This window comes from Micromonospora sp. LZ37 (assembly GCF_059359015.1).
The window spans coordinates 57,672-172,156 of record NZ_JCADBL010000002.1 but is presented as its reverse complement, the minus strand read 5'-3'; the positions used below and the strand labels follow the sequence as shown (position 1 = coordinate 172,156).

The following is a 114,485-nucleotide window of genomic DNA, read 5'->3' as shown; positions in this document are numbered from 1 at the left end:
CCGCCACGGTGGAGTACGTGGAGAAGCAGCCAACCCTCGAGGACATCTTCCTCACGATCATCGGCGACGACGGCACAGCAGGCGCCCGCACCCCGACGGCACAAGCAGTCAAGGACCCTCGATGAAGAGACATTTCTTCGGCGACACCGCGGTCCTGCTGGGGCGGTCCCTGCGCCACATCAGCCGCAGCCCGGACACCATCATCACCACCGCGATCATGCCGATCGCCTTCATGCTGCTGTTCGTCTACGTGTTCGGCGGCGCGATCCAGACCGGGTCGGACAGCTACGTGAACTACCTGCTGCCCGGCATTCTGCTCATTACCGTCGCCTCGGGCATCTCCTACACCGCGTACCGGCTCTTCCTGGACATGAAAGGTGGCATTTTCGAGCGGTTCCAGTCCATGCCGACCGCACGCTCGTCCGTGCTGTGGGCGCACGTGCTGACCTCGCTGGTCGCCAACCTCATCTCCCTTGTGGTGGTGGTGCTGGTCGCCCTCGTTATGGGCTTCCGCTCCGGGGCCGGCGCGCTGGCCTGGCTCGCAGTCGCCGGCATCGTGATGCTGTTCACGCTGGCCCTGACCTGGCTCGCCGTGATCCCGGGCCTCACCGCGAAATCCGTGGACGGCGCGAGCGCGTTCTCCTACCCGCTCATTTTCCTGCCGTTCATCAGCTCGGCCTTCGTGCCCACGCAGAGCATGCCCGGCCCGGTGCGCGCCTTCGCCGAGAACCAGCCGGTGACCGCCATCGTCAACACGATCCGCAACCTGTTCGCCCAGCAGCACGTCAGTGGCGACATCTGGATCGCCCTCGCCTGGTGCGCCGGCCTCCTCATCGTCGCGTACGGCGCCGCTATGACCATCTACCGCCGCAGAATCAGTTGACGACCGGTCATCGTCGTGCAGGCATGAAGCCATGCTGACCATCGGACAGCTGGCCTCCTACGCCGGGGTGACCATCCGCGCGGTGCGGCACTACCACCACATCGGGCTGCTCCGGGAGCCGGAGCGTGACGCCTCCGGCTACCGCAGCTACAACGCGGCGGCGGTCGTGCGACTCATCCGGATCCGGACCCTCGCCGAGGCAGGGGTCCCGCTGGCCCGGGTCAGCGAGCTCCTCGACGCCGACCCCCAGACGTTCGCCGCCGCGACCACCGAAATCGACCGGCGGCTGCGTACGCAGATCCGCGAGCTGCAGGAGCACCGACGGCGCATCGCGCGGCTCGGCTGCGGCGACTCCCTGGCTGTCCCAGCGGAGGTGGTCGACTACCTCGACCGCCTGCGTGCCACCGGAGCGCCGGCGGTCCTCGTGGAGGCCGAGCGCGACGCGTGGATCCTCATGGCGGCACGGTGGCCGGAGGTGATCCCGGAACTCATGGCCGACAAGGTGGCCCAGCTGGCCAATCCGAAGGTCATCCGGCTCTACCAGCTCATCGGTCGGATCGCGGACGACGGGGGCGACGAGGAGCTGCTACGCGAGACCGCCGACCTGATGAGCGAGCTGTTTGAACAGGCCGCCGCCAATGGGGAGCTCGACCTGCAGGATGAGTTCACGCCCGACGCGGCGTTCGTGCACCTGATGGACTCGTTCGCCAACGCCTCCCACCCCGCCGTCGCGCGGCTACAGGAGCTGGTTGCCGAGCGCGGTTGGACCGGATGGACCCGGATCGAAAGGCGTGGGCCCTGAGGCGTCAGACCGTGCCCGCAGGCGGAAGCCCCGCGGTTGCCGTCTGAGTCCCGGGGGCGCGGGGCTTCCGGAGGTTCGTCAGTGGTCGCTACGCGGGTCCCGGTCGGCGCTCCGGCTGCCGGACTTGGCCAGGCCGCGGTTGACCAGGTAGCCGATGGTCAGCAGGGTGATGTACCACCAGGCATTGTCGGCGGCGAAGTAGGCGCCACTCTATTGGCTTCGTCACCGAGGACACGAATGCGAATCACACCCGTCAACATGTCCTGGCAGGCGCTGACGTGGCCGTCGATGGCGATGTCCGCGCTGGACACCGTTGTGACCGACCTCGGCCACGAGGTCACCCAGCTCTACGAGAACCTGAACTATGCCGAGCATTGCCTGGACGATCGGCGGGATGCTCAACCGCCTCACCCGCGGCCACCCCGCCACCCGGGCGCCCCGCCGCACCTTCAACAAGCCCGAATAATCACATTTCAAACGCGCTCTCAGGTCGAGGGATTTGAGCAGGGCGCGGGCGGTGGCCGGTTGGCGCCGTCGGTCGGTGCCTGGGCGATGACCACGGTGGCCGTGCCGGGCTGCGTGGCCCGGCCGGGGCGACAGCAGGTGCAACTGCTCGCCGTCGTGACCAGATGATCACAGCCCTGGTCCGAACGGCCGTCGCAGGCGGCGAGGAACAACTCCAGCAGACAGTGAGACGAGGCGTGGACGAGGCCTCGTCCGCCGTCGCAGACGATGCTGGATCAACTATCGCTCTTGAAACGGCCGTATGAAGCCGCGTGGGTGACCTCGAAGGCCGATAGATCCGTTGGCCGGAACTGTCACCCCCGCCGTCCCGTCGGTTACCCAGCGAAGGCGCGAGCGACCTCCATGACGTACACGCCGTATTCCGACTGGCTCATCGCGTGCCCGAGTTCATGACACTGGTCGGGGGTGATGAACCCCAGGCGCAGGGCGATCTCTTCGACGCAGGCCACCCGGACCCCTTGGCGGTTGGCCAGGATCTGCACGTACTGCGCCGCCTCCACCAGCGACCGGGGGGTGCCGGCGTCCAGCCAGGCGAAGCCCCTCCCCAGTTCCACGAGCTGCGCCCGCCCGGCTTTGACGTAGTACTGGTTCACATCGGTGATCTCCAGCTCGCCGCGGGGCGACGGCGTGAGGTCCCTGGCGATCTCGGTGACCTCGGAGTCATAGAGATACAGGCCTGTGATGGCGCAGGTGGAGTACGGCTGCTCCGGCTTCTCGGTGATGGACAAGATCTGCCCCGACCGATCCACGTCGGCGATGGCGTACCGTTCGGGATCGGTCACCTGATAGCCGAACAGGGTGCAGCCGTCGACCTGGCTCTGCGTGGACCGGAGAATCTCCTGGAATCCGGAACCGTGAAAGATGTTGTCTCCCAGAACAAGGACGCTGTTGTCGTTCTTAACGTGCTCGGCCCCGATGATGTACGCTTCCGCGATTCCTCGGGGTTCGTGTTGTAACGCATAGCGAATGTTGAGGCCCAGGTGCGACCCGTCACGAAGGAGGGAGGCAATTCCCTCCTGTGAGCCCGGGCTGCAGATGATCAGAATGTCCCGCACGCCTGCCAGCATCAGAACCGACAGCGGATAATAGATCAACGGCTTGTCGTAGACGGGGAGAAGTTGCTTCGACGTGGCAACGGTAATGGGGTGAAGACGCCCACCGGTGCCTCCCGCCAGCAGAATCCCTTTCACAGAATTACCTCGAAACCTTCAACGGATGGGGTCGGGCTGGGAGCGGACGCGCGACAAGGCCTCAAAGCGGAGGAACCGCTCAGGTCGCGGCGAGGTCCGGATAAGCGCGGAGGAGGAAGTCCGTGACGTCGTCCGACGTTCGCCAGGTGGCCGCGCCGATCTTCTCGAACAACGGCAGGTCGAACTCGTACTCCAGGTAGAGGACGAGGTGGACGATGGCGAAACGGTCGAGAGCCGTCAGGCCGACCGCCGCGGGTGGCGGGGGCTCTTGCCCGTCGAGCCCCACGGTCATGTCCTTGACCTCCAGAACGAGGTCCCGCACCCGGGTGCGAACGTGCGCCGGTTCACTCACAGTTGGTTCCGCCCTTCTCATCGGGTCGTGGTCGATGGACGGTGAGCGCGCTCAACGGCGAGCTCGGCGAGGCGCGGGACGAGGTCACTCGGGGTGGGTTGGCGCAGAACCTCCGCCTGCAGATTCGCTGCCCCTTCGGTGAAGTTCGAATGGTCGAGCAGGTTCACCAGCGCCGCATGGACATTCTCGGCGGTGGCGGACAGGACGGGAATCGCGATGCCGGCTCCGTGCTGGGCGATTCTGCGGGCCTTCGCGGGCGCGTCGAAGTGCTCGGGCAGGATCAGCTGCGGAATCCCGGACAGCAATGCGCTGCTGAGGGTCCCCGTTCCTCCGTGGTGAATGACCGCCGAGCAGCCGGGCAGGAGAGCGTGCAGCGGCACGAAGCCCGGCGCCCGGACATTGTCAGGCAGCGTTCCCAACTCCGCATGTTGTTCCTTATCGAAGGTGGCGACGACTTCGACGTCGAGGTCCGCGAGCGCGGCGAGGACCTCTTTGACGGGAAACGACGACGGCGCGATCGGATCGTTGGGGGCGGTACCCAGGGTGAGGCACACGCGCCGGCGCTCGGGCGGCTCCCACAGCCACCGCGGCACCACCGACCGACCGTTGTACGGGACGTGACGCAGCGACATGTAGTCGAGCCCAGTTCGAAGGCGGAGCGAGGGGGGGATCTGGTCGATGGTCACCATTCCGGTGGCCATGTCCTCAGAAAACTCCGCACCGAATTTCTCAGCCCGGGCGTTAAGCCATTCGGCGAGCGGGTCGCGCCCACTGGGTGGCTTCTTCTGAACGAAGAGGTCACGCGCCCAGCCGAAGAAGTCAAGACTGAAGATGAGCCGTGCGTGGGCTGCTCCCGACGCCTTGGCTGCGATCGCTCCGGCGAGCGTCGAAGGCTCCCAGATGACCAGGTCCGGGTGCCAGGACCGACAGAAAGCGACGAGATCGTTGATCATCGGATCATTGATGATTCTAAATATCCAGTTGACGTTGTTGTCGGCGCCGGAAAGCAGGTAATCCCAGCTGATCTCCTCATCGGGGTGATCAACTTTTCCGAATGGCGGTTGATGGTCCGCCTGGGAAACGTTGGCCGCAAGGTGGGGCCGACGAGCGAGAAACGCGCGGAGCACCTCGTTCCTCCCCACGGGCACCCCGGTCAGCCCCGCATCATTGATCGTGCTCATCAATTCAGGCGGACCTGCCACGCGCACCTCGTGACCGGCCGCGCAGAACGCCCACGCAAGCGGAATCATGCTCAGGAAATGCGTCTTCTCCGCGTAGCTGGTGAACAGAATTTGCATAGAGGTGGCCTCTCAGGAATGGATTCGCAAAGGGCATCGATAAAGCAAAGAGGTCAATTTGAATTGCGCGTGTCCGGCCGGCCGCCGGCAATGCGCGCGGCCGAAACGAACATCTCGGCCCGCCGGCCGGAAGTTGTCCCGCCAGCGGGACAGTGCCATTCCTGGGCCGCCGTGAGGCGCTGGGCACCCATCATGAGGACGGCCGCACCGCGGACTTGTTCCGCCGACGGCACTGCCTCGGGATGGTGCGGGCGCGGGTCAGGCGTTGACTTTCCTCAGGTCCCGAAAGCGCCACGCGTCGTGGTGGATCAGAGTGGAGTGCAGCAGGGCGTTCTCGGCTGTTCGCAGGGTTTCGGTGGGGTTGAGGCCCAGGTCGGATCGGAGGGTCCGGCGTAGCGATTGGTAGACGTTCAGGGCGTCGGCGGTGCGGCCGCACCTCTGGAGGACGGCCATCAGGCGCAGGACGATGCCCTCGTCGTACGGGTCGCGTTGGTTGGCCTCCAACAAGGCGGGCGCCAGATGTTGCGAGCGGCCGCAGCCGATCTCCAGGTCGACCCAGCGGCAGAACACCGAGCGGCGGCGCTCCTGGAGCAGTTGGGCCTGGGCCTGGACGAAGTCACCTTCGAGCCCGCTCAGGGCCGCGCCGCGCCAGCACTTGAGGGCCAGCCCGTACGCCTGGGTGGCGGCCTCGAAGCGGTTCTCGCTGACGGCCTCGGCGCCGATGGATTCCAGTGCGTTGAACATGGCCACGTCGCAGCCGTCGGGACGCAACTGGAGCTGGTAGCCGTTGGGCTGGGTCTTGAGGTGGGAGTCGGCGTCAACTCGGCGGAGGGCCTTGCGGATGTGCGAGATGTGCACCTGAATCTGGTTCCGGACCTGCCGAGGCGGTCGGCTACCCCACATCATGTCGATGATGTTGTCGGTGTGGACGGGGCGGTTCGCGGACAGCGCGAGGATCGCCAGCAAGGCCCGTTGCCGGGGCCGGGGGAGTTCCACGCTGTGCTTCCCCACCGTAATTTGCATCGGTCCTAAGATTAAGACCTTCACCTAAGCCTCCATTTGTGCGGTCCATCAAAGTCGGCCATAGTCGCCTTAGTTCTTCACGATTATAAATCGGCTCGGAATCGATTCATCCCGAGGTTTCTGCCAGCACACGACGCTGAGGGTCCACAGCGTCATCAGGTCAGGGCGGGCGGCGAGGTAGTGCGGGTGCGCCGGATCGTGCAGGTCAAGAAGGCGTTTCCAATCGGGCGGCGGCAAGCGTTCCGAACAGAATCCGGAGTGCGACAGAACGAAGTTCTGGCGTATTACCTCCTCGAAGACCGGGCTTATCGGCTGCAGGCGGGGAATGGGCCAGACCTGCCAGCGGTCGGCGGACGTGTCGCCGGCCGGCAGCATCCCCAGGGGGGTCGGCATCCGGGCGTCCGGGACGGCGCCGGGGCGGGCGCCCACGGCCGCCGCAATGCCCTCCTGCACGGCCAGGCCGACGCGGTACTCCAGGAGCGGATCAAAGGCGTACGTGCTGACTGCCGCCAGCCGGGCGAACAGTAGTCGTCCGCCTTCCACCAGTACCCGTGCAAGCTCGCGCTCGGCGCCCGGAACCCAGACATTGCCCAGCCAGACCACGTCGACGCTGCCGTCCGGCAAGGGCAGCCGGGTCCGCAGGTCCGCAGTGACGAAACGGCAGGTGCCGGACGGCTCGGGCAGGTTCCGCGCGTACCCGATCATGTCGTCGTCGGCGTCCAGGCCGACGACCTCGGCGCCCGTGCCGGCCAGCAGGATCGAGGAGACTCCAGGCCCGCAGCCAGCGTCGAGGACCCGCGTGCCCGGGCGGATGCCGTACGCCGCCCACGCCTCCCGCAGCTCGGTCTCGACCGCCGTAGTGATCAAGGCTTGAAGGGCCGGATACGCGGCACGCCAACGGTTCTGGCGTCTCTGGTCGGTCCGCGACAAGCCGGCGAAGTGGCGTGTCTCCGCGGCCGGCACGAGCACGTCCTGATCGACGAATGTCTGTGTCATGCGTGGGGACGATAGCAACCTCGGCACACAGTGGTTCACAGTTTGACGCTAGTAGGGCAGCCGTACTTCGTGACTTGATCTTCGTGTGGGTGCGAGCTGTCCGGGACATGCGGGTGTGTCGATACGGGCATGAGGACGGACATGGTAGAGGCCGGGCGAGTCGAGGAAAAGCGTGCGGAGCTGATGGGCCGTCTGGGGGTGCACTTCGCCCGGGTGGAGCCGTTCGCCCAGGCCGGCAAATACGTGCGTGCGCTGCTCAGTGACCTGCCGCGCAAGAATCGCTGGACCCTGGCCGAGTACGCCGGGGACGCCACCCCGGAGCGGATGCAGCGGCTGTTGGAGCGCGCGTCGTGGGACACCCTGGCGGCGATGGGCACGGTGCGACTTCGTCGCCGAGCACCTCGCCGACGACGGACTCGCGGTGCTGGTGCTGGACGAGAGCGGGGATGAGAAGAGCGGCACCGCGACCTGCGGGGTCAAGCGGCAGTACGTCGGCGGCGTCGGCAAGGTCGCCAACGCGGTGAACTCGTCAACGCCACCTACAGGACGCCGCGCGGGCACGTCCTGATTGGGTCGCGGGTGTACGTTCCGGCTGAGCAGTTGGCCGACGAGGCCACCCGCACTGCGATGGGTATCCCGGCCGAGCTGGTGTTTCAGAACGAACCGCAGCTCGGCGCGGAGCTGCTCACCGACGTGGTGGACGCCGGCGTGCGCCTCAACTGGTGCATCGCGGATGCGGTCTACGGCCGCGACCGCGGCCTGCGGGCAACCTGTGAGCAGCGCGGGATCGGCTACAGCCTCGGCGTTCCGTGCTCATTCACGATCCGCCTGCCGTTGGGCACGAGCCTGCGTGCCGACGCCGTGCTGAAGATTCTGTCCGCCCGGGCCGGGCAGGTCGCCTCGTGCGGGCCCGGCTCGAAGGGCGAGCGCCGCTACGCCAGGGCCTGGCTGGCCACGGCCGGCGACCGGCACTTCCTGCTCGTGCGTCGCAGCCTGCACAAACCGGCCGAGCTGGCCTACTTCTACTGCTATGTGCCCGAGCACATCCCGGCCACCCTGGGCGTGCTGGTCGCCGTGACCGGCCGGCGCTGGACCATCGAGGAGGATCACGAGTTCGGCGTGGACCAGTTCGGGTTCGACCAGTCCCAGGTCCGCCGCTACACGCCGATCATGCGGCACATCGTGCTGGTCATGGCCGCCCTCGCAGTCTGCGCCGTCGCCGCCGCCGACGCCCGGGCCCGCATCGGGCCCCCACCCGTCTCGGCCAGCCCGACCGACCCGCCACCGGGTGACCTCGCCGTCCTCCCCCTGACCGTCGTCGAGATCAAGGAACTGTCGAAGATGGCCACCAGAATCTGGCGATGCACCAGCCATTACCTGCACTGGTCGTGGTGGCGCCGCCGCCACCAAGCTCGCGCCCGCTGGTACCACCACCGAACCCGACTCACGATCAAGTCACGAAGTACGGCTGCCCTACGGGGCACCCCCTCTGGCGAACGCGTTAAGGGGTCGTACAGCGAGCGTCTTCACTCTTCAGACAGCCGGGCGGCGCTGGATCGCCCGACCTACAAGGAGGTTGTACATGTCTGTGGAGAATGCCGACGAGACTCTGGCCAAGCTGACCGGCATCGACTCGGAGGAGCTGCAGAAGTTCCTCGAGGAGAAGTCCGGCATCGCGCCGGACGAGGAGGCTCAGGGCTCGGTCATGGCGGCCGCGGCGTCCATCGCGTGTCACTGCTGATCGACACCGTTTCATGGGCGATCTGACTGAGACGACCGCCCAGCATGACACGGGCGTGGAGGCGTACGTGCGTCTGCGAATGATGGGCGTGCACGTCGCTCACCATGTCGGTGGCAAGCGGGTACGCGGTGGGGACCGGCCCAATCGGGCGGAGCTTCACCGCGTACTCGCGGGGCTGGGCCTCCTCCGAGGTGACGTCACCGACGTGTGCTGGTACACCGCGCGCCGGCCGGTGGCCCGTGTCGAGTTCTCCACGGGTGAGCCCGTGGTGCTCAAGTGGCGTGACCCGGCGGAGCCCGACAACGACAACGAGATGTGGGCGTTGTCCATGCTGCGCGGTGTGCCGTTGCCGTCCACGCTGGAGGCGGCGCTGCCCCGAGTGCTGGCCTCGGCCCCCGACGGCCGGGTGCACGCCTTCGAGTACGTGGCCGGCGCGGACCCCTGGGTCCGCGCCGAGATGACTCCGGAGCACCTGAGCACGCTGGCGCGGTGCCTGGCCGAGCTGCACACGCTGCCGGTCACCGGTCCGCCCGACCGCCGGCTGCGCTTCCCGTTCCCGTCGCTGGCCCGGCTCACCCCGGCCGAGTACGCCCGCGGCTACGGCGCCGACTTCGACGACTACACCGCCGCGATGCAGGCGATCGACAGCGAGCTGGGCGAGTTGCGCGACGCCTGGACGTCCGACGCGTACGTGCACTTCGATCTGCGCGACGACAACGTTCTGCTGGGCGCGGACTCGAGGTTGGCGCTGCTCGACTGGGAGACGGCCGGCTTCGGCGACCCCTGCCACGACGTCGGCTCGGTGATCGGCCAGTTGCTCGCGCACCATGCACCGGCGCTGCGGACCGGCGCCGACCCGAAAGCCCTGGACCGAGCTCTGGGCTCCGCCGGTCGCTTCCTCCACGCGTACGGCGAACGGGCCGGCGCGGACCCGGCGGCGATGCGCCGCAGCCTTCGCTTCGCCGGGGTGTTCCTGCTGCTCAACTGCCTCGGCAGGCTGGAGAAGGTGGGGTCGCTGGGCCGGATCGGCCACCTCTACCTGTTGATCGGCAGCAACCTCGTCCGCCGACCGGAACCGGCGCTGACCGCAGCGCTGGCGGGAGCAGGCGCATGACCGACTACCGAGACGCGTACCGGCGGATCTGCGCCGAGATCGACATCGTCAGCGAGGTCGAGTTCCGGCACGCCGTCCTGGGTGCCCTGGAGCCGACCCGGGAGATCGACCCGGAGCCGGGTCTGCCGGTGCTGTCGCATCTGTGGCGATTCCTGTACCTGTACTACTACGCCGCGGATGTCGCCGCGGCGACCGTTCTGATCAACGGTTCCCGCACCGTGATCGGCATCGCCGACCGCGAGGACAGCGAGTTCGCCGACCGGCTCAGCCACGCCAATCCCGGGCGTGGTTACGCCGAGCCGGGATGGCGAGTGATCCGCGTCGGCCCGGAGGAGTCGCTGGTCCGCCGGGACGGCCTCACCCTGACCGTGACGACCGGCGAGGTCGAGCCGGCCGGCGTCCCGCTGCGGGTGAACGACGAGGTCGCGGTTCGGTTCCCGGCCGAACGCCGGTACTCCAACCCGGGCTGGTACGTCGCCATCGGGGAGGCCGGTCTGCGCCGGATCAGCGAGCCCATGGTGCGCCTCTACTACTCGCTGGGCGACCCGGACTCGGCGCCCGAGCTGTTGCACGCGACGGCCGGCCTGCTCAACGAGCATGGCGTCCCGTTCCACATCAAGGTCGTCAACGACCCGGCCGCCTTCGACCGTAACGACCCGGTCGTGCTGTACCTGGCTGCGCAGGACTGGACGGCCATGCGGCCCCGCCTGGAACAGCTCCACCGGCGGTTCCGGCACACGCTGCGCGACCGCAGACCGTGCTTCGCCCGGCGCCTCGGCCTCGGCTGGTCGATGGCCGCGGAACCGGCCGAGGCCAGCGCGCGAGGACTCAGCTTCGGCCAGCAGCGCTGCATCCTGGTCGCCGAGGGCCTGGTGGAAGCCTGGTCGACCGGGCTGCACTCGGTCGACGCGCGCCAGGCCACGGTGCTCGACCGCCTGGTCCGGGCCGGAGTGGACCCGGATCGGCCGTACCTGGACGCCCAGCCGGCCGGGGTGGGTGCCGGATGACCGCCGAGGTTCGCCGATTGCCGGGACCGTTCGCCACCCGGGTCTGTGCACGCGCCGATGCCGGGTACGCCTGGCGCGAGGAACGCAGGCCCCGGCTCACCGAACTGCGGGACGCGCCGGAGCTGGCAGCGCTGGCACCGGTGCTGCCGGCCACCGGCGGCTGCGTCGCCGTGCTCCCGCGTTCCGACGGCGACGACCTGGCGTGGTCGCCCGTGCCCACGCCGATGCTGGCCGTCGACGTCGTGTTCGGGCCGGGCGAGGTCGACGCCGCCACGTTCCGCGCGCTCGGCGCCTTCCTGGCCGAGTTGCACGCGGCGCCGATCCCGCCGGGGCTGGCCGTACCCCGGACCGTCCGGCCCGCCGACCCCGCCCTGCGCACCGCACGGGCCGAAGCCCGGCGCCGGCTGGGCGGCACGGCCGACGATCCCGAGCCGCCGGTCGGTGCCGCCGTGCTCACCCACGGCCGGTTCTCCCTGGGCCAGATCGCGTGGGGCCCAGTCCCGGCGGTGATGGGCTGGCGCGAGGCCGGGCCGGCTCCGGCGCTCACCGACGTCGACCTGGTGCTTAGCGAGCTGGCCGAGGCGGACGCCGTACGCCCCGGTGGCCGGGCCGCCCTCGCCGCGGCCTTCCTCGCCGGGTACGGCCCCGCCGGTCTGCCGGATCGCGACGGCCTCGCCACCCGCCTGCGCGGCCGGGTCCTGGACCACCTCGCCCTGCGCGCCGCGGTCACCGGCGACCCGCGCGGGCCGTCCGCCCTGTTCGAGCTGGTGCAGGCCCGGCTCGACGGCTTCTGCGCCGAGGTCCTACGCGCCTCGGCGCTGTCGGAGGGAGTAACCGATGTCCGATGACCGGGTCGGCGAGCTGTTGCGCGATCTGTGCGTCACGATCGGTGTCTGCGGCTCCATCTCGGCGGTCGCGGTGCCGCACATCGCGTTGTGGCTGAAGGGGACGCTCGGCGTCGCGCGGATCGACCTCGTCGTCACGGAGTCCGCGGCGCGGCTCGTCGGTCTGCCGGTGCTGGAGGCGAGTGTGGATGGCCGGGTCTTCACCGAGTACGCCACCGCCAGCGACAATCGGGTCACCCACGTGACCGTGGCGGAGCGCGCCGATGTCCTGATCGTGCTTCCGGCGACCGCGAACTTCCTCGGCAAGGCTGCCCACGGCATCGCCGACGACCTGTTGACGACGACCCTCCTTGCCGTGCAGTGCCCCGTCGTGGTCGTGCCGGTGATGAACGAGGTCATGTGGGCCAAGCCCGCCGTGCGGCGCAACGTGGCGGCGCTCCGCGAGGACGGCTACGACGTGGTCGAACCTGCCGAGGGCCTGTCGCTCGCGACCGGCAGGCGTGAGGTCGGCTCGATGGGCGACTACCGCCCCGTGATCGTGAAGGCCCTGACCCGGGCGCTGGCCGTGGGCGCGTCCCGGACGGACGAAGGAGGATCATCGTGGCGGCATTGACCGCGGACACCACCCTGTACCGGGTGCCGGAACTGGTGCTGGAGGTCGACACCAGCAACCTGACCAAGATCTATCAGGCCGGCCGGGTCATCAAGGTCGGCCACGACGCACTCGCCCTGCTCGACATCCTGCACGTGCCGCGGACGGTCGCCGAGACCGTCGCTCTCGCTCAGGACCGGTGCCGGGGGGTACGCGCGTCGCGGCAGTTGCTGACCACCCTGTCGGAGCTGGTCACCAGCGGGGTCCTGCGGCGCCAGCCGGTGGTCGGCTTCAGTACGGCCACGTGGCCGGCCGGGGGCTACGACGCGGCGTACCCGCACCTGCGGATCCTGGACGACACGGCCCGCAAGGGCGCCTTCGTCGAGGCGGTACGCCGGACCGTACGCCCGGGCGACACCGTGCTGGACCTGGGAACCGGATCGGGCATCCTAGCGATCGCCGCCGCGCAGGCGGGCGCCGCCCAGGTCTACGCCGTCGAGCCGGCCGGCATGGTGCACCTGGCTGAGCGGGTCGCGCAGGCCAACGGTGTGGCCGACCGGATCAGCTTCATCAAGGGCTGGTCGACCCAGCTCGACGTGCCGCCCGCCGACGTGCTGACCACGGACATCGTTGGCAACGAGCCGCTCGACATGATGATCTGGGAGACGATCCAGGATGCCCGGCAGCGGTTGCTGAAGCCGGACGCGCGGCTCATGCCGCAGGGCTTCACCGCCCTGGCCCGCCTCGTCGACCTGCCGGATCGGGTCCGTTGGGACCACCGGCCGCACCCGGAGCAGGTGGCGGCGTGGCAGGCGGCGTACGGCATCGACTTCGCCCCCATCGCGGAGTTCGACACTCGCGGGTCGATCGGCTTCTACGACCGTCCGGAGAACGTGCAGAAGTGGCCGGTCCGCTCGGCGCCGGAGATGTTGTACCAGGTGGACCTGAGCAAGGACGTGCACGACCTGGCCACCGTGCGGACCTTGCGCGTGACCGAGTCCGGCGACTGCTCCGGCGTGGTCGTCTACTTCCAGGCCCAACTCGGCCCGGGCACCACATTCTCCAGTGCGCCCTGGCAGGGCGGGGAACGCAGCCACTGGTACACGGCGGTCTGGGCGCTGCCCGAGCCGCTGACGCTCGAACCGGGCGACGAGGTTGACATCAGCTATGCGTACCGCGGCGACGGCAGCTCCAAGCTGGAGCTTGCCGACGTCCGGCGCGGGGGCGAGGAGGCGAGATGAAGTTGCGCAGCAGCATCCCGAAGGTGCACGGGGTCGGACCGCACCGGGAGTTCACTACGGAGGAGACCTATCGGCGGATCGAGCCGCACATCGCGCGGGTCGGTATCAGCCGCGTCGCCGACATCACCGGCCTCGACCGGATCGGCATCCCGGTCTACAACGCGATCGCGCCGCACTCCAACGACGTCATCTCGGTCTACAACGGCAAGGGCGCGACGCCGCTGGACGCGAAGACCTCCGCCATCATGGAGGCCGTCGAGCGGTACGCCGCGGCGTTGCCGCTGCGGCCGGTGGTCGTCGCGTCGTACCCGGAACTGGCCGCGCAGGGCCGCAAGGCGCTCGACCCCCGCGACCACAACATTGAGCTGTACGAGCGCTACCACCTCGACCTGCCGATGTCGTGGGTGGAGTCCTGGGACCTGCTCAACGAGGAGACCGTGCTGGTCCCGCAGTACCTCGGCGGGTATCACACGTTCTTCCACGAGGTGCCCTGCTACCCGATCTCGACCACCAACGGCATCGCGTCGGGCAACTCGCTGGAGGAGGCGACCTGCCACGCGCTGTGCGAGCTGATCGAGCGCGACGACTGGACGATGGCGGAGATCGTCAGCAATCGGTTCAGCCGGGCCATCGAAACCGGCCGGCTCGGCCTGCCGCCGTCCCGCGAGCTGGCCATGCGGTTCCAGGAGATGCACGCCAGCATCGACCTCGACACGCTGCCCGACCGGGCGCAGCGGTACGCCCGGATGTTCCTCGACGCCGGCGTCGGGATCCACCTGAAGAACATCACCTCCGAGACCGGCATCCCCAGCGTGCTCGCGGTGGTCTCCGAGGAGCTGGGCGACACGTTCTCCCGCAGCCACCAGGGCATCGGCACCCACCCGGACGCCGAGGTGGCGGTGGTCCGTGCGATCACCGAGGCCGCGCAGAGCCGGGTCGTCGACATGCAGGCGATGCGCGAGGACATCTCGCTGCCGGACGAGGACGTGCCGCGCTGGGCGTTGCACACCAAGCGCAGCTCCCGGTTCAACCCGGAGGCGTGGGCACACCGCGCGTCCGGTGACCGGATGACCTTCGCCGACCTGCCCAGTCATCCCAGCGCCGACGTCATGACCGACCTCAACCTGATGCTCGACCGGCTGCGGGCACGCGGACTGAACCGGGTCCTCGTGGTGGACCTGTCGCCGCCGGAGATCCCGGCCGGCGTCGTCCGGGTTATCGTGCCCGGCCTGGAGTCTTGGGCCATCGACCGCTCGAAGATCGGCCCCCGGGCGACAGCGCAGTGGCGGTTCGCAGTGGGCGAGCTGCGCAACTTGATCAAGACCGAACCCGAACTCCTCGCGACCCCGGCAGGTGTGTGACATGAGCGCGTCCACCGTCGCCTTCCTCGGACCCAGCCTGAGCCAGGCCCGCGCGGCCGAACTGCTGCCGGACGCGGAGTACCTCCCGCCGATCCGGCGCGGCGACATCAATGCCTTGATGGAACGGGACACCCCGCCGGACCGGATCGCCATCATCGACGGCTGCTTCCTCCACGCCATGTCGATCTCCCCCAAGGAGGTGATCAAGGCGATGAACAAGGGTGTCCGCTGCTACGGCTCGTCCAGCATGGGCGCGCTGCGTGCCACCGAGCTGCACCGCTGGGGCATGGTCGGCGTCGGCGAGGTCTTCGAGATGTACCACAGCGGTGAGGTCGACGCCGACGACGAGGTGGCGATCACCTTCGACCCGGACAGCCTGCGCGCGCTGTGCACACCGATGGTCAACTTCCGGGTGGCGGTGCGGGTGCTGGTGGCCCGCGGGCTGATGGACCAGGCGTTCGGCGCTCGCTTCCTGAAGATCGCCAAGGCGCTCTACTTCCCGGATCGTACGCCCCGAGCGGTGTTCCACGCGCTGGCCGCCGAATTCGACGAGGACGTCGTGGAGCGGCACCGCCGGGCGTACGACGAGCACGCGCCGGATGCCAAGGGCGACGACGCCGTACAGCTCCTGACCCTGCTCCGGGCGGAGAGCGGCGCCGAGCCGGGCGGCGCCGCGGCGCCGGCGTTCGCCGGGAGCGCGGCATGACCGCCGCGCTCAGCGATGTCCGGGACGCCTTCGACCGGGACGGGTACCTGTTCCCGAACGACGCCCTCACGCCGGCGGCGACCGCCGAGGTCCTCGCCCGGTTCCGGGCGTACGACGAGGAGGAGCTCCGGGCCGGTGGCATGCGCGCCATGTTCCGCCTGTTCCCGAAGATCCACCTGGCGGCGTCCTGGGCCGACGAGCTGATCCGGCACCCGGCGATCCTCCGGAGGGTCACCGAGCTGCTCGGGCCCGACCTGCTGGTCTGGTCGACGAACGTCTTCGTGCGCGAGGCGCACAGCGGCGACCGGCTGGCCTGGCACCAGGACGCCCTGCACTACGAACTAGACGGGTTCCAGGAGCGGGCGGTGCGCGTGTGGCTGGCGCTGACCGACACCATTCTGGACAACGGCACCATGCACTTCGCCCCGGGCACCCACCGGGACGGCCTGGTGGCGCACCGTACCGAGGCGGACCCGGAGCTGATCAAGTCGGTCGGTCTCGAGGTGAGCATCGACATCGACGAGTCGCAGGCGAGGCCGGTGCTGCTGAAGGCGGGCCAGTTCTCCATGCACCACATGGCCGTGGCGCACGCTTCCGGGCCGAACGTGACGGACGCCGCCCGGGTCAACTTCGCCATCGACTACCTAGCCCCGTCGGTGGCGCCGGTGCGCGGCACGGACACCGCGATGCTCGTCGCCGGCGAGGACCGGTACGGCAACTTCGAGCTGGAACAATGTCTCCCGATAGGGTCCGCCGCCGCGGTCGCGCAGTGGGAGCGGTCGGTCGGGGTGCGGATGCGCCGGTTCGGCGCGCCGTAACGATCTCGCTGCGAGCCGGCCGGTCAGCATGGAGGTCCCGCCCGGACCTTCGCTGATCGGCCGGCACGTGGTGTTCGCCGTCGGATACGGCCGGCAGTCGTCAGCCCGTGAAGACCGTCGCGAGGTGGGCGTGCAGGGTCGCGACCGCCATGTCCGGCTCGTAGTGCCCGGTCAGCAGGTAGTTGTTCAGCCCGTCGACGAGCGCGAGCAGGCCGGTTGCGGCGAGATCGGGGTCGAGCCCGGGATCGGCCTGGCCGGCCTGCTGGGCGGCGCGGATCAGGTCCCCCACGGACGCCAGCATCGTCCGGATGTCGGCCCGCAGCGTGGACGCGACGTCGGGGCGCACCGCCATGTAGGACAGGAATGCGAGCGCCACGCGACCGTCGGCGCGGCGGGCGTCGTCGAGCGCCAGCATCTCGAGCAGGGTCGTCCGCAGCAGGTCGTGGGGTGTGGGATCCTCGCCGAGCGCCGTCACCGCCGCCGACACCCGGCCGGCGACACTCCGCTGCACCTCGGCCAGGGCGAACGTCATCATCTCGTCCTTGGTGCGGAAGTAGTGCTGGACCGTCCCGGCCGACAGGCCGGCCTCGTCCGCCACGTGACGCAGGCTGATCTGTTCCAGACCCATCTCGCTCGCCACCCGCTTGAGGGCGTCGGTGATGATCAACCGCCGCTCGTTGTGGTCGACCTTCTTCGGCATAGCGAGAAAGTAGCAGCGTAAGGGAGTTGTAAGGGCCGTAGGGCATGATTATAATTCAGTCGTATGACGAAGCAGTGGGTCCGCTGGCTTCCCTTCGTGGTCGTCGCCGTTCAAGCCACGCTGTACCTCACCGGGGTGCTGACGCTTGCCGAGGCCGCGATCCTGCTGGTGGTGCTGGAGGCGCTGCTGGCGGTGGTGGTCGCCGGCGAGTTCATGTTGCTGATCCGGGCCTACCGTCGGTCGCACCAGGCCGGCGCCAACCGGGCCCGGGCTTTCAGCGATGCCCTCGAAGCGGTCCTGCCCCGGCCGGTGGCGTTCCTGGTGCGGCAGGAGTTCCTGATGCTCGGCGCGCTCATCGCCGGCATCCGCCGCCGCCGGGACGCTGCGCCAGGTGACCGGCTCCTGACATACGGCGGGCGGCTGCGCGGCATCCTCGGAGTCATGATCGGAATCTCGATCGTCGAACTGGCCATCGTCGAGTTCCTGGTGCCCTGGGCGTGGCTGCGCTGGACCCTTCTCGTCCTGGGCGTCTACGGCCTCATCTGGGTGCTGGGATACGCCGCGTCGGCGTACACCCGGCCGCACCTGCTCAGCGCCGAATGCCTCCGGCTACGCCTGCAGGTCTTCGCTGACATCTCCGTGCCGCTCGGCACGCTGAGCCAGGTCGGCGGTGGCGGCATCGCCTCGCACGACGGCGGCGTCGAGGCTGGCGACGGCAAACTTGCGGTGCCGGTCCTCGGGATCACGAACATGTCGCTCACCTTCACCGAACCCGTCGAAGTGGACTGCGGCAAGGCGGGGCGGCACGCGGTGCGCAACGTCCGCTTCTACGCGGACGACCCGGCGTCGGCCACCGCGGCCATTCGCGAGTCGGCGCTGAAGGCCGCGACCTGACGCCCATCCCGACCACGTCTTGTGCAAGGAATCAATCGAAGGGGGCGGACATGGCTGGAAGACAGCGCTTCAAGTCGTTCCTGCGGTGGTTGCCGTTCATCGTCATCATCGCGGAACTGGTGCTGCTGTACGCCGGCCTGATCAGCCTGGCCCAGGCCGCGATCCTCATCGTCATCCTGGAGATATGCCTCGTCGGCATCGTCATCGCCGAGTTGGCGGCCATGCGGCTGGCCTTCCGGAAGGCACGCCGGAGCGGGGCGACACGGCCGCAGGCGGTCCTGATCGCGATCGACGCCTGCCTCCCTCCTCCCTTGGCCTTCGTCATCAAGCAGGAGTTGCAGGTCTTCATGGTGTTGCCGCAACTTCTGCGCAGACGCCGCCAGGAAGAGGGGTTCACCCCCATCTCCTGCACGGGAATCACCAAGACGGTCTCGCTCGCCATCCTCGCCGTCGCTGGACCGGGATGCGTGCTCTCCCTGTTCGTCGGTGGTCCGGGATGGCTCCGCTGGGTGCTCTTCGGGGGCTCGATCTACCTGGCGCTCTACGCGATCGGCATGTGGACGCTCTACTCCACGTACGGGCATCTCGTCGGTGCGGAGACGCTGCGTGTCCGGCACGGTGCCACGATCGACATCGCGCTTCCGATCCGGCGTATCGCGGACGTGTCCCACGCGGAAGGGGCCGTGGCGAAGAAGATCATCATCGCGGAGGGGGAGCCGCTGGTCGTCAGCACGTTCGGGAAGACGAACGTGGACGTGACGTTCGACGGCCCCGTGCGCGTGGAGGCCTTCGGCCACGATCCCGTCGAGGTGCGTCAGGTGCGGTTCTTCGCTGACGAGCCCGACGCGTGCGTCTCGCTGATCAGGCAGTAGGCGGAGCTGACGGGCCCGCGTGTCGCATGACGTCGGCCGCGAGGGAGCTGGGCAGGACCAGTCCCGGCTCCGGGTAGAGGCCGTCCCGGACGGAGCGCTCGGGGGCGGGGGAGTGTGAGCAGGCCGAGCACGAATCCGAGCCGGCTTCAGCGCGAATCCATCAGCCATGAGTCAGCGCCGAAGCGCGGTCTCGTTCTCAACGGTCAGGGACACGCTCGTCTTCGGTCTCCGTTCGTGCCTGGAGAAAGTTCGGCGACCGTACGCCGGGGACGATCCAGCTGTCCCGGACCAGCCTCGAGCGGACCATGGCGTACGGCAGGCGCCCGTAGCCACCGTCCCCCCAGCCGGTGCCCCAGCTGTTCTGGAACAGGAAGACCTCAGCGGTGTCGTCGTAGCCGCACAACAGGACCACGTGCCTGCCGATCAGGGGCTCATCGGGCTCCGGCAGCACGACGTCGCCGGTGTCGAACGAGTGGACGATGCTCGGATGGAGCGGGATCTCCATCGAGACGGGCAGGCCCGCCGCGAGCGCGGTCCGCAGGGCGGTGAAATAGAAGGAGCAGGCTGGCAGGCCGCAGTCGAGCCGGTGGAAGCCGGGTGCCCTCCAGGTCCGCGCCTCGTCCAAGCACGAGGCGGGCGGGTCCGTGTCGAGGAGGTCCGGCGCGAAGGGCCAGAGGTGATCGGGGACCAGGCCGTATATGCGCCACGCGTGCAGAGCGTGGCTCAACGTCGATCCGAACCGGTTCGGGCGCCCGCCGTACCGCCGTGATGTGCGGTAGTTGAACAGGATCGACGCGGTGCGCCGCCGCCCGTGCCGGCGGCGCTCCAGGTACCCCGCGAGCCCGGCGACGACCACGGCGGTGCACAGCGGCAGGGTCCTCGCGAGGTCGACGACCTCGGGCAGCCACGCCCGCAGCTCCGTTCGCGGCGGCAGACGATGAACCCACCCCGTATCAGCGGAATCAGGCCAGACCAGCGACTGTGCGTCGGCCAGGAGCGCCCGGCGGGTGCCGGCCGCCGCACAGTCGGGCTCGGCCCGGTGCTGACCGGGAGGGGGTGACGCGTCCACCAAGGCCCTAGGCCCGCGTACGCGAGCGGGAAAGGCCGGCCATGTCCAGGCGCAGCCGCTTGTCGTACATCGACGCCAGCCCTGCCCGAAGCTCCACGATGACCTCCATGTCGGGTGAGATGTCCATGCGTATGCGCCCCCAGCCGGACCGCCAGGCAGCCAGGACGGGCCGTCGGCCTTCCGCTGGAACAGTCGGCGCTCCAGACCAGCAGATCAGGACCGGTCACGCTGCAACGTCGGAGAATAGCGGTGCAGCGAGAGGAAACCGCCAGGGCGGTCCACGAGCCCGGTTCCCCGGCCCGACGACGTCAGCGCCGATCGGCCTGGGGCGGGCGACGGCGTGATGACGGCCGCCCGAGAACCCTCCGCACCTGCTCGGAGAGGTCCGGGGTAGCAGTCGCGGCGGGCACCACGGCCCCCACGTAACGGTCGGGGCGGACGATGAGCACCGCCGGTTCGCGCAGCTTCCAGGCTCTGGGCGGCTCGGTGACACGAACGACGGGCAGGCCGGTCCTGTCGGGTGCGGCGACGTCTCCGCACAGCACCAACGCCGCCCGGCCGCGGAGGGAATCGCTGAGCCGGCTCCCGTCCGCGACCCGGGGGTCGCTCAATCTGGTGCGGACCAGCGGATGGTCGCCGATGAAGAGACGGGACGCGGAGGACGGATACGACGAGTTCAGCATGGACATGCTGCGGGCCATGCCGGTTCTGATCGACGGGAACGCCATCGCCATGGCGAGAGCACGCACCGCAGTCTTCTTTGCCCAGCCCGGCGCCGACAGCTCGGCCCTGGTGCCCTTGTCGATGTGCCGAGCGATCTGGTCGGCCATCAGGCTGTGGCGCTCTTCGTGGTAGCTGTCCAGGAGCAGGTCCGCGTTCCCCCCACGGTCCAGCACCTCGGCGAGCTTCCACCCGAGGTTCTCCGCGTCGCCGAACCCCGCGTTGAGCCCCTGCCCGCCGATCGGACTGATGAGGTGCGCGGCGTCACCGGCGAGCAGCACCCTTCCAATTCGGTACTCCCGGGCGATGCGGCGATGCAGACGGAACCTGCTCTCCCAGGCCGACGTGGAGGAGACGTCCCCGAACAACTGCTTCAGCCAGCGCTGCCTGACGTCGAGACTCGGCTCCTCGACCCTCGACGGCAGGCTGCCCATCATCCGCCAGTCGTGTTCACCGAACCGAATGCCGACCAGGAATCCGGGCTCGTCCAGCGCGAACCGCACCCAGCCGTCGGGTGCGGGTGAGATCCGCTCGTCCGACAGCAGCATCTGGGCGTCGTGCGTATCGCCTTCCAGGAAGACCCCGAGGCTCTTGCGGACGGTGCTGTGGGCCCCGTCGGTGCCGACGACGTATTCGGCGCGCATTGTCCAGGTGCGCGAGTCGTGCTCCAGGGTCACCGTCACCTCGTCGGGATCCTGTTCGACGGCCACGCACGTCGCCGTGATCTGGCTGATCAGCGGCTCGGCCTCGGCATGCGCCCGCATGACCTGCTCCGCCCGGTTCTGCGGGCACATCAGCGTGCCGGCCACGGGGGAGACCTCGTCCAGTCCCTCGAAACCCAGCGAGAAGAAACGGCGGCCGGTGCGCGCATCAATGGGCTCCAACCGGTCCATGAAAGTCCCGGCCTGGACGAGGCCCTCGAGCAGACCTAAATCGCGGAAAGTTTCCAGTGGCCGGGCCCAGAAATTCAGGGAACGAGACTCGCGTTCCGCCTCCGGCGCCTGCTCGACGATCGAGCTTTTCACGCCGTGGTGTGCCAGCAGAAGAGCCAGCATCAACCCGACCGGCCCTCCGCCGACAATGATAACTGGAACGCGGTTTTCGTTCGCCATCTCAGGCTCCTTTGATGACTGCCGCACGACTGCTACAGTCGGGCATCGCGATCGTCGGCGAGCTTATTCACGGCCACTCTACCCCGAGGAAAGGAACAGCTTCATGGAAGACGAGATGCTCGAAAGCCAGTTCCAGATGGCTCCGCTGTTGTTCGGTTATGTGCCCTCGCGTATCGTAACCGCCGCCGTGCGATTGGGCGTGCCTGACACTCTCGCGAACGGGCCGAAGCCCGTGTCCGAGATCGCCGTGGAACTCGCGTGCCACCAGGATTCGATGCGGCGGCTGCTGCGCTCGCTGGTCGTTCTGGGAATTGTCGAACAGCCCCGTCCCGAGGTCTTCGGCCTCAGCGACTTCGGCAGGTATCTGGCTGCCGACGTAGCGGGGTCCATGGGGGCGCATGCCGTCATGGCGGGCTCGCCAGAGATGTGGAAGGCCTGGGGTGGGGTCGAGGAGGCGGTCCGAACTGGCCGTGAGGCATTCAAAACCGTCAACGGCAAGGGCCTCTTCGACCACCTGCGTGAGAACACCGAGGAGATGAAGGATTTCCAAGGTGTGATGGCCAGGAATACCGCGATGATTCTGCCCGCCATCGTCAGTGGCCTCGATTTCAGCCGGGAGCGCGTCGTCGTCGACGTCGGCGGCGGGAACGGAACTCATCTCTCCGGCATTCTCCAGGCGAACCCGAACCTGCGCGGCGTGCTTTTCGACCTTCCCGGTGCCATCGCTCAGGCCCGGGTGGTTCTTGCCGAGGCCGGTGTCGCCGACCGTTGTGAGGTCAAGGAGGGTGATTTCTTCTCCGCCATTCCGGAGAGCGAGGGCGTGTTCATCCTCAAGAACACCCTGAACGACTGGGACGACGAGGCGTCGACCACGATTATCCGGAACTGCAGGAAAGCGCTCGGCGACCGGCCGGGGAAACTCCTCATCATTGCCGCGCCCGTACCGGAGGGCGATCTCTCGGAAGAACACGCGAACTCCGTGATCGCGGACTTCGAAATGCTCATCACCACCGGCGGGAGGGAACGCAGCGTGAAGGAGTACGAGCAGCTCCTGACCGCCTGCGGGTTCCGCCTGGCCGAGGTGATCCCGCTCGATTTCCCCCAGTACGCCGTGATCGAGGCGACGCCCGTCTGATCGCCGCCGCGAGGCGCGCTCGCCCGGCCCTGCCCGTGTCGTGCGTGGCCACCTGGACCGCGAGGTGGGGAGTGTCCCGCCAGCGGGACACTCCCCACCTCGTCGCCCTCTGTTCCCTCGCCGGGTCTCGCGAGGAGCCGCCGGTTTCCCCAGTCCACGGACCGGCCGGACCTCGGGCCCGCCAAGGTTTCGCTCCGCAGTCAAGGAGACCCCTGTGATCCCCTCGCGATCCCGGCATCTTTCGCCGCTCGTCGTCGTCCTGGGAGCCTCGGGCCTGATCGGCTCCGCGGTGACGGCCGCCTTGGCCGGCGGGCCGGTTCGGCTGCGAGTGGTCGCCCGCCGGCCGAACACCTGGGCGAAGCCGTACCCAGGAGTGGAGGCCATCGCAGCGGACCTCACCCGAGTCGGCAGTGCGGCGGAGGTGGTCGCGGGTGCCGACGCGGTGATCAACTTGGTGAAGCACGACGGTGACTGGCGAGCCGCGGACGAGAACCCGGCCAGCGAGCGGGCCAACGTCGGGGTTCTGAGCGAGGTGGTCGAGGCGCTGAGTGCGGATTCCCGCCGTGCTTCCCCGCCCATCGTCGTCTACAGCGGCACCACGTCCCAAGCCGGCATCCCGCCCGAACGTCCCCTGGACGGCAGCGAGCCCGACAGTCCCGTGACGACGTACGACCGGCAGAAGGTGGCTGCCGAGCAGCTCTTGAAGCATGCTGCGGAGAACGGCGTGGTGCGGGGAATCAGCCTGCGCCTGCCCACCGTGTTCGGCCAGGGCCGTACGCCCGGATCCGCCGTGCGGGGCGTGGTGGCGGTGATGGCGCGACGGGCCCTGGACGGCCGGCCGTTGACCATGTGGCACGACGGGACCGTCCTGCGCGAACTCGTGCACACGACCGACGTGGCACAGGCTTTCGTGGCGTCGCTGGAACACGCGGACCGCCTGACCGGCCGTCACTGGCTGATCGGTTCCGACCGGAGTGTACCGCTGGGCGGGCTATTTTCCATGATCGCCGACGAGGCCGCGAAACTGGTCGGGGGAACGCCCGTGCCGGTGGTCACCGTGGAAGCTCCCGTCGACGCCCCCATCATCGACTTCAAAAGCGTGACGATCGACTCTTCGCCCTTCAGAACGGCAACCGGTTGGAAACCGATGCTGCCGTTGCGCAAGGCCGTTGCGCGAACCGTCGCCGAGGTCCACCATTTCACCCACCGGACACCGCTGGAAGAAGGCCCATGTACGGAGCGCAGTTCGCAGCCATCTACGATCACGTCTACCAATCGCGCGGAAAAGACTACGCCGAGGAGGCGAAGTACATAACCACGTCCATCCGCGAGCGCAGTCCGCAGGCGGCCTCGCTGCTGGACGTCGGCTGCGGCACCGGCGCGCATCTGGCCGGCTTCCGGACCGCTTTCGACCATGTCGAAGGGCTGGAACTGGCCGAAGACATGCTCCGGATCGCCGGTGACCGCCTCCCCGGAATCGCGTTGCACCAAGGGGACATGCGTTCCTTCGACCTAGGCCGGGAGTTCGATGCCCTGGTGTGCCTTTTCGGCTCTGTCGGGCATGTGGACACGTGCGAGGAACTGGAAGCGACAATGGCCTGCTTCGCGCGTCACCTGGTCGCCGGCGGTGTCCTCGCCCTCGAACCCTGGTGGTTCTCCGAGACCTACCTGGACGGCTACGTCTCCGGCGACGTCATCACCCTGGAACGGCGCACCATCGCCCGCGTCTCCCACACCCGTCGGGAGGGGACCGGGTCACGAATGGAGGTGCACTACGTGGTCGCTGACCAGGAGACGGGTATCCAGCACTTCACCGAAACCTACAGCCACCGCCTCTTCAGTCGGGCCGAATACACCGAGGCGCTGGAGAAGAGCGGTTTCACGATCGAGTACGTCCAGGGGGTCCTCGGAAACCGCGGGCTTTTCCTGGGGATCCGGCAGAACTAGAGAAGCGGCGGTCTCCGCGAGAACCAGGGCTGTTGCGAAGCCCTGACCGTGGTGGCGGTTGTTCGATGTATCTTCGGACGCAAGGAAGCTCCTGGTGACTGGTGGGTCACGACCAAATCACTCGCACCAACAGGAGCTTCGTTGTGCCGCAGGCAGCAGCTCGGCCGTGCATCTGCTGGCGGCGATGACGAATGATGGGCAGATCGTCGGCCAGCTGCGGGCTCCGGACAAGACGAACGAGATCACTTGCCTCGCTGATCTGCTCCGATGCATCGCACACGTAGCATGGTCACGCCTCGTCCCTCGTCGAGGAGCGGAACGCTGGACGCTGCAACAGCGTTGCCTTCCGCGTCAGTTCAGTTCGGGCGGCCCGTTTGTTCCGCACCGGGTTTGATGAACACATTGATGTTCCCCGGGTTTCGCGGAGCCGCAGCCCTTCCGCGGCCATCGTCGCGATGGCCGCGTACCGGCCTTTTGGGGGCACCGCCTCCTTCAGCAACTCCGCGGCCCGAGGGTGGATCGCCAGCTCGGTCTCCAACTCGACGATGCGCCGCCGTGCGGCCACCAGCTCGGCCTGGTCGCTGGAGGTGATGCCGGGCAGCTGGCCGGTGCCGATGAGCTCTTGCCGGCGCCACGTGTAGATGGTCTGGTCGCTGATGCCCAGATCGCGGACCAGTTCGGCGACGGTACGGCCGGCCTTGAGCAGATCGAGGACCTTGCGGCGGAACTCGGGCGGGCATCTCCTCGGCACGTCTCTCCTCAACGAGCGACGAGCCTGACGAGTCGACCAACCCGCCTCCACCGTATCCAGGGAACATCAAACGGATCCGTGACCGCCAACGCGCGAAGGAGTTCCTCGCCTTCCTCAAGACCCTGCGCCACCGCTGGCCCGGCGAAGCGCTGTACCTGATCCTGGACAACTTCTGACCGCACAAGCATCCGAGCGTGCGGGGTCTGGTGCCAGGCCAACGCCGTGGAACTGGTGTTCCTGCCGACCTGCAGATCCTGGCTGAACTGGATCGAGGCCGAGTTCGCAGCCCTGCGCTACTTCGCCCTCAACGGCACCGACCACCGCTCCCACGCCGAACAGGACGCCGCGATCGGCGACTACATCCGCTGGCACAACCAGCGCGCGAAACCGAAGACCGGGTTCGCGACCAACTCCAAGATCCGGCACCTGGACTACCTGTTCAAGGCCGCATGACGAGGCACTAATCACCCGAAACCTCATCGGGAGTCGCGCTCGTCCTGCAACTCGTCTCCTGTCCAGTTCTACACGCGGACGAAACTGCTCAAGTCGGAACAACGCCGGGGCCGTGCCCGCCGGCCCGTCGACCAGACTCTGCTCAATGATGGGTTCCGTCGTCATCCTGGCGTCTCTCTCGAAGGTGGAGAACGCCGTTGGTTCCCTTGTGGACGACGTCGCATTTCGATACGGTCAGTTGGCGAGGCAACAGAACAGACGGGGGTCATTCTGGTGAGTTGTAGGTGCTTGCTTCGTCAAAGGTGCTTCCTGCCGGCGATCCAGTGTGCCAGGCATCCTGGCCGAAATCCCGGCCGGAGTGGTTGCAAGCAACGCCGCTGACAAGAACCTGTCGCAACACTTCTGGCCGCGCCGACGTATGCCTCAGGCCCTGTTGTCGCGGCTACTTCATGCGTTGCGTTCAAAATAAGGTTCGGGCATGTTCTCATGCTGCCTGTAGGCCGTCCAGGGAAATCGGCCAATCATCGACCCTTCCTGCATGGCATTCTGGGTTTGTCGATTTCCTCCGACAGAAAGGTGTTGGCGAATGTCAGAAAAGAGGAATTGCGGTTGAGTCTGTTGGACAGGAGGGACTGGACTGATTCTGCGCCGGCCGATCCGGATGCCAACGGTAGGACAGCGAGGCTCGCTCGATCCTCGGATTCGCGGATCTCCCTGGACGATCGCACAATGACCAGGAGGACGAGCCTGTGCATTCCCGAGGGGACGTCGCTCGACGCCTGGCGGCGGCTCGGCCGGCAGATCTTCGTCATCTCCGACTCCTCGGTCTGGTGGCTGGGCGACTGGCTCGTCTACGGGCAGACGCAGTTCCCCGATCGGTACAAGCGCGCCATTGCGGAGACGTCACTGGATTACCAGACCCTGCGCAACTACGCCTGGGTGGCGCGGCAGGTCAGCCCTGCGCGACGCCGGGAGAAACTCAGCTTCCAGCACCACGCCGAGGTGGCGAGCCTGTCCGAGGCCGAGCAGGAGGAATGGCTCTGCCGGACCGAGAAGAACGGCTGGTCCCGCAACGAATTACGCCGGCGGATCCGGGCGGGTCGTCAACCCGCCGAGGTGAACGCGGTCGCCTCCATTCAGATGAACGTGGTGAACGACCGGAAGCGTCGGTGGCAGGAAGCCGCCGAGAACGCGGAGCAAGACCTGATCCCGTGGATGGTCAGCGTCCTTGACGCCGCCGCGGCCGCCACCCTCGAAGCCGCTCGCCGGCCGGGCGAGACGGAGGACGGCTCGGATCTGGTCCGGAGTCTCGAATACTGACCGTGGAAGGCTGGCATGCCGCAACTCGTCTGGGACTACTTGCCGGAGTACGAAAAGGAACGCCAGGACATCCTCGACGCGGTGGACACAGTGTTCCGCTCGGGGCGGCTGATCCTCGGGCGGAGCGTGCGCGAGTTCGAGCGCTCGTTCGCCGATTACCACGGCGTACGGCACGGCGTGGGGGTGGACAACGGCACCAACGCCCTCGTGCTGGGGCTCCGGGCACTCGGCGTCGGACCCGGTGACGAGGTCGTCACGGTGTCGAACACCGCCGCCCCCACCGTGGTGGCGATCGACGCCGTCGGCGCGACCCCCGTGTTCGTCGACGTCCACGAGGACACGTATCTGATGGACACGAGCCAGATTCAGATCACCTCACGAACCCGCTGCCTGCTCCCGGTGCACCTGTACGGACAGTGCGTCGACATGGCCCCGCTGGAGAAGCTGGCGGCCCAGCACGGGCTGGCCGTCCTGGAGGACTGCGCCCAGGCACACGGCGCACGCAGGCACGGTCGCATCGCCGGATCGTTCGGCGACGCCGCCGCCTTCTCCTTCTATCCCACGAAGGTGCTCGGGGCGTACGGCGACGCGGGGGCGATCATCACCGATCGGCCAGAGGTGGATGAGGCCCTTCGCCGCCTCCGCTACTACGGAATGGAGGAGCGCTACTTCGTCGTGGCCACACCCGGCCACAACAGCCGGTTGGACGAGGTCCAGGCCGAGATCCTGCGGCGCAAGCTGGACCGGCTCGACGGGTACATCGCAGGACGGCGCGCGGTGGCCGAGCGCTACGCCGAGGGGCTGGCGGACACGGGCCTCACCCTGCCCGCCATCGCTGAAGGCAACGACCACGCGTACTACCTCTACGTCGTCAGGCACCCGAAACGCGACACCATCCTGGCCAAGCTCAAGGAACGAGGTATCGCGCTCACCGTCAGCTACCCATGGCCGGTGCACACCATGACCGGGTTCGCCCACCTGGGCTACGCCAAGGGATCACTTCCGGTCACCGAGCGGCTGGCAGGGGAGATCTTCTCACTCCCGATGTACCCGTCTCTGTCCGTCGCCGCCCAGAACCACGTGATCGAGGTTCTCCGTGACGTCCTGGCCGGACTGTGAGCGGGTTCTGGGCTTGGTGGGCCGCGCGGCGCAGGGCCGGCTCCTTCCGGGTCGACCGGATCCCGTTCGCCGACCTGGACCGCTGGCGCTTCGAACCGGACACCGGCAACCTTACGCACGACAGCGGGCGGTTCTTCCGGGTGGTGGGGCTGCGGGTCGACGACGGGGAGGGACCCGCGTGGTGCCGCCCCGTAGTCGACCAGCCGGAGCACGGCATCCTCGGAATCCTGGTCCGCGACGTCGACGGGGTCAGGCAGGTACTGCTGCAGGCCAAGATGGAGCCGGGGAACGCCGGGCTGCTCCAGCTCTCGCCGACCGTGCAGGCGACGTGGAGCAACTATACGCGCGTCCACGGCGGGCGCGGTCCCCACTACCTGGAGTACTTCACCGAGCCCCAGGGCGAGGTCCTGGTGGACGAACTCCAGTCCGAGCAGGGCTCCTGGTGCTGGCACAAGCACAACCGGAACATGGTCGTGCGGGTGACCGGGGACGTGCCCGCGCACCCGGATTTCCGGTGGCTGCCGCTCTCCGCCGTACGCGACCTGCTGCATGTCGACGATCTGGTCAACATGGACACGCGGACCGTCCTCGCCGGGCTGACTCCCGCCGAGCCGCAGCCCGCCGACGACGTGCTGGCCTGGCTGGAGGACGAGCGAGCCCGGTGCAGGTGGAAAGCGGAGCTGGTCCCGCTGTCCGCCGCCGCCGAGCGGAGTGATGCCAAGATCGCCGTGCGGGGGCGCCCGGAGTTCACGATGATCGCCGTCCAGGTGGAGGCCGGCAATCGGGAGGTCACCCGCTGGACCCAGCCCCTGCTGTCTCCGCGTGGCATCGGCCTGTCCGTGCTCCTCGTGCGCGATTTGGAGGGACAGGCCCGCTTCCTGGTCCGGGCCCGGCCGGAGCCCGGCCTGGTCGACCGCGTGGAGATTGGCCCGACTGTGCAGGTCGCGCCGGGCGAGCGGGCCTCCGTCAGACGCGAGCCGTACCTGCGGGACGCGCTCACCCGCGACCCGGGCCGGGTCCGTCATGACGTGCTGCTGTCGGAGGAGGGCGGCCGCTTCTACCGCGCGCGGACCCGCTACCGGGTCGTCGAGGTCGACCACGGTTTCCCCGCCCACGCCCCGCGCGACTTCCGCTGGGTGACGGCCGGCCAGCTGGCCGAGCTGGTACGGCGCGGCCGACTCCTCAACATCGAGGCACGCACCCTTCTGGCCTGCGTGCTCACCTGATCGGAAGGGGTAGACAGATGAAGTTCCGTCCGCTCACCGTGGCTGGGGCGTTCGAGTTCACGCCAGAGCGGTTTACCGACCGGCGGGGCGTCTTCGTGTCCCCCTTTCAGGAGGCCGCGTTCACGGAGGCGGTCGGGCATCCGCTGTTTCCCGTGGCCCAGAGCAACCACAGCGAGTCGCGGCGGGGGGTGGTACGAGGGATCCACTTCACGCTGACCCCGCCGGGGACGGCGAAGTACGTGTACTGCGCGCGCGGCGCCTCGTTGGACATCCTGGTGGACATCCGGGTCGGGTCTCCGACCTTCGGGCGCTGGGACGCCGTGCTCCTCGACCCGGTGTCGTACCGCGCGGTTTACGTTCCCGTGGGCGTCGGGCATGCCTTCATCGCCCAGGAGGACCACACGGTAATGTCCTACCTGCTGTCGGGAGCCTATGAGCCTGCGCACGAACTCGCCATCTCCGTGCTGGACCCGGAGCTGGGTCTTCCCCTGCCCGACGACCCGATCATCTCCGACCGGGATCTGGTGGCTCCGACTCTCGCCCAGGCCGATGCCCTTCCCGACTACGCCGCCTGCCAGGCCATCGAGAGCTCCTTCTGACCCGTCGCGCTGAGCGGCGCCCTGCGCCGACCCCCTGTCTGACCCGAAAATCCAACCGTAAGTAGGCAGGCTGAAGGCACCCGGCGTAGCGCAGCGGAGCTGGGTGTGGGGTGGCGGTCAGATTATGGGTTCAGGCCGTCTCGGGTTCGACGATGACGGCTTTGCCGCCGTGGGTGACGATCTTTTGGCCGGTGATGGCCTGGAGGGCGGTGGCGAGGTTTGTCAAGCCCCGGGTTTGATGGAGAGTTGGTTAGCTGGTTCTCAGGGGTGCGGTGACAGCTGCTCGACCACGCTACGGGCTACCTCATCGCTGCTGGCGCGCTGGCCGCACTGGGTCGACGCGCCCGCACCGGCGACGCCACCCACGTCTTTGTGACCCTCGCCAGGACGGCACGATGGCTGCTCGACCAAGGCAGCAGGCCGGCCAGGCAGAGCGCGGGCGATGACCCGGAGCGCCAAGCCGACACCTACCGAACAGCACGCGGAAACGGGTGGAGCACCCACGCGCCCTCGTGGCTCAGGGGATAGAGCATCGGTTTCCTAAGACGGTGTGGGTAGGCGCTGGTGAGCAGCAGGGCGCCGGTGAGACCGTGAAGGGTCATCGCCACCCGGATGTCGCTGGCGATGCCGTCGCGTACCGCAGTCGAGGTCACTGCGGTGGCGAAGGGCAGCAGTCCGGTGCAGAAGAGGACCGCGAGGTTGAGCCAGCTCAGCGGCCAGTCGACGGAGTTGATACGTCCGAAGGGAACTCGCCACGGGAAGCGATCTTCTGCTGTGCGAGGCAGGCGAAGCCCGCGTACCACCGGACGGCCGCCCGCGGAGCCACCACACCCCGGAAGAGGCGGCAGACGTCGCCGGCCGGACCGGCGTGCGCGATCTGGTCCTCACCCACGTCGCTCCCGCGGTGTCCGCCGTCGAGGCCGTACGCCGCGCGTCGGCGGTGTTCTCCGGGCGGATCCGTGCGCCGGAGGAAGGGGTGACTGACCCGGTTGCCTGATCCGCCGCCTGCACGGCGCTTCTCAGTAGAGCGTGTCCCGGTACCGCTCGCCGTAGTACTCCTCGAGGTCGGCGAGAGACTCGTCCTGCCGCTCGAGCGTCTTGGCGATGACCGCCCGTGACGGCGCGGCATCCGGCGCCCAGGTCCGCTCGTCCCAGACGGAGGACCGCAGGAGGGCGCGCGAGCAATGATAGAAGACGTGCTCGATCTCGACCACGATGGCCAGGGCTGGCCGGTGTCCACGGAACGTCATCCGGTCGAAGAAGGGCGCGTCACGGACGATGCGCGCCCGGCCGTCGATCCTGAGCGCGTCACCGCGACCGGGTAGCAGGTACAGCGCTCCCAGATGAGGGTTGCTGAGGATGTTGAACAAGGTGTCGCCGCGCCGGTTGCCCGGTCGCTCGGGGATGGCGATGGTGGTGTCGTCGAGCACCAGTGTGAAACCGGGCGGGTCACCCTTGGGCGAGATGTCGCAGGTGCCGTCCGCGTTGGCGGACGCCAGCAGGCAGAGCGGCGACGCGGCGAGCCACTGCCGGTCCAGATCGTGCAGCCTGGGCCGGTCCTTCTCGCTGACTCGCCTCAGGGGAGCTCCCAGGATGGACCGCAGCTCGTCGGCGGACGTGACGTCGATGATGCTGGAGACGGACATGCCCCGGCCCTTCCCTTCGTCTTCCCTCGACGGTAGAGGGTCGGCCAGGTAGCTGCGGGGGCAGCAGGTCCCGATTTAGTCGATCACCTAATCGGATGGCGTCCACGTGAAGCGTCCATGGCTAGTCAAGGCGTGGAAGGTGTTGTCCTCACCCGGATCCGGAGGTGCGCGGCTCTCGCCAGCTGGCCGTCACCAGATAGGGTTGTGTTGATCCGGCAGTTCGAGTGATGTCGATCGGGCCGCCGGCGGCGGTTGCCGGCGTCGGCGTGGACGCAGCCTCACCTTTGCTTTATCAATCGGGGGATAGAACTTGAGTCACCGTGTCCAACTACGCCAGTCACAATCCACCACCGTGGATCGGGTGTACCTGTCCAGGGTGCATGCCGTAGCCCGCCGATCGGCACCGCGGAGCACCGCGGGCGCCATCGAGGAGACCATCGCGGATGCCTTCCGCCGCACCTGGCCGGAGGTGCGCAGAGCGTGCCTGACCGGCCGGTCTCTGAAGGAGACGACTCGTGCCGAGTTGCGGTCGGTCGCGCACCGGCTGGTTGATCTGGGGCTGTCCCGGTCGGCGATGATCGATCTCACTCGTGCCGTGGTGGTGGTGACCGAGCGGCAGGTCGCCGCGGTGGAGCAGAATCTGGATGCGACGCGTGCGCTGCGCTTCTCCAAGTACGCCCTGGTCGGGGTGCACGACGTGATCACCGCCCTGCTCGAGCCCGGCGCCGCCGCCGACGGCGGCTCGGACCCGGCCGGTCAGCCCGGTGGTGGCGACGACGTCTCACGGCTGGAGCGAGAGATCCTCCGCCGGCTCGCCTACGGCCAGTCGTCCTCGGAGATCGCCGGCGAGTTGCATTACAGCAAGCAGGCGGTCAGTTATCACCTGAGCCGTTTGCTCAACAAGTATCGGGTTCCTAATCGCACGGCACTGGTGGCAATGGCGTACGAGAATGGTCTGTTGCCGATCAGGGTAGGTTCCCGGCTGCGTGCCAGTTGATAAGCGATCGGCAATATTAGTAGGAAGTCCAAGGTGCCCGGCAGGGTGCTCCGTGAAAGGCTGTTCGCGGATATCATTCGATTCGAACCGCCATTCTCGGAAGTGAGGGATGCATGACCACGGTGCGGCCGCAAGCTGCGAAGGTGATCGCTGCCGGCAAATTTCCCGACAGTGATTCGATTCCCGATTTCGTGGTGGTGAAGATCGGCGGAAGCCTGGTTTCGCAAAAACACCGTGCCGGCCATCTGGACACCGAGGAGCTGGGCCGGTATGCCGATCTGCTGACGGACCTGTGGCAGGCGGCGTCGGGCCGGGTCGTCCTCGTCGCCGGTGGTGGGGCAATCGGTCACGGTGCCGTTCGCCGTCTTGAGCCCGACGACCCGTTCGCATCTCTCGATCTGACGTTCGCCACTTTCACAGTAAAATGGGCTTGGGTCGAGGCCCTCCGTGCTCGGGGTGTTCGTTGTTTCCCGGTTCAGGTGGGCGCCATCTGTGCGGTGCGGGACGACGTGGCGGTGCCGCAGACCGCGGTGATCGAGGAGCTTCTCCGTGCCGGCGCGCTCCCTGTCCTGTCGGGCGATTGCGTGATGACCCCGGAGGGCCGCCTGGAGATCTTCGGCAGTGACCGCGTGCCCGGCCTTTTCCTCGGTGGTCCCCGGGCAGGACGGCATGTCCGGATCGCCGTGCTCACCGATGTTCCCGGAGTGCTGACCGATGGCCCGGGTGGCAGCCGCAGCGTCCCCTACCTGCATCCCGATCGGCTCGACGTGGCGGCCGGCTACCTGTGGCCGGCGGCGCCACATGACACGAGCGGTGCCATGGCCGGCAAGGTGGAGGCACTCGGCGCGCTGGCCCGTGAGGGCGCCGAGTGCCTCATCCTGAGGGGCGATCCGGGTGCCGGAGACCTCCGGTTCCTACTGGACCCCGCAGCGCACTGGGCTCCATGGAAGCTGCACACCAGGATTTCCCTGGCTCGCTGAGGCCGGCCGCCCGGTGCCGGCGCCGGCCACACGCCGCACCTCCGTCAGCACCTCGGGCAGAGCCCGGTCCGCGTCGACGACGATCCATCCCTGACGTGCGGCCCACTCGTCGAGCATCGACTGGATCGCCTGCTGGTGCGCCAGGAACCGTTCCCGCGAGCACGACTCGTCCATTCCGCACTCGTACGGGACCAGGTCGCCGGCCTTGCGTTCCCAGGCGGCCTCCGGCTCGATGCGCAGATAGATCACCAGGTCCGGCACCGGCAGGGCCGACACGACCTTCTCCACCCAGTCGCGGTCGAGACCGTAGACGACCTCACTGGCCGCGTGCTTCATCCAGTAGCCGTCCAGCATCTCGGTGCGCCCACCGGCCTCGCCCGAAGCGGACTTGCGGCCGAGCAGCGCCATGCCGATCGACCAGACCAGGAAGAGGAACCGCGCGGGATTCGGCATCTCCGCGACGCACAGCCGCGTGTCCGGCACGTCCGGACGCATGAAGCGGGTGGCCGGGTACAACGGGTTGTCGACGATGTGCCATCGATCGATGTGGGCGACGGTCCGCCCGTCGCGTTCGAGCGCCTCCGACACCAGGCGCGTGACCGTGGACTTGCCGGCTCCGTCCGTGCCCACTACAGCGATCAGCATCTGTCCTCCACGTACGAGATGAATCGGGTGAGGCGCCGCTCGCAGGGGGCGGCGCCTCGTCTCGGATCACTTGAGGGACACCGCCGGAGCCCGGCGTTGTCCACCGACGAGGTCCTGCGCGGAGGTCCAGAAGTCGCCGAGCCAGGTCAGCACGTCCTGCATCACGTGATGATCCTGGTTGGGGCGCAGGGCTCCGAGCTGGAAGAACATGACACCCTCGCTGGGCGGCCCGAGGAACGTCAGGTGCGGATCCGCCTGCCCGTCCGCGCCGACCGGATGGAAGCGGGCATCCAGGTCCAGTCCGCCGGGCTCGAAGTAGGAGCCGTCGGCCGCCAGGTTGCGCCACTTGCGGACGACGCCGCGGGCCAGCAGGTTCGGGTAGAGCGGCAGGACGTCCCGTTCCGGGTCGAAAGCGTGCACCCGGGCGTCGACGAGGACATCCACGCCGAGGTCGGCGCCGGTGCACGGTCCCTGGACGCGGAATCGGCCGGTCGTCTCGTCGGTGACGACCCGGGCGCGGGGACCGGCTGCGGCGTCCACCAGGCCGTACTCGATCACGGCCCGGATCTTCTCCATCACCTCGAGGGCGGCGCCGTTGCAGAGCCGATTGTGGTGGCGCAGGTAGGTGTCGAGGAACCGGCGGTGCGACTCGGCCGTGAGCCCGCCGAAGTCGACCGCGTGGGCGAGGACCGGCCGCAGGTCCCGCCACACCCCGTCGGCGGCCGCCTTGGCCGGATTGGTGACATTGCCCTGCGCGGCGAAGAGGTGGTCACGGTCGATGAAATCCAGGAGCGCGGCTCGGTACTCCGCCACCGAGCCGATGCCGGCCCCGGCGAGCGGCTCGATGGTCGCCGCCCAGGAGAAGCGGTTGTCCCGCAGCCGTTCGGCGTGCCGCCACGGCGAGACCCGGCCCGACACCACGTCGAGGGGCCGATCCGCCACCCGCAGACGTCGTACCGCTTCCGCCGCGGCGTCCGGGCCGAAGACGACAGTGAGGTAACGGTGCACCGCGGGCTCCAGCTGCCAGCCATCGGCCGCCGCGGTGCCCTCGGCGGCCGCCCAGCTCAGCTTCGCTCCGCAGACGCCGTCCACGAGGTCCTGCACGCCGTCGATCACGGCGTCCACCTCGGTCAGCAGCCGCTCCGCCCCCTCCCGGTCGTACGACTCCTCCCGGCCCTGGACGAAACGCTCGAAGGCCGGCCGGACCCGCCGCTCCACATGTCCGGCGAAGTCGGCGCCGAGCAGCGTGCGGTAGTAGAGATGGCCCATCTCCAGGAGCACCACGGGCAGCAGGTGCGCCTCGAAGTCCAGCTGGTTGCGCAGCCCGACGCCGGGGACGGTGCACGGCGTCCCGACGGTGGCCCGGAGGGTGTCGACGGTTTCCTCGGTGAGGAAGACGCCGCGATGTTCCAGCCGTTCCGAGTCTCGTTCCTTCTCGTTGTAGGGCCGTGCGAAGGTCAGCAGTCCGGCCTCGCTGAAGGCCGCGATCGAGCGTGGTTCGCGGCCGGAGGGCTCGTACCGGAGCCGGCCGCCGCCCGCTTCCGTGAAGCGTCCGCCGCGCCCCTCCGTCAGGTGCAGGATGACGTCGATGGCCGTCAGGCCCATACCGATGCAGCCCACAGTGGTCGCGGTCGTGACGACCTCTTCGGTGAGGTACTTCTCCAGCGGGTACGCGGCGGACACGAACACCGCCGGGTGCCGGTCGGCGAACTCCGCGAGCGGGCGGGTGCGGGCGAACCGCCGCGGGTCATTGGCGGAGTGGCCGGTCAGGAACAGCACGTGGTCGGCGCCGGTGTGCTCGCCCGTCGACAGATGCAGCAGGTAGCCGCGGTCCCGGGGTTCGACGTCGGTCACCTCGGCGTGCCGCAGGTTCACGGTGACACCGGGTTCGGCGCGGAGCATTTCGACGTAACGGGTGAAGCTCTCCCGCAGCGCCAGCCCGTGGACGTACCGTTTCGGCCAGCTCTCCGGAGTGACGTCGAAGACCGGATCGCCGGTCTCCGCGAACTTGAGCCGGCACCACTCGTACAGGGTCGGCCGCAGCTGCGGGTCCAGCAGCGGCCCGGCGTCGGTGACCGTCGGGTCGGCCGCGAAGGAGACCTGCCCGACGATGCGGTTGAGGAAGCTCGTCTTCGGCTGCTCGGCGCTGTGCACCTGCCCGTCGCCGAAGCGACCGGACAGGTCGAAGACGTCGATCTCCAGGGGAAGACCGGCCGGTCGCCCCGGCGCGGTGGCGGCGAGCCGCTCCATGACGTACGTGGCGCTCGGGCCGCCACCGATGATGGCCAAGCGGATTGGTTGCATGCGATCTCCTTCTCGGCGGCGTGCGGGTCTCAGCTGGCCGGCTGGCCGTAGTACTGGCGCTCGGAGCGGTCCAGCTCGTCGTAGTCCAGGAGTCCGAAGACCTCGGGCAGGGTGGCCAGCCGATCGAGACCGTGCACCGACTCGCTGTGCAGGATCTGCCGGCAGGTGTCGCGGATCGCGTGGAAAGCCGCCCGCATGCTGTGGTTCGCCCAGATGACCGCGGAGATGCCGGCGCGCCGGAACTCCTCCGTCGTGGTGGCGGCGTAGGTGGTCGGCGCGATCACCAGCGGCGCCCGGCCGGCCCACTCCTGGGAGAACTCCTCGATCTCCGCGAACGTGCTCTTGCGGGAATGGATGAAGATGGCATCCGCGCCGGCCTTGCGATAGGCCTCCGCACGGTCGATGGCCTCCTGCTGGCCGAGCCCCGCGATCAGCGCCTCGGTGCGGGCGATCACGAGGAAGTCCGGGTCGTTCTGGGCGTCCTTGGCAGCCGCGATCTTGGCGCAGAAGTCCTCGGTGGGAATGAGATCGTGGTCGTTGCCGACAAACGAATTCATCTTGGGGAAGAGTTTGTCCTCGAAACACACGCCGGCCGCCCCGATGCGTTCGGCCTTACGACTGAAACGGCGCGCCGAGTTGAAGTTCCCGTGGCCTGAGTCGCCGTCGACGATGATCGGAGTGCCCGTGGCCTCGGTCATGTATTCGACCACCTCCAGCATCTGGGACCAGGACGCTTCGTTGCTGTCCCGAACGCCCAGGGCCGTCGAGATGGACAGTCCTGAGGCCCACAGGGCCTGGAACCCCTCGCCGGCGGCGATGCGCGCCGACAACCCGTCGTGCGCTTCCATGAGGAAGGTGAGTTCCGGCCTGGCCAGTGATTCACGGAGCCGGGTAGTGGCGCGGGCGGCAAGTGCGGCCGCCGATGATACGTCGCTGCTGCCGGGCACGTTTCCTCCAACGCGAAAAGAGGGGGGAATGGAGGTCCGCCGGTGCGGACGGTGGAAAGTTACCGAGTGCGCTTGCAATTCGGCAAGGTGAATGGCAGCCGCCGGGTGGCCATTAGAAGAGAACCTAGTTGGCTGTGTTGGACGACCGACTAATGTTGCCGCCGCCGACTGCTGCCGGGACGGTGCCGCCGGTAACTTCGTCGCGGTGAGCCGGCGCGGCCGCGAGCACCGGAAATGGTTGCCGCGCAGGGGAGGGGCGCGTCTTCACCCCGCGGGGCTCGCGACCGGGAGGCGGCCGATGTGGACGACGGGAGAATCTACAATATCTCCGCATAGCGGGTGCCGCGCCGATTGATCGACGCACGGAAGGGTAAGGCATGACCGTCCTGCCGCTACAGCTGGCCGCGCTGCGCCAGTCGACGGACCGGCTGCTGGCCGACGTCCACGGACTCACCGACGAGGAGATCCGCCAGCCGTCACGGCTGGCGGAGTGGACCCGGGGGCACGTCGTGGGCCACCTCGCCGCGCACGCGCGGGGCCTGATCCGGGTCACCGACGCCGCGGAGCGGGGTGAGCTGGTCGATCCCTACCCCGGTGGCGCGGATGGTCGCGCCCGCGAGATCGCGGCGGCCGCCCGCCGCTCCGCCGCCGAATTGATCGACGACCTGAGCGAGTCGGTGACGGCGCTCGATCGGCGCTGGAGCGCGCTGGACGACGACGTCTGGCTGCGGTCCACCCGCTCCTCGGGTGGGGAACGGCCGCTCGGGGCGGGCGTGCTGTCCCGGTGGACAGAGGTCGAGGTGCATCACGCCGACCTCGGGCTCGGCTACGGCCCGGCCGACTGGCCGCAGGACTACGTGGCCGCGGTGCTGCCGGGTGTCGTGTCGGGCCTGCCGCGGCGCGCCACCACCCCGCCGGCCGACACCTGGCTGCTGCGGTGCGCCGACACCGGGGAGAGCTGGCTGGTGGACGGCGGCGACGATCCGAAGGTGGTGCCGGGTGACGCCGAGGCGCGGCACGTCGTGGCCGCCGAGCGGCACGAGTTGCTCGCCTGGCTGCTGGGTCGTACGCCCGGCCACGCCGGCTGGGTCCGCGAGCCGGCGGAGGCGTCGGCTGCGCTGGCTCTGCCGCGCTGGTTCCCCTACCCGTGACGGGATCCGCCCCGCCGGGTGTCAAGAGCAGAGGATGAGGAATGAACGCACACGCCCCCACTCTGAGCGGTGACGCCAGCCTGGTGCTGCCCGAGTTCGACCGGCCGCCGGCCGACCCGGTGGCCCTACTGACCGCGTGGCTGGACTCCGCCGTCGAGCGCCAGGTCCGCGAGCCGCTGGTGGTCAGCCTGTCGTCGGCGGACGCCGCCGGACGCCCGTCGAGCCGGATGATCCTCATCAAGGACGTGAGCGACCGCGGGCTGCTGTTCGGCACCCACCTGGGCAGCCGCAAGGGGCGGGACTTCGCCGCGCGGCCGTGGGCCGCGATGACGTTCTACTGGCGCGAGACGTTGCAGCAGATCAACGTCGACGGCCCGGTGGAGCAGATCAGCGACGAGGAGTCCGACCAGCTCTTCGGCGCTCGCCCGCGGGCTGCGCAGGCGACCACCGCCGCCTCCGAGCAGAGCCGCCCGCTCGACGACGCGCAGGCTCTCCGTACCCGCGTCGAGGAGCTGGCCTCCGGTGACTCACCGGTGGCGCGCCCGGCGACCTGGGGCGGGTACCGCCTGGTACCGCACCGGATCGAGTTCTGGCACGGCAGCCCGGACCGGCTGCACCGCCGGCTGGCCTACGAGCTCTCGGACGCCGGCTGGAACGCGCGGCGCCTGCAGCCCTGAGCCGCTGTCGGCCGGTGGCGGCGACGTCACGCCGTCGGCACCGGCCGGGTCAGGCCGCGGCCGGTGCCGGCATTCCCTGGTCCAGCAGTTCCCCGCGAACCCGGAAGGCCGCCGCGGTCCGCAGGATCGACCGCCGCACGGTCTCCGAGTCCGCGCCCCGGAACCGGAACCTGCCGCCGACGTGCTCGTAGTACGCGTCCGCGGCCGGCAGTACCTGCCCCGGAGCCAGCACCACCTCCGCGTACGGGCCGCCCGGTGTTCCCACCATCGGCGTCGACTCGGTGATCCGGCAGGGCCGCTCGGTCGGCGCCGGCACCAGCAGCCAGCCGCCGACCTGGTCCGGCCGATCGGTGGCGGGGACGGCCGGCGGCTCGCCCAGCGCGATCGAGAACGCCGCGCCCATCAGGTCGTAGCCGTGCACGTCCCGCCAGAGGAACGGAATCTCCGCCCCGCCGACCCGCGCGCCAATCTCCAGGAAGTCGCAGGACACCTCGCCGGGCGTCGGCTCCGAGACGAAGACCTCCAGGTGGAAGACGACGGGATCCGGGGTGAGCGCCGCCAGTACCCGCTGGGTGAAGGGGCCGATGGCCGCGAGCCGAACCGGGTCGTCCTCCTCGACCGAGCCCAGCGTGGTGCCGCTGCGGAACTCCAGGCAGGTGTTGAGGTAGCGGGACGCCCGCCACGCCGTCAGCCCGCTTCCGTCGAACACACCGTCGACGTGGTAGATGTCCCCGGGGTGGAACTGCTGGACCAGCAGCGCGCGACCGGCCTGGAACGCGAGCCGGTCGGCGTCCGCCGGGCTGTTCACCAGCACCACGCCGTCGCTGGCGCTGCCCACCCGCGGTTTGACCACCACCGGCCAGCCGTGCCGGGCGGCGAACCCCCGTACCGTCGCGGCGTCGGCGGCCGGCGCGACGGGCGGCGCCGGCACGCCCGCACGTCGTACGGCCTGCGCCATCACCAGCTTGTCGGTGAACCGCCGCACCTGCTGCGGTGTCAGGCCGCCGCAGCCCCACTGCTGGCGCAGCCGAGCGGCGACCGGCAGATCGTCCTCTTTCAGTGCCACGACGGTGCGGGGTGACCCGTGCCGTGCGGCGAGCGCCTGCACCGCGGCGCGCACGGTCGCCAGATCGTCGGTGGCGGGGACGGTCACGACCTCGGCGGCCGCGCCGGGCACGCCGGCCCGGCCGACCTCCGTGGTGACGTAGGTGACCGCGTGGCGGTCGTGGTCCACGTAGTCCTCGTAGTTCGCGTACCGGTCCTGCCAGCGGTGCAGGACCACGACATGGGGCCGCGCCGTCATGCCGTCTCCGCCAGTCGGTAGAACCCGGGGCCGTCCAGGTGCCGCAGCGTGTTGGTGTCCCGGCGGACGACCTCCTCGAGGGGATGCACGAGGTGCACCACCACGGGCCAGCCGGTGTCGTCCACGGTGCGGCGGATCCGGCCGCCCTCAGCGGTGTTGATCTGCACCCGGTGTCTGCTCTCCAGCGCCTCGACGGCCGCCATCAGCGGGTAGCCGGCGAGCGTGCCCTCGACGGGGGAGATGAAGTACACCGACTGCAGATGGCGTTCCAGCCGGTAGTCCGCCTCGTAACGGCTCAGGAAGGCGGCCGGATCGGTGTACGCCAGGACGGTCCAGTCGATCTGCGACTCACCGATCGCGGCCGGCGTCAGGTACGGCAGGCTGAGGCCCGCCAGCCGCACCCCTACCTCCACCAGGCACGGGCCGTCCGGCGTCAGCTTGATCTCGAGGTGCGCCGGCCCGTGCCGGACACCGAGGGCGTCGAGGACCTCCTTCGCGTACGGCACCAGCAGGTCCTGCACCTCGCCCCGGCGGGGCAGCAACCGGCTGCCCGCGATCAGGTCCGGCACCCCGTTCGCCGACAGCTTGTCGTACGACCAGATGTCACAGATCCGGTGATGCCCGTCGCGGCTCACGGTGTCGACGATGTACTCGGTCCCCGACAGATACTCCTGCACGACCACGTCGTCGTTGCGCGCCGCGAACACGTTCCGCGCACCGAGCACTCTCCGGCACGCGTCGGCCGTCTCCTCGGGGGTGTCGCAGAAGTGCACTCCGTCGCCGGCCGCGGAGCGTACCGGCTTCACCACGACGCGACCGCCGGTACGCCGGTGCCAGTCCGCGACGGCCGCCGGATCGTCACTGGTGAACTGGCTGGCGGTACGCAGACCCGCGGCGCGTACCGTCTCGATCTGCCGCCACTTGTGGCGGCGGGCCGGGCTCAGCGCGGTGCCGTTGGTGATCAGCCCGAGCGTCTCGCTCAACGTGTCGGCGAGCTCGACCCCCATCTCGCCGCCGGCGATGACCAGGTCGGGGGAGTGCTTGGCGACCGCGACAGCGGTCTCCTCGAGGTCGCCGTGGTGCACGACGGTGTCCACGAAGAGCGGGTCGGTCTCCGAGTACCCGGGCCGGTAGAGCGACGGGACCTCCGGGGTGCTGCACACCCGTACGCAACTCCAGCCCAGCTCGGCGAAGCGTTCCGGGAGGCCCCGGGTCGGCGCGTAGGTGTCGACGATGGCCACCGTGCCCGTCATCGCGACGCCTCCTGCGTCCGCTGCGCCGCGACCACGCCCCAGAGCGAGCTGGGCGTCGCGAAGGTCGCGTATTCGAGCGCGTCGTCGGGGAAGACGAAGCCGTAGGCGTCCTCCAACTCGGTCACCAGCTTGATCGTCGCGAGCGAGTCGAGGCCCAGGCCGCGCAGGTCGGCGTCCGGCAGCAGCGGCTCTCCCGGCGGTAGCTGGTTCAGCCGCGCGCGAATCAGGTCGGTGAATCGGTGGTCCCACATGGGTGGCGATCTCCTTTCAGATGGTGGCCCTACCGGTGCGGCACCGTGGAGTCGGCGGCCTCACGTTCCGTGACGAAGAGCCGCTCCGGGAAGGGCACGGTCCAGGCCGTGGGCCTGCCGTCCCGTTCGCCCACGACGTCGAGGTAGGTCAGGTCGTCGGGGCGGAGGGCCGCCAGGACGTCGGCGGGCACGACGCCGGGATAGAGCCGCTCGGTGAAGTGCAGCGAGTAGAAGACCACCCGTCCGGCGCCGTAGCCGTCGGTACGGCGCAGGAAGTCCGCCCAGTCCTCCCTGTCGAGGAGCCGGCAGGTGAGGGCGAGATCGAGGAACTTGCTGATCTGCAGGTCGATGCCCCCGGCCACGAACATCAGGCCGGTCGCCTCCTTGTGCAGATGCGAGCAGAGGTCGAGAACCTGGTCGGTGAGGCTCAGCGCCCACGACGGCCGCCCGCAGAGCACCATGGGTTCGCGCCGGGCCAGGATCTCGCCGGTCGGCGCGTCGACGCCGACGTTGCGCTGGAACAGGTGGTGACAGACGTCCACGTTGAAGACCGGGACGTCCGGGCGGCCGCCGGCCTTGACGTACGGCAGCTGGTTGCTCAGGTTGATCCGCCAGAACAGTTGCGTCTCCCGGTCGAACGGTTCGATCCGTTCCGACGTCCGCGAGATCTTGCCCTGCGTGTAGCCGAGCTCGGTGAGCAGCTCGTGCACGACGGGCGCGTCCGCGCGCTCGACGAGGATGTCCAGGTCGTTGATCCGGCGTGCGCCAACGTCGTGGTAGCGCTCGGCGAGCACGAAGCCCTTGCGCACCGCGTACCGGATGCCGGCCTCTTCCAGGCCGGTGAAGACCTTGGCGAACTCGTCCGCGAGCGCCAGGTTGCGGTTGCGGTTGCCCAGATAGGTGTAGGGGTAGAGCCAGAAGTACGGGAGGCCCTGCGATCCGTCCCCGGTGTCCCCCCGGTCCAGCCGGTGGTCCTGGATGTGCCGGCTCACCAGCGGCAGCAGCTTGTGCCGTCCCGCCGCGTCCACGAAGCGGCCCCAGTCCACGGCACCCGCGGCGATGATCTTGCGGCATTGCTCGGCGGTCTCGCGACTGAGCGACGCGTCGGCCATCAGTAGCAGGAGGGTGGCGTGCGCCGGGAGTTCCGGTGGCTCAGCCCGCATGGTCGAGGTTCTCCTTCCGGTCGTGCGACCAGCGCGCGATGGCCTGGTAGTCGGTCTTGCCGTTGGGGGTCAGGGGCAGGCTCGCGAGCCAGCGCCAGCGGCGCGGAATCAGCGCGGGCGGCACGTGTTCCTGCAGGAACGCGGTGAGCTCGTCGGCGTCGACCGCCGGGCCGGCGGTGACGACGTACGCCAGCAGCTCGGTGCGGCCGTCCGCCTCGGCGGTGACGGCAGCGCACCGGGCCACCCCGGGGTGCCGTTCGATCACCGCCTCCACCTCGTCCAGTTCGATGCGGACGCCGGAGACCTTCACCTGCCGGTCGCGCCGCCCGAGGTAGTGCACGACGCCCTCGCGGATCGCGGCCAGGTCGCCGGTGCGGTAGAGCCGGCCGGTCGGCGAGGCCGGGTCGAGCTCGTCGGCGAAGAACGCCGCGGTGGTCGCCGCCGGTTCGTCGACATAGCCGGCCCCTACGCCGAGGCCGCCCACGAACAGCTCGCCCGCCTCGTCGTCGCCGGCCGCGCGCCACCCGTCACCGTCCTGCACGAGGACGTACAGGGCCGTGTTCGCGACCGGCCCACCGACCGGCAGCCGGCGGCCCTCGGTGTCCGCGAGGGTGACCACGTGGTGCGTCACGTCGTCCGAGCACTCGGTGGGCCCGTACGCGTTGAGCAGCCGCGCCGCCGGCAACGTCCGCAGCGCGCGGGCCGCCAGCGCCGGGTGCAGCTCCTCCCCGGTCGAGATCAGCCATCGCAGGGCCGGTAGCGGGGCGGTGGCAGCACCCGCCCGGGACAGCTGGTCGAGCAGGAAACCGATGACGGTGGGCACGAGCTCGGCCACCGTGACCCGGTGCTCCCGCAGAGCCCGCAGGAGCCGCTGCGGGAAGGTGGCCTGGCCCTCGTCCAGGACGACGACCGTGCCGCCGGTGAGCGGGGCGATCAGCATCTGCCAGATCGAGATGTCGAACGCCAGCGGCGCGGTGAAGGCGATCACGTCGCCCGGGCCCAGGTCGAGATCGTCGGCCTTCGCGTGCAGGTGGTTCATCATGCCGCGCTGCTCGACGACGGCGCCCTTGGGCACGCCGGTCGTACCCGAGGTGTAGATGATGTACCGGGGCTCGGCGCCGGCGGGCACGTGCGGCGGGCGGGAACTCCCGGCCGGCGCCGGCAGGTCGCCGGTGTCGACCACCTGGACCGGCACGCCGGCGTCGGCCGCCGCCTTCGCCACCGCCTCCGCCGGAGCGCCCGAGTGCGCCACCACCCGGCGGGCCCCGCTGCGGCGCAGGACGGTCACACACCGGTCCCGCGGCCAGGCCGGATCGATCGGCAGGTAGACCGCGCCCAGCACCTCCAGCGCCAGGAAGAGCAGGATCGTGCCGCCGCTGCGCGGGCCGGAGACCGCCACCACGTCGCCGGCGCCGCAGCCCTGCGCGGCGAGAGCCGCGGCGGCCCCGTCCACCAGCCGGCGGGCCTCGGCATACGTCAGCACGCCCCGCCCGTCGACGATCGCCGGTCGATCCGGGTCGGTCGTGGCGTGCTGCCGCAGCGCCTGGTGCACGCCGGCGCCCGGCGGGACCGGGGTGTGCCTGCGCAACCCGCGGTCGGCCGCCAGGCGGGCCTGCTGCGGCGTGATGGCAAGACGGCCCAGGGCCGTCATCGCGTCGCTCCCGGCCTGCCGTAACGCTCCAGCTCGTGGAAGAACCCGGGGACGGGCTCCAGGAGGCCGCGCGCCGACAGCTCCCGGTACACGTGCCAGCCGAGCGCGATGTCGAGCACGCCGAGGCCGAACGGCGAGAAGATCACCGTACGGTCGGCCGGAGGCAGGTACGCGCCGGTGAGCGCGTCGTAGAGGGTGCCGGCGAGGTGCTCGCGCGAGCCGGTCGCCTGCTCCACCAGATGCACCGAGGTGGCCGCCTTGAGGCAGTGCTCGACGTCGTCCACCACGTTGACGCTGTTGGTGATGACGTCGACGCCCAGGTCGCGCAGGGAGACGTGGAGGACGAGCGGATGGTGCTCGAACCAGCTGACCTCTTCCAGGTGAGGGTGGGCCGCCGTCGTCGCGAGGACGAGCAGGTCGCTTCCGCGTACCAGATCCTCGGGTTTCTCCCGCACCGTGACCGGCGTGCCCGCCGTGGCGTCCCGCAGATGCTCGGCGAAGCGTCCGGCGTGGCCGCGGTCGGTGTCGTACACCGAGATCTCGTCGAACGAGAACCCGGCTGCGGTCAGGTAATGGTGGATGTACCGGGCGATCAGGCCGGCGCCGAAGATGCCGAGCCGGCGCGGCACCGGCCGCCCGGCGGACAGGACGCGGGTGGCCAGCGCGGCCGACGCGGCGGTACGGGCCGCGCTGATGATCGAGCTCTCCAGGCAGGCGATCGGATAGCCGGTGGCGAGGTCGTTGAGGATCAGCACGGCCGACGCCCGCGGCAGGCCACCGGTGATGTTGCCCGGGAAGCTGGAGATCCACTTCAGCCCGGCCAGCCCGATGTCCCCGCCCACCGCGGCCGGCAGCGCGATGATGCGGTTCGCCGGCTGCTCCGGGAAGCGCAGGAAGTACGACGGCGGATTCACCGTGCGCCCTGCGCCGTGCAGCCGGTACGCCTTCTCGATGACGTCGATGACGGCCTGTTCCCCGCCGGTCACCACCTCTTCCACCAGGCGGCCCGGCACGACCGCGAAGGCCGGGGCGGAAAGCTGATCGGTCACAGGTCACTCCTTGCTGTCGTGATGACCGGGGCGTCCGGCTTGGTCAGCACACGGGGACCGAAGTTCGCGGTCACCCATTCGTCGTCGTAGATCGTCTCGACGTACCTGTCACCCAGGTCCGGGGCGATGGCAGCGGCACGCAGCCGCCGGTTCGGGTCGTGTTCGGTCAGCCAGCTCAGGGCCCCGGAGAGCACGGTGCCGCTGGAGCCGCCGAGCAACATCCCGGCGGACGCCAGAGCCCGGCAGGCCCGGATGGTGTCCGGCTCGGAGACGTGGACGACGTCATCGACCAGCTCCGGGTCGAGCAGGGGCGGCCGGACGCTGGAGCCGAGGCCGGGGATGAGCCGGGCCTGCGCCGGGTGGCCGAACGCCACCGAGCCCACGGCGTCCACGGCCACCACACGGGTCCGGCCGCCGTTGTCCCGGAAGTACCGGGCGCAGCCCATCACCGTGCCACCGGTCCCCGCGCCGACGAAGAGAACGTCCAGGTCCGGTATCGCCTTCGCGATCCCGGGCGCGGTCCAGTCGTAGTGTGCCTGCCAGCTCGCCGCGTTCTGGTACTGGTTGAGCCAGACATAGCGGGAGTCCTCGGCGCATTGCCGCCGTACGTAGTCGAGCCGGCTGCCGAGATAGCCGCCGTTCTCGTCGAGGTCCTCGACGCGGACGATGCGGGCGCCGAGCGAGCGCATCAGCCGTACCGTGGTGGGGTTGCAGCGCGGGTCCGTCACGCAGACGAAGGGCATCCCCCGCGCGGCCGCGAGCACGCTCATCGCCACACCGAGGTTGCCGGACGAGGACTCGATGAGGATCGAGTCCGGGCGGATCAGGCCGTCGCGCTCGGCGGCGGCGAAGAGCCCGGCCGCAGTCCGGATCTTGATAGATCCGGCGAAGTTGAAGCCCTCGCACTTCAGGTGCAGGTCTCGTCCGGTCATCGACCTCAGGTCCAGGTAGATGTCGGACTCCAGCAGTTCGTGTGGTCCCGAGATCACTGGCATCAGGTTCTCCGTTGTGCCGGTGCTCAGACGCGGGCGGGCGCCCGATCCGCCGGGTGGCTGAACCTGGTCAGAACCCGTTCCAGGGCGGCGAGGAAGGCGTCGATGTGCGCGCTGTTCAGCTGGCCCATGTTGGCGACCCGGAACACCTCCCCGAGCTGGGCCTGCACGCCGTACACGGTGAAGCCCTCCGCCTTGAGCCCGTCGTGCAGATCGGCGTACGCGACGCCGTGCGGCAGGTAGACGTTCGTCACGCTGTTGCTGAGGTGCTCCGGCTGCAGCAACAGCTCGAGGCCGCGTGCCCGCAGCCCCTCGCGCAGCTGCTCGGCCAGGGCGGCGTAGCGGGCGGCTCGGCCGGCGACCGTCTCGGCCAGGGCGCGGTCCACGGCCCGGTCGAACGCGTACAGCACCTGGACGGCGGGCGTGAACAGTGGCGCGTCGCGCTCCTCCTGGGAGATGTAGTGGCCGTACAGGTCCAGGTAGTAGCTGCGCGGGGGGACCGTGGACAGGGCGTGCAGCCGGGCCTTGGGCGCGGTCACGAAACTGATGCCGGGTAGTCCCTCGAGACATTTGTTCGCGGTGCCGATGCACCAGTCGACGTGATCGGCGTGCAGGTCGAACTCCTCGCACCCCAGGCTGCTGATCGCGTCGACCGCCAGCGACCTGCCGTGCCGTGCGACGACCGCGCCGACCTCCCGCACCGGATTCAGCATCCCGGTGCTCGTCTCGTGCTGGACCATGGCGACGTGAGTGATCGCCGGGTCGTCGGCGAGCGCCCGATCCACCCGGGCCACATCGATCGGTTCGTTCCATCCGAATTCGAGCCGGGTATGCGCGATACCGTGCACCGCGGTGATCCGATAAAGACGTTCGCCGTAGTTGCCGTTGTCGAGAACGAGAATCTTTCCGTCGGCCGGGACGATGGAGGAGACAGCCGCCTCCAACGCGGCGGTGCCGGAACCGGTCAGCAGAACGGTGTCGTCTTCTTCGCCGCCCCCGCAGAGCGTGGTGACGTTGCGCCGGACCCGTCGCATCAGCGCGGCGACCTCGCCCTCGCGGTGACAGATGTCGGGGTACGTCAGCGCCTCACGTACGTCTGCGTGCACATTGACCGGCCCGGGGTTGAGGAGCACGGACGCGGTCGGTGGCACGGTGCGTTCCTGCAGCATGGGGTTCCCTTCGGTTCTCGCGTGCGTGTCGCGTCGTCCGGGTGACAATCCATTCCCGGGTTGCGGAAATAGGCGGACGCCTTTCGTCGCCATGCCGGGCAGGACGAAGCATGGCACGGGTGCGGCACTTTTCCGGTGGCCGTGCCGGCGCTCTTAGAAGCGCTTCTAAGGCTGCAGCCGGTGCCGCTACTAGAAGGTTCTCTAAGGGGTGTCCGGTGAACTGGACTCGGCGGCCGGCGGTCTCAACAATGCGAGGGCCGGTCATGGCACCGGCAGAGCAGAGGAGAGGACGTTGCGCGCGATCCCCGAGACGGGTGCCACCCTCCGCGTGGTGTTGCTCGACCCGATCGACGACGAGGCTCTGGCGGCGCTCCGCGAACGGTACGACGTGGACGTGCGGATCGGCCTGCCCCGGGCCGACGTGCCGGCCGCGGTCCGGGACGCCGACGCGGTGATCCTGCGAAGTGGAGTCAACCTGACCGGCCCGGTGCTCGCCGGGGCCCGCCGCCTGAAGGTCATCGCCCGCGCCGGATCCGGCACCGACAACATCGACCTGGACGCGGCACAGGCGGCCGGCATCCAGGTGTTCAACGTGCCGGGCGGCTCGGCGAACGCGGTCGCGGAGCTCGTCTTCGGCCTGCTGCTGGCCCTCGCCCGGCACATCCCCCGGGCCGACCGCTACCTGCGGGACGGGCAGTGGCGCAAGTCGGAGCTGGGCGGTTGGGAGTTGCACGGCCGCACCCTGGGACTCGTCGGTCTCGGCGCCATCGGCTCCCGGGTGGCGAAGCTGGCCCGGGGCTTCTCGATGCGCACGATCGCCACCGTGGCGCGGATGGACGTCGAACGCCGGCAGCGGGAAGCGGAGCGGGGCATCACCCTGATGCCGCTGCCCGAGTTGCTGGCGGAAGCGGACGTGGTGTGCCTGGCCCTGCCACTGAACGACCGGAGCCGGGGTCTGATCGGCGCACCGGAACTGGCCCGGATGAGGCGTACCGCGGTGCTGGTCAACGTGTCCCGCGGTGGCGTGGTCGACGAGGACGCCCTGGTCGCCGCGCTGGCCGACGGCACCATCGCCGGCGCCGCGCTGGACGTGTTCAAGGCCGAGGGCGGCGCGACGAAACTCGCCACGCTGGAGAACGTGGTGGTCACCCCGCACCTGGGCGGGATGTCGCTGGACGCGCAGCGGGCGATCGGCCGTCTGGTGGTCGACAACCTGCGTATCGCGCTCGACGGTGGCGACGCCGCCAATCGGGTGTGCTGATGACCGCCGTACGCCCCGGCGAGCGGATGTCCGCGGCCGTGCTGACCGACGTTCGTCGCATCGAACACCTCGAGGTGCCGGTTCCCGACCCCGGCCCGGGCGAGCTGCTCGTACGAGTCGCCGCCTCCGGCATCTGCGGCTCCGACCTGGCCACCTACCGCGGCACCCACCCGTACAAGAAGGCGCCGATCATCCTCGGCCACGAGCTGGCCGGCACGGTCGTCCGCGTCGGCCCCGGCGTGACCGCGTTCCAGCCCGGTGACCTGGTCTGCGCCGCGGCCTTCTCGCCGTGCGAGGGGTGCGCGGCCTGCCGCCGCGACGAGCCGCACCTGTGCTCGGACCGCAGCAACCTGTCGCACGCGGGCTGGCAGGGCTCCTTCGCCGACTACGTGATCCTGCGCCAGAACTCGACGTTCCGGCTGCCTCCCGGGCTGGAGGCGGAGAAGGGCGCGCTGGTGGAGCCGCTGTCGATCGGGTTGCACGCGGTGCGGCTCGCCGGCACACCGGCACACCCTGGCGTCGCCGTGCTGGGCTCCGGATCGATCGGCATGTCCTGCCTGATCGCCGCCCGCGCGCTCGGCCTCGGGCCGGTGGTGTGCGTGGACCGGGGCGAGGCGAAGGGGCGGATCGCGAGCCGCCTCGGCGCCGCCGGATACGTCGACGCCGACCGGGAGAACCTCGTGCCGGCGCTGACCGAGCGGCTGGGCCACGAGCCGTACGTGACCGTCGTGGCGTCGGGCCATCCCGGCGTCCTGCGGGACGCCTGCGCCCTCACCCGGCCGGGCGGGACCGTGGTGGTGGTCAGCTATTTCGAGCGACCGCAGGAGATCGACCTCAACCCGTTCGTCTCCCGGGAGCTGACCGTCCGCTTCTCCGCCCTGTCCACACCCCGCGACTTCGGTGACGTGATCGGTTGGCTGGCGGACGGGACGGTCGACCCGGCGCCGCTGGTCACCCACCGCTTCACGCTGGCCGAGGCGGACGCGGCGATGCGGGCCCTCGACGGCAACGGCGGGCAGGTGGGCAAGGTGCTGCTTCGATCGACGACAGGAGAGCCGCGATGACCGGTTCGCGACTGACCGTGGCCGTTCTCGGCGCGAGCGGATACACCGGCGGCGAATTGTGCCGCCTGCTGCTCGGCCATCCCGATGTGGCGACGGTGATACCCGGTGCCCGCACCGCGGACGCGTTCGCGGAGATCCACCCGAACCTCGCCGCATCGGGCCTGGAGTTCCAGTCCCTCGAGGAGGTGCGGGAACGGGCCGCCGAGATCGACCTGGTGTTCTTCTGCACCCCGTCCGGCGAGGCGATGAACGGGGCCCGGCACTTCCTGGACCACGGGGCCCGGGTGATCGACGTGAGCGCCGATTTCCGCTTCGGTGACCTGGCGGCCTACGAGCGGACGTACGGCCGCCGGCACGCGGCTCCCGACCTCGCGGCGGAGGCGGTGTACGGGGTGACCGAGCTGAACCGTGAGAAGATCCGCGGCGCCCGCCTGGTGGCGAACCCCGGCTGCTACGCGATCACGGCGATCCTGGCCGCCGCCCCGCTGTTGCAGGCCGATCTCGTCGACCCGGGACGGCCGATCGCCGTACACGCCCTGAACGGCACGAGCGGGGCCGGCAGCAAGCCGCGGCGGGAGATCCTGCACGCCGAGATGGCCACCTCGCCGCTGGCGTACAGCCTGCAGGGGCACCGGCACGGGCCCGAGCTGGAGCAGTACTTCGGCCTGCTGGCCGGTACGCCGGTCGAGGTGGACATCAACACCACCCACGGCACCTTCGCCCGGGGCATTCACCTGCAGGCCAACCTGCGGACCCGGAGACCGTTCAGCCGGGACGAGCTGGTGGAGCGCTACGTCGAGTTCTACGGCGCCGGGCACGAGAAGGAACACTTCGTCCAGGTCGTCACGACGCCGCGCCGGGGCGAGCTCAACGACAAGGAGTACGGGCTGTATCCCAGCCTGGCCGCGGTGATCGGCTCGAACTACTGCCACCTCGGACTGGATCACGACCCGGTCCGCGACATCACCAAGGTGGTGGCGGTGACCGACAACCTGGTCAAGGGCGCGGCCGGATCAGCCATCCAGAACATGAACGTCATGGCGGGCCTGGCAGAGACCGCAGGGCTCACCGCCTATGCGCTCTGAATCCGCCCGGGCGCCCGGGGTGCCGTTGCTGGGTGACCGGCCGGTACGCCCGGGTGAACAGTGGATCTACTCCGCCGGCTTCAACGTCGACGAGACGCTGACCAGCACCGGACGCGTCGATGTCGAACTGGCCGACCTGGACCGGCTGCTGTCCGCCGGCGCGCGGGTCGCGATCCTGTCCCATCAGGGACGCCACCGGGACGGCACCGCGGGACACCTCGACCACGTCGCGTCCTATCTGGGCGATCGGCTCGGCCGGCCGGTCGCCTACCTGCCGGACAATGACTCGCCGCGCGCCGCGGCCGCGGCACGCGCGATGCCGGAGGGCACCGCCACGGTCTTCGGCAACACCAGGTGGCACGCGGGGGAGGAGAGCTGCGATCCCCGGCTGGCCCTGCGGTTCGCCGCGCTCGGCGACGCGGTCGCGGTGGGCGGGTTCTCCAAGGCCCACCGGTCGCACGCCTCCAACGTCGGCGTGTTGCGGCACCGGCCCGGGTGGTTGACCGACGGCGTGCTCGGTGAGATGTCACGCCTGACGCCCTGGGCGGACCCGGCCGGGTGCCGGTCCGTCGCCGTACTGGGTGGCACCAAACCGGAGAAGACCCTGGTGGGTCTCGTGGCGCTCAGCCGCCGCTACGACGTGGTGGTGCCCGGCGGCGTGGTGCTCAACACGATCCTCCGGGCACGCGGTGTCGAGGTGGGCGACTCCGACCTGGGCGAGCAACCGCAGCGGTGTCTGGAGGCGGCCCGCGGCGTGCTGCGCAGCGACACGGCCACGCTGGTGCTTCCCGAACGCGTCGTCGTGGCGCCGCGCGGTGACCGGGGATACGGACCGGGCGTGCCGGTCCCGGTCGACCGCGGCGTGCCGGCCGGGCACGCGATCGTCGACTTCGAGATCCCGGCCCGGTGGCGCGACACCCTCACCGGGTACGCCGCCGGCGGCGCGCGCTGCGTGGTCGCCGGGACACCGAGCCGTTATCTCGACGGCTTCCGGGACGGCTCCGACGCGGTCCTCGACATCGTCGGCCGGTCCGGAGCGGAAACCCTCCTGATGGGCGGCGACACGGTTCGGGAGCTGCCGTGGAACGGCCCCACCTCGACCGGGGGCGGCTCCGCACTGCACTATCTCGCCCACGGCACCACGCCGGTGCTCGACGAGCTCCGGACCGCCGCGACGTACGGGGACATCAGATGATCATCAACTTGGACCTGCCGACCAGGGTGGTCTTCGGCCGCGGCCGGCTTCCCGAACTCGGGCGGCGAACTCAGCCCTTCGGCACCTCGGCACTGCTCGTCTGCGGACGCGGGGCGGTACGCCGGCACGGCATCCTCGACGCCGCGCTGAAGAGCCTGGCCGATGCCGGGATCAGGGTGACCGTCTTCGACGGGGTGCTTCCCGAGCCCACGGCCGTCGAAGCCGATCAGGCCGTGGAGGCGGCGGTCCGGGCCGGCTGCGACGTCATCGTCGGCATCGGCGGCGGCAGCGCCATCGACACCGCGAAGGCGGTCTCGGCCGGCCTCCGGCTGGGTCCGGTCGGCCCGCTGGTCGGTCGGACGCTGGACCCGATACCCGACCCGGTGCCGGTGGTGGCCGTACCCACCACAGCCGGCAGCGGTGCGGAGATGACCCGCGGAGCCATACTCACCGACCCGCTCCGTGGCCTCAAGTCGGGCATCCGCGGCGACGACCTCTTCCCGCGTCTGGCGCTGGTCGATCCGCTGCTGGCCCGCTCGGTGCCGAGCGCGGTGGCCGCGGACACGGCCTTCGACGCCCTGGCCCACGCGGTGGAGGGATACGTGGCGCGCCGCTCCGACAACTTCACCCGGTGGTGCGCCGGCCGCGCGCTGGAGCTGCTGGGGCACCGGCGCGAGGGCGTGGTGCGGACGCCCGACGATCCGGCCGTCCGCGACGACCTGGCGTTCGCCGCCCTGCTGGGCGGCATCGTGGTCGCCAACGCCAGCACCTGCCTGCCGCACCGGCTGCAGCAGGCGTTGGGCGGACTCGGCGTGCCGATCTCGCACGGGCGGGGTCTCGCGGCGCTGTACCCGGCCTGGCTGCGCCACGCGCACCCGTATGCCGGCGGCCGGTTCGACGAGGTCGCTGCCCACCTCGGGGGCGCGGACGTGCACGAGGCGGTGGAGGACTTCCGGGCCGCCGTGGGCGCGAGCGGGGGCCTGCGGAAGTCCGGCATCGACCGCGGTCACGTCGACGCGATCCTGGCCGCGGTCTCCGGCAACCTCGACAACGATCCCATCCCGGAGATCGACCGGAACCTGCTGCGCACCCTGGTCGAGGAAGCGCTGTGACGATCGAGCCGCTGACGCTGGGCCAGTTGGCCATCTGGCGCGACATCGAAGGCCTGCCGCGGCCGCGGTGGCACGAGCCGAACCTCACCCAGGTGTGGCCGCTGCCGGCGGGGGTGTCTGCGGCTACCGTCCGGGACGCCCTGTGGGAGTTGCTCCGGCGGCACGAGTCGTTGCGGACGACGTACCGCCTGACGCCGACCGGCGAGTCGACGCAAGAGGTTCACGACGTCGACGGGGTCACGCTTCCACTCGACGTGGACCGGACGGGTGGGGACACCGCCACCCTGATCCGGCGGCATGGCCGGCGGGCGTTCCATCTCGGCCAGGAACCCGGGTGGCATGCCGTGCTGGCCGGTCAGGGCGACCCGGACCGGCTGGTGCTGAGCGCACACCACATCGTCACCGACGGCCTCGGCCTGCTGAGCCTCCGCGACGACCTGTACCGCGCGCTGCGGCACCCGTTGCCGGACGGCGGCTCGGGACCGGTGGAGCTGGCCCGCTACGAACACAGCCCGGCCGGCCGGCGGCGCAGCGACGCGGCCGCCGGGTACTGGGACGGGCAGCTCGAACGCTCCGCTCCGGCGCCGGCCGATCTGGCCGCGCCGCTGGTGGAGGCGACGCTGTCCTGCGCGGCTACGGCCGTCGCCGCACGCCGGCTGGCCGCCCGGAGCCGGACGTCGGTGGGGACCGTGCTGCTGGCGGCGTACTGCTCGGCGTTGGCGGCTACGGGGCGGGACAGCCGCACCATGGTCCGAATCATGTCGTCCAACCGGTTCGACGCCCGCCGGGAGCACGTCGTCACCTCCATGAACCAGTGGGTCTGGCTGCTCCTGGAGGACAGTGCGGAGCTGGACCTCGCGACCCTCCTCGACCGGGTCGGCGGGCGGACCATGCGGGCGTACCGGCACGGCGTCTACGACACGGACCGACTGCGCCGTCGGCTGACCGAGGCCGGTTTCACCCAGGGCCAGTACGACAGCAGTTGCTCGTTCAACTTCATCTCGGTCTCCCCGCTTCCGGCAGACGCGGTGGTCGCGGCTCCGCCGGACGACGGCCTGATGACCTGGGCGGCGGCGCCGTCGAGCGTGGGGCCCCGCTGGTACCTGCGAGCCATCGAAGATCGCCACGTTAGGATGATCCTGCGCATACCGGCCGGACCGGCAGCAGCCGCGACCGCCAGTGCGATCCTGCACGGGATACGCCAAAGGGTCATCGAAGCTGCTGGCCGTGATGAATGACCCCGGATCACTCCGGCTCGTCCCCTGGAGACGCGATGCCGTCCTTGAAAGACAATGAGCCGGCCGTGCGTACCGCGCGGCGTGCGCCGCGCGGTGGTGAACTCTGGCGCCATCCGGACTTCCTGAAGCTCTGGCTGGGACAGTCGGTCTCGCTGGTGGGCACGTTCGCCACCCAGCTCGTTTTTCCGCTGGTCGCGGTGACCTACCTGGCGGCCAGCAGCGCGGAGCTCGGTGTCATCTCGGCGCTGCAGTTCCTGCCGGTGCTCATCCTGACGCCGTTCGCGGGGTACTGGGTGGACAGCTTCCCGCGGCGCGGTCTGCTGATCGCCACGAACCTGGCCCGGATCGGCGTGCTCGCCGCTGCGATCGCGCTGCTGCAGGCCGGGCACCTGCAGGTCTGGAGCTGGTGCGTCGTGGTCTTCGCGATGGGCACGTTCACCTCGGTGTTCGACGTGGCGTGGCACTCCTACCTGCCGTCGGTGCTGGAGCGCCGGCATCTGGTCGAGGGAAACACGAAGATGCAGGCGTCCTACTCGATCGCGCAGGTGTCCGGGTCCGGGCTGGGCGGCCTGCTGCTGAAGGTGATGTCCCCGGCGGCGGCGCTCGCGCTCGACCTGGCCAGCTACGCGCTCGCCACGGTGTCGCTGGCGCTGATCCGGCGTCGTGAGGAGCCGCGCGGCGCGCACAGCGAGGCGGCGGAGTCGTTCCGGTACCGCTTCACGCACGGCTTCCGGCTGCTCTGGCGAGACCGGCTGCTGCGGACCCTGATGATCGAGGGCAGCTGGTTCAACTTCTGCGAGCAGGCACTGCTCACGCTCTTCGTGATCTTCGCCGTGCGTACGCTGGGTTTCGAGACCTGGCAGGTCGGTCTCTGCATCGCGCTCGGTGGCGCCGGCGCGGTGGCCGGGTCCTTCGTGGCCAGGCGGCTCGGCGAACGGTGGGGCATCGCCCGCACCCTGATCATCGGGATGGGGGTGGCCTCCTTCGGTCCGGTCCTGATCCCGCTCGCCCAGGGGCGCGGGCCGGTGTCCATGGCACTGATCGTGATCTCCTTCGCCCTCTACGGCGTCGGGCTTTCCGTCTTCAACGTCTTCAACGTCAGTCAGCGGCAGGCCCGCACCGACCCTTCGGCGCTCGGCCGGGTCACCGCCGCGTTCCGCATGGTGGCGCTCGGCGCCCTGCCGGTGGGAGCTTTCGTGGGTGGCATGGCCGGTGAGTGGCTGGGCCTGCGCACCGGCGTCGTCGTGATCGCCGCCGCGTTGATCGTGGGTTGGGTCCTGTTCGCCGCCGCCGTACGCGCGATCCCGGCGTCGGAGCGCGCCGCCTGACCGGGTGGCTGCCGTTCGCCGCCGTCCTGGTGGCCGGTGCCCTGCACGCGGCCTGGAACGCGCTGGCGAAGGCGAACTCCGATCCCTACTCCGGGCTCGCGCTCATCGGCGCCGGTCAGGCCGCCATCGGCCTGCTGTGTCTCGGCTTCGTCGGCGTGCCGGCGCCGGCGTCGTGGCCGTGGCTCGGCGCCTCCATCGTCGCCCACGTCGTCTACCTGTCGCTGCTCGCCGCGTCCTACCGCGTCGGCGACTTTTCGCAGATGTATCCGCTGGCCCGGGGGAGCGCCGTGTTGTTCAGCGGCTTCGTCGCGATCGCGGTGCTCGGCGAGCGGTTCAGCGGGCGGCAGCTGCTCGGGCTCGCATCCGTCGCGGTGGGCCTGCTCGCGCTGGCGGTGCCCGCGGGACGGGCCGGGTCGCGTGGGCCCTGGACGGCTCTGACGACCGGCATCTCGATCGCGGCGTACACGATCCTGGACGGCATCGGGGTACGCCAGGCGGGCGACCCGCTGGCGTACGCGGCCTGGCTCTTCGCCGGGCTGGGGCCGGTGGTGATCGGGTGGGCGCTGCTGCTGGGCGGGCGGCGGCTGCGCGCCGCAGTCGCCGAGCAGTGGCGTACCGGGCTGGGCGCCGGCGTCATCTCCACGATCAGCTACGGCGTGGTCATCCTGGCGCAGTCGGTCGCGCCGCTCGCCGCCGTCGCCGCGTTGCGCGAGACCGGGGTCGTGGTGAGCCTGCTTCTCGGAGTCGTCGTCTTCAAGGAACGCGTGACCGGCGGGCGGATCGCGGCGGCCTGCACGGTGGTCGCCGGCATCGTGATCTTCCAGCTCGCCGGATGACGCGACGGGGTTCAAGCCGCCCGCGACGGGGTCAAGCCGCCATCGGCGATCGCCTGCTGCTGGGCCGCGCCAGCACGTGCCGGACGAGGTTCGGCAACCGGAACTGGCCGAATTCGCCGTCGGCGCGCTCCACCGGCCGGATCAGACCGCGCTGGAGCAGGCCGTTGACGATCGCGGTGGTCCGGGGCATCGTGTCGCCGACCTCGCGCGCCGCGATGCCGAGAGACCACGGCTCCGGCAGGTGGGCGAGCCGGTGGAGCATGTCCCCGTGGGTATCGGCAAGGCCGTCGATCGAGGCGGTGAGCGCGGCGACGAGGTCGTGGCGGCGGTCGCCGAGGTCATCGGTGATCGTCTCCGTGAGCATGAGCGGCGTGCGCCGCGCGAGCTCGATCAACCGTCGTGATTCGTAGAGGGGAAGCCAGGAAGCCGCCGCCAGCAGCGCGCGCGGAAGCCCGTCGAGCGCGTGGGCGATGTGCGCCACCGCGATGACCGTGGAGTCGGTCACCGGGTCGTCCGGCCGCAGGCGGTGCAGGTGGGCCAGGAGAAGCCGCACCGCCGGGTACTCCGTCAGCCGGTCGACCTCCGTGCCCTCGATCTGCTCCGGCGCGGCCAGCGGCGAGATCGGTAGCTCATGACTCGTTCGATGCCGGGACGGTTCCCGGTCACAGGTGAGCAACCGCAGGTTCGGGCAGAGATCCAGGGTGCGGGCGATGGCCGCCGGAAGAATGCGCAGCTGTTGGAGGTTGTCCACGACGAGCAGGGCGGGGGAATTGCCGAGCAGCTCGGTCAGCTGGCCCACCGCCTGGTTCTTCAGGAGTTCACGGACCTGTGTGGAGAGGTGCGGCTCCTCCTCGCTCACCCAGACGACCGGCCCTCGGGTGCCGGCGTGAAAGTCCTGCGCCACCGCCTGCGCCACTCGTGTCTTGCCGACACCGACGAGGCCGCTCAAGGAGATCCACCGTGCGTCGCCGGACCGCAGCAGCTTTCCGGCCAGCCGTACGGTGCGTTCACGCCCGATGATCGGGTCCGGGTGCCGGGGGAGCGAGGTGACGGGAGGGGCGGTGCTCAAGGTGGCGAGCCGGCCGAGGTCGTGCGGGTTCGCCGCGGCCAGGAAGTCGGCACGCGAACTGCCGGTCAGTTGGAGGGCGTCGGCCAGCAGCAGAACGGTCTGTTTGCGCGGGACCAAGGCGCGTCCGGACTCCAGATTTCGAATGCTCCGCGCGCTGACCGTCGACGTCTCCGACAATTCTCCCTGGGTTAGGTTCTGTTTGTTCCTCAGTGCTCTGAGTAATTGCCCGAAAGGTGGTCTGACGTCGGCGATCATCGTTTCCCCGTTTGGTCCCTGACGCTTTTCAGGTAATGTGTTCCGCGCCACCGCTGTTCGGAATGGGGCTCTGTCGAACAACCAGTGCCAATTCGACTCGACCGTTTTTTTCATTTCGCAAGCGATTTACGTTGGCGATGTTAGGGTCTTCGATCGGCGACCGTCAAGGGCCGGTGACATTGCCGGCCCGGTGAGCGCGGGATTCTAGAAGGTGTTTTAGATGTGGGTTCGGCGGCTTGCCGGTCGCGCCCCGCGCCCTCAGGGCAGTGCCAGGACGCTCGGGACGATCCCGGGTGCCGCAGCTCGCAGCAGGCCGTGCCCGATACCCGAAGCGCCCAGGAGCAGACCCGGCGTCCACACCCCGCCGGGCACGGCAGTGACGATGCGGCCGGACGTCACGCGATCGGCCGCCCGCGACAGCCATCGGTCGGCGGCCTCCGTCCACCGCGCCTCACCGAGGACTGCCCCCGCCGTGGAGAACAGCTCCGCCCGTCCCAGGCCGCCCTGACCCAGCGAATCATCCGCGACGCCGCCGGAAGCGTGAGCGGTCGCTCGGCGGAGGATCGCCTGAAGGAGCTCCGCCGCCGGCGCCAGGACCCGGAGGGACGCCACCGCCGCGACGGCCACCCCCGCTCCCACCGCGTCGGTGCGCCACGCGGCCGCGTCGTGCCGCGCACCGGACAGCACGGACAGTGCCTGGATCGACGGTTCCCGGTCTTCTTCGCGGCCCGTCACCTCGGCCACCTGGGCAAGGGCGTACGCCAGGCCGGCCGCCACGCACGGCCGCCCCATGGGCGACTGTTCACCGTCCGGGGCGTGGCGGGCGAGGGCGGCGGTCAGCTGAGCGGCCGCGGCTGTCATGATCTCGGCGGTGACCGGTCCTGGGCGGACTCGGTGCAGCCGGGCACTCGTCAGGGCCGCGCCGGCGATCCCGTCGAGGAGGTCGAGGCGCCGGCAGGTGGCGAGGTTCGCCGCGACGGCGGCGGCGAGCTCCTGCGCCCGATCCAGCAACGCTGGCGCGGCCCACAGCTCCGCGAGCCGGAGCAGCAGGTTCATCAGCCCGCCGAGATCCTGGTAGGCGCCGACGGACAGGCACCGCAGCTCGTGGACCGACGGTATCCGCCCCGGGCCGACGAGCCCTTCCACCGCCTCCTCAGCCAGCTCCCGGTAGCGGGCCACGCCGCTGACGGCCCCCAGCTCGGCCAGGAACAGGATGATCCCGCTGACGCCGGAGTGAAGACCGAGCGAAGCCGCTGTCACGGCCCAGCGCCGTGGTTCGACGCGGTCGAGGGACAGCCACTCGATGCTGCCGTCCGCCGGGTCGCGCAGCGCGGTGGCGATCAACCGGTCGCCGATCCGGCACGCCGCCGCGAGCGCCCGAGCGGGATCCGGCCGGTGCGACGTCAGGGCCGGTACGGTTCGCCGGGGCGGGGACAGGAGGGTGCAGAGGGAGGCCCGGAGGAGCCAGGTCTGCTGGTGCAGATCCGGCTCGGAGAAGGCGGCGAGCCGCGACAGTACCGCGGCCAGGCCACTGCGGGCCCGGAAGTCCGCCACCACGAGGCCGCCGTCGTCGTAGAGGTTCCTGCTGCCGCAGGTCGTGTGGAAGGCCGGTATGTCGCGGCGGTCGATCTGGCGTAGCTCGCTGGCGAGGATCTCGTCCGAGCCGCGGTGCGGGCGGTTGCCGGTGCCCAGCCGCCGCAGGAACAGGTCCCGGTCGAAGGCGTCGCGGAGCAGATCGGGGTGCCACGAGCGATCCAGGAGACCCACGTAGAAGCGGGTGTTGCGCAGGACCACCCGTACGTCGGCGCCTTCGAACGCGGCGAGGGGGCCGTCCCGGTGCGACAGCGCGGTGCGGTGGCGCCGGAGAAGCCGATAGGTGCTCCGGAAGCCGGCCAGCACCGCGTCGACCAGGACCGGCGGCTCCCCGGCCACGCCCAGCAGTTCAGGACGGTTGCGGGAGGGCTCGGCCGGTTCCGGCCCGCGGGTGATGCGCATCCGGTCACCGCCGGCGTCGACGAGGCACACCGTCGGGTGGATCGCCAGGTCGCCGCGATTCACGCCGCCCGCCAGTGCTCCGGTGCCCAGCGGGCGGCGCTCGCCCGGCGCCGCCTCGGTGATGACCCTGGGCAGGACCTGGGTGGTGAGCACACCTTCGGCGAGCGCCTGGCCGGCGACGCTCCGTTCCACCGGGACGCCGTCCGGTGGATGCGGCTCGGCGTGGAACAGGGCTTCCACGTCGATGTACGCGGGATGCTCGCCCTCCGCGATGACGTTCCAGGCGTGCATGTCGTAGCCCCGGAGGAGATGGATCAGCGCCAGGTGGGCGCCCTGTCGCCGGTAGAAACGCTCGAGCTGCGCCCGGTCCCGGCACGGAGCGGGGTCGACGTGCCGGCACCACCCGTACTTGCCGCGGTCGATCACCTCCACCGGGCGTAGCGGGGGCCGCAGGCCGCGCTCGTTCAACCAGTCGATCAAGTTGTTGACGTGCCGGTCGACCGCGAGGCTGCGCGGTTTGTACACGACCTTGGAGCCGTCTTCATACGTCACGAGGGCCACGGAGCGCCCGCCGCGGTGCGCGTCGCCCGCCCCGAACCGGATGTCCCGTACCGCAGCCAGCCCGCCGGCCGGCGCTCCGAAGGCCGCGTGCAGCCTTGCGGCGTCGGCCGTCAGCCGCTGAGCTAGCTCGACCCGGGCGTCGATCCAGGAGCGAGCCCAGAACACCAGTTCCCGGGCGAGGACCGGATAGTCCGCCAGCAGGTCCAGGCCGCGTACCGGATCGCTCAGCTCCGTGATGAAGGAGGCGAAGCGTTCGCGCGACGTCGTGCCGGAGGCTCGTCCCCGCAACCGGGCCACGTGGAACTCCAGGACGAGGACCTGCTTGATCATGGACAGGACCCGATCCCGGTCCGGGGCCAGGACCGGGTGCTCGTCGGTGAGCTGCCGCGGATCGTCGAACAGTTTCTCCACCACGTCCCGAGCCTGCTGCCTCGCCCACGTGAGCAGCGGCTCCACCCAGGCGAGCAGTGCATGGTCGGGCGGGCCGTCGACGGACGCCGTGGTCGTTACCGGCGGGGCGGCGAACCGTTGCCAAGCCTCGGCGATGGTGGCCAGCCACTCCGGGGGATCCGGCAGGCGCCGGCGGAGGGCCGGGGCCGATTCGCCGGCCAGGGCGACCAGATCGTCGAAGGTCTCGATCGTGTCCTCGGGCAGCCCGGTGAGTCCCCGGACGATCCTGCCCTCGCGCCACAGCCGTAACCGGAGACGTCCCCGGTCGAGTTCGGCCGCATCGAGGACAGGCCGGGTGGCTCTCCGGTCTCGGGTGGCGATCCCGCGCCACCATCGGACGTCACCCCGAAGGTCGTCGAGCACCTTTCTCCTCCCCTGAGGCGGCGCGCCCGTTCAGTCGTCGGGCAGCTCGTCCACCTCGGGCACCCCCACCGGGCTGGGCGGAAGGTCCCGGCGTTCGTCCTCGGTCAGCTGGGCTCGGTAGACCGAATCACGCCAGGCTCGGATGATCTGCTCCGTGGGCTGCACCTTGTCTGCTCCTGGTGGAGGTGGAACGACCGTGAGTGCCGGCACAGCGGGTGTGCCGGTGCGGCCTCTGCCCACACCGGCACACCCGGTCCTTTCGGGACGTCCCCGATCAGAGAACGCTGGTCTCCTTGAGGACGCTGGTCTCGGCCAGGACGCTGGTCTCGTTCAGGACGCTGGTCTCACGGTGGACGCTCGTCTCCTTGAGCACGCTGGTCTCCGTGAGGACGCTGGTCTCGCGGGAGCCGGCCGCCGTGGCGCGCGCGACGTACTTCTTCATGATGGTGACCTCCTGTCACAGGGGCTTCGGTGATCGCCGCGGTTGCCTCGTCCGGCAATCGCAGTCGATCACTGACGTTCTAGCCCCCGATTCTGTCGTCGTCAATACGAAAAAGGAAGCAAGGCGATTCTTGTAGGAATTCCTGCCGCATCGCTACCGCCGCGGACACGCGCTACTTCGCCGGGCTCCGAGAAGTGCCGGAGCGGAAGTTGCAGGTTCCGGTGATCTGCCGCCGAGATTCCTCGTGGACATTTACCGACTGGCATATGATCTTTGCATCTTCCGAGCGGGAGTGGTCTTCGGGGAAGCGCGATATGGCGTGGGTCGTGAATTTCCGTCGAGGAGCGCGACAGATGGGCAATCGAATGCGTGTTGATGCTCTCACCGTGCGGTCGGCCCGATTCCGCCGGGCCGATGACCAGTCGATGTCGCGGGCCTGGCAGTGGATGACCGACCTGCGGCCGGCGTCGCCGCCGGTGGCCGCACCCCAGTACGCCCGAGAAGTGCGCGACGCGATCCGGGTGGTGGAACCGGCCGTCTTCCGCGAAGCGGGATTGAAGCGCTGCGTTCCCTCCGCCGGTGCCATCTTCCCGTACGACCTGGCCCTGCTGCTGCGTGGCCCGGCGGTGGGGGAGCCGAGGCTCTTCCACCTCGATCTCCTGCGCCGTGCGGCCGTTCTGCTTCCGGGCAGCGGGGCGCGGGTGGCACGCCTGCTCCCGTGGGACCAGGTGGCGGGTGCGCCGGTCGCCGCGGACGTCCTCGTGCTGTCCCGGCCCTGGCTCTCCATGCGCAAGTACGGACCACGCGGCTATCTGTACGCCCAGCTCGACGCCGGGCACGTCGCCACGAACCTCTTGGGCACCGCGCTCGAGGAGGGCGAGGCCGAACTGCGCCTGCGTGCGCCTCGTGACGCGATCGGTGAGGTGCTGACGCCGGTGCTCCCGTACCGAGAGTTGCATTCGGTCATCTCGATCAGCGGCCCGCGGACGCGGAGTGCCGAACGCCCGTGGTCGACGTTCCATCGCCCGCTCGATGCCGTGGACGAGCAGCGCGAGATGGAACGGCACTGCTGGACCGGCATACCCCGGGAGCTCGTGCGCGGTACCGGCGCTCCCGCACCGGTGGCGGCCGGACGGCTGATCGAGCCGGCGGTGCCCGGGCCGTTCCGGCCGATCCAGGCGGGCGCCTGGCGGGAGCTGGCACGCCGCCGCCGTTCCTGCAAGGACTTCTCTGAGAAGCCCCCCTCCGCCGAATCCGTGTCCGGGACGTTCAGCGTGCTGAGCACCGCGTTGCCGACGGATCTGCCACCGCACGCCGGGCCGGCCGGGATGACCCTCGTTGTCGCGCCGGGCCCGTTCGCCGAGTCCTGCCGGAAGATCTTGGCACCGTACGGCGTCCGGCTGGCCGTCACCGACCAGCTCACCGAGAGGAGCACGGTCACCCGGGCCTGCATGGGGCAGCAGCACCTCAGCGCTGCCCATGCCTTCCTGCTGTGCCACGTCGATCGCCGGCAGATGCTGGCGGACGACGACGGGCAGAAGATGCGGGACGCGGTGTACCGCGCGGCGGCGATCGCCCACCTGCTGTACCTCGGCGCGGCCGGCAGTGGCGCCGCGGTCACCGCGGTGGGTGGCCACAGCGTTCCGGACTGGCGGCGGCTCGCCGGGCTCACCGGTGAGGAAGAGGTGCTGTACCTGCTGGCGCTCGGCCGGGACAGATCCGAGTCCCCGAAGTACGACCGCACGGAACTCGCCTATGCCCACGGCGAATAGGGCGGGACCGGTCAGGAAGGACGCCTCCATGGGTGTGCTGCGTGAAGTGATCGACGAACAGATCGCATGCCATCGGGGTCGGCTCGCGGTGGGGGATTCGCGCGGCGCTCTCACGTACGCGGAGCTCGGCGCCGCAGCCGACGAGTTCGCCGCCGGTCTCGTCCGGGCCTGGCGTAGCCACGCCACCGCGCGGCCCGGCAGCGGCCCACCCAGGGTGATGATCTGCGCCGGCAACTCGAAGTGGTACGTGACCGCGTACCTGGGCTGCCTCCGGGCCGGCGCGGTGCCGTTCCTGCTCGACCCGCTGCTCACCTCCCACGAAGTCGCCGCCATCGCTGCGTCGTGCGGCAGCACCCTCCTGATGCACGACCGCCCGCGGGACATCGAAGGCGCCCGGCTGCTCCATCATTCCGGAGCCCTGAGCATCACCGCCCTTCCATCGGGTAGCGACCTGCCTCCGCCGCCCCTGCACCCGGACACCGAGGTCTGCCGGTTCACCTCCGGATCGACCGGCGTGCCGAACTGCATCGAGTTCTCCGGGAACGCGGTGCTCAGCGCCGCGCGGGCCTGGAACGCCGCGTCGGGAACCGCCTCCGACGACCGCATCCTGTGCTTCGCGGGCCTGTTCAACGGGCTGGCCTTCAACACCTCCCTGCTGCCGGCGCTGCTGGCCGGCGCCTCGCTCTGGCTGCCGGCCGGCCTGCCGAGCGCCGGGCAGGTCGCCCGCTTCCTGCGGGAACTGAGGCCGACGCGGCTGACGGGATTTCCGGCGCTCTACGAATCGTTGCTGCGGCGCGACGCCGATCTCCCGGAGATGGCCGGCCTGCGGGTGGCGCTCTCCTCGGCGGCGCCGCTGTCGGCGGAGGTCAGGGCGGCCGTGCGCGCCCGGTATGGCTTGGCCGTCTGCAACTACTACGGGATCGCGGAGACCGGTCCCCTCACGTTCGACCCCGAACCCGCCGCCGACGAGGGCCTGGGTCGTCCGCTGCCCGGGGTGCGGATCGTCGTCGCCGACCCGGCCGGCGGTGGTGACGGGCCGGGCGAACTGCTGGTGAGCAGCAGCTCGATGGGAACCCGGTACCTCAATGTGCCCGGCGGTCTGGAACGCCGTGTCGGCGACGACGGGCTCTACCGCACCGACGACGTCGGCCAGTTCCGTGCCGGGCGCCTGTTCCTCCTGGGCCGTGGCGGCAAGGGAATCAACATCGGCGGCCGGAAGATCGACCCGGCCGAGGTCCGTTCCGTGCTGGAGTCGGCGCCGGGCGTGGCGGCGGCGGTGGTCTTCACCGTGGACCGGGCGGAGACGGGCCCGATGCTGGTCGCCGCGGTGACCGGTCCGGTGGCTGACCGAGCCGAAGGGCTACGTGCCCACTGCAGGACCAGGCTCGCGCCGTACAAAGTTCCGGAGCGCTTCCTGGTGCTGCCCAGCCTGCCGCTGACGAGTCTCGGCAAACCCCGCATGAGCGTGCTCCGTGCCCTGGCACTGGAGCACCGCGAGCGCCACGCGTCCCAACCCGGTCCAGGTACCGGTGACCTTCAGCCCAGGTAGGAGGAGAAGCGATATGAATGGCAGCAACCTGCTCGACCGTATCGTCACGATCGTTGTCGCCGCGAGCGACGGTACGGTGGCCGGTCCGGACCTTCTCGCCGGTGACGTCTCGTTGGCCGATGCCGGCCTGACCTCGCTGGCGTACCTGCGTCTCATCGACTCCATCGAGACGGAGTTCGGCGTGTACCTGGACCTCGAGGAGGCGGGCGACCAGCTCGGCACGGTGCGCGGGATCGCCGCCTACGTGGCTGCGGAGAGCATGGCAGATGCGTGAGGGTCCGCTCCGGCTGGGAATCGTCGGGGCGACCGGCAGGCTGGGATCACGGATCCTGACCGCGAGCGAAGGGTGCGGCGTGCCGGTCCCGTTCGCGGTGCACCGCGGGTCGTGGCCGGAGCCGGCCGGAGTCACCGTGGTGATCGACGCCAGCCGGGGCGCGGTGCTGCCCCGGACGGTGGCGCTGTGCCGGCGGGACGGCGCGGCGCTGGTGGTCTGCGCCTCGGACCTGCCGGCCGAGGCGACCGAGTTGCTGACCGGCCTGGCCGAGGAGGTCGCCGTCGTCCGTGCGGTCAACCTTTCGGTGGGGCACTGGCTGCAGAGCCACCTGCTCCGGATCGCCGGCCGGATCTCCCACCGGCTGCCTGAGCGGCCCCTGGTGAGCGTGCTGGAACGGCACACGCCGGCCAAAGCCGATCGTCCGTCCGCGACGGCGCAGGCCCTCGCCCGTCACTGGACCGCGGCGACGGACGTGCCCGTGGACGACGTGGCGTCCTACCGGGCGGGGCATCCCGTGAGCCAGCACCGGGTGGATCTCACCCTCGAGTACGAAGCGCTCGTGCTCGAGCACGAGGTCCGCGACCTGGGGGCCGCGGCGTTCGGGGCCCTCCTGGCGGCGAAGTGGGCGCACCAGGCGCCGCCGGGACTGGTCACCATCAGCGAGTTGTTCGACCGCATCTTCTGCGAGCCGGACGCGCATCTCACCCCTGGAGTGTGATGGAAGTGCGGGACCCAGCCACGCTGCCCCCGGCCGCCGAGCGTTTGCGGCTGCAGGTCGCGATCGCGGCGCGATCACTGTCTCTCGGGGGCCACGACGACTTCAACCAGGGACAGGTCTCAGCTCGGCTGCCCGGCTCGGACGTCATGCTGATCAAGGGAGCGCTCACCGGCTTCGACGAGTGCGGGCCAGCCGACGTGATCGTCGCGCCGATCGACCTGGCCGCGGCCGTCCCCGCACTGTCCCCTCCGGAGATCGCGCTGCATCAGGCGGTGTACGCGGAGCGGCCGGACGTGAACGCGGTCGTCCATACCCATGCGCCGTACACGCTGGTCTTCGGGGCGACCGACCTCGATGTCCGTGCGGTGTCGCACGACGGCGCCTACTTCGAGGGACGCGTCGGCCGGTTCGAACTGACGAGCAACACCATCCTGGACGCGCCGACCGCCCAGGCCGTGGCGAAGACGCTCTGCGCCGATCCGGCCCTCCTGCTGCGTAACCACGGCGGACTCGTCGTCGGCAGGTCGATCCGGCACGCCACCGTCGCGGCGCACCTCCTTGAGCGGGCCTGCCGGCTGCAACTCCTCGCCGAGCGAGTGCCCTCCGGATATCACAGCTCCAGCGCCGAGGACATCGACGGCAAGCGCGACTTCATCTACAGCGACCTGTCCATCCGGTCGTACTGGGACCACTGCGTCAGCCAGGTGCGCAGAACATGGCCAGAGACCGCGGAGTGGGCCGGCATCGCGACGGTGAGCCGCCGATGACACTGACACGTGGCTTTCGCAGCGAGGCCGAGGCGGAGCTGTTCGAGCTGGTGGCGAGGATCGCCGACGAGGAGCTCGCGCCGAGGGCCGCCGCCGCGGAGGAGGCCGGCGAGTACCCGGTCGACCTGGTCAGGTCCCTGGGCAAGCTCGGCATCCTCGGCGCGGTCTTCCCCGAGGAGTACGGCGGAGCGGGGCAGTCCTACGAGTTCTACGTGCAGGTGCTGGAGCGTCTGGCCTACCGCTGGCTGGCCGTGGCGGAGTCCGTGCACGTGCACGTGCTCGGCTGCCAGGCGGTCGCCGCCTTCGCCGCTCCTGCCGTACGCGACGCGGTCCTGCCCGGCATGCTCGCGGGGGACGTCCTGGCCGCGACCTGCATGTCGGAGGCGGAGGCCGGCTCGGACCTGGCCGCGCTGCGGACCAGCGCACGGCGCGACGGCGACGACTACGTCGTCACCGGCACCAAGTCCTGGGTGACCCATGGTGGGGTGGCCGACGTCTACAGCGTCTACTGCCGGACCGGCATGGCGGGCGCGGGGGGAATCTCCTGCCTGCTGGTCGACGCCTCGGCCGACGGCGTGTACCCGGCCACGCCGGAGCGCAAGATGGGCGTACGGGCGCTGCCCACCGCCCAGGTGACCTTCGACCAGGTGCGGGTGCGCGGAGACCGGCTCCTCGGCCGGCGTAACCGCGGCATGCTGGTGGCTGCCTCCACCTTCGACCACGGACGGCTTGGCATTTCGGCCTGCGCTGTCGGCCTGGCGCAGGCGGCCCTCGACCATGCCTGCGCCTACGCCCGGCAACGTTCGCAGTTCGGCACCACCATCATGTCGTTCCAGGGGGTCTCGTTCCTGCTCGCCGACATGGCCACGCAGGTCGCGGCGGCCCGGGCCTTGCTCCTCGCCGTCGCCCGGATGAAGGACGCCGGCGCGGACCTCTCCGCCGAGGTCGCGAAGTGCAAGCTCTTCGCGACCGACACGGCGATGCGTGTCACCACGGATGCGGTGCAGATTCTCGGCGGTGCCGGGTGCACCCGGGACCATCCGGTGGAGCGATGGATGCGCGAGGCCAAGCTGCTTCAAATCATCGAGGGAACCAACCAGATCCAGCGCGTCGTCATTGCCGACAGCCTCTGAAAAGGCCTGCCAGTCGGCGCCGGAAAGGGAACCGATGCACGAAAGAATCCGCTTCGGCTGTTTCATCTCGCCGCTCCATCCGCCAGGGGAGGATCCGCACCTGCTGCTGCAGCGCGACCTCGGCCTCGCGCAACTCGCCGATGAACTCAATTTCGACGAATTCTGGGTGGGGGAACACCACTCGGCGGGCTGGGGCACCATCACCGCGCCGGAGTTGTTCATCGCCGCCGCGGCGGAGCGAACGCGCCGCATAAAACTCGCGACCGGCGTCATGACGCTCCCGTACCACCACCCGTTCATGGTGGCCGAGCGGGCGATGCAGCTCGACAACCTGACCCGTGGGCGGTTCCTGCTCGGCGTGGGCGCCGGATCAGTACCGTCCGACATGCACATGCTGGGGGTCGATCCGCAGGACACCCGGCGGCGCACCGAGGAGTCGCTCGAGGTGGTGCTGGCTCTGTTGCGGGGGGAGACGGTCTCCCGGAGCAGCGACTGGTTCCAGCTTCACGACGCGCGCCTGCAGCTCGTACCGTTCGAGCCGACCGGTGTCCCGGCCGCCGTGGCGAGCGCGATGTCGCCGTTCGGCATGCGGCTGGCCGGCCGGACGGGCGTGGACGCGTTGTCGTACGTCGCACCGCCCTGGGGCATGGTGCGCCCCGGGCAGGGCCTGATGATCGAACGCCTGCCCGAGCAGTGGGGTCACCTGGAGGCCGCGGCGACCGCGGCCGGTCACGAGGCCTCCCGGCGGGGCTGGCGGCTGCTCCTGCCGGTGCATGTGGCGAACAGCCGGCACGAAGCCCTGGAGGACCTCTTCGAGGGATGGTTGCGGCAGCGGCGAGAGCTCTGGGTGGCGACGATGGGGATGCCGATGAGCACCACCGACGTCGGCGCTCGGAAGGCGTTCGAAGCCACCGTCGAGGCCGGCGGGATCATCGCCGGAGACGTCCAGGAATGCATCGCCGGCATCGAACGACTGTGGGAGCTGAGCGGCGGCTTCGGAACGCTTCTTCTCTCGATCATGGACTGGGCGGCGCCGGACCGGGTGCGGCGCAGCCTCGACCTGTTCGCTCGCTTCGTAGCACCCCATTTCCGGCGCTCGACCGCTGGGCTGCTCGCCAGCAACGCGTGGGCGGCGGCGCGCCGGCAACAGTTCCAGGATGCCCAGAACGCCGCCCGTCTGGCGGCCGGCCGGATCGACGCCGGATCGCAGGAAGAGGGCGGCCCTGTTGGCAGATGACCTGTTGGTCGCGAAGCCAGAGAGCCGGCCGCGTCGTCGGCGGTCGAGCCGGGTCCTGTGGATTCTCAGCGCCTGCCAGTTCCTGTACTACGTGGGTCTGGCCGTCGATCTCACCCTGACCGGAATCGTCGGTCTGCACCTGGCGCCGACGGTCGCCCTGGCCACCATGCCGCTGACCATCATGACGGTGGTCGCCACCGGTCTGTCCTATCCAGCTGGTGTCCTGAGCACGCGCTGGGGCCACCGTCAGGTGTTGCTGTACGGAGCGGTCGCCGCCGTCGTGGGTGGGTTGTTCTCCGCCTATGCCACCGTGACGCATTCGTTCGCATGGCTGTGCGCCGGCACCGCGGTGGTCGGCGTCTACAAGGCGACAGGCGGATACTTCCGGTACCTCGCCGTCGATCGGGTCGCACCCGACCAGAAGGCGCTGGCCGTGAGCACAGTGCTCTCCGGCGGGCTGTTCGCCGCCCTGGTCGGTCCCTGGGCGGCGACGAACGCCAGTGGACTCCTCGACGACGAATTCGCCGGCTCGTACCTTCTCGTCTCCCTGCTCGCCGCCGGTGTGGTGGTCCTGGTTCTGATGATTCCGCCCGGGACCCGCGATGCCAGGGCCGGCCTGCCCGCCGGCGAGGCGGTGCCGGTACGGATCGCGTCCCGCACGTACGACTTCCGCATGGCCGTCGTCCTCCTGGGGCTGGCCTCGGTGGTGATGACGATGCTCATGGCGATGGGGCCCATCAGCAGTCACCACGCGGGTCATTCGCTCGCCGACGCGGCTCTGATGCTGCAGTGGCACATGGTCGGCATGTTCGCTCCTTCGCTGGTCAGCGGCCGCATGACCACACGGTGGGGCCCGGAGCGCACCGGCATCGCCGGCGCCGCCGTGCTGCTGGCCGGAGGCGCCGTCGGTGTGCTGGGTACCGGATTGCTGGAGTTCACCGTTTCGCTGGCTCTCGTCGGCGCCGGCTGGAACCTGCTCTATGTGGCCGGCAGTACCCACGTCGTGCGGTCGTACCCACAGGGCCAGGGCGGCCGCGTGCAGGGCACGGTCGAGGCCTCGGTGGGGCTCCTCGGCGCCACCGCCTCCCTCTCCGCGGCGGCCGTCTTCGCCCACCTCGGCTGGCAGGCCGCGAACCTCCTCACGGCCGTTCTGTCGGCTGTCGTGGTGTGCGGGCTCGTCGCCACTGCCGTGCGCCGTCGGCGCTGACCAGCCGACCGGATCAGTAGCCGAGGGCGCTCGTCCGGAGGTCGTCGAGCTGGAGGCCGTCCCGGCGGGGTGGTGTCGAGGACATCAACACGGCCAGGGGGGCCTGCGGATCGCGATGCGCCAGGCGGAGAAGCGCGTGGGCGGTGTGCAGGAGGTCGAGCACAGTCCCCCCGGTGACGTACCGGCTGTCACCGCGCACCGCGAAATGCAACGTCGCGGCATCTCCGGCGACCGCCAAGGCACAACGTCCCCCCTGGTACGGCCACCACTGCAGGCGACGGAGGGCGTACTCCTGTCCGGGCTCCGGTGCGGCGGCCGGCATCGACGGCCAACTGCCACGAACGTCGTTGAAGGTGAAGGTCGCCCCGAGGACCTCCTCTGCCGTTCGACCGTGGAGCCCGAGCGCGGCCTCAAGTTCCGCGGGAGCCCAGAGCGCCTTCCGGTACGCGCGCAGCGCCCGTTGGTGCAACCGCCGGGTCCATGCGCTGAACGGTTCGCCGCCCTCGAACTCGATCGTCAGGGGCGAGAACTGCGACAACACGCCCACGTACTCCTCCGTCCCCGGAAGGTGCCGGTTGGACGTGGTGATCTGGAGCGGGAGGTCCTGCCGCGACGTGACCGTGGCCGCTGCCGCCGCGACGACGGCGAGGAGCACCGTGGACGGGTGGGATCCGATCGTGGCTGCCAACTGTTCGGCTCTGGTGGCCGCGACCGCTGAGGACAGGACGGCCTGTCTGCCGGGGGCCGGGACCGGGAATGTTCCGGTGTCCTGCGGCTGCGGTGGGAGGCGTTCGGCCAGCGGGGGTTTCCGGTCGCTGTACTGGGCGCACCACGCCTCCACCGCGCGGGCGCTCATCGTGCGGTAGCGGGGATGCCGTTCCTGTGCCGACTGCTCCCAGGGTGCGCGGGCCGGAGCGGCCGCCGGGCCGTCCGCGAACAGGTGCCGTGCCAGGATCCGGACGCTGGACGCGTCGACGGCCAGGTTCGACAGGGCGCAGACGAGCCGCTCCGGGCGTCCCCCCCGGGTCAGGACAGCGGCCGCGAACGGCAGCCGTTGCGGCGAGCCGAGGTCCAGTGCGCGCAGGCGTGCCGCCACTTCGACGGTCGCATCCTCCAGTTCGTCGCCCGCCTCGACAAGTTCCACGGGGAAGCAGCCACGCGGATGTACCCGCTGGCTCAGCCCGTCGGCGTCCGGCTCCAGCGTCGTGCGCAGCCCGCCGTAGCGAGAGACGGTGGCCCCCAGCATGTCGAGCAGGTCCTTGACGGACACGCCCGGCGGCACCGGCCAGACGGGTGCGACGTTGCGGTACCAGGAGTGGACGTTGTAGCGACGCAAGCCGTCCCAGAACGCCTGCTGCCCCCAGGTGGCGACGGCATGCCCATCGCCCGGTCCGCCGAACTCGACCGATTCGGAACTCATCGTGCCGCGCCGAGGGTGATCAGCTCCTGCAGGCGCCACAGCAGGGCGGGAAGGTGGTCCCTGTCGTATCCCCGGGCTCGCAACTGCAGGTTGAAGGTGTTTCTTCCGTCGTCGAAGGCGCGTAGGTAGACGTGCGGTCCGAAGGCGTGCATCGGCACCTCCCACTGCACGTTCGGCGGGTCGGCGTCGGCGAAGAGGGGGTCCTCGGGGGAGCGGGTGTTGCTGTAGTTGAAGCCCCAGGCGGCGGGATTGCCCGTACCGGCATGCTGTCCCGGCCGGGCGGGCGGCGCACCGAGCGGTGGTGGGTACATGCCGTGCCGGTAGGCGCTGAGGCTGCCACGGTGCACCTGTGCCGCCATCGAGGCGAGGTCGGCGTCGTGCGGGACGTCCACCCGCAGCGGGGCGTACTGGTTCATCGAGGTCACGCAGTCCCGCCAGGCCGCGCGAAACCGGTTGGAGGCCACCAGGCGCAGCGGTACGGAGCTGAGGCGGTGTGCCTGCGCCACGGCCATCGAGTACGCGGCCAGTAGCACGCTGCCGACCGACACGCCGCTGCGCTCGGCCACAGCGACGGCGGAAGCCCTGAGGCGTACGGTGCGCAGATTGGCTTGCAGGGCTTCCGTTCGTCCGGGATCGCCGGGCGCCGCGACGGCCGGCGGGTCGCCGGAGCCGGCAGGCCTCACGGCCCTCGTCCAGTACCGTTCCGTGGCCTCCCACCTGGCTCGTGCCGCCGCCGACCGCTGTTCCTCGGCCAGGGCGATCGGGCCCTTCGCGCGAGGAAGCCGGTCGAACCGGGCCGGATCGGCCAGCGCGAGTCCGAGGTCCTCGCGGAGGATCGCCTGGGCCCAGGCATCCGCGAGGATGTGGTGGTGGGCGATCACGATGTGCGTCACGAGCCCGCCGTCGCACAGGAGGCGGGCTCGCCACGCGGGCGCCGACCTCAGGTCGAAGGGCTCTCGTCCCAGGTCCGCGCAGTAGGCGACCGGGTCCACCGACTCGCCGGCGAGGACTCGCACGTCCAGGGCGTCGACGGAGGGCCGGCAGATCTGTCGCGGTCGCCGCGGGTCGTCCAGGACGTACGTGGTCCGGAGGGATTCGTGGCGCTCGGCCACGCGCCGTAGCGCGACGACGGCCGCCTCCGGTGTGACTGCGGGTGGCATCGGCCAGACCGCCGACATGTTGGGCTCCGCCCACCGGGCGCGTGGCAGGCCCGCGATGTTGCTCCAGATGGAGAGCTGGCCGAACGACAGGTCTCCCGCTACGGCTGGCTCGGCGTGCTCTTCGCGCACTTCCGGCGCACCGAGTCCTTGCAGGCCGATACTCGGCGACATCTTCGAGCGCCCACCCTTCGTGGGTTGCCGGACGGGGGCCGGTCCAGGTTCTCCCACCGGTGGCGGCCGCGGACAGGCCCGGTCGCACCTTCACGGGCAAGATTCCGCTGGATTGCCGCCCTGGTTCCGCTGCCCGGACGCGGGGGAGCGCGCAGCTCGGAGGGCGATCTGCAGGGCGGCCTGGGCCGGCGTGAGGTGTGTGGTGTCGACGACCTCGGCCTCGACATGTAGCCACGTGCGGGCCGCCTCGGCGTAGGGCTCCAGGTACGTGAGGCGGAACGGGGAGGCGACGGGGTGTGCCCCCTCGATCCGCCCGCGGAGGGTGTCCTGGTCGGCGTGGAGGACGAAGTGCCTCACCGGGATGGCATGTTGGGCGAGGCCTGTGCTGATCTCGCGCCAGTACTGCTCGACCAGGACAGTCATGGGCATCACCAGCGTGCCGCCGGTGTAGTCGAGCACGCGGCGGGCGGTCTCGACGACGAGCTGCCGCCACGGCGGCCAGTGCTGGAAGTTGTCCGTCGCGGGCAGCCCCGGCGTGATGTCCATGAGTGTCTCGCCGATCTTCTCGGCGTCGAACACCCGTGAGTTCGGGATCAGTTGCTGCACGAGCGCACTGGTTGTCGTTTTGCCCGCGCCGTGGGTGCCGTTGAGCCATACGATCATGGGACATATTCAACGCGCGCGAGCAACCGGACGGCGTCCGTGCCCGGTTCGCGGAGCGACCAGGACTGACAGGGTCGGGTATTCGTCCGGTGCGAGTACCCCGACAGGGTCTTCTGCTACTCGGTGTCGCGGGCGTCAGGGTAGCGGTTCCAGGTGCCGCCGGCGTTGGTGTGCCGGCGGGCCGTGGTGGTCTGGTGGAAGCCGAGGTCGTCTGCGATGACCGGGGAAGGTGCTTGCAGCACGAGCTGGCGTAGCGCCGAGACGCGGGCCTCGATGAGCGGGATTCCGAGCCCGCGCAGCCATCGGTGCACGGTGGCGTAGGCGACGGGCTGACCGGGCAGCCGCCCCGGGAACAGCCACCGGTCACCGCGGTCGCGCTTGTCGAGGTCGGCGACGAGGGAGCCGAGCAGCTGCGCGACCGGCAGGGGGAGCGGGCTGGGCGGGTCGCCGACCGGCTGCCCTGACTGATCTGCCCGACAGGCGTTGCCGACCAGCTCATCGAGGTTGGTGAGCACCTCGCCGGACGGCGGTGGGCGACCGGTACGGCGGGCGGCGGTACCACGGCTGTTCCGTGCGCCCGCCGCCGGACAAATCGACGTTCAACCGGACTGGCGGGAGAAGTACTCAGGGCGGCTCACCCGCGAGGTGGACGTCGGCAGCGAGCGGATTGGCCAAGTGCTGGTCAACCTGCTGGACCAGGCACTGCGGCACACTCCCCGGGTGGGCGGGTCAGCGTCACCGCCCAGGACCGCGGCGGTGTGCGGCTGGCCGTTGTCGACACGGGGGAGGGGATCGACGCGGCGCACCGCCGCACGTCTCCGAACGGCTCTACCGATCTGACACCGCCGGGGACCGCACCATCACCCGGCCGCCGCCTTCCGCCTGAGCAAGGCTCAGCCGGAGGGCCGCCCTCACGTCGAGGGTGGCCCTCGGGCGATCAGCGCAGCGCATCCAGGCGCCGGTGGTACTCCTCGGTGTCCAGTTCGCCGCGCGCGTAGCGTTCGCTCAGGACCCGGCGTGCGGACTCATGCCCGGCCGGCGTCGTACGCCGGCCCCACCCCATCCCAGGGAGTGGAGCATCGAAACGACGGTCAGGGGCCGCCGCCGGGCGCGAGAGGCAGGGGCATCAGCGAGCCGCGACAGATCCTCGGGAGGAGCACGTCCTCCCTGTCGGGTGTGGCGGGTATCGGTGAGGTGTCAGCGCACCAAGACGACGCGGCACCCAAGGCGCCCGGCTCGCATCAGTCCCCATCTCGAGGCCCGGCGGCGGGCGGAACCCCGCAGTGCCTCATGCGGCGCTGCGGGAAATGTTCCGCACCCTCAAACCGGCGCTTGTCAGCTCTGGCGGACACCCCTCGACCTGACGCGGATCTGGCAGTGAAGCCACGCGACGGACAGCTCAGCCGTACCGACCGCAGGAAGGGATGGTGTCGGCGTACGAATCAACCTGCCAACTCGTACGACTCAACGTGCCCAGATTCGGGCACAGGCAGTGGAATAGTTCTTGAGCCTCATCCGGCTCCGTGATCCGCATCGATCGGGCAGCCTCCGGTGGGACACTGAAACGGTCACGGCCGGCAGGCCGGGTACGCAGAACGTCCTGGTAGCGCGTGGATTGCGGCATGAGAGTGAAACGGCACCACGATCAGATGCGGCGTAGGACCAGCGTCACGAAGCCCAGAATGTTGCGGTATCCGCGCAACCATTGATCGCGGTGCTCCCGGGCAACGGTGAGTGCCTCGGCAGCGTCCGGATGGCCCGGATTGTCCAGCGCCCACTCGGTGAGCGAGCCGGTCCAGGACCATTCGTAGTCGTCCCACTCGGCGGCGTCGCTGACATGGGCGTACACCGGCGTCCAGCCGGCCTGCTCGGCACCGTCGACCAGGCCGGCGAGGTCGGTGAACTCCTCCGGCTTCGCGTTGAGCGCTGCGAGTGCCGCTGGGGTCGGCGGGACTTGCCAGAATCCCTCACCGACGATGAGGATGCCGTCGGGATTTACGTGCCGACCGGCCAGCTTCAGCGTCTCGCCGAATCCGTCGAACGCGTGCGTGGACCCGACGCACAGCACCAAGTCGTAATCGCCGTCAGGCACGTACGTCCGAGCGTCGCGCTCGTGCAGCGTGAGCCGGTCGGCGAGGCCGCGTTCGGCCGCGGCGCTGGCGGCACGTTCGAGGGCGTACGGACTGACGTCCACGCCGTCCGCATGCCCGTCGGGGTAGTGAGCGAGGGCCTGCAGTGCCCAGGATCCCTCTCCGCACCCGAGATCGAGGACCCGCGCCGCCGGTTGGCGGCCCGCTCGGCGCAGGAGCCGGTTGAGGTTGACCCCGAAGATCGGGGCCGCGATCGGATGGTGCGAGTGCGCGATGCTGCTGAGCTGTTGACGGTCCACCGCCAGAGTCAACATGATCCCGTCGACGCGCGCACTCGGGTTGTCATGCCACGCGCCGTCGGCGGCATGAGCGTGCAGGTACAGCGCCCGCCTGATTGCCGAACTCGTCAGACCTCGGTCGCGGCGGGTGGGATGCTCCACCGCAGTACGGCCTTGCCGGCGACGTGCTCCAGAGTCAGCGGGTATACCTGTCCAGACGGCCTGCCTGCTTTGAATCGCTGAAGTTCGCTCGGTGCCCAGCCGACACAAAGGATCGGGCAGCTGGCTACCTCGATTACTCCGGCGCCGAGGGGATCCTGCCAGCCTACTCGCCTTCCGAGATGGTGATGGCTGTGTAGGTCGACGGATGCCATGTGCGCGAAGTGCCCCCGCGCGGCCGCCCACCGGTTGATCGTCGCCGCTCGCTCGTGTGCGACTTCGACGGGTAGATCCAACCAGCCGTGCAGGCGGTTGGTGTGGAAGGCCGGAATCGGTTGCGCGCCGAAGTGCGCCCAGGCCTCCTCATCGCCTTTGCCCCAGATTCGCAGGTCGGCTAACCCGTCAATACTGCGCGCCGTCGGCAGGAAGCCGACCCATGAGTCGAGCGCAACCGCGTCGCCGATGACCATCCCGGACGGGTCCACGGGCAGATCACCCAGGACCACCGGTTCCTCTCCAGCTGACACCGCCGACCACGGCAGGTTCAGGTCGATTTCAATCGTGGCTATGGTGTCGATTGCCTCGTATGTACCAGGCCGGGTCCGCGCCGTCACCGTCAACGCTCCGGGTCCAGCGGGCACTGCGACCGCCTCGGCGGGCCAGTCCTGCAGGTGGGCGCCGCCCGCATCCGCCGCCCGCATCGCACGAGCCGACAACGGCTTCCCAAGGTCGGCCCACTGATCGAGAAACCCGCCGCAGGCCAGCACGACAGTCTGCGACGGCACCACCACCCGACGCAGTGCCACAGTCATCGACGCAGAATCGTCACTGCTGTTCATCGCTCCCGATCATCACACCCCATGGGCCTTCGGGGCATTCACTCATCGGCATGGCGGACGCTTGGGGGGCGTCATGAGCGGAATCGCGGCGGGTCTGAGCGACCCCGGGGTGAGCGCTCCGTGGTTCTCCGGTGGCGGCACCTACAGTAGGTATGCGGACAGAACGTCGTTGGTCATCGATGATGTGCGCGGTGTGCTCTCCAGCGGATGCCAACCTGGGTAAACCGGCGCCAAGGCGGGTCACCGCGGCGACCGCCGGTCACAAACCGCGTTCGTGTGCTCCGGAGGTGGTCGTGTGCTGGGCGAACAGGGGTCGGGGCGACGTGGGTGAACGTGGGCCACTCCCTGCCACCCCAGGTGAACCCCCGGTCGGTGGAGTAGGCCCCGGCCGTGCACGCCGGTCGATGATGATCCGATTGTCACCTAGCGAATTTTCGTAGAGACCGGCTCAAGGAAGAACAGGCACTGGTTCGGGTTGTACTCGCCAACCCGAGCAACGACGTGGAGAAGGTCGCCGGTACCTACGGAATCCGGGATGTTCGCGCCAGTGAGATGCAGGTCAGGGACGTTGACGTCTTCGAACTTGAATGCGGGCCCAACCACAGATTTCGGGCCCTTATTTCCGGGAGAGACGAGGATGTCGTAGCGAGTGTTGTATTCGCCGTGATTCAGCATCGATGCGATGGAACCGTCGAACTCGATGTTCCTGCCCTCGTACTTGGCCGCGAACGTTCCGATCGTCTCGTCGCAGTAGTCGGGCACCGCCATGAGCGCCGCGAGATCCTTGCTGTTCTTGACCGTCAGGACCTGGTCCGCGTCGGACTCATCTGAAGCCGATTCTTCGGGCTTTGGCGTCTCCGAGGGCTTTCCGCTGGCCACGACGGTCGTCTCGCTCGGCGACTTGGTCGGCGTGGGGTCCTTGTCGTCTCCGCCTTGGAGCGCGCTGGCGACTCCGCCGACGATGGCCAGGAGCAGGACGACACCGGCCGCCATGGCAATGAGTACCCACGGGACCTTCGGCTTCGGGCGGCGGAAGTTCAGCGTTGTCCGCAACGTCCCATGGTTCTGGTCGACGAACTCCCAACCAGCCTCTTGCCACTTCGCGATCGACCTGGCCTCAATGCCGCGGATTGCCTGCACGGACTTGAACTCGTACTGCACACCGTCGTCAGCCATGCGGCTCCCAGACCCCCGAATCGGATTCATCGCTCATGGACTCCTCGCGAGGATAGGGGCTCAGCGAGGTTAGCGGGGGTCGAGGTGGCCTCGGGCTCGTCGGCTTGTGGCGCGGCGGGTTCCGAGCCGTTGGTTAACGGGGGCGCAAGGTCGTTGACGGGATAGGGCACGAGGCCCGGGCCGAAACCGCAACCACTCTCTGACGTACGGTCGGGTCCCGGGTGTTCGATCGTGCCAGTCCCTCTGGTTGTTCTAGCCGTGGGGCAGCGGTACCCACCGATCACCGAGGGCTTCGTGGAGCGTCAGCAGCAGAAGGCTGATCAGGATCGTCGCGAGGAAGCCGAGACATAGACCGAGTAGCCCACGATCCCGCCGCTCCCGATCGCCGGGCATGGCGGCCGGCACTGCTGGACGCGACCAGGGGCGATCCCGGAACAACCAGAAAAGCAGCCCGAGGCCGTACGGTGCGGTGGAGACCAGCCAGAACCAGAACCATCGAGTGCCGAGGACCGGAGCCGGACCGGCAACAGCCACGCCGAGGAAGACGGCAGCGAGGACCAGGCCGATCCCGGCGACGGCGACCCCCGAGGGTTGGACCTCGCCAGCGCGGTGCACCAGGCCGCCAGCCCGTAGATCCTGCGCGATGCCGACGGCACCGGGCCCGGAGTAGCTCGCCGGGTCGACGGCGCCCGTGGTGGTGACCTGGTCGAAATTTTCGGTGTCGGTCCAGTACACCCGACCATCGGGAGTTCGCCACGCGAACAGCGGACCGAGGGTGCTGGACGCCCGCAGATCGGAGGCACCGAACCACGGCCGCGGACTGCCGTCGGTAGCCCAGCTGTCGCCCCACTGGTACGCCGTCACGTGGCCAGCGGCCACGTCCGCCCTAGCCTGCTCGTAGCTTTGCTTCCGGGGTGCCGTCCACCAGCTGACGGCTGCCGCAAGCAGCCACAACAGGACCAGAGCGAGCCGCAACATGGCCCACCACCGCCACGTCCGCCCGGCCGCCGCAACGGGCACAGCACGCACTCCACCATGCATGACCACATGTTTCCAGCACGTGTCCAGTCGTGACCGTCGATGGTGCCATTCCGGCTGCCACTTCCACCATGACCCGCGCTACGTCACCAGCGGCATGGCGTCCGCGCTGGTGAAGGCCACCCAGCTATGCACCCTCATCTGCCGCGCGTCACTGCCAGTTCTCCGGGCACCGCGACCTGGTCGCGGCCGCCAGCATCGCCACCCGCACTCCCGGGCAGCGGACCCACCACCCCAGTGGCCGTCTGTACTGCCCGAGGTGGTCACGCACCGTTGAGCCGGCCGGCACCTGCCCGGTGCCGGTCGGTCCCGGCGTGATCCCGCCGCGGCGGGCGCTACCGCTGATCGCGGGTCCCGCGAACCCGTCCACTGCCTTGCGCCTGCTGCACAACCACGGAATCGGCGAGCACGGCCAGCGGACGCCGTTGCCCGTACTGGTGTACTGCCGGCCACAGCTCGCCCTAGTTGCGCCACAGTAGGTCCGCGAGGACTGCACGGGCGGTCACGACGGCGAACGGGGTTACGTCGGGATGCTCCGTCCGCTGCAGGGTGCCACGGCGGTCGGCGTGGCCGACCGCCGTGCCATCTCCTGGGCGAGTTAGATGTACTGCGCCGTCAACGACTGCTTGTTCTTCTTCAGATCTTTGGGCACGCCGGCGAACACCACCTGGCCGCCCTTCTTGCCGCCCTCGGGACCCATGTCGATGATCCAGTCGGCCTGACGGATGACGTCGAGGTTGTGCTCGATGACAACGACTGTGTTGCCGCTGTCCACCAGGCGGTCGATGATGTCGAGCAGATGCTGTGTGTCGGAGGCGTGCAAGCCGGTGGTCGGCTCGTCCATCACGTAGATGCTGCCCTTCTTGTGCAGCTGCCCGGCGAGCTTAAGCCGCTGGCACTCACCGCCCGACAGCGTGCTCAGCGGCTGACCGAGCGTCAGGTAGCCGAGGCCGACGTCATGCATGGCCTGCAGCTTCGTGGTGATCTCCGGGTGCTCGAAGAACTCCAGGGCCTCGGTGATGGTCATGTCCAGCACCTCGGCGATGTTCTTGCCGTTGAGCTTGTAGGCGAGAACCTCTTCCTTGAAGCGCTTGCCCTCGCAGATCTCACACACCAGCTTGGACTCGTCGAGGATCGACAGGTCGATGACGATGTAGCCATTGCCCTGGCAGTTCTCACAGGCGCCGGTGGAGTTGAAGCTGAACAACGATGCCTTGGCCTTGGTGGCCGTCGCGTAGAGCTTGCGGATGACGTCCATGACGCCGGTGTAGGTGACCGGGATCGAACGGCTGTTCGCGCCGACAGGGCTCTGGTCGATGACAATCGCGTCGGGGTGCTGCCGAATGAACGAGTGGTTGATCAGCGAGCTCTTGCCCGAGCCGGCCACGCCCGTAACGGCCGTGAAGACCCCGGCCGGAATGTCGACGCTGACGTTCTTGAGGTTGTTCTCCCGGGCGTTCTTGATCGGCAGCGCGCCCTTAGCCTTGCGGACCTTCTCCTTCATCGACAGGGCCTTGCCGATCCACTGGCCGGTGAGGGTGTCGGCTTCGAGCAGCTGCGGGTAGCTGCCCTCGAAGACGATGGTGCCGCCCTGCGAGCCGGCCCGCGGGCCCATGTCGACCACGTAGTCGGCCACCTTGATGATGTCGGGGTCGTGCTCGACCACGATCACCGTGTTGCCGTTGTCCCGCAGCTGCCGGAGCAGGTCGTTGAGCCGGTGCACGTCGCGCGGATGCAGGCCGACACTCGGCTCGTCGAAGACGTACATGACGTCGTTCAGCGTGCCGTTGAGGTACTTCACGAGCTTGACGCGCTGCGACTCGCCCCCGGAGAGGGTGTCGGTGGTGCGGTCGAGGCTTAGGTAGTCCAGTCCGATGGCGACCAAGTGCTGCAGGCGGATGAGCAGCGTGCTGACGATGGGGGTGGCGAGCGGGATGTCGATCTTCTTGAGGGCGTCGATCAGCTCGTCGATCTGCATGGACGAGTAGTCGGCGATGTTGTGCTCGCCGATCCGGCTCGACAGCGCCTGCTGGCTGAGCCGCGAGCCGTTGCACAGGTCGCAGTGCGTCATCTTCATGAAGGGGAGCACGGCCTTCTGGGCGCGCTCGGACAGCGACTTGACATCCTTCTTGATGTACCGGCGGTTGAACGTGACGATCAAGCCCTCGAACTTCAGCTCGACGCCGCCACCCAGGTCGACCTTGCGCGCCTCGGCGTGGAGCAGTTCGTCCATCTCGGCGTCGGTGAAGTCGGCCAGCTTCTTGTCGGTGTTGAGTCCCGAACTCATTACGACCTTCCAGGCCCAACTGTTGATCTTGTAGTCGGGCAGCTGGATGGCGCCCTCGGCGAGCGACTTGCCGTAGTCGAGAGCGGTGTCGCGATTGAACCCCATCTTCTGGCCGATGCCGTTGCAGTCGGGGCACATGCCCTGAGGGTTGTTGAACGAGAAGAGGTAGCCGTGGCCGAGGTTCGGCTGCCCGGCTTTCGCGAAGAGCAGCCGCAGCAACGGGGCGATGTCGGTGGCCGTCCCGGCGGTCGAGTTCGAGCTGCCGCCCAGCCGCTTCTGGTCGACGATGACCGCCATGTTGAGGTTCTTGATGGCGTCGGCGTCCGGCTGCGTGACCTTCGGCAGGAAGTTGCGCACGAACGCGCTGAAGGTCTCGTTGAGCAGCCGCCGCGCCTCGGCGGCGACGGTGTCGAAAACGATCGATGACTTACCCGATCCGGAGACACCGGTGAAGATGGTGATCTGCCGCTTGGGGATGCGGACGCTCACGTCCTTGAGGTTGTTCTCGCGTGCGCCGAGGACCTCGATGAATTCCTGCACGGGTGCCCCATAACGTCGAAGGAGGATGCGAAATGGCGGTGGGTCGGGAGGCTATCCGCTGCCCGCTGTGTCGTCGGGTTTGTGTCCAGCTCGTGCCGGTCGGGGTAACAGGCGACGGCGAGCCTAAACGCGTCGCCGTACTTGCTGAAGATGCCCTTCAGCGCGGCCGTTAGATCGGTCATGGAATCCGGCCGCTGGTCCGGCCGGACCCGGATTTCGCCGGAGACGCCCAATGACGGGAGCTCCTGCTCCGGCGTCTTAGTCCGACGCCGGCTGGTCGAGCGGGGTGACTGATGTCGTGGACCCGCCGCTGCGAGACCTGGGTGACCAGATCATGTTCGACGAGTCGCTTGACGTGGTAGTAGACGCGCTGGGAGGTCTGGCCCAGCGTCGCCGCGAGCTCGGTGCACGAACGGGGCTCGGCCAGTTGTTGCAGCAGCTCGATGCGCTGCGGCTTGAGCAACGTCTCGGCCTGCTCGAGGCGCTCCAAGTGCAGGAGGTCTCTCTCATCAGGACACCTTGTACGCCAAAAATTGTTTTGTCAACGTACTCCGGTGTGCCGGGGCCGGGCCGTCACCCCTCGTTGTTGATGAGCATCCCGGCCGGGACGCCTGGGGCGTCGAACCGGCGCCAGATCGTCCGCATCGCCGGCGCCTCGTGGTATTGCCGCAGCCGGGAGATGCCGTCGAGTTGACTGGCCCAGCCCGGTACGGCGGATCGTCCAGGTCGAACCCGCTCTGGACGGACGTCAGCCTGGTCCGGCCCTGGGAGCTGGCCAGCTCTCAGTGGGCGACGAGGCCGTCCGAGAGCCGCAGCGCCGCGTGGCGCGATGGTTCGAACCCGGTGAACGGGCGCCGTCCGGGTCGACGTCGAAGCCAGTCATCGAGAACCGGCCGACGAGACGCCGCTCGATGCCGACGGTGGCGCCGGAGCACTGGCTGAACTGATCGGCCCGGGTGAGCGACTCGATCACGGCGTCCGCGTCACGTCGATCTCCACCGAGCCCTCCAGCCGCTGCGCCGTGAAGTCACACTTCGGGGGGACCTAGCGGCCCGTGAGGTGGTCGGCCAGGTTGGAGATCGACAGCGACCAGAACGACTGAAGCGCGCCGCGAACGCCCACCGCGTCGGACATGATCTCGGCGAAGTCAGACATGTCGGTCTGCGTCAGTGTGAGCATCGTGAGGGGATGTTCGATGTCCGGCGTTTCGGTCAGCGCGATCTCGACGGTGGACTCGACCCCTTCGACCGTCTATACGAACCGCAGGCCGCGCCCGTCGCCTTGCAGGAGGCGTTGGTGCGGCGCCGCGCCGTCGGGGGGTATGGCACCGCCAAACTCGTACCAGTCGGGCAGGGCCACCTCGGCATGTTTGGCCAGCCACACGCGCAGTGCTGCGGCGTGGGTCGGTGCGGGCGCCGGCAATGGCCGCGTTGAGGTGCAGCTCGTTCGGCTCGGCCACGGCAATCTCCTTCGGGGTAAGCCGTGTAGGTGAATGCGCGATCGAGAACGCAAGCGCGAAGGCCGTGTGACCACCATAGCCGCCGACCTGGCCGAATCCGGTCGTTGACAAAATGATTTTTGGCGTACAAGATGCCCTTGTGATGAGAGACCTCCTGTACCTGGAGCGCCTCGAGCAGGCCGAGACGTTGCTCAAGCCGCAGCGCATCGAGCTGCTGCAACAACTGGCCGAGCCCCGTTCGTGCACCGAGCTCGCGGCGACGCTGGGCCAGACCTCCCAGCGCGTCTACTACCACGTCAAGCGACTCGTCGAACATGATCTGGTCACCCAGGTCTCGCAGCGGCGGGTCCACGGCATCAACGAAGGCATTTACCAGGCCACAGCCCGCGCCTACTGGATCTCTCCCCGCCTTGTCGGGCGGATCGGCGAGCGACCGCAGCGCGACGAGGCGAGCCTCGGCTACCTCCTTGACCTCATGGAGGAGGTCCAGTCGGATGTCGCCATCTTGCTGGACCGGGCGGCGCGTCGGGCGGCCGAGCATGCTGAGGCGTCCCAGCCGCCGCGCAGGCGCCGGGCCCGGGCCGCGCCGGAGCCGGACCTGCCGTCACTGGGGGTCTCAGGCGAGATCCGGCTGCTGCCGGAGCAGCGGTCGGAGTTCATGACGGACCTGAGAAACGCGCTGCAGGACCTCTTCACGAAGTACGGCGGCGACGAGGGTGACGCGTTCAGGCTCGCCATCGCCTGCTACCCCGACCGGCACGAGATGCGGCCCGCGACTGATGGCGAGACCGGGCAGGGACGGAACCGATGAGCACGCTGCGCAAGTGCATCCGCATCCACGCGCCAATCGCGACAGTGCGCGAGGCCCTCACGAACCCGGCGGCGATGCGCGTGTGGCTAGCCGAGGACGTCCGGGTGGACGTGCCTGGCCGGTACGAGTTCTGGGGCCGTTTCACCCCGGACGGTACCGTGCCGCACCAGCACCTGCTGCACGCGGACGACACGTCGCTGCGCTTCGAGTGGCGGCTTGACGGCGTCGCGACCGCCGTCGACATCGGCCTGCGTGGCGAGTCCGGCGGCGGTGAGCCCGACGCGACCCTGCTGACGCTCACCCAGACTGACGTGCCCGGCTGGCCCGAGGTGCTGACTGAGACCGGTGACCGGTGCCTGATGCACACCTACTGGGCACTCACCCTGGCCAACCTGGCCGACCACCTGGAGGGGCGCGATCCCGTCGGGGGATGCGACTTCACCAGCCCGGAGCTGCGCCGGGACGTCCTGATCGCGGCCGACCGGCACGCGGTGTTCGCCTCGCTGACCGAGCCCGAGCACATCGCGAAGTGGTTCGGGGTGAAGGTCGAAGCCGAGCTCTACCCGGGCGGCCGGTGGGCGATGGGTGGATTCGATGTGGACGGCAACCCCGCCCGCATCATCGATGTGCAACCGGGGCGTTCGATGTCCGTCGACTGGGGCGAGATGGTTGCGTCCTGGGAGGTGGCCGACGCCGGTGACGGCCACACCCGGCTGACGTTTTTCCGCAGCCGGTACGACCGGGCACAGCCACCGTACGACGGTTGGCTGGGCTCGCTCAGTGGTCTGGCGGAACTGCGCCGGTACCACGAAATGCACGACTGGCGTCCCATGTGGGCTGAGGTCCAGATCGACGGCACCCCAGAGGGACTCCTGACCAACAACTAGCACTGCTACCACGACAGGAGAAACAACGCATGCGCAAGCTAGTGGTGGGCGTGGGTGACTACTCGCTCGACGGCGTCATCGGCGAGCAGGGCAGCCCCTTCTTCATGTTCGCCCGCTCCATCCCCGACGATGCCGAGCACGCGGCCTGGACGGCCGAGGTGCAGCAGGGCGCCGAGGTGCACATCTTCGGCAAAAACACCTACGAGGGCTTCGCCGGCTGGTTCCCGAACGCGGCCGGCGACCCGACGGCCGACATCCTGAACAAGGGCCGCAAGGTCGTGTTCTCCAAGTCCCTCGAGCGGGCCGACTGGGAGAACACGACGATCGCCCGCGGCGACCTCGTCGAGGAGATCGAGAAGCTGAAGTCTGAGGGCGGCGGGGACATCGCCGCGTACGGCGGCATCAGCTTCCTGCGGTCCCTGGTCCGCGCCAACCTCGTGGACGAGTACCGGCTGACGGTCTACCCGTACCTGGTCGGCAGCGGCGCCACGCTGTTCGACGTGCCCGAGTCGCGCGCCCTCGAGCTGGTCAGCGCCATCCCCTTCGGCAACGGGGTGGTCGGCCTGACGTACCGCAAGGCGAGCGAAGTACCGGCTTCCTAGGCCTGACTCGAGTTCCCCCGGCCGGGTTGGTGCGGTTCGATCAGGCCGCACCAACCCGGTGAACTACGCCGCCCGCCCGCCCGCGACGAACGCTGCCGCTCTGGGTCGCCAGCGCGCCAGCCGCTGCGCTGTCGTCCGCGGCCTGCCGATCGACATCGGCTCGCGCACCATTCTCGCCGCCGCCTGCCTGTGCGCCGCCGCGCCCCCGTGGCTGCCGGCCCCGCGGGCGGCCGTACAACCATGAGCTCGCCCGGCGATTCCGGGCCACTCGCGCATTTATCGCGCTATACCTCGTCGTCCAACGGAGACGACATCAAGGGGGAGATCCATGTTCGGCTGGTTGGGCAGGTTCGTCGTCCGCAGGGCCTGGTGGGTGATCGCCGGGTGGCTGCTCCTGGCATTCACGATCATTGGTCTGTCGCCCTCGCTGAGTGACATCACCTCGGGGGAGCAGAGCGACTTCCTGCCGTCCAAGTACGAGTCGGTGCAGGCGATCAAGCTCGCCGAGTCCGCGTTCCCCAAGCAGACCGTCGCCACCGCGCTCGTGGTCGTCAAGCGCTCCGACGGCGCGCCGCTGTCCGAACAGGACAGCACGACGGTGTCGCAAGTCGCCGGCAAGCTCAAGGCGCGCGGCATCGCCCGCACCGAAGGGTACGAGACCGGTCCGCAGGCGCTGGCGCCGGACAAGTCCATCCAGCTCGTCAACGTCGGCCTGCAGGCCGACTCGCCGGGCGACCCGGTACTGGGCGACGCGATCCGCAGCCTACGCTCGGCACTCACCGAGGACCTCAAGGACACCGGCCTCACCGCCCGCGTCGGCGGCGACGTCGCGTCGTTCGTGGACAACGAGGCCACCTTCAACCGCGCCTTCGCCATCGTCGGTGGTGCCACGATCGTGCTCATCATCGGACTGATCGTGGTCATTTTCCGCAGCCCGGTCGCGGCGCTGCTCCCGGTCGTCATCATCAGCATCGCCATGGCGGTGACCACGGGCCTCATCGCGATCGCCGGCAAGGCCCTGGGCTGGAACGTCGGGCAGGATCTGCAGACGATCCTGCTCATCGTGCTGTACGGCATCGGCACCGACTACATACTGTTCCTGCTGTTCCGGTACCGGGAGCGGTTGCGCGCCGGCGACGACAAGCAGACCTCGATGATCGTGTCCGTGCAGCGGGTCGGCGAGGTCATCGCCTCGGCCGCTGGCGCGGTCGTGGTCGCCTTCCTCGTGCTGCTGCTGGCCTCGCTCGGGTTCTTCGGCTCGCTCGGCCCAAGCCTGGCGATCGCGGTCGGGGTCATGCTCGTCACGTCGCTGACCCTCGTTCCGGCGCTGGTCTCCAAGCTCGGCCGCTTCGTCTTCTGGCCGTCCAAGGCTTGGCAGCGCCCGCCGAAGGCCGCTATGTCCCGCAAGCTCGGAGCGCTCGTCGGTCGCCGGCCCGCGATCGTCGCCGGCCTGTCGGCACTCATCCTGCTCGGACTGGCCGCCGGCGCCCTGACGTACAAGTCCGACTACGACTTCGGCGCCGGGTTCCCGCAGGACACCGAGTCTGCGCTCGCGCAGACCGATTTGGCCCGGGCGTTCGCGGCCGGCGCCGCCCAGCCGACCGAGGTGTACCTCACCACCCTCGACGGCTCGCCGCTGAGCCCGCAGGCGGTCGCGGACTTCACGGCGGCGGCCAAGGCCGGCCCCGGCGTCGGCCAGGTGCGTGAGGCCGTGCCCAGCTCGTCGCCGGGCCTCGTTCGCATCGACGTGCTGCTGAACAAGAACCCGGTGTCCAATGAGGCAATCTCGCTGGTCCGCGACGACCTGCGCGACTACCTGCACAGCAAGGCGCCGGCCGGCACGAAGGCCGTGGTCGGCGGCGCGACCGGCGTGCTGGCCGACATCAACTCGGCCAACAACCGTGACCTGTCGGTGATCCTGCCGGTGGCCGCGGTGCTGATCGCGCTGATCCTGGCCCTGCTGCTGCGCAGCATCGTCGCGCCGGTGTACTTGGTGGTCGCGGTGCTGCTGAACTTCGCCGCGACGCTTGGTGCCACCGTCTACGTGTTCCAGGGCATGCAGGACAAGCCCGGCATCACCTTCCAGCTGCCGATCATCCTGTATCTGTTCGTCGTGGCCATTGGTACCGACTACAACATCCTGATGATCGCCCGGCTGCGCGAGGAGGCCCGCGCCGGCAAGGAGCCCCGGGAGGCCTCGGCGCTCGGCGTCGAGCACGGCGGGCCGACCGTGGCCGCGGCCGGGCTCATCCTCGCGGGTACGTTCGGCGTCCTGATGATCGCGCCGATCTCGTTCCTGCAGCAGATGGGTTTCGCGGTCGCGATCGGCATCGTGCTGTCGGCGTTCGTCATGTCGTTCTTCTTCGTGCCGGCCTTCACCGCGCTCATCGGGCACGGCGCCTGGTGGCCGGGGCACGGAGACCGGGAATCGACGAAACCCACGGCCGGGGATGCCGCCGTCGCGCTGAATAAGGCGGAGCCGGAACCGGAGCGGGTGCAGTAGCGGCGTCGTCGCGACGGCCCGGCCGCGGTGCGGCCGGGCCGTCGCGCATCCTGAGAGTACTGCGGCCCCTCGCTTGCCCTCTACGGTGAGATCGACGCCTGCGAAGCACAAACCGTGCTCGGACATGGTGTCTCCACATCAAGGGGGGTCTGTGGAACGGAAGATCTCAAAAGGACTCGGCATCTTGGCCGTCGCCACGATGTGCGTCACGCTCGGGGCGGGCGGCGTCTCGGCGACGCCCGGGACGGACCCGGCGCCGACGGCCGGCATCACCTAGGAGCCGTGCGAGCCGGCCGACTCGTCTGGCGCCGGCGCCGAATGCGGCATGCTCGACGTGCCGCTGGACTACAGCCGGCCGGATGGCAAGAATCCAGCTCGCCCTTCCGCGGTTCAGGGCGAAGTCGGCCGCGGAAGGACCGGCAGGGCGTGATCCTCGCCCTTCCCGGTGGCCCCGGCAACTCCGGGCGCTGCACGGCGGACACCTGCGTCCCTGTGGGGATCGGGGACGCCTACGACTGGGTCGGCTACGACCCGTGCGGTGTCGGCGTCAGCGTACCCGCCTTGTCCTGCGACAATGGCTATTCGACGGGCCCCGTCCGGACTACGTTCCACGCAACCCGGACATCGAGCGGTCCTGGCTCGACCGGGTCCGGCACTACGCCGACGCGTGCGGCTCGTCCGGCGGCGTCCTGCTGGACCACATGACGACGCTCGACGCCGCCAGGGACGTGGAGTCCATCCGCAAGGCGCTCGGCGTGAGCGAGATCAACCCGTACGGCTTCTCCTACGGCACCTACGTCGGTCAGGTGTACGCCACGCTGTACCCGAAGCAGCCGCCACGTCAATCCGGCGACGGGCCCGACGCGAGCTGTGATGCCCTGCCGCAACCCGTGCCGGCCGGCGCCTCGGCGCGGGCGCTGCGGGGCGGCGGTCCTTTGGTGCCGGCGACGAGGTACGCGCTGCTGCGCTAGCCGCCGAGGTACACGCGGGTCTCCTCCCGAGGAGGCCCGCGTCACGGTCACCGGGAGCGCGGTTGCCCCCCGGCCCGCAGCGCTCCGCGCAGCACCCGCACCACGACGCCCGGCCTGAGGAGCGACGCCGGCGGTCGCACGAGGTTGAGCACCCGCAGGAACGCCGCGCCGAGCACCGCGTCGTCGGCGGCGGCGATGTGCAGGCGGTGCACAAACGCGTTGATGAAGCGCACGCGGGCACTGCGCCGCCCTGGCACCTCGGCGAAGCGCATATCGGTGCCGACCGCGATCGTCCACGGCCCGTCGATGATCCGGGCCGCGCCGCGGAAGAAGGCCCGGGCGATCCCGGTGTGCCGGCCGGCGAGCAGGCGGCGCAGCAGCAGCGCCTCCAGCGCGGCGACGGTCATGCCTTGACCGTAGATCGGATTGAAGCTGCACAGCGCGTCGGCGACGACGAGGTACCCGGCGGGGAACCGGCGCAGCCGCTCGTACCGGCGTCTGACGCTGGCCGGGTACCGCATGGTGACCGGCTCGCCCGCCGGTGGCGCGTCCCGGACGATCCGCGCGATGTGCGGTGCCGCCAGCCGCTCGGCGAAGGCCACCATGTCGGCATCGTCGGTCGGTGGCTGCTCGCCCAGCATGCCGCTGAGCGCGATCGCGACGCGGTCGCCCTCCAGCGCCGCGGCGATCCCGGCCCGGGGCGCGCCCGGCACCGCGTTGGTCAGTGCGCCGAGGAGCCCGTCGAGATGCTCCGGGCAGCGCTGGTACAGGCGGGTGACATAGGTGACGTCGACGCGGAGGTGTTCCTCCGGCGGTGCGGGCCAGCCGAGCTCGGCCAGCCAGCGAGCACTGCTGGAGGAGCGACCGCCGGCGTCGAGGACCAGGGCGGCCGTGACGGTGTCCGGCGTCCCGGCAGCACTGTCCGCGAGGATGCGCACGCCGGTGACGGTGGTGCCGGCGGCGTCGGTGAGCAGCCCGGTCACGGTGGTCCGCGGCCGCAGCTCGACCCCGGGCAGCGCGGCGACCCGGGCGCGGATCGTGTGCTCGAGCAGGGGCCGGCTGACGCCGATACCGATGAGGTCCGACGGTGCGCGCCGCATCGAGTACCCGTCGTTGTACCAGTGGACCTGCTCGTGCAGGTCGACGATGGGCGCGCCGGCGTCGCGCAGCTGCTCGGACAGGCCCGGGAACAACTCCTCGAGCGCGGAGCGGCCGCGGGCCAGCAGCACGTGCAGCTGCCGGCCCTGCGGCACCCGCCGCCGGTTCGCCGGTGCGGTGGGCAGCTCGTCCCGGTCGAACACGATGACCCGCGTGAAGTGTTCGCTGAGCGCGCGGGCGGCCAGCAGGCCACCGATGCTCGCCCCGATCACGACCGCAGTCGCCTCGCTGGTCATGAACCGCACTGTATCTATCGATTGACAGCGATAGCGTCTTCATTGTTGCGGACTTCCGCCAACCGGCGGCCGCAGCGCAGCAACGCGAGAGATGTGCACCCACAAGTCTGGTGTGAACATTCTGCCATGGGCACCCATCATCTATGGACAATGATCGTTACAGGAGACGAGGAATCATGACCGCGCCGCTGAGCAAGGACGGTTCCCGGCTCGCTTCACTGACCGGAATGCGATTCCTAGCCGCCCTGATGGTTTTCGCGAGCCACGCCGCCCTCCTCGGGTATCTCCCGCCCGAGAAGGAGTTCAGCCTCGTCAAGTACAGCTACTCCATTGGCTGGATCGGGGTCGTGTTCTTCTTCGTGCTGAGCGGCTTCGTGCTGACCTGGTCGGTGCGGGAAGGAGAGCCGAAGCGCCTGTTCTGGCGGCGCCGACTGGTCAAGATCTATCCGAACTACCTGGTGACGTGGGTGGCCGCCATCGTGCTGTCCTGGTGGGCGTTCAAGCTGATCGACTTTCCGAACCTGGTCCCGGGAACGTTCATGGTGCAGTCCTGGTACCCGAACATCGGTGTCATCGTCTCCACCAACACGGTCGCCTGGTCCATGAGCTGCGAGCTGTTCTTCTATCTCATGTTTCCGCTGCTGTACCGGCTGATCAAGCGCATCCCGGACGAGGGGCTCTGGTGGGCGGCCGGCTCCGTGACGGCCGTCATCGCGGTCGTGCTCCCCGCGATCGCCAGGCAGCTGCCCATGGCCCAGGCCGACATGCTGCCCATGCTGAACATGTCTATCCAGCAGGAATGGTTCATGCAGTGGTTCCCGCTGACCCGGTGTCTGGAGTTCGTGCTCGGCATGCTGATGGCCCGCATCGTGATCCAAAAGCGGTGGATCGGGCTGCGCATCCTGCCGGCATTGGCGCTTGTCGCGGTCGGCGTAGTGCTCCAGATCCTGATGTTCCCCAGCTTCTACAGCTTCGCCGCGACGATCGTGCTGCCGATCGCCCTGCTGATCGCCGCGGCGGCCGTCGCCGACTCGACTGGACGCCGCTCGTCGTTCCGGGTCAAGCCGCTGGTGTGGCTCGGCACGATCTCCTACGCGTTCTTTCTCGTCCACTTCCTGGTTCTGCTGTACGGACACATCCCGCTCGGCGTCGGCCGGACCTGGCCGGTGCCCACCGCCCTCGGCATCCTCGCAGGCATCCTGGCGGCGACGATCGTGGTCGCCTGGCTGATGACGCGGCTGGTGGAGGAGCCGATGATGCGGCGCTGGGCTCGGCCGCGGCGCAAGCCGTCCGCCCCGGCCGAACCGGTGTCCGCCACGCCTGTCACCCCCGAGCCGACACCCGCCGTGGTCGCGAGTCAGCCGCTGGAGCGACACGAGGCGTGACGACCCGCCCGCACGCATGAGCGCGGAGCCCGATCGGCGGTCGGGCTCCGCCCGCTGCGCGGCAGGGCCGTCCGCGCTGCCGACGCCAGACACGACAGGGAGACATGGGATGACGCATGGCGAAGCGACGGCTGCGCCCCCCGCCCCGCGGGCGGCCGGGCCGGATCCGGTGTTCGTGCAGCTGCTCACGCCGGAGGGGGACCGGGTCGACCACCCGGACTACTCCGTCGGCTTCACCGATGACGAGTACCGCTCGCTGTACCGTGACCTCGTCGTGGTCCGCCGGCTCGACGCCGAGGCGACGGCGTTGCAGCGGCAGGGTGAGATCGGGCTGTGGCCGAGCCTGCTGGGGCAGGAGGCGGCGCAGGTCGGTTCGGCCCGGGCGCTGCGGCCGCGGGACATGGTGTTTCCGACCTACCGTGAGCACGGCGTCCTGTACTGCCGCGGCGTCGACCCGATCATGCCGCTGAGCCTGTTCCGCGGGGTTGACCAGGGCGCTCTGGATCCGCATGAGTCCGGCTTCGCCACCTACGCGATCGTGGTCGGCGCGCACGCGTTGCACGCGACCGGCTACGCCATGGGCATCGTCATGGACGGCACGGTGGGCGCCGACGACGGCGAGGCCGTGATCGCGTACTTCGGCGACGGGGCGACCAGCCAGGGCGACGTCAACGAGGCTTTCATCTGGGCCTCGGTCTTCAACCCGCCGCTGGTGTTCTTTTGCCAGAACAACCAGTACGCGATCTCCGAGCCGCTGGAGCGGCAGACCCGCGTCCCGCTGTACCAACGCGCGTCCGGCTTCGGCTTCCCCGGCCTGCGTGTGGACGGCAACGACGTGCTGGCCTGCTACGCGGTCACCCGTAAGGCCCTCGACGACGCCCGGCACGGACAGGGCCCGTCGCTGATCGAGGCGTACACATACCGCATGGGCGCGCACACCACGTCGGACGACCCGTCACGGTACCGCACCGCCAGCGAGGTGGAGACCTGGCAGGCCAAGGACCCGATCAAGCGGCTGCGCGCGTTCCTGACCAAGCAGGGCATGGCGAAGGACGAGTACTTCGACGCCATCGACGAGGAGGCCCGAGTCGCCGCGGTCGGGCTGCGCCAGCGCGTGCTCGACATGCCCGACCCCGACCCGATGACGATCTTCGACCACGTCTACCCGCACGGCTCGCCGGAGCTGGCGCAGCAGAAGGAGTGGTTCGCGAAATACCAGGCGTCCTTCGAAGGGAGTGGGCACTGATGGCGGCGGACAACCTCACGCTGGGCAAGGCCCTCAACACCGGCCTGCGCCGCGCCATGGAGCGCGACCCCAAGGTGCTCGTTATGGGCGAGGACGTGGGCAAGCTCGGCGGCGTCTTCCGGATCACCGACGGCCTGCAGAAGGAGTTCGGCGACGAGCGAGTCATCGACACTCCGCTGGCCGAGTCCGGCATCATCGGCGCCGCGGTCGGCCTAGCCATCCGCGGCTACCGGCCGGTCTGCGAGATCCAGTTCGACGGCTTCGTCTACCCGGCCTATGACCAGATCGTGTCGCAGGTGGCGAAGATGCACTTCCGCTCGCGGGGCAAGGTGAGCCTGCCGATCGTCATCCGGATCCCCTTCGGCGGCGGCATCGGCGCGGTCGAGCACCATTCCGAGTCTCCCGAGGCGTACTTCGCGCACACCGCCGGCCTGAAGGTCGTCTCGTGCGCCAACCCGGACGACGCGTATTGGATGATCCAGCAGTCGATCGAGTCCGACGACCCGATCATCTTCCTGGAGCCCAAGCGCCGCTACTGGGAGAAGGGGCAGGTCAACGTCGGCGGCGCGAGCCTGCCGCTGCACGCCTCGCGGGTCGCCCGTTCCGGCACCGACGCCACCGTGATCGCCTACGGCCCGATGGTTCACAGCGCGCTCGACGCCGCCACCGCGGCCGCCGAGGACGGCCGCGACATCGAGGTCATCGACCTGCGCACGCTCTCGCCGCTGGACATGCGCCCGGTGTACGAGTCCGTGCGCCGGACCGGCCGCGCCGTCGTCGTGCACGAGGCCCCCGGCAACCTGGGCCTCGGTGCCGAGGTCGCCGCCCGGATCACCGAGGAGTGCTTTAACTCCCTCGAGGCACCGGTCCTGCGCGTCACTGGGTTCGACACGCCGTACCCGGCGGCCCGCGTGGAGGAGGAGTACCTGCCCGACCTGGACCGGGTGCTCGACGCCGTCGACCGCTCGTTTGGGTTCTAGGGGGCCGCGCATGACCAGGGTCAAGGAGTTCAACCTGCCCGACCTGGGCGAGGGCCTCACCGAGGGCGAGATCCTCAAGTGGCTCGTCGCCGAGGGCGACATCATCACGCTCAACCAGCCGATCGTCGAGGTCGAGACAGCTAAGGCGGCGGTCGAGATCCCGGCGAAGTGGGCCGGCCAGGTGACCAAGATCTTTCACCCGGAAGGCGCCACGGTCGAGGTCGGCAACCCGATCATCGCCATCGACACCCACCCCTCCGCCGGTCGCACCGGGTGCTCGTGGGCTACGGCCCGAGGACGACCACGGCCAAGCGTCGTCCGAAATCAAATGCAACTGCGGCGGTTGTGCTCGACGAGCCCGCACCCGTAACCAGAGTTTCTGTGCTGGCCAAGCCTCCGGTACGCAAGCTTGCCCGGGATCTCGGCGTGGACCTCGCCGGCATCCAGGGCACCGGGCCCCACGGCTCGATCACTCGCGACGACGTCACCGGGGCGCGGCCCGCTCCGGCCGCGGTCCAGGCGCCCCGCCCCGTCTTGACCGGGGAGCGCGAGGAGCGTGTCCCGGTCAAGGGCGTGCGGAAGTTGACCGCGGAGAACATGGTGGCCAGCGCGTTCACCGCACCCCACCTGACCCAGTTCCTCACGGTCGACGTAACCCGCTCGATGAAGGCCTTAAGAAAGCTCAAGGCCCACCGCGACTGGCGGGACGTGCACGTCTCCCCGCTGCTGCTGGTGGCCAAGGCGGTACTGCTGGCGATCCGGCGGTACCCGATGGTCAACTCGACCTGGGCCGGCGACGAGATCGTCGTCAAGCGCCACGTCAACCTGGGCATCGCCGCCGCCACCCAGCGGGGCCTAATCGTCCCCAACATCAAGGATGCCGGCGCGTGCACGGTGCGGGAGCTCGCCGGCGCGCTCAACACACTGGTCGCCACCGCCCGCGACGGCAGGACACCGCCGGCCGATCTGACCGGCGGCACCTTCACCATCACGAACGTCGGCGTCTTCGGCGTCGACACCGGCACCCCGATCCTATCGCCGGGCGAATCGGCCATCCTGGTCTTCGGCGCCATCCGCGAGCAGCCCTGGGCCCACCGCGGCAAGGTGAAGAGCCGGCGGGTGAGCACCCTTGGCGTGTCGTTCGACCACCGCGTCGTCGACGGCGAGCTGGGCTCCAGGTTCCTGAGCGACGTCGGCGCCTTCCTAAAAGACCCGGAGCGCGCCCTGCTCGCCTGGGGCTGATGCCGCCACCCGTGACGCCCGCGAACCGCCCGGCCCGACGGGCCGAGCGGTCCGGCCGTGCCATGAATGCGCAGGTCAGGATGCGCACGAGCAAAGACGATGGCGGTGTCCGGCGTTGCCTAGGGTGCTGACATGGCCGCCTCGCATCGCACGGATGCGGCGGGAGGGCTGGCCCCGCCCCGGTAGCGGCGAAGAGAGGATTGCCATGTCAGTGCACGATGTCAACCCGGCGACGCTCGAGCCGCGTGCGTTCGCCCAACTGGTGAAGCGCAGCTCGGCCGACGACCTGCGCCGGCTGATCACCGGCGAGCAGCGCCATGAGGTGCTGGACACGATCTTCGACCGGATGCCCGGCGTGTTCCGGGCCGACCGGGCGGGTACGACGACGGCGGTGCTGCACTGGAAGGTCGGCGACCGGCCCGGCGGCGGAGCTGACACCTACGAGCTCGTCATCGCCGATCGCACCTGCACGCTGTCGTCCGCGCCGGACCGGACGCCGACACTCGAGCTGAGCATCGGCGGCGTGGACTTCCTGAAGATGGTGACGGGCAATGCCAACCCCGTCGCGCTGTTCGTGCTCGGCAAGCTCAAGGCGAGGGGCGACGTTGGGCTGACCGCCCGGGTACCGAACTTGTTCGACGTGCCGAAGGCGTGATGCCGCAGACGACAAGGCCGTCGGACGCCAGGCGTCCGACGGCCCCGTAGCGCAGCGCTCTGGTCAACTGTTCGGTGCGTGCAGGGGTAGCCGGGCACCGATGGAGCGGGCGGCGGCCAGGGCCGCCCACGACACCACGGTGACCAGCGCGTCGTCGTGCGGGTGGTGGCGCTTGAAGCCGGCGATGACTGCAGGGCCGACCTGGTACGCCGACAACGCCGTCAGCATCGCGAGCCGACCGACCGGCAGCTCGTCGTCCGGCAACCCGGTCAGCGCACTGTCCACCCAGGAAGCTGACAGCCCGGGCGTGGCGCCGTCCCAGGCGGCGAGCCGCGCCCGCACCCGGTCCTGGACGCGCTCGGGGACGACCGATGCCGCCGCCGCCGCGATCGCCGAGCCGGCCCGGGCGAGCGCCTCCGCGATGCGGGTGGTCCCGGCCCACGCCAGGTCCGGTGGGATGGCGACTGGCGGCAGCAGGTCCAGTGCGGCGCCGGCGGCGACGGGGCGATGGGTGAGGGAGCTCATGACGCGTCCGGCCATCCACTTCGCGCCGCGCCGCGCCGGGCCGGTCAGCGGCGGCAGCGGCGAGGGTTGCAGGAAGACGTTGACCATCCGGTTGATGTAGTGGAAGACCACCGCGACGCCACCGAGCTCTGGCAGCTGCGCCGCGGGGATCGGCGCCGCGGCGTCCAGCACCGGGCGGCGGGCCCACCGCACCACGGCTCTCAGCCCGGGGTCGGTGACGTCGTCGAGGCGGTCGGCGGCGATCGCGGCCGAGTCGAGCCGGTCATCGAGACCGGACAGGGTGGCGCCGTGGATGTCGACGCAGTAGGGGCAGGCGTTGGCCGCCGAGACGGCGATGGCGACCGCCTCCTTCGTCGCGCGGGGCGTGGTCGCGGTCACCAGCAGGCTCTCGTGCAGCATGACCCAGGCGGCGGCGAGCACGGCCGGGGCCGGCGAGTGCAGCGCGATCGGCGGGGCGAGCATGCCGAAGTCTCGCTCGACCTGGCGGTACACCTCGCGGACCAGCCCGGTCGCGGCCGACGGGTCGACGGGGGTCACATGTTCGACGTGGGCCAGCGCGGCGCGGCGGGCCACACGGGTCGTGAGCAGCGCGGTCAAGGAAGCCTCACAGAGGTGACGGGAGCCCGCCGGAAGGATTCTGGCGGGCTCCGATTGCCGACAGGCTGACAGAGGTTGCTGAGAGGGCTCAGGAACGGTCGAGCACCGGCCGCCGCGCGGCCGACAGGCCCGTCGGTGACGGCGCTCCGTAGGTGACGGCGACGCCGCGCTCCTGCAACGCCCGCACAATGCCCGGCACGGCGCGTTCTGCGAGCGCGGAGATGGTCAGCGCGGGATTAACGGTCAGGGCGCCCGGCACGGCCGAGCCGTCGGTGACGAAGATGCCGGGGTGGCCGCGCAGCTCATGCCGGTCGTCGAGGGCCGAGGTGGCAGGGTCGTCGCCGATGCGGCAGGAGGCGAGCGGGTGGACCGTGTAAGCGCCGACGAGGTCGTTGGTCCACGGCGTCACCGTCGCCAGCCCGTCCCGTTCCAGGATGTCCTTGACGTCGGCGTCGGAGAGGTCCCAGCCCCGCCAGGTGTTCTTCGTCGGCTTGTAGGACAGCGAGCCGTGACCGAGCATCTGCTGCGACATCCGGTGCGCGTTGCCGGTCTCCGGCGGCGGGCCGAACACGCCCTCATTGTCGTCCTCGGACATCGTGAAGATGGTCAGCCACGACTTCCAGGTGCGCAGCATCTCCTTCTTTTCCACGCCGAACCAGCTGCTCGCGCTCGGATCCTTGACCTGCGCCAGGATCGTGCCGAGGCCGGGCGGGAAGTACAGCTGCTCCAGCGAGTACCGTTCGAACTCCGGCAGGTCGCCGTCGAGCTTGTCCCAGCTGGCGACGGTGGGGCCGCGGCCGATTTGATACGCCTCGTAAGGCACGCCGTCGCCGCGGTCCAGGCCGAGGACGTCGCGGATGCGCTCCTCGGAGAAGACTGCGGTGTTGAGCCGCTCGCCGTTGCCGGAGAAGTAGCGGCCGACCGCATACGGCATGGTCCCGAGGTCCGCCTCGGAGCGCTGCAGGATGACCGGGGTGGCGCCGGCGCCGGCGGCGACGATCACGATCTTCGCGTCGATGGCGCCTTCGCCGTGCAGGATACGGTAATCCTCGTCGTCGACGATGCGGTAGTGCACCCGGTAGGAGCGGTCAGGGTGGCGGGTGATGCGCTGCACCTCGTGCAGCGGCCGGATCTGCGCGCCGTGCGCGAGCGCCCCGGGCAGGTAATTGAGCAGGAGCGAGCGTTTGGCGTCGAAGCGGCAGCCGGCCATCATCCAGTTGCAGTTGGTGCACATGTCGACGTCGACGGCGGACGGCGACGGGTTGGCGGTGCGGCCGGCGTGCGCACACGCGGCGGCGAAGAGCCCACCGGCGTAGGGCACCTGGTCCCATCGCTGCTGGGTGATCGGCAGCGCCTCGGACACCACGTCGTACCAGGGGTCGAGGGTGTCGCGGGTGATCGCGGCCGGCCACATCCGGCGGCCGATGCTGCCCCGTCGCTCGAAGATGAAGCGCGGCGCCCGGGGCATCGTGGCGAAGTACACGACGCTGCCCCCGCCGACGCAGTTGCCGCCGAGCACGCTCATGCCGTCGCCGACGACGAAGTCGAACGCCCGGGTGTAGGACGATCCCAGCTTGAAGTCGTGGTCGAACTCGTCGGCTTCCAGCCAGGGCCCGCGTTCGAGAATGACCACCTTGGCACCGCCCGCGGCGAGGTGGTACGCGGTGATCGCGCCGCCGAAGCCGCTGCCGATCACCAGAACGTCGGTCGATTCGACGTGTGTCATGCCGGGCTCCCGGTCGGGGTCGTGTTCGGGTGGATGGCGGCGAGCTGACGGCCGTACGAGAACCGCGCGAAACGCCACAGGCCGTCGGCGCCGGGCGCCGCGTAACCGATCGCGAGCAGGCCTGGATGGCCGGCGGCGAGGGCGTCGGTGGTGTTCAGGTGCGCCGCGCTGTCATAGGCCATGTTGCTGAACAGCGCGAGACCGATCCAGAGCTGCTTCTCCGGGTGCTCGGGGTCGGTGAGCCGGCGCACGAGCGCGGTACGGTGCGCGAAGTCCAGGGCGACGAACGGGGGGACGTCGTCGGCGAGGACCAGGTCGTGTTCGGCGGCGTACTCGCCGGCGTGCATGTTGAGCAGGAACGCCATCGTCTCGAGCTGATGGGCGAGCCCGCCGGCCGACCACGCCAGCAGTTCCAGCGCGCCGGCGGCCACCGCGCCGCCGCCGGGGGCCGCGCCGAGGCAGACCCGGTCCCCGTCGAAGCGGCGTTCGCCGGGAATGATGGTGTCCGCGTACGCCTCGATCACCATTGCCTGGTCGGGTTCAATGTCCGCATTGGACGCGAATGCGGGAGAGGTATCGGATTGCACGGCGGCTCCTGACGAAAAATGCGGAACAAAACCACGCGCATCGTCTCCGCCGAGGTTTCTGCGATGCACCTCCGGCCGTGCTGACCGCCGAGTTCTCCGATCGTGCGGTGATCCGCGAATATCGGCGTCAGGTATTACGGCGGTACCGCCCGGGCCGATAACGTGGCGCGCAGTGGGGTGGTTGTCAGCACATGCCACCGTCGCGAATGACGGGAGAAAGTCGTGGTCGTCGGTCGGGTGGCTTCCTCGGTGGTGCAACGCCAGGTTAAGTACGTGAGCGCCGTGCCATGGTCCAATGCCTCAGGGATAGTTGCCGAGGTCTATGCGCAGATTGCCGATGAGATGCGGCTGGTGGTACCGCCGGCGCAATTGCATTCGCCTTCGCCGGACCTGCTGGCCGCGTATTGGATGCTCACCCGCGAGCCGCTGGTGGCACCCGCGGTGCCGCGCGCCGAGAAGGAGGCGGTCGCCGCCGCCGTCGCGGTGGCCAACATCTGTCCCTACTGCGTGGAGGTACACACCGTCGGCATGTACGACCTCAGCGGTGAGCACGACGCGGAGGCCGTCGCGGGTGACCGTGTGGAGACGATGGCCGACCCGGCGCTGCGGGCGCTGACCGCCTGGGCCCGCACCGCCCACCAGCTCGACGACGCGGCGCCCGAGCCGGCCGGGCTCAGCGCGGCCGAACGGGCCGAGCTGATCGGTGTCGCGGTGGCGTTCCACTACGTCAGTCGCGTGGTCAACGTGTTCCTGTCCAGTTTCCTGCTGCCGCCGGGTCTCGGCCCCAGATCGCGGCGGCGGATGAAGCAGGGGATCAGCCGACTCCTGCGCCCCACCCTGCGCACACCCCGGCCGGGCGGCCGGTCCGTCGGGCTGCTCGCGCCGGCCCCGCTGCCGGCGGGCGCGCCCTGGGCCGCCGGCAACGACCACGTCGCCGCCGCGGTCGCCCGGTCCTACCGGACGTTCGAGCTCGCCGGTGCGCGGTCCCTGCCCGACGCGGTCCGCCGGGTGGTCCTGGACCGGCTCGCGGCATGGCGGGGCGAGGACACCGGCCTCAGCGCGGCCTGGTGCGAGGACCTGATCGCGGACCTGCCGGCGCACGAGCGGCCCGCGGGCCGACTGGCGTTGCTGACGGCGATGTCGTCGTATCAGGTCGACGAGGGGGTCGTCGCGGATTTCCGGCGGTTCGACCCGTCCGACGCCGGGCTCGTGGATGCGGTCGCCTGGTCGGCGTTCGCCGCGTCCCGGGTGATCGGCAACCGATTGGCGGCGGCGCGGACGGCCGCACCGCCGGTGGTGAACAACTTCGAATACCTGGAGGATGGCGGATGGCACAACTCGGGGCCGCACGACCGCGGCAGGGCGGCCTGAATGGCCGGTTCCACCGCGTCGGGCTGAACGTGTTCATGGTGGTGGTCCTGGCCCACTGGGCCGAGCATATCGCGCAGGCGTACCAGATCTGGGTGCTGCACTGGCCGCTGCCGAAGGCCCAGGGCGTGCTGGGCCTGGCCTACCCGTGGCTGGTGAAGAGCGAGTGGCTGCACTACGGCTACGCGCTGGTCATGCTGGTGGCGATGTTCGCGCTGCGCGGCGCGTTCACCGGCCGGGCGCGGACGTGGTGGACGGTGGCCCTGGTCATCCAGTTCTGGCACCACATCGAGCACCTGCTGCTGTTCCTGCAGGCGCAGACCGGCAACTACCTGTTCGACAAGTCGGTGCCCACCAGCGTGCTGCAGCTCGTTCTCCCGAGGGTGGAGCTGCACCTGTTCTACAACACCATCGTCTTCCTGCCGATGGTGGTCGCGGTCATCCTGCACCTGCGCCCGACCCAGGCGGAAGCCCACGCGGCCCCCTGCACCTGCGCCAGGCCGCTGGCCGTGGCCGGCGCCGTGAGACCATGACGACGTCGCTGACCGGAGCCCGTTCCGGCGGGCTCCGGTCGGCCCTGCGCAACCGGGGCCTCTGGCTGGCCGCCGGTGCGGTCGCGGCCGCCGTGCTGGGCTTCGTGCTGTTCGCGCAGCCGGCCCCCGCCATGCTGTCCACGATGGATCCGGCGGACGGCGCCACGGTGCGCACCGCGCCGCGGGCCGTGACCGCGACCTTCACCGGGGAGATCGCCCCGTACGACTACCACCTCAGCGTCGCCCGCGAGGACGGCGTGACGGTGACCACGGGCGCCGTCCGGCGCGACGGGGCCACGCTCACCGTGCCCGTCACGCTGACCGGCGACGGCCCGTACCTCGTCGCGTACCACGTGCGGCTGGCCGGCGGTGCGGAGCTGTCGGCCGTGACCCGCTTCGGCGTCGACGTTCCGGTGGCACCGATCGCCGGTGACCAGGTCGCCGTGGCGGTGCCGGGGCACCAGCACGTCAGCGACGACCCGATGAACGTCGCCCTGCTCGGGGTCGACGCGGCGCTGCTGCTGGCGCTCGCCTACGCGCTGCTGCGGCCCCTGGGACGACGACACCGACGTTCCTAAGGCCGGGGGCGCCGCCTCCGACCTGGATCACCCAAGGTTGAGGAGGCAAGGCAATGCCGACCACGCTCGGCTCTCTGCGCCGCTTGGTGCTGACGCCGTCGTTCAAGGAAGTCTCATTTGCGCACCGGGGCTTCCCGGTCGTGCCGACCGACGCGACCCGCCGGCTCGAGGCCATCCCGCAGGCGGTGCTCGTCGGCTTCGAATGGGGCATCGACACCCGCACGGAGGCGGAGCTCGTCCGGCGGCTGGAGCTGGTGGAGCCGGAGATGCGCGGCTTCGCCTACGAGGGCGCCACGATGGCCCTCACGGTGCTCGACGCGATGGCCGGCGGCCGTGGCCGCCGCGCGCAGAGCCTGCTGTCCGGCGCCGCCGTGCCCCACACGTTCCTGACCTACATCGGAATCGGGTTCGCCATGGCCCGGCTGCCCCGGCCGCTGTGGAAGAAGATCCTGCCCGATCTCACCGGCACGCCGTACTACCCCACAATGAGCTGGCTCGCCGTGGACGGCTACGGCTTCGACCGCGCCTACTTCGAGACCGAGCGCTGGGTGACCCGCCAGGAGCGGCTGGCCCCATACCCCTGGCAGGGCCGCGCCGACTACTTCCAGCGCGCCTGTGACCAGGGTGTCGGCCGAGCGCTGTGGTTCATCCACGGCGGGCAGGTGCCGGACGTCGTCGCCGCCGTCCGGCGCTTCGCCGCGGACCGGCAGGCCGACTTGTGGAGCGGCGTGGGGCTGGCGGCCACGTTCGCCGGCGGCAGCGACGCCTCCGGCTTCGCGGCGCTGCGCGACGGCGCGGGGGAGCACTGGACCCACGTCGCGCAGGGCTCCGTCTTCGCGGCCAAGGCGCGGGTCTTCTCCGGCTTCGAGCCTGAGCACACCGCGATCGCGGTCATCACCCTGACGGACCTGACGGTCGCGCAGGCGGCGGCCCTCGCCGACGAGGTGGCCGTCACCGGCGCCGACGTGCCCGCGAGCGATCTCGACTACGAGGTGTGGCGCTCGAAGATCCGCGACGCCGTCGGCGCCCGGGCCGGGTCCCCGCGGTAGCGAGCGGCGCTCACCAGGAACCGATCCGATTTCGGAGACCGCAAGCGCGGAGACGCTCGGGCGGGCATTGCTCATCAACAATTTGTCGAATCCGTCTGACTGGGGGCCCGAATGACGATGTTCCAATCCCTTCGCCGGCGCATCCTGACGCCCGACATCAAGCAGACCAGGATGGACGTGCGCGGCTTCCACGTGAAGAGCCCCGAGGCGCGCGACCGGCTAGAGGCGGTCGGACGGTACTTCCTGACCGGGTACGCCATCGCCGCCGAGGTCGTCCACCCTTCGGACGCCGACGAGCGGCTCAACGGCGTCCCGCACGCCTACCGCGGCTTTGCCTACGAGGGCGCCGCCATGGCGTTCGCGGTTCGTGACGGGCTGCCCGTCGGCGGTTCCCGCCACGTCGAGGATTTCCTCGCCGGCCCAGCCGACGCCCACGTCTACATGGCGTACGTGGGCGTCGGCTGGGCCATGGCGCGGGTACCGCGGTTCCGCTGGTCGAAGCTGCACGCGCCGGACCCGCTGCTGCGGTGGCTGGTGCTGGACGGCTACGGCTTCCATCAGGCGTACTTCAAGACCCGGCAGTACGTCGAGCAGTGCTACCAGGCCGAGACGTTCCCGTGGCCGGTGGACGGCCCGGCCTGGTACGCCAACCGCGTCATCGACCAGGGCGTCGGGCGGGCCACCTGGTTCGTGTGCGGCACCGACCCCCGACGCGTCGTGGCGACCTTCGAGCGCTTCGACGAGCGCCGTCGCGGCGACCTGTACGCCGGGGCAGGCCTGGCGGCCACGTACGCCGGCGGCAGTGACGAGGCGGAGCTGGCCTGGTTCAAGGAGGCCGCCGGCGCCTACGCCTGCGACGTCGCGCAGGGTTCGGCCTTCGCCGCCGCCGCCCGCGTCCGGGCCGGTCTGGTCGTCGCGCACAACGAGATCGCGACCCGGGTGCTCTGCGGGCAGACCCCGGACGCGGCGGCCAAGGTGACCGACGAGGCGCTCGTCGGGCTGCCGTTTGACGACGAGCTTCCCGCATATGAGATCTGGCGGCTCCGCATCAAGGCGGCGCTCACAGCGGGCTTGGAGAGGTGACCTGACATGACCAAACTCGCGGTGGTGGGCATGGCGTGCCGGTATCCGGACGCCACCTCACCGAGGGAGCTGTGGGAGAACGCGCTGGCTGGGCGCCGCGCCTTCCGCCGGCTGCCCGACGAACGCATGCGGCTCGAGGACTACTACGACGCCGACCCCAAGGCCAAGGACCGGTTCTACGCCCGCCTCGCGGCGGTCATCGAGGACTACGAGTTCGACCGGGTCGCCTACAAGATCGCCGGCAGCACATACCGGTCGACCGACCTGACCCACTGGCTGGCCCTGGACGTCGCCGCCCTCGCGCTGGCCGACGCGGGCTTCCCGATGGCCGAGGGCCTGCCCCGGGAACGCACAGCGGTCATCGTCGGCAACAGCCTCACCGGCGAGTTCGCCCGGGCGAACCAGATGCGGCTGCGGTGGCCGTACGTGAGCCGCATGGTCAGCGCCGCCCTCAAGGCCCAGGACTGGGACGACGGCCAGATGCAGAGCTTCCTGCAGGATTTGGAGAACGCCTACAAGTCGCCGTTCCCGGAAATCGACGAGGACACCCTCGCCGGTGCACTGTCCAACACCATCGCCGGGCGCATCTGCAACCACTTCGACCTCAAGGGCGGGGGCTACACCGTCGACGGCGCCTGCTCGTCCTCGCTGCTGTCCGTGGCGACCGCCTGCAAGGCGCTCGTCGACGGTGAGGCCGACGTCGCGGTGGCCGGCGGGGTCGACCTGTCCATCGACCCGTTCGAGATCATCGGGTTCGCCAAGACGGGTGCGCTCGCCACCGGGGAGATGCGCGTCTACGACCGCGGCTCCAACGGGTTCTGGCCCGGCGAGGGCTGCGGCATGATCGTGCTGATGCGCGAGCCGGAGGCGCGGGCCGCCGGGCACCGGATCTACGCGTCCATCGCCGGCTGGGGCATCTCCTCCGACGGCAAGGGCGGCATCACCCGGCCGGAGGCCGGCGGCTATCAGCTCGCCCTGCGCCGCGCGTACAAGCGGGCCGGCTTCGGCATCGAGACCGTCGCCCTGTTCGAGGGGCACGGCACCGGTACGAAGGTCGGCGACGCCACCGAGCTCACCGCCCTGTCGGCGGCCCGCCGCGAGGCGGACCCGACGGCGGCACCGGCCGTGATCGGCTCCATCAAGGGCATGATCGGCCACACGAAGGCCGCCGCCGGCATCGCCGGGCTCATCAAGGCCGCGCTGGCCGCCTACCACCAGGTGCTGCCCCCGGCCATCGGCACCCGTGACCCGCACGAGGTTCTCAGCGGGGACGCACCCGCGCTGCGGGTGCTGCGCAAGGCGGAGGCATGGCCCAAGGACATGCCGGTGCGCGTCGGCGTCACCGCCATGGGCTTCGGCGGGATCAACACCCACGTCGTGCTCGAGAACACCGAGCCGCGTCACCGGGCGCCGTTCAACAGCCGCACCTGGGCCCTGGCCTCCTCGCTGCAGGACGCCGAGCTGCTGGTGGCCGACGCCGTGTCACCGCAGGAGCTGCGGGAAAAGCTCGACGAGCTCGGGCGCTTCGTGTCCGGCGTCTCCTTCGCCCAGCTGGCCGACCTCGCCGTCACGCTGCACAGCGGGCTGCGGGACCTGCCCTACCGGGCCGCGGTCATCGCGTCCTCGCCCGAGCAAGCCGTGCAGCGCCTGACGGGGCTGTGCCGGGTCCTCGACGAGGGCGGCACCAGCCACTTCGGCGGTGACGGCAACAGCTTCCTCGGCCACGTCAGCAGGCCGGGCAAGGTCGGCTTCCTCTTCCCGGGTCAGGGCTCGGGTCGGGGGGTGTCCGGCGGGGCCATGCGCCGCCGGTTCGCCGAGGCCGAGGAGGTCTACGTCGACGCGGCGCTGCCGGTCACCGGTGACGTCGTGGCCACCGAGGTCGCCCAGCCGCGCATCGTCACCGGCTCGATGGCGGGACTGCGGGTCATGTCCGCACTCGGCATCGAGGCGAGCGTCGCCGTCGGACACAGCCTCGGCGAGCTCGCGGCGTTGCAGTGGGCTGGCGCCATGGACGAGGCCGCCCTGCTGCGCATCGCCGCCCTGCGCGGACGCACGATGGCGCAGCACAGCGCCTCGGGCACGATGGCCGGGATCGCGGCCCCGCCGGAGAGCGTCGAGGCGCTCGTCGCCGGGCTGCCTGTCGTCATCGCCGGCTACAACGGTCCCTCGCAGACCGTGGTCGCCGGGCCGGTGGACGCGATCCAGGCCGCCGGTGCGCGGGCGGACGCCGCCGCCACACCGTGGACCATGCTGCGCGTCTCCCACGCCTTCCACTCTCCGCTGGTCGCCCCGGCCGCGGCCGCGTTCGGCGCCGCCCTCGCCCACGAGGACTTCGCCCCGGTCGGCCGGCGAATCATTTCCACCGTGACCGGCGACGTGCTGCACCGCGACACCGACGTCGCGGCGCTGCTGCACCGCCAGATCACCGACCCGGTGCTGTTCAACCAGGCGATCGAGCTGGCCGCCAAGGAGATCGACCTGTTCATCGAGGTCGGGCCCGGGCGGGTGCTGAGCGAGCTGGCGGCCGCGGCGACCGACATGCCTGCGGTGGCCCTGAACACCGACGACGAGTCGATCGCCGGGGTGCTCCGCGCGGTGGCCGCCGCCTTTGTCGTCGGCGCCGCGCCGGTGGACAGCGCCCTGTTCCACGGCCGGCTCGTCCGGCCGGTGACGGTCGGCGCGACGTTCAAGTTCTTCGCCAGCCCGTGCGAGCAGGCGCCGCAGGTCCGCACGGTAGGCCGCGACGCGCTGCGGCTGGTGCCCGCCGTCGAGCCGCCCGAGCCGGCGGCGCCGGCCACCGACGCGCAGCCCGCGGCGGCGGAGTCCACCACCGACCTGCTGCGGCGGATCGCCGCCGAGCGGGCCGAGCTGCCGGTGGAGCTCGTCCGCGCCGACAGCCGGCTCCTGGACGACTTGCACCTGAGCTCCATCACGGTGGGTCGGGTGCTCAACGGGGTCGCCCAGCAGATGGGCCTGCCGGCCGCGCAGCTGCCGACGAACCTCGCCACGGCCACCATCGATGAGCTGGCTGGGGCGCTCGACGCGCTCGCCCTCACCGCCCACGACGGTGCCGCGCTGACCGTCACCCAGGTGAGCGGTGCGGCGCCGTGGGCCCGGGCGTGGTCGGTCGACCTCGACGCGGTACCGCTGTCCGCCCCGGCCGCGCGGCAGGACGACGGCCGCTGGGAGGTGCACGCCGGCCCGGAGCATCCGATCGCCGAGCCGCTACGCCGGGCGCTGGAACGCGCCGGGGTCGGCAGCGGTGTGCTCGTCTGCCTGCCCGAGCAGTGCACCCAGGACCAGCTGCGGATCGCGTTGGACGGCGCCAAGGCCGCGGTGTCCGGCGGCGGAACCGGCCACGGCCCCGGGCGGTTCGTGCTCGTGCAGCACGGTCGCGGCGCGGCCGGCGTGGCCAAGACGGTCCGGCTAGAGGCGCCGCACCTGACCACCACGGTCGTGCACGTGCCACCGGTCGCCAACGCGGTCGACTGGGTCGTCGGCGAGGTCGCCGCGACCACCGGCTTCTCGGAGGCCCTCTACGACGCCGACGGGGTGCGGCGCGTGCCCACCCTGCGCGCGATGCCGGTCGAGCCGGCGATCACGCACACCCTGCTGGACCGGACCGATGTGCTACTGGTGACCGGGGGCGGCAAGGGCATCACCGCCGAGTGCGCGCTGGCGATGGCCACCGACAGCGGGGCGTCGCTCGCACTGCTCGGCCGCTCGGATCCGGCGCAGGACGCCGAGCTGGCGGCCAACCTGCGGCGCATGACCGAGCAGGGCGTCAACGTCCGCTACTGCCAGGCCGACGTCACCGACGCGGCGGCGGTCCGCTCGGCCATCGCGGAGCTGGCCCGGGAGCTCGGCCCGATCACGGCCGTACTGCACGGGGCCGGCCGCAACGAGCCCGCCTCGGTGGCCAACCTCGACATGGCGGCGTTCCGCAGCACGTTCGCCCCGAAGGTCGACGGGCTGCGGGCCGTCCTGGACGCGGTTGACCCCTCGGGGTTGAAGCTGCTGGTGACCCTCGGCAGCATCATCGGCCGGGCTGGGCTGCGCGGCGAGGCACACTACGCCACCGCCAACGAGTGGCTCGCCGACCTCACCGTGCAGACCGGCCGGGACTTCCCGAACTGCCGGACGCTGTGCATGGAGTGGTCCGTGTGGTCCGGCGTCGGCATGGGCGAGCGGCTGTCGGTCGTGGAGTCCCTGACCCGCGAAGGCGTCGTCCCGCTCACCCCGGATCAGGGCATCGCGATCCTGCGCCGGCTGCTGGCCGACCCCGAGGCGCCTTCGGTCGTCGTGATCAGCGGCCGCACCCAGGGGATCGACACCGTCCAGTACGACAAGCCGGAACTGCCGCTACTGCGCTTCGCGGAGCGCCCGCTGGTGCGCTACCACGGAGTGGAGCTCGTCACCGAGGTCGAACTGAGCGCCGGCACCGACCTGTACCTCGCCGATCACCGGCTCGACGGCAACCTGCTGTTCCCCGCCGTCTTCGGGATGGAGGCGATGGCGCAGGTCACCATGGCCGTCACCGGGCACCCAGGGATCCCGGTGATCGAGGACGTCCGGTTCCTGCGGCCGATCGTGGTGCCACCGGACGGCAGCACGGTCATCCGGGTCGCGGCGGTGGTCACCACCGACGACACCGTCGAAGTGGTCATCCGCAGCGCCGAGACGCAGTTCGCCGCCGAGCACTTCAGGGCGCGGCTGCGCCTCAATCGGGGCGTGGCCCCGGACGGGCCGCCGGTGCCGGTCGCCGCCGGGCTGCCGGCGGTTCGCCTCGACCCGATGACGGAGCTGTACGACGGCGTGCTGTTCCAGGGCGCCCGCTTCCAGCGGCTGCGCGACTACCACCGGGTCGCGGCGCGCGACGTGGACGCCGACGTGGTGGCCGACCCGGGCACGCGGTGGTTCGCGGCGTACCTGCCGGACCGCCTGCTGCTCGGCGACCCCGGCGTGCGCGACGCGCTCATGCACGGCAACCAGGTGTGCGTGCCGGACGCGACCCTGCTGCCGGCCGGGGTGGAGCGCATCCACCCCGCGGGGGAGCGGCTCACTGCGATGACCGGGCTGCGGTACTGCGCGACGGAGCGCAGCCGCGACGGTGACCTCTACATCTACGACATCGCACTGCGGGCCGATGACGGCAGGGTGGTCGAGCGCTGGGACGGCCTGCATCTGCGGGCCGTGCGCAAGCTCGACGGCGCTGGGCCGTGGGTGGCGCCGCTGCTGGGCTCCTACCTGGAGCGCACGATCGAGGACCTGACCGGGGCGCGGGTGGCGGTCGCCGTCGAGCCCGACGGACCGGCCGCTGACGGCGACCACGTCCAGCAGCGGCGGACGCGGACCGCGGTGGCTGCCGGGCGCGTCTTCGGCCGCGCCGTCGCCGTACGGTACCGGCCCGACGGCCGGCCCGAGGTCGACGACCCGCGGACCGTCTCCGCGGCGCACGGCGCGGGCCTCACCCTGTGTACCGCCGCAGCCGGGGTGCTCGGCTGCGACGTCGAACCGATCGTCGCCCGCACCCCTGAGGACTGGCAGGGGCTCCTCGGCGTGCACGCCGGCTTGGCGGCCGTCACCGGCGGCGTGTCCGGCGAGGACCAGCACTCCGCGGCGACGCGGGTGTGGACCGTCATGGAGTGCCTGCAGAAGGCGGGCCGCTCGACGCTCGGCCCGGTCAGCCTGCACTCCACGGACCGTCCCGGCTGGGTCGTGTACTCGACCGGGGAGGGGTACGTGGCGACCTTCGCCACGAGCGTGCGCGGCATTACCGAACCCGTCGTCTTCGCGGTGCTGACCGGAGGAGCCCAGCAATGAAGCCGTACTTCGAATACCGGCACGTCGTCGGCTTCGAGGAGACCAACCTCGTCGGCAACGTGTACTACGTCAACTATCTGCGCTGGCAGGGCCGCTGCCGGGAGCTTTTCCTCAAGAACGAGGCCCCCGAGGTGCTCGCCGACCTGCAGGCCGACCTGAAGCTGTTCACGCTGAAGGTCGGGTGCGAGTTCTTCGCCGAGATCACCGCCTTCGACGACGTGGCGATCAGGATGCGGCTGGTGGAGCTGGCCCAGACCCAGATCGAGTTCAGTTTCGACTACGTACGGGTCGCCCAGGACGGCGGGGAACTCCTCGTCGCCCGGGGCTGGCAGCGGGTGGCGTGCATGCGCGGCCCGAACACCAGAACCGTGCCAGCGCGGGTCCCCGAGGCGCTGGCCCGGGCGCTCGAGCCCTACACGTCGACGGCCCGGGTCTAGCCGGACCGACCGGCCCGAACAGGAGGTGCACGTGGACGTCCCGCCCGGGTCGCCGCCCAACGCGGCGACCGATCCGAAGACCCTGCGGCGTGCCCTGGGTGCGTTCGCCACCGGCGTCACCGTGGTGACCGTCGGCGGTGTGACCGCGCACGGCATGACCGCCAACTCGTTCACGCCGGTGTCGCTCGACCCGCCACTCGTGTCGATCTGCGTCGGCCGGCAGGCCATCATGCATGCGTCCCTGGAGGAAGCCGGCACCTTCGCGGTGTCGGTCCTCGCCTCGGAGCAGGAGGGCATGGCCCGCTACTTCGCCGACCAGCGCCGGCCGCTGGGCTGGGAGCAGTTCGACACGGTCGACTGGATGGCGGCGCCGCACACCGGGGCGCCGCTGCTGCGCGGCGCCCTGGCGTACTTCGAGTGCGAGGTGTGGCGCACCTACGACGGCGGCGACCACACCATCTTCATCGGCCGCATCCTGTCGATGAGCCGGGCCGTCGACGACGAGGCGCTGCTGTTCTTGTACGGCCGGTTCCACCACTTGCGTCAGGACCGGACCGAGGTGACCACGTGACGGCGCTCGACCAGCCCCGTCCGCCGCTGCTCGATCCGCCCAGCAGCCCGCGGATCACCGCCATGGGCATGCTCGTGAAGATGACCCGCGACCGTATCGGCATGATGACCGACGCCGCGCGGGACTACGGCGACGCGTGCCGGCTCGCGGTCGGGCACAAGACGCTGTACTTCTTCAACCATCCCGACCACGCCAAGCACGTGCTTGCCGACAACGCCGGCAACTATCACAAGGGCATCGGCCTGGTCCATGCCCGCCGGGCGCTCGGCGACGGCTTGCTCACCAGCGAGGGTGACCTGTGGCGCAAGCAGCGCAAGGTCATCCAGCCGGCGTTCCAGAGCCGCCGGATCGCCGCGCAGGCCGGCGCGGTGGCGGAAGAGGGTGCCAAGCTGGTCGAGCGGCTCCGCCGCCAGGTCGGCGCCGGTCCGGTCAACGTCACGGAGGAGATGACCACGCTGACCCTCGGCGTGCTCGGACGGACGCTGCTGGACGCCGACCTCGGCCGGTTCGCGGGCATCGGCGACGCGTTCGCCGCCGTGCAGGACCAGGCGATGTTTGAGCTGGAGACGCTCAGCGCGGTGCCGACCTGGGTTCCGCTGCCCCGGCAGCGGCGCTTCCGCCGGGCCCGCCGGAAGCTGGAGGCCGTCGTCAATGAGCTCGTCGCCGGCCGTCGCGCGCGCACCGGCGATCGCGACGACGTGCTGTCCCGCCTGATCGTCTCGGCGGACGCCGAAACGGACTCGGCGGTGCGCCGCGATCGGCTGCGCGACGAGCTCGTCACGCTGCTGCTCGCCGGGCACGAGACCACGGCCAGCACGCTGAGCTGGGCGCTGTACCTCATCGGCGAGCACCCGGACGTGCGCCGCCGGTTGCACGACGAGGCGGTGGCGGTGCTCGGCGACCGGCTGCCGACCTTCGAGGACCTGCACGGCCTGCGGTACACCACGATGGTGGTGGAGGAGGTCATGCGGCTGTACCCGCCGGTGTGGCTCCTGCCGCGCAAGGCGCTGGGCGCCGACGCCGTCGGTGGCTATCGGGTGCCGGCCGGGGCCGACGTGCTCGTGTCACCGTTCACGTTGCACCGGCACCCGGACTACTGGCCCGACCCGGAGCGGTTCGACCCCGAGCGGTTCGACCCGCAGCGCCCGGCTGGCACGGCCGAGCGCCCCCGGTACGCCTACATCCCGTTCGGTGCCGGTCCACGGTTCTGCGTCGGCAACCACCTCGGCATGATGGAGGCGGTCTTCGTACTGGCCCTGCTCACCCGGGACCTGCGGCTGGACAAGGTGCCCGGCTACCGCGTGGTCCCCGAGCCGATGCTGTCGCTGCGGATCCGCGGCGGCCTGCCGATGACGGTGACGCCGCTCGGCTGAGCCAGGTCGGTCCACCATGGATGCTCGCCGCAGCGTGTGCCCGGCGGGCATCCGGCATTGTGCACCGATGGCAAATGCAGGGCCGGGTTGAGCACATGCCGAGAAGCATTTGCCGCAGGCCTTCGCAACGATAACGGAGGATCGATGAACGGGGCCGACCTGGCGATTGTTCTCGACCAGCCCGCGATGTCTCCGCCGGTCAATTTGACAGGTGTCCGGCCGTTCGGCCGCGGGTCACATGCCGTCGACCTCGAGGGAGAACTGTGTCATCGCATCCTGTCGGAGCCCTGCGCCGGCTCATCCCAGGCGCCTTCGTCCTGGTGCTCATCACCGCGCTGTACGTGGTGGCTCGGCTGCCCGAAGCGTCAGCGGCCACCCGCAGCGCGCTCGCCAGCCGGTTCGCGTTCAGCGAGCTGCCGATCGCCCTGCCGCCCGGCCTGCCGCAGAACACGGTGCGGCAGGTGAACCCGAAGTACGAGCACATCCGTGCTTGGATTTCCTCGGTCGGTGCCTCCATCGCCGTCAACGACATCGACAGTGACGGCCGGTCCAACGACCTCTGCCTGGTGGACACCCGCAGCGACTCGGCGATTGTCACGCCGGCACCGCAGGGCGGGGCGACCTACGCGCCGTTCGTGCTCAACCCGGCCCCGTTGCCGACCGGCCCCACGATGGCGCCGATGGGCTGTGCCCCCGGCGACTTCAACGGTGACGGCTGGACCGACCTGCTCGTCTACTACTGGGGCCGCACGCCCGTGCTGTACATGCACAAAACCGGC

General features: G+C 70.0%; 104 protein-coding genes and 2 pseudogenes (2 of these 106 cut by a window edge). 65 read left to right on the top strand and 41 right to left on the bottom strand.

Annotated elements, in window-relative coordinates; genetic code table 11:
• From AC5L3Z_RS04900 to AC5L3Z_RS04885, 4 genes are all read left to right on the top strand, one after another.
• Positions 1-125 carry the end of an ABC transporter ATP-binding protein gene (locus AC5L3Z_RS04900; protein ID WP_494840607.1) on the top strand. The gene continues 712 nt to the left of window position 1, outside the view, so only the last 125 of its 837 coding nucleotides appear in the window; the start codon falls outside the window, past its left edge; the stop codon is at positions 123-125.
• Positions 122-883, top strand: a complete 762-nt coding sequence (locus AC5L3Z_RS04895) for an ABC transporter permease (RefSeq protein ID WP_494839856.1) — start codon at positions 122-124, stop codon at positions 881-883. The genes AC5L3Z_RS04900 and AC5L3Z_RS04895 overlap by 4 nt, the downstream gene beginning before the upstream one ends.
• A 31-nt stretch (positions 884-914) precedes the next feature.
• Positions 915-1,685: a MerR family transcriptional regulator gene (locus AC5L3Z_RS04890; RefSeq protein ID WP_494839854.1), complete on the top strand. Its 771-nt coding sequence runs from the start codon at positions 915-917 to the stop codon at positions 1,683-1,685.
• A gap of 258 nt (positions 1,686-1,943) precedes the next feature.
• A complete protein-coding gene (locus AC5L3Z_RS04885) occupies positions 1,944-2,318 on the top strand; it encodes a hypothetical protein (RefSeq protein ID WP_494839852.1) in 375 nt (124 codons plus the stop codon).
• Positions 2,319-2,524: 206 nt separating this feature from the next.
• On the opposite strand, the gene rfbA is transcribed toward AC5L3Z_RS04885, so the two are convergent.
• The 5 genes from rfbA to AC5L3Z_RS04860 all read right to left on the bottom strand — a co-directional run bounded on the left by rfbA (position 2,525) and on the right by AC5L3Z_RS04860 (position 7,069).
• Entirely contained in the window at positions 2,525-3,400 is an 876-nt protein-coding gene (gene rfbA, locus AC5L3Z_RS04880) for a glucose-1-phosphate thymidylyltransferase RfbA (protein WP_494839850.1), read from the bottom strand.
• Positions 3,401-3,479: 79 nt separating this feature from the next.
• Positions 3,480-3,722 (bottom strand): hypothetical protein, encoded by a 243-nt coding sequence (locus AC5L3Z_RS04875; protein WP_494839848.1) that lies wholly within the window; start codon positions 3,720-3,722, stop codon positions 3,480-3,482.
• Between the two features lie 47 nt (positions 3,723-3,769).
• On the bottom strand, positions 3,770-5,050 hold the full coding sequence (locus AC5L3Z_RS04870) for an activator-dependent family glycosyltransferase (RefSeq protein ID WP_494839846.1): 1,281 nt from the start codon (positions 5,048-5,050) through the stop codon (positions 3,770-3,772).
• A 258-nt stretch (positions 5,051-5,308) separates the two neighbouring features.
• Positions 5,309-6,046 carry an AfsR/SARP family transcriptional regulator gene (locus AC5L3Z_RS04865; protein ID WP_494839844.1) on the bottom strand — a complete coding sequence of 246 codons (738 nt, stop codon included), beginning with the start codon at positions 6,044-6,046 and terminating at the stop codon, positions 5,309-5,311.
• A gap of 96 nt (positions 6,047-6,142) precedes the next feature.
• Positions 6,143-7,069, bottom strand: coding sequence for a class I SAM-dependent methyltransferase (locus AC5L3Z_RS04860; protein WP_494839842.1), 927 nt, complete (start codon positions 7,067-7,069; stop codon positions 6,143-6,145).
• 183 nt (positions 7,070-7,252) lie between these two features.
• Between AC5L3Z_RS04860 and AC5L3Z_RS04855 the strand changes: the two genes are divergently transcribed.
• The 10 genes and pseudogenes from AC5L3Z_RS04855 (at position 7,253) to AC5L3Z_RS04810 (ending at position 16,494) form a co-directional block, all read left to right on the top strand.
• The gene (locus AC5L3Z_RS04855; RefSeq protein WP_494839840.1) at positions 7,253-7,519 is read left to right on the top strand and encodes a hypothetical protein; all 267 of its coding nucleotides are present in this window, start codon (positions 7,253-7,255) and stop codon (positions 7,517-7,519) included.
• Positions 7,491-8,836: pseudogene (locus AC5L3Z_RS04850) on the top strand (IS701 family transposase). Before AC5L3Z_RS04855 ends, AC5L3Z_RS04850 begins: the two are co-directional and overlap by 29 nt.
• Before the next feature lie 41 nt (positions 8,837-8,877).
• Positions 8,878-9,924 (top strand): phosphotransferase family protein, encoded by a 1,047-nt coding sequence (locus tag AC5L3Z_RS04845; RefSeq protein WP_494839839.1) that lies wholly within the window; start codon positions 8,878-8,880, stop codon positions 9,922-9,924.
• A complete protein-coding gene (locus AC5L3Z_RS04840) occupies positions 9,921-10,931 on the top strand; it encodes a T3SS effector HopA1 family protein (protein ID WP_494839838.1) in 1,011 nt (336 codons plus the stop codon). Before AC5L3Z_RS04845 ends, AC5L3Z_RS04840 begins: the two co-directional genes overlap by 4 nt.
• Positions 10,928-11,779 (top strand): hypothetical protein, encoded by an 852-nt coding sequence (locus AC5L3Z_RS04835; protein WP_494839837.1) that lies wholly within the window; start codon positions 10,928-10,930, stop codon positions 11,777-11,779. The genes AC5L3Z_RS04840 and AC5L3Z_RS04835 overlap by 4 nt, the downstream gene beginning before the upstream one ends.
• On the top strand, positions 11,769-12,389 hold the full coding sequence (locus tag AC5L3Z_RS04830) for a flavoprotein (RefSeq protein WP_494839835.1): 621 nt from the start codon (positions 11,769-11,771) through the stop codon (positions 12,387-12,389). Before AC5L3Z_RS04835 ends, AC5L3Z_RS04830 begins: the two co-directional genes overlap by 11 nt.
• On the top strand, positions 12,377-13,609 hold the full coding sequence (locus tag AC5L3Z_RS04825; protein ID WP_494839834.1) for a 50S ribosomal protein L11 methyltransferase: 1,233 nt from the start codon (positions 12,377-12,379) through the stop codon (positions 13,607-13,609). Before AC5L3Z_RS04830 ends, AC5L3Z_RS04825 begins: the two co-directional genes overlap by 13 nt.
• A complete protein-coding gene (locus tag AC5L3Z_RS04820) occupies positions 13,606-14,970 on the top strand; it encodes a YcaO-like family protein (RefSeq protein ID WP_494839832.1) in 1,365 nt (454 codons plus the stop codon). The genes AC5L3Z_RS04825 and AC5L3Z_RS04820 overlap by 4 nt, the downstream gene beginning before the upstream one ends.
• A 1-nt stretch (position 14,971) precedes the next feature.
• A complete protein-coding gene (locus AC5L3Z_RS04815) occupies positions 14,972-15,676 on the top strand; it encodes a TfuA-like protein (RefSeq protein ID WP_494839831.1) in 705 nt (234 codons plus the stop codon).
• Positions 15,673-16,494 (top strand): phytanoyl-CoA dioxygenase family protein, encoded by an 822-nt coding sequence (locus AC5L3Z_RS04810; protein ID WP_494839830.1) that lies wholly within the window; start codon positions 15,673-15,675, stop codon positions 16,492-16,494. The genes AC5L3Z_RS04815 and AC5L3Z_RS04810 overlap by 4 nt, the downstream gene beginning before the upstream one ends.
• Before the next feature lie 100 nt (positions 16,495-16,594).
• On the opposite strand, the gene AC5L3Z_RS04805 is transcribed toward AC5L3Z_RS04810, so the two are convergent.
• Complete coding sequence (locus tag AC5L3Z_RS04805; protein WP_494839828.1) at positions 16,595-17,194, bottom strand: TetR/AcrR family transcriptional regulator; 600 nt, start codon at positions 17,192-17,194, stop codon at positions 16,595-16,597.
• Between the two features lie 63 nt (positions 17,195-17,257).
• Between AC5L3Z_RS04805 and AC5L3Z_RS04800 the strand changes: the two genes are divergently transcribed.
• A complete protein-coding gene (locus tag AC5L3Z_RS04800; protein WP_494839827.1) occupies positions 17,258-18,088 on the top strand; it encodes a hypothetical protein in 831 nt (276 codons plus the stop codon).
• 89 nt (positions 18,089-18,177) lie between these two features.
• Positions 18,178-18,960 carry a hypothetical protein gene (locus AC5L3Z_RS04795; protein ID WP_494839825.1) on the top strand — a complete coding sequence of 261 codons (783 nt, stop codon included), beginning with the start codon at positions 18,178-18,180 and terminating at the stop codon, positions 18,958-18,960.
• Positions 18,961-19,156: 196 nt separating this feature from the next.
• On the opposite strand, the gene AC5L3Z_RS04790 is transcribed toward AC5L3Z_RS04795, so the two are convergent.
• Both AC5L3Z_RS04790 and AC5L3Z_RS04785 read right to left on the bottom strand, forming a co-directional pair.
• The gene (locus AC5L3Z_RS04790) at positions 19,157-19,816 is read right to left on the bottom strand and encodes a C1 family peptidase (RefSeq protein ID WP_494839823.1); all 660 of its coding nucleotides are present in this window, start codon (positions 19,814-19,816) and stop codon (positions 19,157-19,159) included.
• A 521-nt stretch (positions 19,817-20,337) separates the two neighbouring features.
• On the bottom strand, positions 20,338-21,861 hold the full coding sequence (locus AC5L3Z_RS04785; RefSeq protein ID WP_494839822.1) for an FAD-dependent monooxygenase: 1,524 nt from the start codon (positions 21,859-21,861) through the stop codon (positions 20,338-20,340).
• Between the two features lie 103 nt (positions 21,862-21,964).
• Here AC5L3Z_RS04785 and AC5L3Z_RS04780 point away from each other — a divergent pair, with 103 nt between their 5' ends.
• From AC5L3Z_RS04780 to AC5L3Z_RS04770, 3 genes are all read left to right on the top strand, one after another.
• Positions 21,965-22,996, top strand: coding sequence for a methyltransferase (locus tag AC5L3Z_RS04780; RefSeq protein ID WP_494839820.1), 1,032 nt, complete (start codon positions 21,965-21,967; stop codon positions 22,994-22,996).
• Between the two features lie 214 nt (positions 22,997-23,210).
• The gene (locus tag AC5L3Z_RS04775) at positions 23,211-24,311 is read left to right on the top strand and encodes an NAD-dependent epimerase/dehydratase family protein (RefSeq protein ID WP_494839818.1); all 1,101 of its coding nucleotides are present in this window, start codon (positions 23,211-23,213) and stop codon (positions 24,309-24,311) included.
• Complete coding sequence (locus tag AC5L3Z_RS04770; protein ID WP_494839816.1) at positions 24,227-24,943, top strand: class I SAM-dependent DNA methyltransferase; 717 nt, start codon at positions 24,227-24,229, stop codon at positions 24,941-24,943. Before AC5L3Z_RS04775 ends, AC5L3Z_RS04770 begins: the two co-directional genes overlap by 85 nt.
• Positions 24,944-25,232: 289 nt before the next feature.
• Here AC5L3Z_RS04770 and AC5L3Z_RS04765 read toward each other — a convergent pair whose 3' ends face one another.
• On the bottom strand, positions 25,233-25,745 hold the full coding sequence (locus AC5L3Z_RS04765) for a transposase (protein ID WP_494839814.1): 513 nt from the start codon (positions 25,743-25,745) through the stop codon (positions 25,233-25,235).
• Positions 25,746-25,925: 180 nt separating this feature from the next.
• Between AC5L3Z_RS04765 and AC5L3Z_RS04760 the strand changes: the two genes are divergently transcribed.
• The 6 genes from AC5L3Z_RS04760 (at position 25,926) to AC5L3Z_RS04735 (ending at position 30,939) form a co-directional block, all read left to right on the top strand.
• The gene (locus AC5L3Z_RS04760; RefSeq protein WP_494840606.1) at positions 25,926-26,147 is read left to right on the top strand and encodes a transposase; all 222 of its coding nucleotides are present in this window, start codon (positions 25,926-25,928) and stop codon (positions 26,145-26,147) included.
• Positions 26,148-26,876: 729 nt separating this feature from the next.
• Positions 26,877-27,467, top strand: coding sequence for an LmbU family transcriptional regulator (locus AC5L3Z_RS04755; RefSeq protein WP_494839813.1), 591 nt, complete (start codon positions 26,877-26,879; stop codon positions 27,465-27,467).
• Positions 27,468-27,482: 15 nt separating this feature from the next.
• Positions 27,483-28,586 (top strand): DegT/DnrJ/EryC1/StrS family aminotransferase, encoded by a 1,104-nt coding sequence (locus AC5L3Z_RS04750; protein WP_494839812.1) that lies wholly within the window; start codon positions 27,483-27,485, stop codon positions 28,584-28,586.
• The gene (locus AC5L3Z_RS04745; protein ID WP_494839810.1) at positions 28,583-29,812 is read left to right on the top strand and encodes an NDP-hexose 2,3-dehydratase family protein; all 1,230 of its coding nucleotides are present in this window, start codon (positions 28,583-28,585) and stop codon (positions 29,810-29,812) included. The genes AC5L3Z_RS04750 and AC5L3Z_RS04745 overlap by 4 nt, the downstream gene beginning before the upstream one ends.
• 17 nt (positions 29,813-29,829) lie before the next feature.
• The gene (locus AC5L3Z_RS04740) at positions 29,830-30,411 is read left to right on the top strand and encodes a dTDP-4-dehydrorhamnose 3,5-epimerase family protein (RefSeq protein ID WP_494839808.1); all 582 of its coding nucleotides are present in this window, start codon (positions 29,830-29,832) and stop codon (positions 30,409-30,411) included.
• Positions 30,412-30,690: 279 nt separating this feature from the next.
• Positions 30,691-30,939: a CoA transferase gene (locus AC5L3Z_RS04735; RefSeq protein WP_494840605.1), complete on the top strand. Its 249-nt coding sequence runs from the start codon at positions 30,691-30,693 to the stop codon at positions 30,937-30,939.
• Between the two features lie 491 nt (positions 30,940-31,430).
• Here AC5L3Z_RS04735 and AC5L3Z_RS04730 read toward each other — a convergent pair whose 3' ends face one another.
• The gene (locus tag AC5L3Z_RS04730; protein WP_494839807.1) at positions 31,431-32,057 is read right to left on the bottom strand and encodes an MSMEG_1061 family FMN-dependent PPOX-type flavoprotein; all 627 of its coding nucleotides are present in this window, start codon (positions 32,055-32,057) and stop codon (positions 31,431-31,433) included.
• Positions 32,058-32,409: 352 nt separating this feature from the next.
• On the opposite strand from AC5L3Z_RS04730, the gene AC5L3Z_RS04725 reads away from it, so the two are divergent.
• Both AC5L3Z_RS04725 and AC5L3Z_RS04720 read left to right on the top strand, forming a co-directional pair.
• Positions 32,410-33,054 (top strand): helix-turn-helix transcriptional regulator, encoded by a 645-nt coding sequence (locus AC5L3Z_RS04725; protein ID WP_494839806.1) that lies wholly within the window; start codon positions 32,410-32,412, stop codon positions 33,052-33,054.
• 113 nt (positions 33,055-33,167) lie between these two features.
• Complete coding sequence (locus AC5L3Z_RS04720) at positions 33,168-34,034, top strand: amino acid kinase family protein (protein WP_494839804.1); 867 nt, start codon at positions 33,168-33,170, stop codon at positions 34,032-34,034.
• On the opposite strand, the gene AC5L3Z_RS04715 is transcribed toward AC5L3Z_RS04720, so the two are convergent.
• The 3 genes from AC5L3Z_RS04715 to aepX all read right to left on the bottom strand — a co-directional run bounded on the left by AC5L3Z_RS04715 (position 33,969) and on the right by aepX (position 37,930).
• Entirely contained in the window at positions 33,969-34,679 is a 711-nt protein-coding gene (locus tag AC5L3Z_RS04715; RefSeq protein ID WP_494839802.1) for a dTMP kinase, read from the bottom strand. The genes AC5L3Z_RS04720 and AC5L3Z_RS04715 overlap by 66 nt on opposite strands.
• A 66-nt stretch (positions 34,680-34,745) precedes the next feature.
• Positions 34,746-36,983, bottom strand: coding sequence for an FAD/NAD(P)-binding protein (locus AC5L3Z_RS04710; protein WP_494839800.1), 2,238 nt, complete (start codon positions 36,981-36,983; stop codon positions 34,746-34,748).
• A gap of 29 nt (positions 36,984-37,012) precedes the next feature.
• Positions 37,013-37,930 carry a phosphoenolpyruvate mutase gene (aepX, locus tag AC5L3Z_RS04705; protein ID WP_494839798.1) on the bottom strand — a complete coding sequence of 306 codons (918 nt, stop codon included), beginning with the start codon at positions 37,928-37,930 and terminating at the stop codon, positions 37,013-37,015.
• A 377-nt stretch (positions 37,931-38,307) separates the two neighbouring features.
• On the opposite strand from aepX, the gene AC5L3Z_RS04700 reads away from it, so the two are divergent.
• Positions 38,308-39,081 carry a maleylpyruvate isomerase family mycothiol-dependent enzyme gene (locus tag AC5L3Z_RS04700; protein WP_494839796.1) on the top strand — a complete coding sequence of 258 codons (774 nt, stop codon included), beginning with the start codon at positions 38,308-38,310 and terminating at the stop codon, positions 39,079-39,081.
• Positions 39,082-39,122: 41 nt separating this feature from the next.
• Positions 39,123-39,758, top strand: coding sequence for a phenazine biosynthesis FMN-dependent oxidase PhzG (gene phzG, locus AC5L3Z_RS04695; protein ID WP_494839794.1), 636 nt, complete (start codon positions 39,123-39,125; stop codon positions 39,756-39,758).
• A 49-nt stretch (positions 39,759-39,807) separates the two neighbouring features.
• Here phzG and AC5L3Z_RS04690 read toward each other — a convergent pair whose 3' ends face one another.
• From AC5L3Z_RS04690 to AC5L3Z_RS04655, 8 genes are read right to left on the bottom strand one after another with little or no spacing between them, the layout of a single operon-like run.
• The gene (locus AC5L3Z_RS04690; protein WP_494839793.1) at positions 39,808-41,061 is read right to left on the bottom strand and encodes an ATP-grasp domain-containing protein; all 1,254 of its coding nucleotides are present in this window, start codon (positions 41,059-41,061) and stop codon (positions 39,808-39,810) included.
• Positions 41,058-42,314 carry an ATP-grasp domain-containing protein gene (locus AC5L3Z_RS04685; protein ID WP_494839791.1) on the bottom strand — a complete coding sequence of 419 codons (1,257 nt, stop codon included), beginning with the start codon at positions 42,312-42,314 and terminating at the stop codon, positions 41,058-41,060. The genes AC5L3Z_RS04690 and AC5L3Z_RS04685 overlap by 4 nt, the downstream gene beginning before the upstream one ends.
• Positions 42,311-42,565, bottom strand: coding sequence for a phosphopantetheine-binding protein (locus AC5L3Z_RS04680; RefSeq protein ID WP_494839790.1), 255 nt, complete (start codon positions 42,563-42,565; stop codon positions 42,311-42,313). Before AC5L3Z_RS04680 ends, AC5L3Z_RS04685 begins: the two co-directional genes overlap by 4 nt.
• Before the next feature lie 29 nt (positions 42,566-42,594).
• On the bottom strand, positions 42,595-43,728 hold the full coding sequence (locus AC5L3Z_RS04675; protein WP_494839788.1) for a nucleotidyltransferase domain-containing protein: 1,134 nt from the start codon (positions 43,726-43,728) through the stop codon (positions 42,595-42,597).
• Positions 43,718-45,379 (bottom strand): amino acid adenylation domain-containing protein, encoded by a 1,662-nt coding sequence (locus AC5L3Z_RS04670; protein ID WP_494839786.1) that lies wholly within the window; start codon positions 45,377-45,379, stop codon positions 43,718-43,720. Before AC5L3Z_RS04670 ends, AC5L3Z_RS04675 begins: the two co-directional genes overlap by 11 nt.
• A complete protein-coding gene (sbnB, locus tag AC5L3Z_RS04665) occupies positions 45,376-46,428 on the bottom strand; it encodes a 2,3-diaminopropionate biosynthesis protein SbnB (protein ID WP_494839785.1) in 1,053 nt (350 codons plus the stop codon). Before sbnB ends, AC5L3Z_RS04670 begins: the two co-directional genes overlap by 4 nt.
• Positions 46,425-47,423 (bottom strand): 2,3-diaminopropionate biosynthesis protein SbnA, encoded by a 999-nt coding sequence (gene sbnA, locus AC5L3Z_RS04660; protein WP_494839783.1) that lies wholly within the window; start codon positions 47,421-47,423, stop codon positions 46,425-46,427. Before sbnA ends, sbnB begins: the two co-directional genes overlap by 4 nt.
• Before the next feature lie 23 nt (positions 47,424-47,446).
• Positions 47,447-48,589 (bottom strand): pyridoxal-phosphate-dependent aminotransferase family protein, encoded by a 1,143-nt coding sequence (locus AC5L3Z_RS04655; RefSeq protein WP_494839781.1) that lies wholly within the window; start codon positions 48,587-48,589, stop codon positions 47,447-47,449.
• Positions 48,590-48,881: 292 nt separating this feature from the next.
• Here AC5L3Z_RS04655 and AC5L3Z_RS04650 point away from each other — a divergent pair, with 292 nt between their 5' ends.
• The 8 genes from AC5L3Z_RS04650 to AC5L3Z_RS04615 all read left to right on the top strand — a co-directional run bounded on the left by AC5L3Z_RS04650 (position 48,882) and on the right by AC5L3Z_RS04615 (position 57,708).
• On the top strand, positions 48,882-49,850 hold the full coding sequence (locus AC5L3Z_RS04650) for a hydroxyacid dehydrogenase (protein WP_494839779.1): 969 nt from the start codon (positions 48,882-48,884) through the stop codon (positions 49,848-49,850).
• A complete protein-coding gene (locus AC5L3Z_RS04645) occupies positions 49,850-50,914 on the top strand; it encodes a zinc-dependent alcohol dehydrogenase (protein WP_494839778.1) in 1,065 nt (354 codons plus the stop codon). Before AC5L3Z_RS04650 ends, AC5L3Z_RS04645 begins: the two co-directional genes overlap by 1 nt.
• Positions 50,911-51,999: an N-acetyl-gamma-glutamyl-phosphate reductase gene (argC, locus tag AC5L3Z_RS04640; protein ID WP_494839776.1), complete on the top strand. Its 1,089-nt coding sequence runs from the start codon at positions 50,911-50,913 to the stop codon at positions 51,997-51,999. The genes AC5L3Z_RS04645 and argC overlap by 4 nt, the downstream gene beginning before the upstream one ends.
• Complete coding sequence (gene pgk / locus AC5L3Z_RS04635) at positions 51,989-53,194, top strand: phosphoglycerate kinase (protein WP_494839774.1); 1,206 nt, start codon at positions 51,989-51,991, stop codon at positions 53,192-53,194. The genes argC and pgk overlap by 11 nt, the downstream gene beginning before the upstream one ends.
• Positions 53,191-54,306, top strand: a complete 1,116-nt coding sequence (locus AC5L3Z_RS04630; RefSeq protein WP_494839773.1) for an iron-containing alcohol dehydrogenase — start codon at positions 53,191-53,193, stop codon at positions 54,304-54,306. Before pgk ends, AC5L3Z_RS04630 begins: the two co-directional genes overlap by 4 nt.
• Positions 54,303-55,544, top strand: a complete 1,242-nt coding sequence (locus AC5L3Z_RS04625; RefSeq protein ID WP_494839771.1) for a condensation domain-containing protein — start codon at positions 54,303-54,305, stop codon at positions 55,542-55,544. The genes AC5L3Z_RS04630 and AC5L3Z_RS04625 overlap by 4 nt, the downstream gene beginning before the upstream one ends.
• 65 nt (positions 55,545-55,609) lie before the next feature.
• The gene (locus tag AC5L3Z_RS04620; RefSeq protein ID WP_494839769.1) at positions 55,610-56,872 is read left to right on the top strand and encodes an MFS transporter; all 1,263 of its coding nucleotides are present in this window, start codon (positions 55,610-55,612) and stop codon (positions 56,870-56,872) included.
• A complete protein-coding gene (locus tag AC5L3Z_RS04615) occupies positions 56,815-57,708 on the top strand; it encodes an EamA family transporter (RefSeq protein WP_494839767.1) in 894 nt (297 codons plus the stop codon). Before AC5L3Z_RS04620 ends, AC5L3Z_RS04615 begins: the two co-directional genes overlap by 58 nt.
• Before the next feature lie 31 nt (positions 57,709-57,739).
• Here the strand turns inward: AC5L3Z_RS04615 and AC5L3Z_RS04610 are convergent, their stop codons facing one another.
• The 4 genes from AC5L3Z_RS04610 to AC5L3Z_RS04595 form a co-directional block, all read right to left on the bottom strand.
• Positions 57,740-59,032: a helix-turn-helix domain-containing protein gene (locus tag AC5L3Z_RS04610; protein ID WP_494839765.1), complete on the bottom strand. Its 1,293-nt coding sequence runs from the start codon at positions 59,030-59,032 to the stop codon at positions 57,740-57,742.
• A 258-nt stretch (positions 59,033-59,290) separates the two neighbouring features.
• Positions 59,291-62,401 carry a type 2 lanthipeptide synthetase LanM gene (gene lanM, locus AC5L3Z_RS04605; RefSeq protein WP_494839763.1) on the bottom strand — a complete coding sequence of 1,037 codons (3,111 nt, stop codon included), beginning with the start codon at positions 62,399-62,401 and terminating at the stop codon, positions 59,291-59,293.
• Between the two features lie 30 nt (positions 62,402-62,431).
• Positions 62,432-62,566: a mersacidin/lichenicidin family type 2 lantibiotic gene (locus AC5L3Z_RS04600; protein ID WP_494839761.1), complete on the bottom strand. Its 135-nt coding sequence runs from the start codon at positions 62,564-62,566 to the stop codon at positions 62,432-62,434.
• A 109-nt stretch (positions 62,567-62,675) separates the two neighbouring features.
• Positions 62,676-62,843 (bottom strand): hypothetical protein, encoded by a 168-nt coding sequence (locus AC5L3Z_RS04595; RefSeq protein WP_494839759.1) that lies wholly within the window; start codon positions 62,841-62,843, stop codon positions 62,676-62,678.
• Between the two features lie 194 nt (positions 62,844-63,037).
• On the opposite strand from AC5L3Z_RS04595, the gene AC5L3Z_RS04590 reads away from it, so the two are divergent.
• The 8 genes from AC5L3Z_RS04590 (at position 63,038) to AC5L3Z_RS04555 (ending at position 71,500) form a co-directional block, all read left to right on the top strand.
• Complete coding sequence (locus tag AC5L3Z_RS04590) at positions 63,038-64,615, top strand: nitroreductase family protein (protein WP_494839758.1); 1,578 nt, start codon at positions 63,038-63,040, stop codon at positions 64,613-64,615.
• Positions 64,616-64,643: 28 nt separating this feature from the next.
• Positions 64,644-66,164, top strand: coding sequence for a class I adenylate-forming enzyme family protein (locus AC5L3Z_RS04585; protein ID WP_494839756.1), 1,521 nt, complete (start codon positions 64,644-64,646; stop codon positions 66,162-66,164).
• A 13-nt stretch (positions 66,165-66,177) separates the two neighbouring features.
• On the top strand, positions 66,178-66,438 hold the full coding sequence (locus AC5L3Z_RS04580; protein WP_494839754.1) for an acyl carrier protein: 261 nt from the start codon (positions 66,178-66,180) through the stop codon (positions 66,436-66,438).
• 79 nt (positions 66,439-66,517) lie between these two features.
• Positions 66,518-67,156 (top strand): dihydrodipicolinate reductase C-terminal domain-containing protein, encoded by a 639-nt coding sequence (locus AC5L3Z_RS04575; protein ID WP_494839752.1) that lies wholly within the window; start codon positions 66,518-66,520, stop codon positions 67,154-67,156.
• 5 nt (positions 67,157-67,161) lie between these two features.
• The gene (locus tag AC5L3Z_RS04570; RefSeq protein ID WP_494839750.1) at positions 67,162-67,923 is read left to right on the top strand and encodes a class II aldolase/adducin family protein; all 762 of its coding nucleotides are present in this window, start codon (positions 67,162-67,164) and stop codon (positions 67,921-67,923) included.
• A complete protein-coding gene (locus AC5L3Z_RS04565) occupies positions 67,920-69,056 on the top strand; it encodes an acyl-CoA dehydrogenase family protein (protein WP_494839748.1) in 1,137 nt (378 codons plus the stop codon). Before AC5L3Z_RS04570 ends, AC5L3Z_RS04565 begins: the two co-directional genes overlap by 4 nt.
• A 34-nt stretch (positions 69,057-69,090) precedes the next feature.
• Positions 69,091-70,293, top strand: a complete 1,203-nt coding sequence (locus AC5L3Z_RS04560) for an LLM class flavin-dependent oxidoreductase (protein ID WP_494839746.1) — start codon at positions 69,091-69,093, stop codon at positions 70,291-70,293.
• Positions 70,283-71,500, top strand: a complete 1,218-nt coding sequence (locus AC5L3Z_RS04555; RefSeq protein WP_494839744.1) for an MFS transporter — start codon at positions 70,283-70,285, stop codon at positions 71,498-71,500. The genes AC5L3Z_RS04560 and AC5L3Z_RS04555 overlap by 11 nt, the downstream gene beginning before the upstream one ends.
• A gap of 13 nt (positions 71,501-71,513) precedes the next feature.
• Here the strand turns inward: AC5L3Z_RS04555 and AC5L3Z_RS04550 are convergent, their stop codons facing one another.
• The 12 genes from AC5L3Z_RS04550 to AC5L3Z_RS04495 form a co-directional block, all read right to left on the bottom strand.
• Positions 71,514-72,920 carry a condensation domain-containing protein gene (locus AC5L3Z_RS04550; RefSeq protein WP_494839743.1) on the bottom strand — a complete coding sequence of 469 codons (1,407 nt, stop codon included), beginning with the start codon at positions 72,918-72,920 and terminating at the stop codon, positions 71,514-71,516.
• Positions 72,917-74,251, bottom strand: a complete 1,335-nt coding sequence (locus AC5L3Z_RS04545) for a condensation domain-containing protein (protein WP_494839741.1) — start codon at positions 74,249-74,251, stop codon at positions 72,917-72,919. Before AC5L3Z_RS04545 ends, AC5L3Z_RS04550 begins: the two co-directional genes overlap by 4 nt.
• A 90-nt stretch (positions 74,252-74,341) precedes the next feature.
• Positions 74,342-74,914, bottom strand: a complete 573-nt coding sequence (locus tag AC5L3Z_RS04540; RefSeq protein WP_494839740.1) for an AAA family ATPase — start codon at positions 74,912-74,914, stop codon at positions 74,342-74,344.
• Between the two features lie 116 nt (positions 74,915-75,030).
• A complete protein-coding gene (locus AC5L3Z_RS04535) occupies positions 75,031-75,429 on the bottom strand; it encodes a site-specific integrase (protein WP_494839739.1) in 399 nt (132 codons plus the stop codon).
• Positions 75,430-75,851: 422 nt separating this feature from the next.
• On the bottom strand, positions 75,852-75,977 hold the full coding sequence (locus tag AC5L3Z_RS04530; protein ID WP_494839738.1) for an SHOCT domain-containing protein: 126 nt from the start codon (positions 75,975-75,977) through the stop codon (positions 75,852-75,854).
• A 582-nt stretch (positions 75,978-76,559) separates the two neighbouring features.
• A complete protein-coding gene (locus AC5L3Z_RS04525; protein ID WP_494839736.1) occupies positions 76,560-77,444 on the bottom strand; it encodes an SAM-dependent methyltransferase in 885 nt (294 codons plus the stop codon).
• On the bottom strand, positions 77,411-78,280 hold the full coding sequence (locus AC5L3Z_RS04520) for a hypothetical protein (RefSeq protein WP_494839735.1): 870 nt from the start codon (positions 78,278-78,280) through the stop codon (positions 77,411-77,413). Before AC5L3Z_RS04520 ends, AC5L3Z_RS04525 begins: the two co-directional genes overlap by 34 nt.
• A 423-nt stretch (positions 78,281-78,703) precedes the next feature.
• Entirely contained in the window at positions 78,704-79,456 is a 753-nt protein-coding gene (locus AC5L3Z_RS04515) for a DUF4839 domain-containing protein (protein ID WP_494839734.1), read from the bottom strand.
• A 252-nt stretch (positions 79,457-79,708) separates the two neighbouring features.
• Positions 79,709-80,434, bottom strand: a complete 726-nt coding sequence (locus AC5L3Z_RS04510) for a hypothetical protein (RefSeq protein ID WP_494839733.1) — start codon at positions 80,432-80,434, stop codon at positions 79,709-79,711.
• Positions 80,435-81,092: 658 nt separating this feature from the next.
• Entirely contained in the window at positions 81,093-83,321 is a 2,229-nt protein-coding gene (locus AC5L3Z_RS04505; protein WP_494839731.1) for an ATP-binding cassette domain-containing protein, read from the bottom strand.
• Positions 83,322-83,499: 178 nt separating this feature from the next.
• On the bottom strand, positions 83,500-83,784 hold the full coding sequence (locus tag AC5L3Z_RS04500; protein WP_494840603.1) for a helix-turn-helix domain-containing protein: 285 nt from the start codon (positions 83,782-83,784) through the stop codon (positions 83,500-83,502).
• A gap of 581 nt (positions 83,785-84,365) precedes the next feature.
• Positions 84,366-84,500, bottom strand: coding sequence for a hypothetical protein (locus AC5L3Z_RS04495; RefSeq protein WP_494839730.1), 135 nt, complete (start codon positions 84,498-84,500; stop codon positions 84,366-84,368).
• A 422-nt stretch (positions 84,501-84,922) separates the two neighbouring features.
• Here AC5L3Z_RS04495 and AC5L3Z_RS04490 point away from each other — a divergent pair, with 422 nt between their 5' ends.
• The 5 genes from AC5L3Z_RS04490 (at position 84,923) to AC5L3Z_RS04470 (ending at position 90,554) form a co-directional block, all read left to right on the top strand.
• Positions 84,923-85,591, top strand: a complete 669-nt coding sequence (locus AC5L3Z_RS04490) for a helix-turn-helix domain-containing protein (RefSeq protein WP_494839728.1) — start codon at positions 84,923-84,925, stop codon at positions 85,589-85,591.
• Positions 85,592-85,695: 104 nt separating this feature from the next.
• Positions 85,696-86,478 (top strand): SRPBCC family protein, encoded by a 783-nt coding sequence (locus tag AC5L3Z_RS04485; protein ID WP_494839727.1) that lies wholly within the window; start codon positions 85,696-85,698, stop codon positions 86,476-86,478.
• A 29-nt stretch (positions 86,479-86,507) separates the two neighbouring features.
• Complete coding sequence (locus AC5L3Z_RS04480; RefSeq protein WP_494839726.1) at positions 86,508-87,080, top strand: dihydrofolate reductase family protein; 573 nt, start codon at positions 86,508-86,510, stop codon at positions 87,078-87,080.
• A 328-nt stretch (positions 87,081-87,408) separates the two neighbouring features.
• A complete protein-coding gene (locus AC5L3Z_RS04475; protein ID WP_494839725.1) occupies positions 87,409-89,583 on the top strand; it encodes an MMPL family transporter in 2,175 nt (724 codons plus the stop codon).
• A gap of 533 nt (positions 89,584-90,116) precedes the next feature.
• Positions 90,117-90,554, top strand: a complete 438-nt coding sequence (locus AC5L3Z_RS04470; RefSeq protein WP_494839724.1) for an alpha/beta fold hydrolase — start codon at positions 90,117-90,119, stop codon at positions 90,552-90,554.
• 47 nt (positions 90,555-90,601) lie between these two features.
• On the opposite strand, the gene AC5L3Z_RS04465 is transcribed toward AC5L3Z_RS04470, so the two are convergent.
• On the bottom strand, positions 90,602-91,948 hold the full coding sequence (locus AC5L3Z_RS04465; RefSeq protein WP_494839722.1) for an FAD-dependent oxidoreductase: 1,347 nt from the start codon (positions 91,946-91,948) through the stop codon (positions 90,602-90,604).
• Between the two features lie 176 nt (positions 91,949-92,124).
• Between AC5L3Z_RS04465 and AC5L3Z_RS04460 the strand changes: the two genes are divergently transcribed.
• The 5 genes and pseudogenes from AC5L3Z_RS04460 (at position 92,125) to AC5L3Z_RS04440 (ending at position 97,456) form a co-directional block, all read left to right on the top strand.
• Positions 92,125-93,333 carry an acyltransferase family protein gene (locus tag AC5L3Z_RS04460; protein WP_494839721.1) on the top strand — a complete coding sequence of 403 codons (1,209 nt, stop codon included), beginning with the start codon at positions 92,125-92,127 and terminating at the stop codon, positions 93,331-93,333.
• A 109-nt stretch (positions 93,334-93,442) separates the two neighbouring features.
• On the top strand, positions 93,443-94,579 hold the full coding sequence (pdhA, locus tag AC5L3Z_RS04455) for a pyruvate dehydrogenase (acetyl-transferring) E1 component subunit alpha (protein ID WP_494839719.1): 1,137 nt from the start codon (positions 93,443-93,445) through the stop codon (positions 94,577-94,579).
• Positions 94,579-95,559 carry an alpha-ketoacid dehydrogenase subunit beta gene (locus AC5L3Z_RS04450; protein WP_494839718.1) on the top strand — a complete coding sequence of 327 codons (981 nt, stop codon included), beginning with the start codon at positions 94,579-94,581 and terminating at the stop codon, positions 95,557-95,559. The genes pdhA and AC5L3Z_RS04450 overlap by 1 nt, the downstream gene beginning before the upstream one ends.
• Positions 95,560-95,569: 10 nt before the next feature.
• Positions 95,570-96,801 (top strand): annotated as a pseudogene (locus AC5L3Z_RS04445) (dihydrolipoamide acetyltransferase family protein).
• Positions 96,802-96,955: 154 nt separating this feature from the next.
• Positions 96,956-97,456 (top strand): SCP2 sterol-binding domain-containing protein, encoded by a 501-nt coding sequence (locus AC5L3Z_RS04440; RefSeq protein WP_494839716.1) that lies wholly within the window; start codon positions 96,956-96,958, stop codon positions 97,454-97,456.
• 63 nt (positions 97,457-97,519) lie between these two features.
• Here AC5L3Z_RS04440 and AC5L3Z_RS04435 read toward each other — a convergent pair whose 3' ends face one another.
• From AC5L3Z_RS04435 to AC5L3Z_RS04425, 3 genes are all read right to left on the bottom strand, one after another.
• The gene (locus AC5L3Z_RS04435; protein ID WP_494839714.1) at positions 97,520-98,578 is read right to left on the bottom strand and encodes a carboxymuconolactone decarboxylase family protein; all 1,059 of its coding nucleotides are present in this window, start codon (positions 98,576-98,578) and stop codon (positions 97,520-97,522) included.
• A gap of 88 nt (positions 98,579-98,666) precedes the next feature.
• Positions 98,667-100,304, bottom strand: coding sequence for an FAD-dependent oxidoreductase (locus AC5L3Z_RS04430; RefSeq protein ID WP_494839712.1), 1,638 nt, complete (start codon positions 100,302-100,304; stop codon positions 98,667-98,669).
• A complete protein-coding gene (locus AC5L3Z_RS04425; protein ID WP_494840602.1) occupies positions 100,301-100,831 on the bottom strand; it encodes a DUF5987 family protein in 531 nt (176 codons plus the stop codon). The genes AC5L3Z_RS04430 and AC5L3Z_RS04425 overlap by 4 nt, the downstream gene beginning before the upstream one ends.
• A gap of 429 nt (positions 100,832-101,260) precedes the next feature.
• Between AC5L3Z_RS04425 and AC5L3Z_RS04420 the strand changes: the two genes are divergently transcribed.
• From AC5L3Z_RS04420 to AC5L3Z_RS04375, 10 genes are all read left to right on the top strand, one after another.
• Positions 101,261-102,262 carry a carboxymuconolactone decarboxylase family protein gene (locus AC5L3Z_RS04420; RefSeq protein WP_494839710.1) on the top strand — a complete coding sequence of 334 codons (1,002 nt, stop codon included), beginning with the start codon at positions 101,261-101,263 and terminating at the stop codon, positions 102,260-102,262.
• Positions 102,220-102,792: a hypothetical protein gene (locus tag AC5L3Z_RS04415; RefSeq protein ID WP_494839709.1), complete on the top strand. Its 573-nt coding sequence runs from the start codon at positions 102,220-102,222 to the stop codon at positions 102,790-102,792. The genes AC5L3Z_RS04420 and AC5L3Z_RS04415 overlap by 43 nt, the downstream gene beginning before the upstream one ends.
• Entirely contained in the window at positions 102,789-103,370 is a 582-nt protein-coding gene (locus tag AC5L3Z_RS04410; RefSeq protein WP_494839708.1) for a copper resistance CopC family protein, read from the top strand. Before AC5L3Z_RS04415 ends, AC5L3Z_RS04410 begins: the two co-directional genes overlap by 4 nt.
• Before the next feature lie 53 nt (positions 103,371-103,423).
• Positions 103,424-104,419 (top strand): DUF1702 family protein, encoded by a 996-nt coding sequence (locus AC5L3Z_RS04405; RefSeq protein WP_494839707.1) that lies wholly within the window; start codon positions 103,424-103,426, stop codon positions 104,417-104,419.
• Between the two features lie 111 nt (positions 104,420-104,530).
• Positions 104,531-105,502, top strand: a complete 972-nt coding sequence (locus AC5L3Z_RS04400; RefSeq protein WP_494839705.1) for a DUF1702 family protein — start codon at positions 104,531-104,533, stop codon at positions 105,500-105,502.
• A 6-nt stretch (positions 105,503-105,508) separates the two neighbouring features.
• The gene (locus AC5L3Z_RS04395) at positions 105,509-111,325 is read left to right on the top strand and encodes a type I polyketide synthase (RefSeq protein ID WP_494839704.1); all 5,817 of its coding nucleotides are present in this window, start codon (positions 105,509-105,511) and stop codon (positions 111,323-111,325) included.
• A complete protein-coding gene (locus AC5L3Z_RS04390) occupies positions 111,322-111,762 on the top strand; it encodes an acyl-CoA thioesterase (RefSeq protein ID WP_494839702.1) in 441 nt (146 codons plus the stop codon). The genes AC5L3Z_RS04395 and AC5L3Z_RS04390 overlap by 4 nt, the downstream gene beginning before the upstream one ends.
• Before the next feature lie 25 nt (positions 111,763-111,787).
• Positions 111,788-112,333, top strand: a complete 546-nt coding sequence (locus AC5L3Z_RS04385; protein WP_494839701.1) for a flavin reductase family protein — start codon at positions 111,788-111,790, stop codon at positions 112,331-112,333.
• Positions 112,330-113,706, top strand: a complete 1,377-nt coding sequence (locus AC5L3Z_RS04380) for a cytochrome P450 (protein ID WP_494839699.1) — start codon at positions 112,330-112,332, stop codon at positions 113,704-113,706. Before AC5L3Z_RS04385 ends, AC5L3Z_RS04380 begins: the two co-directional genes overlap by 4 nt.
• A gap of 263 nt (positions 113,707-113,969) precedes the next feature.
• Positions 113,970-114,485, top strand: partial view of a CRTAC1 family protein gene (locus tag AC5L3Z_RS04375; RefSeq protein ID WP_494839697.1) — the beginning only. The gene runs 1,449 nt beyond the window's last position; 516 of the gene's 1,965 nt are visible here — the first part of the coding sequence; it begins with the start codon at positions 113,970-113,972; its stop codon lies beyond the right edge, outside the window.

Bases quoted from the DNA above. Each gene is read 5' to 3' on its own strand.
- AC5L3Z_RS04895 (WP_494839856.1), top strand. From the start codon at position 122: ATGAAGAGACATTTCTTCGGCGACACCGCGGTCCTGCTGGGGCGGTCC.
- AC5L3Z_RS04890 (WP_494839854.1), top strand. From the start codon at position 915: ATGCTGACCATCGGACAGCTGGCCTCCTACGCCGGGGTGACCATCCGC.
- AC5L3Z_RS04885 (WP_494839852.1), top strand. From the start codon at position 1,944: ATGTCCTGGCAGGCGCTGACGTGGCCGTCGATGGCGATGTCCGCGCTG.
- AC5L3Z_RS04870 (WP_494839846.1), bottom strand. From the start codon at position 5,050: ATGCAAATTCTGTTCACCAGCTACGCGGAGAAGACGCATTTCCTGAGC.
- AC5L3Z_RS04860 (WP_494839842.1), bottom strand. From the start codon at position 7,069: ATGACACAGACATTCGTCGATCAGGACGTGCTCGTGCCGGCCGCGGAG.
- AC5L3Z_RS04855 (WP_494839840.1), top strand. From the start codon at position 7,253: ATGGGCCGTCTGGGGGTGCACTTCGCCCGGGTGGAGCCGTTCGCCCAG.
- AC5L3Z_RS04840 (WP_494839838.1), top strand. From the start codon at position 9,921: ATGACCGACTACCGAGACGCGTACCGGCGGATCTGCGCCGAGATCGAC.
- AC5L3Z_RS04835 (WP_494839837.1), top strand. From the start codon at position 10,928: ATGACCGCCGAGGTTCGCCGATTGCCGGGACCGTTCGCCACCCGGGTC.
- AC5L3Z_RS04830 (WP_494839835.1), top strand. From the start codon at position 11,769: ATGTCCGATGACCGGGTCGGCGAGCTGTTGCGCGATCTGTGCGTCACG.
- AC5L3Z_RS04820 (WP_494839832.1), top strand. From the start codon at position 13,606: ATGAAGTTGCGCAGCAGCATCCCGAAGGTGCACGGGGTCGGACCGCAC.
- AC5L3Z_RS04815 (WP_494839831.1), top strand. From the start codon at position 14,972: ATGAGCGCGTCCACCGTCGCCTTCCTCGGACCCAGCCTGAGCCAGGCC.
- AC5L3Z_RS04810 (WP_494839830.1), top strand. From the start codon at position 15,673: ATGACCGCCGCGCTCAGCGATGTCCGGGACGCCTTCGACCGGGACGGG.
- AC5L3Z_RS04805 (WP_494839828.1), bottom strand. From the start codon at position 17,194: ATGCCGAAGAAGGTCGACCACAACGAGCGGCGGTTGATCATCACCGAC.
- AC5L3Z_RS04800 (WP_494839827.1), top strand. From the start codon at position 17,258: ATGACGAAGCAGTGGGTCCGCTGGCTTCCCTTCGTGGTCGTCGCCGTT.
- AC5L3Z_RS04785 (WP_494839822.1), bottom strand. From the start codon at position 21,861: ATGGCGAACGAAAACCGCGTTCCAGTTATCATTGTCGGCGGAGGGCCG.
- AC5L3Z_RS04780 (WP_494839820.1), top strand. From the start codon at position 21,965: ATGGAAGACGAGATGCTCGAAAGCCAGTTCCAGATGGCTCCGCTGTTG.
- AC5L3Z_RS04770 (WP_494839816.1), top strand. From the start codon at position 24,227: ATGTACGGAGCGCAGTTCGCAGCCATCTACGATCACGTCTACCAATCG.
- AC5L3Z_RS04755 (WP_494839813.1), top strand. From the start codon at position 26,877: ATGACCAGGAGGACGAGCCTGTGCATTCCCGAGGGGACGTCGCTCGAC.
- AC5L3Z_RS04750 (WP_494839812.1), top strand. From the start codon at position 27,483: ATGCCGCAACTCGTCTGGGACTACTTGCCGGAGTACGAAAAGGAACGC.
- AC5L3Z_RS04740 (WP_494839808.1), top strand. From the start codon at position 29,830: ATGAAGTTCCGTCCGCTCACCGTGGCTGGGGCGTTCGAGTTCACGCCA.
- AC5L3Z_RS04730 (WP_494839807.1), bottom strand. From the start codon at position 32,057: ATGTCCGTCTCCAGCATCATCGACGTCACGTCCGCCGACGAGCTGCGG.
- AC5L3Z_RS04720 (WP_494839804.1), top strand. From the start codon at position 33,168: ATGACCACGGTGCGGCCGCAAGCTGCGAAGGTGATCGCTGCCGGCAAA.
- AC5L3Z_RS04715 (WP_494839802.1), bottom strand. From the start codon at position 34,679: ATGCTGATCGCTGTAGTGGGCACGGACGGAGCCGGCAAGTCCACGGTC.
- AC5L3Z_RS04710 (WP_494839800.1), bottom strand. From the start codon at position 36,983: ATGCAACCAATCCGCTTGGCCATCATCGGTGGCGGCCCGAGCGCCACG.
- AC5L3Z_RS04700 (WP_494839796.1), top strand. From the start codon at position 38,308: ATGACCGTCCTGCCGCTACAGCTGGCCGCGCTGCGCCAGTCGACGGAC.
- phzG (WP_494839794.1), top strand. From the start codon at position 39,123: ATGAACGCACACGCCCCCACTCTGAGCGGTGACGCCAGCCTGGTGCTG.
- AC5L3Z_RS04690 (WP_494839793.1), bottom strand. From the start codon at position 41,061: ATGACGGCGCGGCCCCATGTCGTGGTCCTGCACCGCTGGCAGGACCGG.
- AC5L3Z_RS04685 (WP_494839791.1), bottom strand. From the start codon at position 42,314: ATGACGGGCACGGTGGCCATCGTCGACACCTACGCGCCGACCCGGGGC.
- AC5L3Z_RS04680 (WP_494839790.1), bottom strand. From the start codon at position 42,565: ATGTGGGACCACCGATTCACCGACCTGATTCGCGCGCGGCTGAACCAG.
- AC5L3Z_RS04675 (WP_494839788.1), bottom strand. From the start codon at position 43,728: ATGCGGGCTGAGCCACCGGAACTCCCGGCGCACGCCACCCTCCTGCTA.
- AC5L3Z_RS04670 (WP_494839786.1), bottom strand. From the start codon at position 45,379: ATGACGGCCCTGGGCCGTCTTGCCATCACGCCGCAGCAGGCCCGCCTG.
- sbnA (WP_494839783.1), bottom strand. From the start codon at position 47,423: ATGCCAGTGATCTCGGGACCACACGAACTGCTGGAGTCCGACATCTAC.
- AC5L3Z_RS04655 (WP_494839781.1), bottom strand. From the start codon at position 48,589: ATGCTGCAGGAACGCACCGTGCCACCGACCGCGTCCGTGCTCCTCAAC.
- AC5L3Z_RS04645 (WP_494839778.1), top strand. From the start codon at position 49,850: ATGACCGCCGTACGCCCCGGCGAGCGGATGTCCGCGGCCGTGCTGACC.
- argC (WP_494839776.1), top strand. From the start codon at position 50,911: ATGACCGGTTCGCGACTGACCGTGGCCGTTCTCGGCGCGAGCGGATAC.
- pgk (WP_494839774.1), top strand. From the start codon at position 51,989: ATGCGCTCTGAATCCGCCCGGGCGCCCGGGGTGCCGTTGCTGGGTGAC.
- AC5L3Z_RS04630 (WP_494839773.1), top strand. From the start codon at position 53,191: ATGATCATCAACTTGGACCTGCCGACCAGGGTGGTCTTCGGCCGCGGC.
- AC5L3Z_RS04610 (WP_494839765.1), bottom strand. From the start codon at position 59,032: ATGATCGCCGACGTCAGACCACCTTTCGGGCAATTACTCAGAGCACTG.
- AC5L3Z_RS04595 (WP_494839759.1), bottom strand. From the start codon at position 62,843: ATGAAGAAGTACGTCGCGCGCGCCACGGCGGCCGGCTCCCGCGAGACC.
- AC5L3Z_RS04585 (WP_494839756.1), top strand. From the start codon at position 64,644: ATGGGTGTGCTGCGTGAAGTGATCGACGAACAGATCGCATGCCATCGG.
- AC5L3Z_RS04580 (WP_494839754.1), top strand. From the start codon at position 66,178: ATGAATGGCAGCAACCTGCTCGACCGTATCGTCACGATCGTTGTCGCC.
- AC5L3Z_RS04565 (WP_494839748.1), top strand. From the start codon at position 67,920: ATGACACTGACACGTGGCTTTCGCAGCGAGGCCGAGGCGGAGCTGTTC.
- AC5L3Z_RS04560 (WP_494839746.1), top strand. From the start codon at position 69,091: ATGCACGAAAGAATCCGCTTCGGCTGTTTCATCTCGCCGCTCCATCCG.
- AC5L3Z_RS04550 (WP_494839743.1), bottom strand. From the start codon at position 72,920: ATGAGTTCCGAATCGGTCGAGTTCGGCGGACCGGGCGATGGGCATGCC.
- AC5L3Z_RS04545 (WP_494839741.1), bottom strand. From the start codon at position 74,251: ATGTCGCCGAGTATCGGCCTGCAAGGACTCGGTGCGCCGGAAGTGCGC.
- AC5L3Z_RS04540 (WP_494839740.1), bottom strand. From the start codon at position 74,914: ATGATCGTATGGCTCAACGGCACCCACGGCGCGGGCAAAACGACAACC.
- AC5L3Z_RS04530 (WP_494839738.1), bottom strand. From the start codon at position 75,977: ATGGGGTGGGGCCGGCGTACGACGCCGGCCGGGCATGAGTCCGCACGC.
- AC5L3Z_RS04520 (WP_494839735.1), bottom strand. From the start codon at position 78,280: ATGAACAGCAGTGACGATTCTGCGTCGATGACTGTGGCACTGCGTCGG.
- AC5L3Z_RS04515 (WP_494839734.1), bottom strand. From the start codon at position 79,456: ATGGCTGACGACGGTGTGCAGTACGAGTTCAAGTCCGTGCAGGCAATC.
- AC5L3Z_RS04510 (WP_494839733.1), bottom strand. From the start codon at position 80,434: ATGTTGCGGCTCGCTCTGGTCCTGTTGTGGCTGCTTGCGGCAGCCGTC.
- AC5L3Z_RS04495 (WP_494839730.1), bottom strand. From the start codon at position 84,500: ATGCTCACACTGACGCAGACCGACATGTCTGACTTCGCCGAGATCATG.
- AC5L3Z_RS04490 (WP_494839728.1), top strand. From the start codon at position 84,923: ATGAGAGACCTCCTGTACCTGGAGCGCCTCGAGCAGGCCGAGACGTTG.
- AC5L3Z_RS04480 (WP_494839726.1), top strand. From the start codon at position 86,508: ATGCGCAAGCTAGTGGTGGGCGTGGGTGACTACTCGCTCGACGGCGTC.
- AC5L3Z_RS04475 (WP_494839725.1), top strand. From the start codon at position 87,409: ATGTTCGGCTGGTTGGGCAGGTTCGTCGTCCGCAGGGCCTGGTGGGTG.
- AC5L3Z_RS04465 (WP_494839722.1), bottom strand. From the start codon at position 91,948: ATGACCAGCGAGGCGACTGCGGTCGTGATCGGGGCGAGCATCGGTGGC.
- AC5L3Z_RS04460 (WP_494839721.1), top strand. From the start codon at position 92,125: ATGACCGCGCCGCTGAGCAAGGACGGTTCCCGGCTCGCTTCACTGACC.
- pdhA (WP_494839719.1), top strand. From the start codon at position 93,443: ATGACGCATGGCGAAGCGACGGCTGCGCCCCCCGCCCCGCGGGCGGCC.
- AC5L3Z_RS04450 (WP_494839718.1), top strand. From the start codon at position 94,579: ATGGCGGCGGACAACCTCACGCTGGGCAAGGCCCTCAACACCGGCCTG.
- AC5L3Z_RS04440 (WP_494839716.1), top strand. From the start codon at position 96,956: ATGCGGCGGGAGGGCTGGCCCCGCCCCGGTAGCGGCGAAGAGAGGATT.
- AC5L3Z_RS04430 (WP_494839712.1), bottom strand. From the start codon at position 100,304: ATGACACACGTCGAATCGACCGACGTTCTGGTGATCGGCAGCGGCTTC.
- AC5L3Z_RS04425 (WP_494840602.1), bottom strand. From the start codon at position 100,831: ATGGTGATCGAGGCGTACGCGGACACCATCATTCCCGGCGAACGCCGC.
- AC5L3Z_RS04415 (WP_494839709.1), top strand. From the start codon at position 102,220: ATGGCACAACTCGGGGCCGCACGACCGCGGCAGGGCGGCCTGAATGGC.
- AC5L3Z_RS04410 (WP_494839708.1), top strand. From the start codon at position 102,789: ATGACGACGTCGCTGACCGGAGCCCGTTCCGGCGGGCTCCGGTCGGCC.
- AC5L3Z_RS04405 (WP_494839707.1), top strand. From the start codon at position 103,424: ATGCCGACCACGCTCGGCTCTCTGCGCCGCTTGGTGCTGACGCCGTCG.
- AC5L3Z_RS04400 (WP_494839705.1), top strand. From the start codon at position 104,531: ATGACGATGTTCCAATCCCTTCGCCGGCGCATCCTGACGCCCGACATC.
- AC5L3Z_RS04395 (WP_494839704.1), top strand. From the start codon at position 105,509: ATGACCAAACTCGCGGTGGTGGGCATGGCGTGCCGGTATCCGGACGCC.
- AC5L3Z_RS04390 (WP_494839702.1), top strand. From the start codon at position 111,322: ATGAAGCCGTACTTCGAATACCGGCACGTCGTCGGCTTCGAGGAGACC.